At 50.0% G+C, this 115,343-nt stretch carries 123 protein-coding genes and 1 tRNA gene (2 of these 124 cut by a window edge); 49 read left to right on the top strand and 75 right to left on the bottom strand.

Features of this window, described 5'->3' with window-relative positions; all coding sequences use genetic code 11:
* The 3 genes in view from ubiG to IOQ59_RS04485 are tightly spaced (at most 12 nt apart) and all read left to right on the top strand, a layout consistent with a single transcriptional unit that may run on beyond the window.
* A protein-coding gene (gene ubiG, locus IOQ59_RS04495) for a bifunctional 2-polyprenyl-6-hydroxyphenol methylase/3-demethylubiquinol 3-O-methyltransferase UbiG (protein ID WP_193952064.1) crosses the window boundary here: on the top strand, positions 1–408 show its 3' portion. It extends 321 nt beyond the left edge of the window; only the last 408 of its 729 coding nucleotides appear in the window; its start codon lies off the left edge, out of view; its stop codon occupies positions 406–408.
* Between the two features lie 6 nt (positions 409–414).
* A complete protein-coding gene (locus tag IOQ59_RS04490; protein ID WP_193952063.1) occupies positions 415–1,092 on the top strand; it encodes an HAD-IA family hydrolase in 678 nt (225 codons plus the stop codon).
* A gap of 12 nt (positions 1,093–1,104) precedes the next feature.
* On the top strand, positions 1,105–1,845 hold the full coding sequence (locus IOQ59_RS04485) for a YciK family oxidoreductase (RefSeq protein WP_193952062.1): 741 nt from the start codon (positions 1,105–1,107) through the stop codon (positions 1,843–1,845).
* Between the two features lie 72 nt (positions 1,846–1,917).
* On the opposite strand, the gene rluB is transcribed toward IOQ59_RS04485, so the two are convergent.
* From rluB to IOQ59_RS04465, 4 genes are all read right to left on the bottom strand, one after another.
* Positions 1,918–2,763: a 23S rRNA pseudouridine(2605) synthase RluB gene (gene rluB, locus IOQ59_RS04480; RefSeq protein WP_193952061.1), complete on the bottom strand. Its 846-nt coding sequence runs from the start codon at positions 2,761–2,763 to the stop codon at positions 1,918–1,920.
* Between the two features lie 125 nt (positions 2,764–2,888).
* Positions 2,889–3,275, bottom strand: a complete 387-nt coding sequence (locus IOQ59_RS04475) for an H-NS histone family protein (protein ID WP_193952060.1) — start codon at positions 3,273–3,275, stop codon at positions 2,889–2,891.
* A 148-nt stretch (positions 3,276–3,423) separates the two neighbouring features.
* Entirely contained in the window at positions 3,424–4,041 is a 618-nt protein-coding gene (locus IOQ59_RS04470) for an L-threonylcarbamoyladenylate synthase (RefSeq protein ID WP_193952059.1), read from the bottom strand.
* Between the two features lie 48 nt (positions 4,042–4,089).
* Positions 4,090–4,941 carry a PHP domain-containing protein gene (locus IOQ59_RS04465; RefSeq protein ID WP_228050682.1) on the bottom strand — a complete coding sequence of 284 codons (852 nt, stop codon included), beginning with the start codon at positions 4,939–4,941 and terminating at the stop codon, positions 4,090–4,092.
* A gap of 65 nt (positions 4,942–5,006) precedes the next feature.
* On the opposite strand from IOQ59_RS04465, the gene IOQ59_RS04460 reads away from it, so the two are divergent.
* The 5 genes from IOQ59_RS04460 to IOQ59_RS04440 all read left to right on the top strand — a co-directional run bounded on the left by IOQ59_RS04460 (position 5,007) and on the right by IOQ59_RS04440 (position 7,488).
* A complete protein-coding gene (locus IOQ59_RS04460; RefSeq protein WP_193952058.1) occupies positions 5,007–5,552 on the top strand; it encodes a septation protein A in 546 nt (181 codons plus the stop codon).
* Positions 5,553–5,567: 15 nt separating this feature from the next.
* Positions 5,568–5,867, top strand: a complete 300-nt coding sequence (locus tag IOQ59_RS04455) for a YciI family protein (RefSeq protein ID WP_193952057.1) — start codon at positions 5,568–5,570, stop codon at positions 5,865–5,867.
* A gap of 161 nt (positions 5,868–6,028) precedes the next feature.
* Complete coding sequence (locus tag IOQ59_RS04450; RefSeq protein ID WP_193952056.1) at positions 6,029–6,643, top strand: OmpA family protein; 615 nt, start codon at positions 6,029–6,031, stop codon at positions 6,641–6,643.
* A 51-nt stretch (positions 6,644–6,694) separates the two neighbouring features.
* On the top strand, positions 6,695–7,132 hold the full coding sequence (locus tag IOQ59_RS04445; RefSeq protein ID WP_193952055.1) for a DsrE family protein: 438 nt from the start codon (positions 6,695–6,697) through the stop codon (positions 7,130–7,132).
* Positions 7,129–7,488, top strand: a complete 360-nt coding sequence (locus IOQ59_RS04440) for a rhodanese-like domain-containing protein (RefSeq protein ID WP_193952054.1) — start codon at positions 7,129–7,131, stop codon at positions 7,486–7,488. Before IOQ59_RS04445 ends, IOQ59_RS04440 begins: the two co-directional genes overlap by 4 nt.
* Positions 7,489–7,781: 293 nt before the next feature.
* On the opposite strand, the gene purL is transcribed toward IOQ59_RS04440, so the two are convergent.
* The gene (gene purL, locus IOQ59_RS04435; protein WP_193952053.1) at positions 7,782–11,684 is read right to left on the bottom strand and encodes a phosphoribosylformylglycinamidine synthase; all 3,903 of its coding nucleotides are present in this window, start codon (positions 11,682–11,684) and stop codon (positions 7,782–7,784) included.
* A 109-nt stretch (positions 11,685–11,793) separates the two neighbouring features.
* Between purL and mltF the strand changes: the two genes are divergently transcribed.
* A complete protein-coding gene (gene mltF / locus IOQ59_RS04430; protein ID WP_193952052.1) occupies positions 11,794–13,266 on the top strand; it encodes a membrane-bound lytic murein transglycosylase MltF in 1,473 nt (490 codons plus the stop codon).
* An 8-nt stretch (positions 13,267–13,274) separates the two neighbouring features.
* Here mltF and tadA read toward each other — a convergent pair whose 3' ends face one another.
* The 3 genes from tadA to guaB all read right to left on the bottom strand — a co-directional run bounded on the left by tadA (position 13,275) and on the right by guaB (position 17,052).
* Positions 13,275–13,799: a tRNA adenosine(34) deaminase TadA gene (gene tadA, locus IOQ59_RS04425; RefSeq protein WP_193952051.1), complete on the bottom strand. Its 525-nt coding sequence runs from the start codon at positions 13,797–13,799 to the stop codon at positions 13,275–13,277.
* 125 nt (positions 13,800–13,924) lie between these two features.
* Positions 13,925–15,505: a glutamine-hydrolyzing GMP synthase gene (gene guaA / locus IOQ59_RS04420; RefSeq protein WP_193952050.1), complete on the bottom strand. Its 1,581-nt coding sequence runs from the start codon at positions 15,503–15,505 to the stop codon at positions 13,925–13,927.
* Positions 15,506–15,582: 77 nt separating this feature from the next.
* Complete coding sequence (guaB, locus tag IOQ59_RS04415) at positions 15,583–17,052, bottom strand: IMP dehydrogenase (RefSeq protein ID WP_193952049.1); 1,470 nt, start codon at positions 17,050–17,052, stop codon at positions 15,583–15,585.
* Between the two features lie 201 nt (positions 17,053–17,253).
* Here guaB and xseA point away from each other — a divergent pair, with 201 nt between their 5' ends.
* From xseA to IOQ59_RS04395, 4 genes are all read left to right on the top strand, one after another.
* On the top strand, positions 17,254–18,606 hold the full coding sequence (gene xseA, locus IOQ59_RS04410) for an exodeoxyribonuclease VII large subunit (protein ID WP_228050681.1): 1,353 nt from the start codon (positions 17,254–17,256) through the stop codon (positions 18,604–18,606).
* Entirely contained in the window at positions 18,606–19,448 is an 843-nt protein-coding gene (locus tag IOQ59_RS04405; protein WP_193952047.1) for a peptidoglycan DD-metalloendopeptidase family protein, read from the top strand. The genes xseA and IOQ59_RS04405 overlap by 1 nt, the downstream gene beginning before the upstream one ends.
* Before the next feature lie 45 nt (positions 19,449–19,493).
* The gene (gene bamJ / locus IOQ59_RS04400; protein WP_193952046.1) at positions 19,494–20,120 is read left to right on the top strand and encodes a BamJ family beta-barrel-assembly machinery protein; all 627 of its coding nucleotides are present in this window, start codon (positions 19,494–19,496) and stop codon (positions 20,118–20,120) included.
* 82 nt (positions 20,121–20,202) lie between these two features.
* A complete protein-coding gene (locus IOQ59_RS04395) occupies positions 20,203–20,964 on the top strand; it encodes an alpha/beta fold hydrolase (protein ID WP_193952045.1) in 762 nt (253 codons plus the stop codon).
* 48 nt (positions 20,965–21,012) lie between these two features.
* Here IOQ59_RS04395 and IOQ59_RS04390 read toward each other — a convergent pair whose 3' ends face one another.
* The 7 genes from IOQ59_RS04390 to bioB all read right to left on the bottom strand — a co-directional run bounded on the left by IOQ59_RS04390 (position 21,013) and on the right by bioB (position 26,767).
* Positions 21,013–21,840 (bottom strand): putative metalloprotease CJM1_0395 family protein, encoded by an 828-nt coding sequence (locus tag IOQ59_RS04390; protein WP_193952044.1) that lies wholly within the window; start codon positions 21,838–21,840, stop codon positions 21,013–21,015.
* Positions 21,841–21,849: 9 nt separating this feature from the next.
* The gene (locus IOQ59_RS04385; protein ID WP_193952043.1) at positions 21,850–22,098 is read right to left on the bottom strand and encodes a hypothetical protein; all 249 of its coding nucleotides are present in this window, start codon (positions 22,096–22,098) and stop codon (positions 21,850–21,852) included.
* A gap of 118 nt (positions 22,099–22,216) precedes the next feature.
* On the bottom strand, positions 22,217–22,906 hold the full coding sequence (gene bioD, locus IOQ59_RS04380; RefSeq protein WP_193952042.1) for a dethiobiotin synthase: 690 nt from the start codon (positions 22,904–22,906) through the stop codon (positions 22,217–22,219).
* 11 nt (positions 22,907–22,917) lie between these two features.
* Positions 22,918–23,715, bottom strand: a complete 798-nt coding sequence (gene bioC, locus IOQ59_RS04375) for a malonyl-ACP O-methyltransferase BioC (RefSeq protein WP_193952041.1) — start codon at positions 23,713–23,715, stop codon at positions 22,918–22,920.
* Entirely contained in the window at positions 23,712–24,485 is a 774-nt protein-coding gene (gene bioH, locus IOQ59_RS04370; RefSeq protein WP_193952040.1) for a pimeloyl-ACP methyl ester esterase BioH, read from the bottom strand. The genes bioC and bioH overlap by 4 nt, the downstream gene beginning before the upstream one ends.
* On the bottom strand, positions 24,478–25,644 hold the full coding sequence (bioF, locus tag IOQ59_RS04365; protein ID WP_193952039.1) for an 8-amino-7-oxononanoate synthase: 1,167 nt from the start codon (positions 25,642–25,644) through the stop codon (positions 24,478–24,480). Before bioF ends, bioH begins: the two co-directional genes overlap by 8 nt.
* A 79-nt stretch (positions 25,645–25,723) precedes the next feature.
* The gene (gene bioB / locus IOQ59_RS04360) at positions 25,724–26,767 is read right to left on the bottom strand and encodes a biotin synthase BioB (protein ID WP_193952038.1); all 1,044 of its coding nucleotides are present in this window, start codon (positions 26,765–26,767) and stop codon (positions 25,724–25,726) included.
* Between the two features lie 101 nt (positions 26,768–26,868).
* Between bioB and IOQ59_RS04355 the strand changes: the two genes are divergently transcribed.
* Entirely contained in the window at positions 26,869–27,555 is a 687-nt protein-coding gene (locus IOQ59_RS04355) for a ComFC family protein (RefSeq protein ID WP_193952037.1), read from the top strand.
* A 6-nt stretch (positions 27,556–27,561) separates the two neighbouring features.
* Here IOQ59_RS04355 and IOQ59_RS04350 read toward each other — a convergent pair whose 3' ends face one another.
* Positions 27,562–27,813 carry a hypothetical protein gene (locus IOQ59_RS04350; protein ID WP_193952036.1) on the bottom strand — a complete coding sequence of 84 codons (252 nt, stop codon included), beginning with the start codon at positions 27,811–27,813 and terminating at the stop codon, positions 27,562–27,564.
* 21 nt (positions 27,814–27,834) lie between these two features.
* Positions 27,835–28,308 (bottom strand): NYN domain-containing protein, encoded by a 474-nt coding sequence (locus IOQ59_RS04345; RefSeq protein ID WP_193952035.1) that lies wholly within the window; start codon positions 28,306–28,308, stop codon positions 27,835–27,837.
* Positions 28,309–28,562: 254 nt separating this feature from the next.
* Between IOQ59_RS04345 and IOQ59_RS04340 the strand changes: the two genes are divergently transcribed.
* From IOQ59_RS04340 to IOQ59_RS04310, 7 genes are all read left to right on the top strand, one after another.
* A complete protein-coding gene (locus tag IOQ59_RS04340) occupies positions 28,563–29,162 on the top strand; it encodes an LOG family protein (protein WP_193952034.1) in 600 nt (199 codons plus the stop codon).
* A 31-nt stretch (positions 29,163–29,193) separates the two neighbouring features.
* The gene (locus tag IOQ59_RS04335) at positions 29,194–29,937 is read left to right on the top strand and encodes a sporulation protein (protein WP_193952033.1); all 744 of its coding nucleotides are present in this window, start codon (positions 29,194–29,196) and stop codon (positions 29,935–29,937) included.
* A gap of 107 nt (positions 29,938–30,044) precedes the next feature.
* On the top strand, positions 30,045–30,797 hold the full coding sequence (locus IOQ59_RS04330; protein ID WP_193952032.1) for a sulfite exporter TauE/SafE family protein: 753 nt from the start codon (positions 30,045–30,047) through the stop codon (positions 30,795–30,797).
* A gap of 45 nt (positions 30,798–30,842) precedes the next feature.
* Entirely contained in the window at positions 30,843–31,139 is a 297-nt protein-coding gene (locus IOQ59_RS04325; protein WP_193952031.1) for a hypothetical protein, read from the top strand.
* Complete coding sequence (gene tsaA, locus IOQ59_RS04320) at positions 31,136–31,864, top strand: tRNA (N6-threonylcarbamoyladenosine(37)-N6)-methyltransferase TrmO (RefSeq protein WP_228050679.1); 729 nt, start codon at positions 31,136–31,138, stop codon at positions 31,862–31,864. The genes IOQ59_RS04325 and tsaA overlap by 4 nt, the downstream gene beginning before the upstream one ends.
* A 164-nt stretch (positions 31,865–32,028) precedes the next feature.
* Positions 32,029–33,288, top strand: a complete 1,260-nt coding sequence (locus tag IOQ59_RS04315; RefSeq protein WP_193952030.1) for a diguanylate cyclase domain-containing protein — start codon at positions 32,029–32,031, stop codon at positions 33,286–33,288.
* 98 nt (positions 33,289–33,386) lie between these two features.
* Positions 33,387–33,755 carry a hypothetical protein gene (locus tag IOQ59_RS04310; RefSeq protein ID WP_193952029.1) on the top strand — a complete coding sequence of 123 codons (369 nt, stop codon included), beginning with the start codon at positions 33,387–33,389 and terminating at the stop codon, positions 33,753–33,755.
* A gap of 95 nt (positions 33,756–33,850) precedes the next feature.
* On the opposite strand, the gene IOQ59_RS04305 is transcribed toward IOQ59_RS04310, so the two are convergent.
* The 4 genes from IOQ59_RS04305 to IOQ59_RS04290 all read right to left on the bottom strand — a co-directional run bounded on the left by IOQ59_RS04305 (position 33,851) and on the right by IOQ59_RS04290 (position 36,712).
* A complete protein-coding gene (locus IOQ59_RS04305; protein WP_193952028.1) occupies positions 33,851–34,471 on the bottom strand; it encodes an HvfX family Cu-binding RiPP maturation protein in 621 nt (206 codons plus the stop codon).
* 88 nt (positions 34,472–34,559) lie between these two features.
* A complete protein-coding gene (locus IOQ59_RS04300) occupies positions 34,560–35,339 on the bottom strand; it encodes an HvfC family RiPP maturation protein (protein ID WP_193952027.1) in 780 nt (259 codons plus the stop codon).
* The gene (locus tag IOQ59_RS04295) at positions 35,320–36,171 is read right to left on the bottom strand and encodes an HvfB family MNIO-type RiPP peptide maturase (protein WP_193952026.1); all 852 of its coding nucleotides are present in this window, start codon (positions 36,169–36,171) and stop codon (positions 35,320–35,322) included. Before IOQ59_RS04295 ends, IOQ59_RS04300 begins: the two co-directional genes overlap by 20 nt.
* 76 nt (positions 36,172–36,247) lie before the next feature.
* Positions 36,248–36,712 carry an HvfA family oxazolone/thioamide-modified RiPP metallophore gene (locus tag IOQ59_RS04290; protein ID WP_193952025.1) on the bottom strand — a complete coding sequence of 155 codons (465 nt, stop codon included), beginning with the start codon at positions 36,710–36,712 and terminating at the stop codon, positions 36,248–36,250.
* A gap of 249 nt (positions 36,713–36,961) precedes the next feature.
* On the opposite strand from IOQ59_RS04290, the gene IOQ59_RS04285 reads away from it, so the two are divergent.
* Together IOQ59_RS04285 and bioA are read left to right on the top strand one after the other, a co-directional pair.
* Positions 36,962–37,945, top strand: coding sequence for an SLAC1 anion channel family protein (locus IOQ59_RS04285; protein ID WP_193952024.1), 984 nt, complete (start codon positions 36,962–36,964; stop codon positions 37,943–37,945).
* Between the two features lie 78 nt (positions 37,946–38,023).
* Positions 38,024–39,316 carry an adenosylmethionine--8-amino-7-oxononanoate transaminase gene (gene bioA, locus IOQ59_RS04280; RefSeq protein WP_228050678.1) on the top strand — a complete coding sequence of 431 codons (1,293 nt, stop codon included), beginning with the start codon at positions 38,024–38,026 and terminating at the stop codon, positions 39,314–39,316.
* A 30-nt stretch (positions 39,317–39,346) separates the two neighbouring features.
* Here the strand turns inward: bioA and IOQ59_RS04275 are convergent, their stop codons facing one another.
* Entirely contained in the window at positions 39,347–39,976 is a 630-nt protein-coding gene (locus IOQ59_RS04275) for a class I SAM-dependent methyltransferase (RefSeq protein ID WP_193952023.1), read from the bottom strand.
* Positions 39,977–40,037: 61 nt separating this feature from the next.
* Between IOQ59_RS04275 and IOQ59_RS04270 the strand changes: the two genes are divergently transcribed.
* The gene (locus tag IOQ59_RS04270; RefSeq protein WP_193952022.1) at positions 40,038–40,469 is read left to right on the top strand and encodes an acyl-CoA thioesterase; all 432 of its coding nucleotides are present in this window, start codon (positions 40,038–40,040) and stop codon (positions 40,467–40,469) included.
* A gap of 76 nt (positions 40,470–40,545) precedes the next feature.
* Here IOQ59_RS04270 and IOQ59_RS04265 read toward each other — a convergent pair whose 3' ends face one another.
* The 13 genes from IOQ59_RS04265 to nhaA form a co-directional block, all read right to left on the bottom strand.
* Positions 40,546–40,650 carry a lipoprotein gene (locus IOQ59_RS04265; RefSeq protein ID WP_193952021.1) on the bottom strand — a complete coding sequence of 35 codons (105 nt, stop codon included), beginning with the start codon at positions 40,648–40,650 and terminating at the stop codon, positions 40,546–40,548.
* Between the two features lie 73 nt (positions 40,651–40,723).
* Entirely contained in the window at positions 40,724–40,912 is a 189-nt protein-coding gene (locus tag IOQ59_RS04260) for an energy transducer TonB (RefSeq protein ID WP_193952020.1), read from the bottom strand.
* Between the two features lie 125 nt (positions 40,913–41,037).
* A complete protein-coding gene (gene dnaB, locus IOQ59_RS04255; protein WP_193952019.1) occupies positions 41,038–42,432 on the bottom strand; it encodes a replicative DNA helicase in 1,395 nt (464 codons plus the stop codon).
* Between the two features lie 169 nt (positions 42,433–42,601).
* Positions 42,602–43,048: a 50S ribosomal protein L9 gene (gene rplI / locus IOQ59_RS04250; protein ID WP_193952018.1), complete on the bottom strand. Its 447-nt coding sequence runs from the start codon at positions 43,046–43,048 to the stop codon at positions 42,602–42,604.
* Positions 43,049–43,103: 55 nt separating this feature from the next.
* The gene (gene rpsR / locus IOQ59_RS04245) at positions 43,104–43,331 is read right to left on the bottom strand and encodes a 30S ribosomal protein S18 (RefSeq protein WP_193952017.1); all 228 of its coding nucleotides are present in this window, start codon (positions 43,329–43,331) and stop codon (positions 43,104–43,106) included.
* Between the two features lie 32 nt (positions 43,332–43,363).
* Complete coding sequence (gene rpsF / locus IOQ59_RS04240; protein WP_193952016.1) at positions 43,364–43,777, bottom strand: 30S ribosomal protein S6; 414 nt, start codon at positions 43,775–43,777, stop codon at positions 43,364–43,366.
* A 283-nt stretch (positions 43,778–44,060) separates the two neighbouring features.
* Positions 44,061–44,381 (bottom strand): DUF2799 domain-containing protein, encoded by a 321-nt coding sequence (locus IOQ59_RS04235; protein WP_193952015.1) that lies wholly within the window; start codon positions 44,379–44,381, stop codon positions 44,061–44,063.
* A 227-nt stretch (positions 44,382–44,608) separates the two neighbouring features.
* Entirely contained in the window at positions 44,609–45,016 is a 408-nt protein-coding gene (locus IOQ59_RS04230) for an OsmC family protein (RefSeq protein WP_193952165.1), read from the bottom strand.
* Positions 45,017–45,081: 65 nt separating this feature from the next.
* Positions 45,082–45,891 carry an indole-3-glycerol phosphate synthase TrpC gene (gene trpC, locus IOQ59_RS04225; protein ID WP_193952014.1) on the bottom strand — a complete coding sequence of 270 codons (810 nt, stop codon included), beginning with the start codon at positions 45,889–45,891 and terminating at the stop codon, positions 45,082–45,084.
* A 4-nt stretch (positions 45,892–45,895) separates the two neighbouring features.
* Positions 45,896–46,918 carry an anthranilate phosphoribosyltransferase gene (gene trpD, locus IOQ59_RS04220; protein ID WP_193952013.1) on the bottom strand — a complete coding sequence of 341 codons (1,023 nt, stop codon included), beginning with the start codon at positions 46,916–46,918 and terminating at the stop codon, positions 45,896–45,898.
* Positions 46,919–46,938: 20 nt separating this feature from the next.
* Positions 46,939–47,523, bottom strand: a complete 585-nt coding sequence (locus IOQ59_RS04215) for an anthranilate synthase component II (RefSeq protein WP_193952012.1) — start codon at positions 47,521–47,523, stop codon at positions 46,939–46,941.
* Between the two features lie 23 nt (positions 47,524–47,546).
* Entirely contained in the window at positions 47,547–49,025 is a 1,479-nt protein-coding gene (trpE, locus tag IOQ59_RS04210) for an anthranilate synthase component I (protein WP_193952011.1), read from the bottom strand.
* A 318-nt stretch (positions 49,026–49,343) separates the two neighbouring features.
* Complete coding sequence (nhaA, locus tag IOQ59_RS04205; RefSeq protein ID WP_193952010.1) at positions 49,344–50,507, bottom strand: Na+/H+ antiporter NhaA; 1,164 nt, start codon at positions 50,505–50,507, stop codon at positions 49,344–49,346.
* A 190-nt stretch (positions 50,508–50,697) separates the two neighbouring features.
* On the opposite strand from nhaA, the gene nhaR reads away from it, so the two are divergent.
* Entirely contained in the window at positions 50,698–51,630 is a 933-nt protein-coding gene (gene nhaR / locus IOQ59_RS04200) for a transcriptional activator NhaR (RefSeq protein WP_193952009.1), read from the top strand.
* On the opposite strand, the gene IOQ59_RS04195 is transcribed toward nhaR, so the two are convergent.
* The gene (locus IOQ59_RS04195; RefSeq protein ID WP_193952008.1) at positions 51,631–52,311 is read right to left on the bottom strand and encodes a phosphoglycolate phosphatase; all 681 of its coding nucleotides are present in this window, start codon (positions 52,309–52,311) and stop codon (positions 51,631–51,633) included.
* Positions 52,311–52,985: a ribulose-phosphate 3-epimerase gene (rpe, locus tag IOQ59_RS04190; protein WP_193952007.1), complete on the bottom strand. Its 675-nt coding sequence runs from the start codon at positions 52,983–52,985 to the stop codon at positions 52,311–52,313. The genes IOQ59_RS04195 and rpe overlap by 1 nt, the downstream gene beginning before the upstream one ends.
* A 108-nt stretch (positions 52,986–53,093) precedes the next feature.
* Between rpe and IOQ59_RS04185 the strand changes: the two genes are divergently transcribed.
* Positions 53,094–54,209, top strand: coding sequence for a DUF3530 family protein (locus tag IOQ59_RS04185; protein ID WP_193952006.1), 1,116 nt, complete (start codon positions 53,094–53,096; stop codon positions 54,207–54,209).
* 23 nt (positions 54,210–54,232) lie between these two features.
* Here IOQ59_RS04185 and djlA read toward each other — a convergent pair whose 3' ends face one another.
* Genes djlA through IOQ59_RS04170 form a run of 3 tightly spaced genes read right to left on the bottom strand, consistent with a single transcriptional unit; the run spans position 54,233 to position 56,815 of the window.
* Positions 54,233–55,072 (bottom strand): co-chaperone DjlA, encoded by an 840-nt coding sequence (gene djlA, locus IOQ59_RS04180; protein ID WP_193952005.1) that lies wholly within the window; start codon positions 55,070–55,072, stop codon positions 54,233–54,235.
* Complete coding sequence (gene murU / locus IOQ59_RS04175; protein ID WP_193952004.1) at positions 55,062–55,757, bottom strand: N-acetylmuramate alpha-1-phosphate uridylyltransferase MurU; 696 nt, start codon at positions 55,755–55,757, stop codon at positions 55,062–55,064. Before murU ends, djlA begins: the two co-directional genes overlap by 11 nt.
* Positions 55,757–56,815: an aminoglycoside phosphotransferase family protein gene (locus IOQ59_RS04170; RefSeq protein ID WP_193952003.1), complete on the bottom strand. Its 1,059-nt coding sequence runs from the start codon at positions 56,813–56,815 to the stop codon at positions 55,757–55,759. Before IOQ59_RS04170 ends, murU begins: the two co-directional genes overlap by 1 nt.
* A 32-nt stretch (positions 56,816–56,847) precedes the next feature.
* On the opposite strand from IOQ59_RS04170, the gene IOQ59_RS04165 reads away from it, so the two are divergent.
* The 9 genes from IOQ59_RS04165 (at position 56,848) to IOQ59_RS04125 (ending at position 65,986) form a co-directional block, all read left to right on the top strand.
* Positions 56,848–59,322: an LPS-assembly protein LptD gene (locus IOQ59_RS04165; RefSeq protein ID WP_193952002.1), complete on the top strand. Its 2,475-nt coding sequence runs from the start codon at positions 56,848–56,850 to the stop codon at positions 59,320–59,322.
* Positions 59,303–60,601 carry a peptidylprolyl isomerase gene (locus IOQ59_RS04160; RefSeq protein WP_228050677.1) on the top strand — a complete coding sequence of 433 codons (1,299 nt, stop codon included), beginning with the start codon at positions 59,303–59,305 and terminating at the stop codon, positions 60,599–60,601. The genes IOQ59_RS04165 and IOQ59_RS04160 overlap by 20 nt, the downstream gene beginning before the upstream one ends.
* A 14-nt stretch (positions 60,602–60,615) precedes the next feature.
* Positions 60,616–61,611 carry a 4-hydroxythreonine-4-phosphate dehydrogenase PdxA gene (gene pdxA / locus IOQ59_RS04155; protein ID WP_193952001.1) on the top strand — a complete coding sequence of 332 codons (996 nt, stop codon included), beginning with the start codon at positions 60,616–60,618 and terminating at the stop codon, positions 61,609–61,611.
* Positions 61,612–61,616: 5 nt separating this feature from the next.
* Positions 61,617–62,432 carry a 16S rRNA (adenine(1518)-N(6)/adenine(1519)-N(6))-dimethyltransferase RsmA gene (gene rsmA / locus IOQ59_RS04150; RefSeq protein ID WP_193952000.1) on the top strand — a complete coding sequence of 272 codons (816 nt, stop codon included), beginning with the start codon at positions 61,617–61,619 and terminating at the stop codon, positions 62,430–62,432.
* Positions 62,433–62,441: 9 nt separating this feature from the next.
* The gene (apaG, locus tag IOQ59_RS04145) at positions 62,442–62,828 is read left to right on the top strand and encodes a Co2+/Mg2+ efflux facilitator ApaG/CorD (RefSeq protein WP_193951999.1); all 387 of its coding nucleotides are present in this window, start codon (positions 62,442–62,444) and stop codon (positions 62,826–62,828) included.
* A 91-nt stretch (positions 62,829–62,919) separates the two neighbouring features.
* Positions 62,920–63,744 (top strand): symmetrical bis(5'-nucleosyl)-tetraphosphatase, encoded by an 825-nt coding sequence (locus IOQ59_RS04140; protein ID WP_193951998.1) that lies wholly within the window; start codon positions 62,920–62,922, stop codon positions 63,742–63,744.
* Positions 63,745–63,780: 36 nt separating this feature from the next.
* On the top strand, positions 63,781–64,098 hold the full coding sequence (gene glpE, locus IOQ59_RS04135) for a thiosulfate sulfurtransferase GlpE (RefSeq protein ID WP_193951997.1): 318 nt from the start codon (positions 63,781–63,783) through the stop codon (positions 64,096–64,098).
* A 1-nt stretch (position 64,099) separates the two neighbouring features.
* Positions 64,100–65,230, top strand: a complete 1,131-nt coding sequence (locus tag IOQ59_RS04130) for a tRNA nucleotidyltransferase/poly(A) polymerase-related protein (RefSeq protein WP_193951996.1) — start codon at positions 64,100–64,102, stop codon at positions 65,228–65,230.
* A gap of 12 nt (positions 65,231–65,242) precedes the next feature.
* Positions 65,243–65,986, top strand: a complete 744-nt coding sequence (locus tag IOQ59_RS04125; protein ID WP_193951995.1) for a pteridine reductase — start codon at positions 65,243–65,245, stop codon at positions 65,984–65,986.
* Between the two features lie 36 nt (positions 65,987–66,022).
* Here the strand turns inward: IOQ59_RS04125 and folK are convergent, their stop codons facing one another.
* Together folK and folB are read right to left on the bottom strand one after the other, a co-directional pair.
* Positions 66,023–66,535 carry a 2-amino-4-hydroxy-6-hydroxymethyldihydropteridine diphosphokinase gene (gene folK / locus IOQ59_RS04120; RefSeq protein ID WP_193951994.1) on the bottom strand — a complete coding sequence of 171 codons (513 nt, stop codon included), beginning with the start codon at positions 66,533–66,535 and terminating at the stop codon, positions 66,023–66,025.
* Positions 66,535–66,891, bottom strand: a complete 357-nt coding sequence (gene folB, locus IOQ59_RS04115; RefSeq protein WP_193951993.1) for a dihydroneopterin aldolase — start codon at positions 66,889–66,891, stop codon at positions 66,535–66,537. The genes folK and folB overlap by 1 nt, the downstream gene beginning before the upstream one ends.
* A 24-nt stretch (positions 66,892–66,915) precedes the next feature.
* Here folB and plsY point away from each other — a divergent pair, with 24 nt between their 5' ends.
* Entirely contained in the window at positions 66,916–67,503 is a 588-nt protein-coding gene (plsY, locus tag IOQ59_RS04110; RefSeq protein WP_228050676.1) for a glycerol-3-phosphate 1-O-acyltransferase PlsY, read from the top strand.
* Between the two features lie 2 nt (positions 67,504–67,505).
* On the opposite strand, the gene tsaD is transcribed toward plsY, so the two are convergent.
* Entirely contained in the window at positions 67,506–68,534 is a 1,029-nt protein-coding gene (tsaD, locus tag IOQ59_RS04105) for a tRNA (adenosine(37)-N6)-threonylcarbamoyltransferase complex transferase subunit TsaD (protein ID WP_193951992.1), read from the bottom strand.
* A 184-nt stretch (positions 68,535–68,718) separates the two neighbouring features.
* Between tsaD and rpsU the strand changes: the two genes are divergently transcribed.
* The 6 genes from rpsU (at position 68,719) to IOQ59_RS04075 (ending at position 75,325) form a co-directional block, all read left to right on the top strand.
* On the top strand, positions 68,719–68,934 hold the full coding sequence (gene rpsU, locus IOQ59_RS04100; protein WP_193951991.1) for a 30S ribosomal protein S21: 216 nt from the start codon (positions 68,719–68,721) through the stop codon (positions 68,932–68,934).
* Between the two features lie 45 nt (positions 68,935–68,979).
* Positions 68,980–69,429, top strand: coding sequence for a GatB/YqeY domain-containing protein (locus IOQ59_RS04095; protein ID WP_193951990.1), 450 nt, complete (start codon positions 68,980–68,982; stop codon positions 69,427–69,429).
* 32 nt (positions 69,430–69,461) lie between these two features.
* Complete coding sequence (dnaG, locus tag IOQ59_RS04090; protein ID WP_193951989.1) at positions 69,462–71,366, top strand: DNA primase; 1,905 nt, start codon at positions 69,462–69,464, stop codon at positions 71,364–71,366.
* A gap of 141 nt (positions 71,367–71,507) precedes the next feature.
* Positions 71,508–73,322, top strand: a complete 1,815-nt coding sequence (gene rpoD / locus IOQ59_RS04085) for an RNA polymerase sigma factor RpoD (protein ID WP_193951988.1) — start codon at positions 71,508–71,510, stop codon at positions 73,320–73,322.
* Between the two features lie 65 nt (positions 73,323–73,387).
* A tRNA-Ile gene (locus IOQ59_RS04080) sits at positions 73,388–73,464 on the top strand.
* A gap of 514 nt (positions 73,465–73,978) precedes the next feature.
* Positions 73,979–75,325, top strand: a complete 1,347-nt coding sequence (locus IOQ59_RS04075) for a UDP-glucose dehydrogenase family protein (RefSeq protein ID WP_193951987.1) — start codon at positions 73,979–73,981, stop codon at positions 75,323–75,325.
* A gap of 72 nt (positions 75,326–75,397) precedes the next feature.
* Here IOQ59_RS04075 and galE read toward each other — a convergent pair whose 3' ends face one another.
* Positions 75,398–76,429: a UDP-glucose 4-epimerase GalE gene (gene galE, locus IOQ59_RS04070; RefSeq protein WP_193951986.1), complete on the bottom strand. Its 1,032-nt coding sequence runs from the start codon at positions 76,427–76,429 to the stop codon at positions 75,398–75,400.
* A 401-nt stretch (positions 76,430–76,830) separates the two neighbouring features.
* On the opposite strand from galE, the gene galU reads away from it, so the two are divergent.
* The 3 genes from galU to IOQ59_RS04055 are packed head-to-tail and all read left to right on the top strand — an operon-like array spanning position 76,831 to position 80,637.
* Positions 76,831–77,709, top strand: a complete 879-nt coding sequence (gene galU, locus IOQ59_RS04065; RefSeq protein WP_193951985.1) for a UTP--glucose-1-phosphate uridylyltransferase GalU — start codon at positions 76,831–76,833, stop codon at positions 77,707–77,709.
* A gap of 3 nt (positions 77,710–77,712) precedes the next feature.
* The gene (gene pgi / locus IOQ59_RS04060; RefSeq protein ID WP_193951984.1) at positions 77,713–79,365 is read left to right on the top strand and encodes a glucose-6-phosphate isomerase; all 1,653 of its coding nucleotides are present in this window, start codon (positions 77,713–77,715) and stop codon (positions 79,363–79,365) included.
* Positions 79,366–79,368: 3 nt separating this feature from the next.
* Positions 79,369–80,637 (top strand): nucleotide sugar dehydrogenase, encoded by a 1,269-nt coding sequence (locus tag IOQ59_RS04055; RefSeq protein ID WP_193951983.1) that lies wholly within the window; start codon positions 79,369–79,371, stop codon positions 80,635–80,637.
* A 58-nt stretch (positions 80,638–80,695) separates the two neighbouring features.
* Here IOQ59_RS04055 and tviB read toward each other — a convergent pair whose 3' ends face one another.
* Positions 80,696–81,970, bottom strand: a complete 1,275-nt coding sequence (gene tviB, locus IOQ59_RS04050) for a Vi polysaccharide biosynthesis UDP-N-acetylglucosamine C-6 dehydrogenase TviB (protein WP_193951982.1) — start codon at positions 81,968–81,970, stop codon at positions 80,696–80,698.
* A gap of 106 nt (positions 81,971–82,076) precedes the next feature.
* Between tviB and mnmC the strand changes: the two genes are divergently transcribed.
* Together mnmC and IOQ59_RS04040 are read left to right on the top strand one after the other, a co-directional pair.
* A complete protein-coding gene (gene mnmC, locus IOQ59_RS04045) occupies positions 82,077–84,044 on the top strand; it encodes a bifunctional tRNA (5-methylaminomethyl-2-thiouridine)(34)-methyltransferase MnmC2/FAD-dependent 5-carboxymethylaminomethyl-2-thiouridine(34) oxidoreductase MnmC1 (protein ID WP_193951981.1) in 1,968 nt (655 codons plus the stop codon).
* Between the two features lie 27 nt (positions 84,045–84,071).
* On the top strand, positions 84,072–84,725 hold the full coding sequence (locus IOQ59_RS04040) for a CBS domain-containing protein (RefSeq protein WP_193951980.1): 654 nt from the start codon (positions 84,072–84,074) through the stop codon (positions 84,723–84,725).
* On the opposite strand, the gene IOQ59_RS04035 is transcribed toward IOQ59_RS04040, so the two are convergent.
* Genes IOQ59_RS04035 through ccmA form a run of 13 tightly spaced genes read right to left on the bottom strand, consistent with a single transcriptional unit; the run spans position 84,694 to position 96,861 of the window.
* On the bottom strand, positions 84,694–85,374 hold the full coding sequence (locus IOQ59_RS04035) for a DUF4126 domain-containing protein (protein ID WP_193951979.1): 681 nt from the start codon (positions 85,372–85,374) through the stop codon (positions 84,694–84,696). The two genes, IOQ59_RS04040 and IOQ59_RS04035, sit on opposite strands and share 32 nt — an antisense overlap.
* A 57-nt stretch (positions 85,375–85,431) precedes the next feature.
* Entirely contained in the window at positions 85,432–85,647 is a 216-nt protein-coding gene (locus tag IOQ59_RS04030; protein WP_193951978.1) for a YheU family protein, read from the bottom strand.
* Positions 85,644–88,004: an NAD-dependent DNA ligase LigA gene (gene ligA, locus IOQ59_RS04025; RefSeq protein WP_193951977.1), complete on the bottom strand. Its 2,361-nt coding sequence runs from the start codon at positions 88,002–88,004 to the stop codon at positions 85,644–85,646. Before ligA ends, IOQ59_RS04030 begins: the two co-directional genes overlap by 4 nt.
* A 58-nt stretch (positions 88,005–88,062) precedes the next feature.
* On the bottom strand, positions 88,063–89,763 hold the full coding sequence (zipA, locus tag IOQ59_RS04020) for a cell division protein ZipA (RefSeq protein ID WP_193951976.1): 1,701 nt from the start codon (positions 89,761–89,763) through the stop codon (positions 88,063–88,065).
* Between the two features lie 53 nt (positions 89,764–89,816).
* Positions 89,817–91,100, bottom strand: a complete 1,284-nt coding sequence (ccmI, locus tag IOQ59_RS04015; RefSeq protein WP_193951975.1) for a c-type cytochrome biogenesis protein CcmI — start codon at positions 91,098–91,100, stop codon at positions 89,817–89,819.
* The gene (locus tag IOQ59_RS04010; protein WP_193951974.1) at positions 91,097–91,567 is read right to left on the bottom strand and encodes a cytochrome c-type biogenesis protein; all 471 of its coding nucleotides are present in this window, start codon (positions 91,565–91,567) and stop codon (positions 91,097–91,099) included. The genes ccmI and IOQ59_RS04010 overlap by 4 nt, the downstream gene beginning before the upstream one ends.
* Positions 91,567–92,106 (bottom strand): DsbE family thiol:disulfide interchange protein, encoded by a 540-nt coding sequence (locus IOQ59_RS04005; protein ID WP_193951973.1) that lies wholly within the window; start codon positions 92,104–92,106, stop codon positions 91,567–91,569. The genes IOQ59_RS04010 and IOQ59_RS04005 overlap by 1 nt, the downstream gene beginning before the upstream one ends.
* A 12-nt stretch (positions 92,107–92,118) precedes the next feature.
* On the bottom strand, positions 92,119–94,098 hold the full coding sequence (locus IOQ59_RS04000) for a heme lyase CcmF/NrfE family subunit (RefSeq protein ID WP_193951972.1): 1,980 nt from the start codon (positions 94,096–94,098) through the stop codon (positions 92,119–92,121).
* On the bottom strand, positions 94,095–94,556 hold the full coding sequence (gene ccmE, locus IOQ59_RS03995) for a cytochrome c maturation protein CcmE (protein ID WP_193951971.1): 462 nt from the start codon (positions 94,554–94,556) through the stop codon (positions 94,095–94,097). Before ccmE ends, IOQ59_RS04000 begins: the two co-directional genes overlap by 4 nt.
* Positions 94,553–94,732: a heme exporter protein CcmD gene (gene ccmD, locus IOQ59_RS03990; RefSeq protein WP_193951970.1), complete on the bottom strand. Its 180-nt coding sequence runs from the start codon at positions 94,730–94,732 to the stop codon at positions 94,553–94,555. Before ccmD ends, ccmE begins: the two co-directional genes overlap by 4 nt.
* Before the next feature lie 7 nt (positions 94,733–94,739).
* Entirely contained in the window at positions 94,740–95,498 is a 759-nt protein-coding gene (locus IOQ59_RS03985) for a heme ABC transporter permease (RefSeq protein WP_304621432.1), read from the bottom strand.
* Between the two features lie 8 nt (positions 95,499–95,506).
* A complete protein-coding gene (gene ccmB, locus IOQ59_RS03980; RefSeq protein WP_193951969.1) occupies positions 95,507–96,226 on the bottom strand; it encodes a heme exporter protein CcmB in 720 nt (239 codons plus the stop codon).
* Complete coding sequence (gene ccmA, locus IOQ59_RS03975) at positions 96,223–96,861, bottom strand: cytochrome c biogenesis heme-transporting ATPase CcmA (RefSeq protein WP_193951968.1); 639 nt, start codon at positions 96,859–96,861, stop codon at positions 96,223–96,225. The genes ccmB and ccmA overlap by 4 nt, the downstream gene beginning before the upstream one ends.
* 286 nt (positions 96,862–97,147) lie before the next feature.
* Between ccmA and fliK the strand changes: the two genes are divergently transcribed.
* Together fliK and IOQ59_RS03965 are read left to right on the top strand one after the other, a co-directional pair.
* On the top strand, positions 97,148–98,995 hold the full coding sequence (fliK, locus tag IOQ59_RS03970; RefSeq protein ID WP_193951967.1) for a flagellar hook-length control protein FliK: 1,848 nt from the start codon (positions 97,148–97,150) through the stop codon (positions 98,993–98,995).
* Complete coding sequence (locus IOQ59_RS03965; protein ID WP_193951966.1) at positions 98,992–99,261, top strand: EscU/YscU/HrcU family type III secretion system export apparatus switch protein; 270 nt, start codon at positions 98,992–98,994, stop codon at positions 99,259–99,261. The genes fliK and IOQ59_RS03965 overlap by 4 nt, the downstream gene beginning before the upstream one ends.
* A gap of 55 nt (positions 99,262–99,316) precedes the next feature.
* Here IOQ59_RS03965 and IOQ59_RS03960 read toward each other — a convergent pair whose 3' ends face one another.
* From IOQ59_RS03960 to fliP, 17 genes are all read right to left on the bottom strand, one after another.
* Entirely contained in the window at positions 99,317–99,721 is a 405-nt protein-coding gene (locus IOQ59_RS03960; protein ID WP_371871824.1) for a DUF2802 domain-containing protein, read from the bottom strand.
* 71 nt (positions 99,722–99,792) lie between these two features.
* Positions 99,793–100,701, bottom strand: coding sequence for a chemotaxis protein CheW (locus tag IOQ59_RS03955; protein WP_193951965.1), 909 nt, complete (start codon positions 100,699–100,701; stop codon positions 99,793–99,795).
* Positions 100,698–101,486 carry a ParA family protein gene (locus tag IOQ59_RS03950; RefSeq protein ID WP_193951964.1) on the bottom strand — a complete coding sequence of 263 codons (789 nt, stop codon included), beginning with the start codon at positions 101,484–101,486 and terminating at the stop codon, positions 100,698–100,700. The genes IOQ59_RS03955 and IOQ59_RS03950 overlap by 4 nt, the downstream gene beginning before the upstream one ends.
* A gap of 6 nt (positions 101,487–101,492) precedes the next feature.
* Positions 101,493–102,434: a flagellar motor protein MotD gene (gene motD / locus IOQ59_RS03945; RefSeq protein WP_193951963.1), complete on the bottom strand. Its 942-nt coding sequence runs from the start codon at positions 102,432–102,434 to the stop codon at positions 101,493–101,495.
* 3 nt (positions 102,435–102,437) lie between these two features.
* Positions 102,438–103,178, bottom strand: a complete 741-nt coding sequence (locus tag IOQ59_RS03940; RefSeq protein ID WP_193951962.1) for a flagellar motor protein — start codon at positions 103,176–103,178, stop codon at positions 102,438–102,440.
* Positions 103,178–104,368 (bottom strand): protein-glutamate methylesterase/protein-glutamine glutaminase, encoded by a 1,191-nt coding sequence (locus IOQ59_RS03935; protein ID WP_307726990.1) that lies wholly within the window; start codon positions 104,366–104,368, stop codon positions 103,178–103,180. The genes IOQ59_RS03940 and IOQ59_RS03935 overlap by 1 nt, the downstream gene beginning before the upstream one ends.
* Before the next feature lie 19 nt (positions 104,369–104,387).
* Positions 104,388–106,526 (bottom strand): chemotaxis protein CheA, encoded by a 2,139-nt coding sequence (locus IOQ59_RS03930; protein WP_193951961.1) that lies wholly within the window; start codon positions 106,524–106,526, stop codon positions 104,388–104,390.
* 13 nt (positions 106,527–106,539) lie between these two features.
* Complete coding sequence (locus IOQ59_RS03925) at positions 106,540–107,253, bottom strand: protein phosphatase CheZ (RefSeq protein ID WP_193951960.1); 714 nt, start codon at positions 107,251–107,253, stop codon at positions 106,540–106,542.
* Between the two features lie 19 nt (positions 107,254–107,272).
* Positions 107,273–107,656: a chemotaxis response regulator CheY gene (cheY, locus tag IOQ59_RS03920; protein WP_193951959.1), complete on the bottom strand. Its 384-nt coding sequence runs from the start codon at positions 107,654–107,656 to the stop codon at positions 107,273–107,275.
* Positions 107,657–107,755: 99 nt separating this feature from the next.
* Complete coding sequence (locus tag IOQ59_RS03915) at positions 107,756–108,466, bottom strand: RNA polymerase sigma factor FliA (protein ID WP_193951958.1); 711 nt, start codon at positions 108,464–108,466, stop codon at positions 107,756–107,758.
* Positions 108,467–108,490: 24 nt separating this feature from the next.
* Positions 108,491–109,303: a MinD/ParA family protein gene (locus tag IOQ59_RS03910; protein ID WP_193951957.1), complete on the bottom strand. Its 813-nt coding sequence runs from the start codon at positions 109,301–109,303 to the stop codon at positions 108,491–108,493.
* Positions 109,304–109,327: 24 nt separating this feature from the next.
* On the bottom strand, positions 109,328–110,743 hold the full coding sequence (gene flhF, locus IOQ59_RS03905; protein WP_193951956.1) for a flagellar biosynthesis GTPase FlhF: 1,416 nt from the start codon (positions 110,741–110,743) through the stop codon (positions 109,328–109,330).
* A 39-nt stretch (positions 110,744–110,782) separates the two neighbouring features.
* A complete protein-coding gene (gene flhA / locus IOQ59_RS03900) occupies positions 110,783–112,903 on the bottom strand; it encodes a flagellar biosynthesis protein FlhA (RefSeq protein ID WP_193951955.1) in 2,121 nt (706 codons plus the stop codon).
* A 144-nt stretch (positions 112,904–113,047) separates the two neighbouring features.
* A complete protein-coding gene (gene flhB, locus IOQ59_RS03895; protein WP_193951954.1) occupies positions 113,048–114,187 on the bottom strand; it encodes a flagellar biosynthesis protein FlhB in 1,140 nt (379 codons plus the stop codon).
* A complete protein-coding gene (gene fliR, locus IOQ59_RS03890) occupies positions 114,188–114,973 on the bottom strand; it encodes a flagellar biosynthetic protein FliR (protein ID WP_193951953.1) in 786 nt (261 codons plus the stop codon).
* A 4-nt stretch (positions 114,974–114,977) separates the two neighbouring features.
* Positions 114,978–115,247 carry a flagellar biosynthesis protein FliQ gene (fliQ, locus tag IOQ59_RS03885; RefSeq protein ID WP_193951952.1) on the bottom strand — a complete coding sequence of 90 codons (270 nt, stop codon included), beginning with the start codon at positions 115,245–115,247 and terminating at the stop codon, positions 114,978–114,980.
* A gap of 9 nt (positions 115,248–115,256) precedes the next feature.
* Positions 115,257–115,343 carry the final stretch of a flagellar type III secretion system pore protein FliP gene (gene fliP / locus IOQ59_RS03880; RefSeq protein ID WP_193951951.1) on the bottom strand. Its footprint extends 654 nt past the window's final position, so the window shows 87 of its 741 coding nt (coding positions 655–741); its start codon lies off the right edge, out of view; its stop codon occupies positions 115,257–115,259.

The following is a 115,343-nucleotide window of genomic DNA, read 5'->3' as shown; positions in this document are numbered from 1 at the left end:
CAGATTCCTGTCGAAGAGCTGGCCGCACAACAGCCCGAATCGTTTGATGTGGTGACCTGCATGGAGATGCTGGAACACGTGCCTGATCCGTCCTCTATTGTTCGTGCCTGCGCCCAGCTGGTTAAACCTGGCGGCTATGTCTTTTTCTCTACGCTGAACCGCAATCCAAAAGCTTATCTGTTCGCTATCATGGGTGCAGAACAGATTCTGAAGCTGGTTCCTAAAGGCACACACGATTTCCAGAAATTCATCCGCCCATCAGAACTCGGCAACTGGATACGCAAAAGCGGCCTGCAAAGCCTTGAGATGACAGGGCTGGTTTACAACCCACTGACCAAAGCGTATCGCTTGAATCCGAAGGATGTTGACGTCAATTACATGATCGCAACCCGTAAACCTGCAGAGTAAGCCATTATGAGTCAGCCACTTGAGGCCGTACTCTTCGACCTTGACGGAACGGTTTTAGATACCGCGCCGGATTTCCACTGGGTGGTCAATCAGCTACTTGCAGAAGAAGGTCTTGAGCCGGTATCACTGGAATTTCTGCGCGAGCACGTCTCAAATGGCGCTCGCGCTATGGTCTGCGCAGCCTTTGAAATCGATATTACAGACAGCCGTTTTACTACCCTTCATCAGCGCATGCTATCTCTGTACCTGCAGCATCTGGATGTTGATACGATCCCTTTCCAAGGCATTAGCGATCTGCTCGACTGGCTGGAGCAGCACCAGGTACCCTGGGGAATCGTGACGAATAAACCGGAGTTATACACAACCCCGGTCATGGAAGGACTGAACTTACAACACCGCGCTAGCAGCATTATCTGCCCGGATCACGTCACTGAGCGCAAGCCACACCCTGAGCCTCTCTTTCTGGCTTGCACACAAATTGGCTGCCTGCCAGAAAATACGCTGTATGTAGGCGACCATATTCGGGATATCGAAAGTGGACGACGCGCAGGCATGAAGACAATTGCCGCAGGATACGGTTATATCGATGCTGACACCGATATCAGAAGCTGGGCAGCAGACCATTATGTTGACTGTGCCTCCGAGATAAAGCCACTGCTACAATCACTATACGCATTACAATAAGGAACGGGACCCATGTTTGATTATCAAGCCCCTGAACAACTGCTTGCAGGCCGTATCATTCTGGTAACCGGCGCAGGCGATGGCATTGGCCGCGCAGCCGCAAAAAGCTATGCGGCCCATGGTGCAACTGTTGTCCTGCTTGGACGCACACTGGATAAACTGGAAAGCCTCTACGATGAGATCGAAGCTGCGGGTTATCCACAACCCGCCATTGTTCCTCTCAATCTCGAAAGCGCGACGGAACATGAATATATGGAGCTGGCGAATACGCTGGAGCAGGAGTTCGGGCGCCTCGACGGCTTACTGAACAATGCCAGCTCACTCGGCGTACGGACAGCTATCGAGAATTATGATCCGTCAATCTGGAATCAGGTTATGCAGGTCAACGTGAATGCTTCTTTTATGCTGACGCAGGCACTGCTTCCACTACTGCACGAGTCTTCTGACGCATCCATCGTCTTCACCTCATCCGGTGTTGGTCGTAAAGGGCGTGCCTACTGGGGTGCTTACGCTGTTTCCAAGTTTGCAACAGAAGGCTTCATGGAAGTACTCGCAGACGAGCTCGAAAATACCAGCCCGATCCGTGTGAATTGCATCAACCCTGGTGCAACTCGTACACAGATGCGGGTAACGGCCTACCCAGGCGAGCCGCCACAGACAAATCCAGCACCAGCAGATATTATGCCGGTATATCTTTACCTGATGGGTGCCGACAGCAAAGAGATCAATGGACAGTCTCTTAACGCTCAGTAACGATTGCCCTGATCGACACAAATAAAAAAGCAGCCTGATGGCTGCTTTTTTATTCGAATGACTAATGAGGCATTAGTCTTCGGTACGCTTACGGTCTTCAGAGCGACGAGTGCGCTGACGCTTGTAGCGTCGCTTCATCTGATCCTTTTCAGCAATCGACATCGGACGTGACTTTTTAGGCGTCACCTCCATCATTTTACTCAGCTCCTTGACCTCTTTTGGCGTCATTTCACGCCAGGTCCCCGCACGCACATCACTCGGCAAGAAAACCGGTCCATAACGTACTCGCTTCAGACGACTGACCTGTAGCTCCTGTGATTCCCACAGTCGACGCACCTCTCGGTTGCGCCCTTCCATAACAACACAGTGGTACCACTTATTGGCACCTTCGCCATCGAAGTACTGCACATCTGAAAAGCGCGCCATACCATCGTCAAGCAACACACCTTCAGTTAACGTTTTCAGCGTTGCCTCTGAAACATCACCTAAAACACGCACGGCGTATTCACGATCGATATTTGCTGACGGGTGCATCAATGCATTCGCCAACTCACCATCCGTGGTAAACAACAGCAGTCCGGAGGTATTAATATCCAGACGTCCTATGGCGATCCAGCGACCTTCTTTCAGCGGCGGCAAATGACGAAACACCGTTGCCCTGCCTTCCGGATCATGCCGGGTGCAGATCTCACCGACGGGTTTGTTATAAATAAGTACACGTCGTGCCGCGTCTTTTCCAAACACCAGTTTTGCATCGTGACCATCAACTTTCACCACATCCTGTGGGCCAATACGGTCACCTAAGGTCGCTTTTTCGTTGTTAACGATAATACGACCATCTTGTATCCAACGCTCCATCTCACGACGTGAGCCAATTCCAGAGCGCGCCAATACTTTATGTAGCTTTTCATCAGCCATGTTCGACGCTCCAAGCATAAATGGGTAGTAGCACGGGATCTGCGCAGGATGCAAACCCCAAAATAATAAAAAAAGCCCGCAAGGAACCTTGCAGGCTTTTCTATTCTATCAGAATCGGAAGCGATTTATTTGATCAGGCAGTCTTCTTTTGTGTTGCCCTGATCAAAGAACTTCTGGAAAGCGATAGGCGTGCGACCGCGACCAGACCATTCATGGGTACCATCTTCATCCGTAATTCGGTATTTAGGCTGTACTTTTTTCTTAGGCGCTACATCAATAGAGCCCAACAGGTCTTCCAGATCGATACCCGCATCTTTCATAGTCTGACGGATAACATCAATTTTTTCTTCTCGCGCCTGCTTCGCTGCTACAGCTGCTTCCTCTTCCGCGCGCTTGTCCTCAGCAATCTCTTTCAGATCCGCCAGAACTTTTTCAATTTCAGCAACAGACAGATCAGCGCAATGCTTGCGCAAGGAGTTTTTACGAGTCAGCGTTTTAAGGAAATCGGACATTTTTCTAATCACCAGTAATTCAATATAAATACGTGCTTATCTTTATAGTTAAAAGAATAGAAAAAATCCAAAAAAAAATCCAAAAAAATTAAAATATTTTTGTTGTTTTCTCTATAGCGAATTTTTTCAATCCAAATGCTATAGAAAGTCAGAAACCAGCCAACGATCCAGCACCTTCACGTATTATTTCAGGAAACTCTTCAACCAAATTTACAACAGTCGTTGCTTCCATCCCGCAATAACCACCATCGATAACCAGATCAACTTCGTGCTGTAACGTTTGACGAATTTCATATGGATCCATCATCGGCTCAGATTCATCGGGTAATATAAGCGAGGTACTCATAATTGGTTCACCCAACTCACGCATCAATTCAAGCGCAATTGGATTTTCCGGAATCCGCAAACCAATCGTGCGACGTTTTGGATGAAGTAACCGCCGCGGAACTTCTGTAGTCGCCTTTAATATAAAAGTGTAAGCACCTGGCGTGTGTGACTTTAAAATGCGGTAGGCCTGATTCCCCACTTTTGCATAAGTGCCAATTTCACTCAGGTCACGACAAACCAGCGTAAAGTTATGCTTGTCATCCAGACGCCGGATACGCTTAATTTTCTCAAGCGCATTTTTATCCCCCAAATGACAACCCAATGCATAGGCGCTATCAGTAGGATAGACAATGACACCACCACGATGAATGATTTCAACGGCCTGTTTAATCAGGCGTTGCTGAGGGTTATCTGGATGTATTTGAAAGAACTGGCTCACGGCAGTTATCCACGTCGATTATTTACTGCCAGTTTAACGTGATATTGCTCAAGCCTGAAGTAACTTCGATAAAACGTGCCGTGACAAATCTTTTACTGGCGGAAATTTACCAACATCTGTCCAGCCGTGAGAAGGAGAATGAAAGTCACTGCCCGCAGACACCATTATGTCCATCTTCCTTGCTAATCGCTCAAGATCCGCCTGATGATTAGGAGAAATACCCGTATACGAAACTTCAATTGCAGAACCACCTGCTGCTACAAAATCGTTAACGACCGCTCTAATTTTTGTAAACGTCATTTTATATTTAGTCGGATGAGCCAACACAGCCTCCCCGCCAGCGCCATTTATTACAGAGATCGCTTCTGTAAATGAAGGCCAGTCCATTTTCACATCACCGGCTTTTCCCGTCCCTAAATACAGTTTAAACGCCGCCTGCTCACTATTCACTACTCCCATATCAACCAGCGATTTAGCTATATGCGGGCGCCCAACAATTGCACCAGCAGAATTTTCTTTCACCGCAGAAAACAATGGCTCACGTGATACACCCTGCTTTACAAGACGCTCACATATTTTATCAGCTCGTGCCTGTCTTAAGACATCCAGATGCTCGAGATATATGTTCAAATCCCGATCATTCTCATCGACACCCAAACCAATTATATGTAGCACCCGATTGTTCCAGCTGGCCGTCAACTCCAAACCTGGAATTATCTGAATCGTCGGATCTGCCTTCGCTATGAGCTCCTTAACACCTTTCAGAGTGTCATGATCAGTCAAGGACAGCACCTCAACGCGACGATCTATCGCTCTGGCAAGCAATGCCTCGGGGGACAATCGACCATCTGAGGCCGTACTGTGACAATGGAGGTCATATTTTGGGAATAGTATGGACATGAGTATTTATAACTTACCTGAGCAACTTTATACTTGAGACTTAACTCTGACAGACAGCAGATGCGATGAAACTACTACTCGACTTCCTCCCCGTCATCATATTCTTTGGCGTCTACAAATCAACTGATGACATAATCTTAGCAACTGCTGTACTTATTCCAGCGACCTTGCTTCAGATGTTGTACACCTGGATTCGTTCCCATAAGATCGAAAAAATGCAGTTGGTTACCCTGGCGCTGGTTGTCCTACTCGGCGGTGCAACCGTCATTTTTCAGGACAAAACATTTATCCAATGGAAACCTACCGTCGTAAACTGGCTGTTTGGCGCTGCTTTTTTGGGTAGCCAATTCATCGGTAGCAAACCCATTGTACAGCGTTTGATGGAGAGCAACCTTGAGCTGCCTGCAATTGCCTGGCGTCACCTGAACATCGCATGGGTGATATTCTTCATCGTCATGGGTGTACTTAACCTTGTAGTTGCATACAATTTCAGCGAAGAGATTTGGGTTAACTTCAAACTATTTGGCATGCTGGGGCTGACGTTAGTCTTTATTCTGGCACAAGGAATGTATCTTTCCCGCCATATTCAAAATACAGACAACCAAGATTAGAACCGGAGTACTGCCGTGTATTACGCAATTATTGCCGAAGATGTAGCAAACAGCCTGGAAGACCGTCTCAAATCCAGACCGGATCACTTGGCACGACTAGAAGAGTTAAAGCAACAAGGACGACTCTTTGCAGCAGGCCCACTACCCGCAATCGACTCGGAAGATCCTGGTGAAGCAGGCTTTACTGGCAGTCTGGTGATTGCTGAGTTTGAGTCTTTAGAAGCGGCTAAAAGCTGGGCCGATGCGGACCCTTACTTCGCAGCAGGCGTCTACGAAAAGGTTACCGTAAAACCCTATAAAAAAGTGTTACCCTGACTAAAGAAGGGTTCCTTTTAAGATTTAATTCGCAGTAGTATTACATCAGAACTTCCTTAATTAGCTTAACTTAAACAAACTGTTCAGTATAAGTTAAGCGCGGACAAGGTGTACTGCGCATACTGCAATAAATATCATCCGCCATGTACAAGGAAAGAAAAATGAAAAAGATCGCAATCGCTTCCGGCATTCTGCTTGCTGCTACTGCAGCTGCAACCGTTCAGGCACACCCGGAGAACGAAGGCTACGCTACAACCACGGCAGAGACCGTATGGCGTACCGGTTTCGGTGACTGCTGGCGTCACGGCTTCTGGAAAGAAGACAACGCGATTAAGGGCTGCGATGGCTACAAAGAGCCTGTGGCTGCAGCACCTGCTCCTGCTCCTAAACCAACACCAGCACCGGCACCTGCTGTTAAAAACATGCTGGTAAGTGAAACTCATATCGTTTATTTCGATTACGATAGCAGCGAAGTTAAAAGCGTTGCAGAAATCACCGCATATGTTTCCAGCCTGACTAAGCTGAAAAGCATCTCTCTGAGCGGTCACACTGATAAATTCGGTGCAAACGATTACAACATGGCGCTTTCTCGCAAACGCGTAAATGCAGTGGCTGAAGCGCTGACAGCAGGTGGTGTTAACCCTAACCTGATCCTGACTGACTACTCCGGTGAAGCGAACCCTGTTAAAACCTGCGAAACCGATACTAAAGCGTGTCTTGCAGAAAACCGTCGCGTTGAAGTAACCATCAACGGCGTGAAGCAGGTTAAGCAATAATCTGTTTGGAGGGACCAACACGGTCCCTCCTCTAACCAGAAAACGACGACTATGAAACCACTACAGCGATTACTGACCACCTTTATTCTGTTTATTGGCCTGACTTCGAATGCGACCGCTGAGAATTATCAGGAACAAAAGGTTGTTTACCATATGAACTATGGTGACACCCATCGTATTGCAGAAACGATGGTGAATATCAGCAATCATCTCGGTGAAGTGGGGGAAGGTCGCATCGATATTAAGGTTGTGGTGCACGGTAAAGCTATCGAATATTTCGTTGCAGCAGCAGAAGACGAAGCCAAGCAGATAACGCTGGATTCACTTCGCTTAAGAGACGTGCAGTTCATTATCTGCGGCAACTCACTCGACGGCTACAAAGTAACACACAAAGACCTATATGAAGTAGAAGAGGAGGATGTCGTCCAGGCCGGTCTGCCTACGATTATCGATCTTCAGCAAAAAGGCTACATTTACGTTCGCCCATGAAACTTCCTCGCTGGTTAGACTGGTTGCCTTTTGGGCATGTCCCTGAAATCAATCCGAACCAACTTCCCTGCGACCCTCTCGAAGTTTCAGATCATTTTCAATTGATTGATGTCCGTAGCCATACTGAATGGCAACACAGCCATATTCAAGGCAGTATTAATCTCCCGCTGCAGCGCTTTTCACTTTCAGCCCCGGAGCTCGACTCAGTACATAAACCTATCATCTGTATTTGCCTGAGCGCACACCGAAGCACCCCTGCCGTTAGAAAGTTACGTCGGGCAGGCATCGAGGCATATGAGCTAAAAGGCGGTATGTTGAACTGGTGGCGCTTAAAACTCCCCACTGAAAAAAACTAATCTACGCACCCGCTTCCTTTGATAGAACCACATCCTACTTGCAGTCATAGTTATCTTTATGAGCCAGTGAACATGTCCGAGAATTTTTCGGTGGGCAATAAAAGCGCTATATGTGAGAAAGGAAACGCAGTGGAATATTGAGCCCTTCACAAGCTACCTGACAAAACAGAACGCCGCTTTAGAACCCTCTCTTTGGATCTTTCAGAGTCGTTTCAGACGTATTTATACGTTCCTGAACACATACAAAAAAGGCGACCCTAAGGCCGCCTTTTCAGACATTAGACGTCAAGCGATCAATCGACCCAAACGCGGGCATTGCGGAACATACGCATCCACGCGCCATCCTCATCCCAGTGATCCGGAGCCCAGGAATTCTGCAGAGCACGGAATACACGCTCAGGATGCGGCATCATTATAGTGACACGACCATCTTCAGTCGTAACACCGCTGATACCTTCTGGAGAACCATTCGGGTTGGCCGGATAAGTTGCAGCCACCTTGCCATAGTTATCCACATAGCGCAGCGCAACAGAACCACTGCCCTGCAGGTTAGCCAGATGGGTTTCATCAGCAAACTCCGCACGACCTTCGCCATGGGCAACTGCGATCGGCATACGAGAACCCTGCATTCCCTGAAGGAAGATAGAGTTACTTTCCTGCACTTCAACCATCGCCACACGCGCTTCAAATTGCTCAGACACGTTACGCACGAAATGTGGCCACAGGTCAGTTCCCGGGATCAATTCGTGCAAGTTGGATAGCATCTGACAACCATTACAGATACCCAACGCAAAGGTATCTTCACGTGTAAAGAATGATTGGAACTGATCACGGGCACGCGTATTGAACAAGATGGATTTAGCCCACCCTTCACCTGCACCTAATACGTCACCGTAAGAGAAGCCGCCACAAGCAACCAATCCTTTGAACTCATCCAATGTGCGACGACCTTCCAGGACATCACTCATATGAACGTCAACAGCATCGAAACCTGCACGATCAAACGCTGCAGCCATCTCAATCTGACCGTTCACACCCTGCTCTCGCAGAATGGCCATCTGTGGACGAGAACCTGTCTGAATATAAGGCGCAGCCACATCTTCATTAATATCGAAGGTAAGCTCTGCATGCAGACCTGGATTGGCAACATCCAGCAGGGTATCAAATTCCTGCTCAGCACATTCAGAGTTATCACGCATCGCCTGAATACGATAAGAGGTCTCTGCCCACCAGCGCTGCAACTGCACGCGGCTCTCAGCGTAGATCTCTTCATCATCAAAGTGAATACAGATCTGATCATCGTCGTTGAGCGAGCCAATCACTTTCGCAATATCACCCAGACCGGCAGCATTCAGTTCGGTCAACACCTCTTCGGTGTTATCACGCTTAACCTGAATCACCGCACCCAACTCCTCGGAGTAAAGTGCTGCCGCAAACTCGCTGCTGTCGGCGGCCAGCATATCGAGGTTCAGATCAACACCCGCACGACCGGCAAAAGCCATCTCAGCAACAGTTGCAAACAAACCACCATCCGCACGGTCATGGTATGCCAGCAACAGATCCTGTGCATTCAGCTCCTGAACTGCAGCAAAGAACGCAGCCAGCTGTTCTGGATTTTCAACGTCAGCGACATCCTGACCGACCTGATTGTAAACCTGTGCCAGCGCCGACAAACCCAGACGATTCTGACCGTTACCCAGATCCAGCAGGATCAGGTCAGTTTCACCCAGATCAGTACGTAGCTGTGGTGTCAGTGTTTTACGTGCATCGGTCACCGGCGCAAAACCGGTAATAACCAGAGACATCGGCGCCGTCACAGATTTGTCTTCGCCGTTATCATTCCAGACAGTGCGCATAGACATGGAATCTTTACCGACCGGAATCGTAATGCCCAGCTGAGGACACAGTTCCATACCCACCGCCTTAACGGTGTCGTAAAGTTTTTCATCTTCACCCGGATGACCTGCTGCACACATCCAGTTTGCAGACAACTTAATGTCAGCAATCTCAGCAATCTTCGCAGACGCCAGGTTAGTGATCGTCTCACCAATCGCCATACGACCAGATGCAGGAGAGTCAACCAAAGCCAACGGGGTACGCTCACCCATCGCCATCGCTTCACCGGCATAGGTATCGTAGGAAGAGGTCGTCACCGCGCAGTTTGCCACAGGCACCTGCCAAGGTCCGACCATCTGGTCACGCGCAACCGTACCCGTAATAGAACGGTCACCGATGGTAATCAGGAAGGATTTAGACGCAACCGCTGGCAACTTCATCACACGCTCAGCAGCGTCTTTCAGATCAATTGCGGTCGCATCAAATGCCGGTACATCATATTCAATACGATCAACAGCACGGTGCATCTTCGGCGGCTTACCAAACAGTACGCTCATCGGCAGATCAACCGGCTTGTTCTCGAAGTGAGTATCACCCAGGGTCAGATGATGCTCTTCAGTGGCATCACCCACAATCGCATATGGGCAACGCTCGCGCTGACAGATCGCCTCAAAACGCGCCAGATCTTTTGGCTCAACCGCCATAACGTAACGCTCCTGCGCTTCGTTACACCAAATCGCCAATGGAGACATGCCCGGCTCATCGTTATTTACATTGCGCAGATTAAAGTTACCGCCGCGCTCACCGTCTTTTACCAGCTCAGGAAATGCATTGGACAAACCACCCGCACCTACGTCATGGATAAATGCGATCGGGTTTTCATCACCCTGCTGCCAGCACTGGTCGATTACTTCCTGACAACGGCGTTCCATTTCCGGGTTATCACGCTGCACCGATGCGAAATCCAGATCAGCTGAAGAGGTGCCTGAAGACATGGAGGATGCCGCACCGCCGCCCAGACCGATCTGCATCGCAGGACCACCCAGACAGATCAGCTTCGCGCCAACCGGGATTTCACCCTTTTCAACATGATCAGCTCGAATGTTACCCAAACCACCGGCAATCATAATCGGCTTGTGATAACCGCGAACTTCTTCACCAGCAGCACCGTTTACTTTCTGCTCAAACGTACGGAAGTAACCGGTCAACGCTGGACGACCAAATTCGTTGTTAAACGCAGCACCACCGATTGGACCTTCAATCATGATGTCCAGTGCGCTAACGATACGATCTGGTTTACCGTAGTTAGATTCCCAAGGCTGTTCGAAGCCAGGAATGTTCAAATCAGATACCGTGAAGCCTGTCAGACCGGCTTTGGGCTTGGAGCCTTTACCTGTTGCACCTTCGTCACGAATCTCACCACCCGAACCTGTAGCAGCACCGGAATGAGGCGCAATCGCTGTTGGATGGTTATGCGTTTCCACCTTCATCAGAATGTGGATATCTTCTTGGTTGTAACCGTACTGCTTCGATTCCGGGTTAGGGAAGAAACGGCCCGCTTTAGCACCGACGATAACAGATGCATTATCTTTATAAGCGGACAGTACGTTTTCACCACCAAGCTCATTGGTGTTCTTGATCATAGCGAACAGGGATTTCTCCTGTGCTTCCCCATCGATATCCCAAGACGCATTAAAAATCTTGTGGCGGCAATGCTCCGAGTTTGCCTGCGCAAACATCATCAGCTCGACATCAGTTGGGTTTCGACCCAGATCCTTAAAGCTATCAACCAGATAGTCGATCTCATCTTCAGCCAGCGCCAGACCTAAGGCAGTATTCGCCGTCACCAACGCATCACGACCACCGGCAAGAATATCCACAGTGGTCAAAGGAGCAGGGGATTCTTCAATAAAAAGCGTTGCAGCTGCATCAACATCCTGCAGAACGGCTTCCACCATACGGTCGTGAAGTTCGGCGATAGTTGCATCCAATGCGGCTTGATCCAGATCGCCGGATGCCTGAATATAATATGCCACGCCGCGCTCGAGACGTTTCACCTTGCTCAGGCCACAGTTATTCGCTATATCTGTTGCCTTAGAAGACCATGGTGAAATAGTGCCCGGACGGGGAACAACCAGAAACAACTGACCGACAGGTTCTTCAACGTCGGCTTTTGGTCCGTAACGTAGGATACGGTCCAATACCTGTTGTTCGTCTGCTGAGAGATCTTGCTCCAGATCTGCAAAGTGCATGAATTCACTGTACAGTGCAGTGATCGCAGGGACTTTGGACTGAAGAGCAGACAGCAGCTTTTCGTGACGGAAAGCAGAAAGAGCAGGTGCTCCACGCAATGCTAGCATGTTTTTTACAAGCCTCTTAAAAGGTTGTCGGGCAGGCCGTGGTTACAGGAGAAAATCAGGCAGTAATTTTACCTGAAACACCCTATGGGATACCAGAAATAGCGCGCTTATGTTGTTTGATCTTAAACGCAAGAAGGATGTAGTGCATGTAATCGGGATTATGATCCTGCTGATCACCCCTGCCATCCTTAGCTACAACAGTAAAACCGAGCTTCAGGCCATCCGAGAATCCGGCAGCCTGAAATTCGTGACGCGCAATACACCGAGCACCTACTTTCTCGAAAAAGGCGACCCTGCCGGTTTCGAATATGAGTTAGCCCAAGCCTTCGCCAGCTTCATCAAAGTTGAGCTTGAGGTTGTACTCGCTCCCACGTTCAGCGAAATATTCACCATTATTAAGAATCGTGATGCGCATCTGGCCGGTGCCAATCTCACAGTGACACCACAACGTTTGGAACAGTTTGCCTTTGCCCCACCTTATCTACAGACCAGTTCTGCATTGATCTACCGGATTACGCAAGGCCGACCAGCACCTAAAACCCTTGATGACCTTAAAGAACGGACGTTAGTGGTTCCTGCTAACAGCAGCCACATTGAGGCCCTGCTAGCATTAAAAGCGGATAATCCTGATCTAACCTGGACGGAAAGCCCTGATAGCTCCACAATCGATCTACTGGAGCAGGTGCACACACGCAGTATTGATTTCACTGTCATGGATACCGTGACTTACGAATCGCACAGTTCATATTTCCCGGGCGTCAACAAAAGCATCCCTCTGACTGAACCTCAACCCCTCGCCTGGATGTACTCACCACACCCGGACAACTCATTAAAGCTGGCACTTGAGCGTTTCTTCCAGAAACCAGAAACCGAACAGTTGATTGAAAGACTGAAGGTAAAATACCTCCAGCGAGAAAACCGGCTCAATTTCTTCGATACCGTGACCTTTCGAAAACAAATGGAAGAACGCTTCCCCCTGCTGGAACCCTATTTCCACGATGCGGAAGCTGAAACCGGAATCGACTGGCAACTGCTATCAGCTATTGCTTATCAGGAATCACACTGGAACAGCAAGGCGGTATCCCCAACCGGGGTACGCGGAGTCATGATGTTGACCAAGGCTACGGCTAAGGAAGTCGGCGTGACCGATCGTATCGATGCAGAACAAAGCATACGTGGCGGTGCCCGCTACTTTCAGAAAGTCATTAAGAAGATCCCGGAACGGGTAAGGCAGGAAGACAAAATTTGGTTTGCCCTAGCCAGTTACAACGTAGGATTCGGTCATCTCGAAGACGCACGAATTCTGACACAGCGTGCTGGTAAAGACCCCAACCGATGGGACCACGTGCGCGAGTTCTTACCACTGCTCACCAAACCCCGCTACTATAAAACCGTGAAACGTGGTTACGCCCGCGGTTACGAACCGGTCATTTATGTTAAGAACATCCAGCGCTACCTGGAACTGATTCGGTGGGAGGTTCAGCTACGCCAGATGCGAGAAGCACAACACCTGACACCTCAGGAAATGACCGAAAGCGAAAAGAAACTAAACAATCTCAAGACACCGCCCCTGGCGCTCTGATTGAGCTCTTAGCCCTCGTCCGGTGATAGTGACTTTCTGGCGGCTTGCTTAGCAGCTTTCTTCTCTGCACGACGCTGCTTAAAGAACAAACTAATCCGCTCACTGCACTGATCTGCTAACACCCCAGCGGTTACCTCAACCCGATGATTCATCCACGGCTGCTCCAGCAACCGCCCGTTACTTTCAACGACACCAGATTTAGGCTCTGACGCGCCATAAACAACTCGCCTCACACGTGCATGCACCATCGCACCCGCACACATAGTGCAAGGCTCGATCGTGACATAGAGATCCGCCTCCACTAACCGGTAATTACCCACTTTATGCGCAGCATCTCTCAAAGCTAACACTTCAGCATGGGCCGTTGGATCATGACTGCTAATAGGCTGATTCCAGCCCTCACCAATCACCTGATTATCCAGCACAACCACGGCCCCCACGGGCACCTCACCCGCATCGGCAGCGCGCTCTGCCAACGCCAACGCACACTGCATCCAGTGATTATCTTGCTGTGCCTGCATCTCATCAGTCATGGAATAACAACCCGCTCCTATCTGCTTTGCTCTTCACTCGCATACAACCGCTCCGAACCCCATATTCTACGCAATAAAAAACCCGCAATAGCGGGCTTTTTATTATGGCAAATAATCAGTCGTGATTATTCCCACTCAATCGTCGCAGGTGGCTTAGAGCTAACATCGTAAGTCACACGAGAGACATGAGGGATCTCATTGATGATGCGCCCTGATACCGTTTCCAGCAATTCGTATGGCAGATGCGCCCAGCGAGCGGTCATGAAATCGATCGTCTCAACTGCACGCAATGCAACCACGTACTCGTAACGACGACCGTCACCCACCACACCAACAGACTTAACCGGCAGGAATACCGCAAATGCCTGACTGGTCTTGTGGTACCAATCCGCCTTGTGTAGCTCTTCGATAAAAATCGCATCAGCTTCACGCAGGATATCCGCATATTCTTTCTTCACTTCACCCAGAATACGCACACCCAGACCCGGACCCGGGAACGGATGACGGTACACCATATCGTATGGCAGACCCAGTTCCAGACCCAGTTTACGAACTTCATCCTTAAACAACTCGCGGAGAGGCTCAACCAGCTCCATCGCCATGTCATCAGGCAAACCACCCACATTGTGGTGTGATTTGATTACGTGCGCTTTGCCGGTTTTGGATGCAGCAGACTCAATCACGTCTGGGTAGATAGTACCTTGCGCCAGGAAGGGCACATCCTGCAGCTTAGTCGCTTCTTCATCGAATACTTCAATGAAGGTATTACCGATAATTTTACGTTTTTTCTCTGGATCGCTTTCACCACCCAGACGCCCCAGAAACAGCTCTTCAGAGTCGGAACGGATAACACGTACGCCCATGTTCTTCTCGAACATGTCCATTACCTGATCACCTTCGTGCTTACGCAACAAACCGTTATCGACAAACACACAGGTCAGCTGATCACCAATTGCTTTGTGCAACAGCGCAGCAACAACCGAAGAATCCACACCACCGGACAGTCCCAGCAGAACTTTCTGATCTCCAACCTGATTACGTACTTTTTCAATCTGGTCAGTAATGATGTTTGCTGGATTCCACAACGCTTCAGTGCCACAGATCTCTAGAACAAAACGTTCCAGAATACGACCACCCTGTTTGGTATGCGTCACTTCCGGGTGGAACTGCACACCGTAGAAGTTCTTCTCTGGGTGGCACATCGCAGCAATTGGCGCAGAATCAGTAGACGCGATAATACCAAAGCCTTCAGGCAGCTCGGTAACCTTGTCACCGTGGCTCATCCACACATCCAACAGCAGGGAGCCGTTGTTCGCTAAGTGATCTTCGATCCCTTCCAGCAAACGACTTGGGCTATCTTCCAAGCGTACCTTCGCATAACCAAACTCACGCTTTTCAGAGGTTTCAACTTTACCGCCCATCTGTGCGGCCATCGTCTGCATGCCGTAGCAAATACCCAGAACAGGAACACCCAGCTCAAATACCACATCCGGTGCACGTGGTGATTCACCTTCTGTTACAGACTCAGGTCCACCCGCCAGAATAATCCCTTTTGGATTAAAATCACGAATAGCCTGATCATCCAGGTCCCAGGCGTAAATCTCACAATAAACACCAATCTCTCGTACACGACGTGCAATCAGCTGCGTGTACTGGGAACCGAAATCCAGAATCAGAATGCGTTGAGCATGAATATCTTGTGTCATCTACTGTCACTCCAGTGGAGGATCTGAAACGAAAATGGGGCGGTTCACACCACCCCATTCGTCATAATGAATAAAAATTAACCGACGCGGTAGTTTGGCGCTTCTTTAGTGATGCTCACGTCATGGACGTGGCTCTCAGCCATACCAGCGTTAGTGATTCGTACAAACTGTGGCACAGAGCGCATTACGTCAATGCTTGCACTGCCGGTGTAACCCATGGAAGCACGCACACCGCCCATCAGCTGGTGCACAACACCGGCCATCGGACCTTTACAAGGTACACGACCTTCAATGCCTTCCGGTACCAGCTTCTCTACGCCTGCATTTGCGTCCTGGAAATAACGATCGGAAGAACCCGTTGTCTGACCCATTGCACCCAGCGAACCCATACCACGGTAGGATTTGAAGGCACGCCCCTGGAACAGTTCAACTTCGCCCGGCGCTTCATCAGTACCCGCCAGCATGGAGCCCACCATCACGGCAGAAGCACCTGCAACGATCGCTTTTGCCAGATCGCCAGAGAAACGAATACCGCCGTCTGCAATAGCTGGGATACCGTATTTTTCCAGTGCAGCAGAAACATTAGCAACAGCACTGATCTGCGGCACACCTACACCTGCAACGATACGTGTTGTACAGATAGAACCAGGACCGATGCCCACTTTCACACCATCAGCACCCGCTTCAGCCAGCGCAATGGCCGCTTCAGCTGTCGCAATGTTGCCACCAATGACCTGTACCTGAGGGAAAGTTTGCTTAACCCAAGCGACACGATCAATTACACCTTTGGAGTGGCCATGTGCAGTATCAACAATAATGACATCAACACCGGCATTCACCAGCGCTTCAACGCGCTCAGGTGTTTCAGGGCCCGTACCCACAGCCGCGCCAACAATCAGGCGAGCCTGACCATCTTTGGCCGCATTTGGATACGCCTTAGCTTTGTTCATATCCTTCACGGTCATCATGCCGCAAAGTTTAAAGTCTTCGTCAACGACCAGGATCTTTTCAATGCGGTGCTTACGCAGCAGGTTGCGGACTTTATCTTTATCCACACCTTCTTCAACCGTCACCAGACGCTCTTTTGGAGTCATAATTGACGCCACTGTTGCATCCAGATGATTTTCGAAGCGCATATCACGGCTGGTCACCAGACCCACCAGCTCGCCATTATCGATCACAGGGAAACCAGAGAATCCCATCTGAGCGGCCAGCTTATGAAGCTCACCTACCGTCATATCGGAAGAACAGGTCACAGGATCGTTCACGACACCTGCTTCATACTTCTTCACACGACGAACTTCTTCTGCCTGCTGTTCAATGGTCAGGTTCTTATGGATGATACCAATACCACCCTCCTGAGCCATCGCAATCGCCAGACGAGATTCGGTCACTGTATCCATCGCCGCAGATACCAGCGGGATATTCAGTTCGATACCCTTAGTCAAACGGGTTTTAAGGGAAACGTCTTTGGGCAATACTTCTGAGTAGCCCGGAACCAGCAACACATCGTCAAAAGTAAGTGCGTCTTCAGCGATTCGCAACATTCGCAGCCAACCTGTATTTCGTTGAAAAAATTAAGAGCGGAATTATACAGCCATTAGACTTTTTGCTCAATCCATCCAACGCAATATGCAACGATAAATTCATATCCCAATATGACTCAAACTCAAGTACCGAAAGATAAAGCACTTATTCCCCCCTCAAGGCGATTCAGCCAACCCTGAACTTGGTTTAAGATGAGCGCCATGTATAGCGATAATCAAAACACCACGCGGGCGATTTCAGTCACCGAGCTGAACAAACAGGCACGCTCCCTACTTGAACGCTCCTTCCTGATGATCAGCGTGGAAGGCGAACTCTCCAACTTTGTTCGCCCCAGCTCTGGCCACTGGTATTTCACATTAAAAGACAGCAAGGCCCAGGTTCGCTGCGCCATGTTCAAAAACCGTAGCCACTTCTTGAAGTATCAACCCAAGAACGGCGACCGGGTGATTGTCCGCGCTAAAGTCAGCCTTTATGAAGGTCGCGGTGACTATCAGCTGATCTGTGACTATATGGAGGAAAGCGGGTCAGGCAAATTACAGCAGGCTTATGAAGAGTTAAAAGCACGCCTGCATCACGAAGGCCTGTTTGATAGTCAGCGCAAACAACCACTACCCGACCACCCCTCTCATATTGGCATTATCACCTCGCCTACGGGCGCCGCTGTGCACGATGCCCTGACCGTTCTGGAGCGGCGCTTTCCCGGATTACCGGTCACGCTGTACCCGACCGCTGTACAAGGTGAAGACGCCACCGCGCAAATTGTACGGGCGATTGCACTTGCCAACAGGCACAACGCATGTGATGTGTTAATCGTCGGACGGGGCGGTGGATCGCTGGAAGATCTCTGGGCCTTTAACGAAGAACCGGTGGCCCGTGCCGTGTTTAATAGCCAGATTCCAGTGATCAGCGCAGTGGGACACGAAGTGGATGTCGTCATTACCGATTTTGTTGCTGATGTCCGTGCGCCCACTCCCTCAGCCGCCGCCGAGATGGTGAGTCCGGACCAGCGCAACCTGCAACTGCGTCTGAACCAGTCACGCCAGCGCTTATCGCTGCAACTGCAACGCCAGCTGCGAACAAAACAAGAACGCCTTCATGCACTGCGTGCCCGCCTGCGCCATCCGGGTGATCAGCTAAGGCAGCAATCACAGCGACTGGATGATCTGGAACAGCGAATGCAACGCGCGATACAACAACGCCTGCATCAACGCAGAAACAGGCTGGATCAGCTGCAGCAGCGCCTGAACAATCAACAGCCTAACCAACAGATAAGCCGTTATCGCCAGCAGGTGCAGCAGTCCTATCAACACCTGCAACAGCTTCTACAGACTCGACTGCTACAAGCTCGCATGGAATTAAAGGGACAAGCCGGTCGCTTGCATGCGGTCAGCCCTCTGGCCACCCTGGATCGAGGCTATGCCATTGTTCACGACACGCAAGGAAAAGTCATACACGATAGTCAACAGGTCCAGGTCGGGGACCGCATAGAGACCCGTTTACAACAAGGCCGCCTGCAATGCACCGTCGACGATATTATTACGGAGAATAACTGATGCGTTTGATGAAACCACTCGTGACTACATCCCTGGCACTGATCCTCAGCACCGCCCTTTATGCGGGTGATCTACCCAAAGAATCGCGGGTGCCGGGCGGAATCGCCGTGGTGCCATTGTCCGGTATTGTTTCCGCCTCAGCACCAAAAGCCGATTTTCGCGGAAATCGCGTGATGGTCGTCAGTGCCACAGGGACTGCCTACGAAAATCAGACGCGTTGGCTGGCCGTTGTTGGCATCCCACTCAAAGCAAAGTCAGCACAGAAGCTGGTCATTTCAGCCGGTGGGGAGAAGTATCCGTTTACGATCGAGGATAAAGAGTACAAAGCGCAGTATTTAACCATCAAAAACAAGAAACACGTGAATCCTGATCCGGAGCAGGTCAAACGCTGGCGACGGGAAAAAGCAGAGATGGTCGGCGCGTTCAAACACTGGGATCCTATTGCTCAACCTCCGGTCACATTTGCCCTGCCCGCAAAAGGTCCATTCAGCAGCCCTTTTGGCCTGAAGCGCTTTTTTAACAAACAACCCCGCAATCCTCACAGTGGATTGGATATCGCAGCCCCACTCGGCGCACCGATTACGGCACCCGCCTCAGGCACGGTGCTCACCACCGGCAATTACTTTTTTAATGGCAATACGGTCATCATGGACCACGGACAGGGTTTGACCACCATGTACTGCCATATGAGCCGTATCGACGTAAAACCGGGCGATAAACTCAAGACTGGTGACACCCTTGGCCTGATCGGAAAGACCGGCCGCGTTACCGGACCACATCTTCATTGGAGCGTAAGCTTGAATAATGTGCGCGTCGACCCAATATTATTTCTCAACAACTAATCAGGCCGACGCACCGCCGGTCTTAACATCTCTGGAACAGACAACATGTCCGAACTGAAACTGGAAACAACCGAACAGAAAGCGAGCTACGGCATCGGTCGTCAGATGGGCGATCAGCTGGCAAGCAACAGCTTTGAAGGCGTAGACCTGAATGCACTCTCCGCAGGTATCCGCGATTCTTTTAACGGCGAAGCGATGGCGATCGAAGTCAGCGAAATTCAGGCTGCTTTTGACGTTATCAACCAGCGTCTGCAGGAAGAACAGCAGAAGCAGGCAGAACAGTTCGTAAAAGCGGGTGAAGAGTTCCTGGCAGACAATGCTAAACGTGAAGGTGTTGTCACTCTGGAATCCGGCCTGCAGTACGAAATCGTTGAAGCGGGTGAAGCAGATGGCGAAAAACCTGTTGCCAGCTCCAAAGTTCGCACACATTACCACGGCACATTCATCGACGGTAAAGTCTTTGATAGCTCCTACGACCGCGGTCAGCCAGCTGAATTCCCTGTAGGCGGCGTTATCGCTGGCTGGACTGAAGCATTGCAGCTGATGACCAAAGGCTCTAAATGGCGTTTGTATGTCCCTTACAACCTGGCATACGGTGCTCAGGGTTCCCCAGGCGGCATCCCTCCATACTCTGCACTGGTATTTGACGTAGAGCTGCTGGAAATCCTGTAAGCCGCTTCACGTTTGCCAGCCGGTCATCTTACCGGCTGGCACCTCCCCTCTCTTAACACTCTTCATCCGGAGATACCTCCCTGTGAAACTATTCCACCAGATCTATGGCAACGGTGAACCGCTGATCATCATGCATGGCCTGTTTGGTACCTATGAAAACTGGGGTACGCAGATCAAAGCACTGTCAGAACATTTTCAGGTGGTCGCAGTGGATATGCGCAACCATGGTCGCTCTTGCCATGACCCAATCATGGATTACCCATCCATGGCCGCGGATATTGTTGAGTTGATGGATGATCTGGGTATAGAGAGCGCCCATATTCTGGGGCACTCGATGGGGGGGAAAGCCGCTATGCAGCTGGCGCTGAATTATCCTGACCGTATCCGCAAGTTAATCGTCGTGGATATCGCTCCGGTTGAATACAGCCCACATCATCAGGATGTCTTTGCAGGGTTGTATGCGATCCAACTGGATCAGCTAAAGTCACGCAGCGAAGCGGACAAACAACTGGCTCAACACGTGGCCGAACCCGGGGTCCGTGCATTTCTGCTGAAAAACCTCTACCGCAACACTGAAAAGCAGTTTGACTGGCGCATGAATCTGGATGTACTGCATGATCAGTACGACACGATTGGTGCCGCACCGCAAGGCTCTCCATTTCAGGGAAAAACCCTGTTTATCAAAGGCGGGGAATCCAACTACATCCTGCCAGAACACAAAGATCAGGTGCTTAGCCTGTTTCCGAATACAGGCTACAAACTCATGCAGGGGGCAGGCCACTGGCCACATGCCGAGAAGCCGTCTATTTTCGGAAAAATTGTTCTAGGATTTTTAGAGAACTAAGAAGCTCTAATTCTCTTGGGGGAAAACGGGAAAGTGAAAACCGCCCGCTTAGACCTGCTGTTCGATCAGACTGCCTTCTGGAAAGACCTTACTAAACACACCTGTCTCGACTAAACGCCGCTCCATCTCCAACTGGATGCTATCCAACGTCTTCACACCGTTGTGCGCTGTTTGCTCTGATACATTATTTTCATCGGTTACAGCGCTGACTGCAGCATCACGGGATGCGCGGTTGGGTGACATACCTGGTTCAGGTTGACCACCCTCTTTCTCTGCATCCGCTTTATCGGCGTCATCCTGCTTTTGAGCGTCTTCTTCTAACGATAAACTGGCAAGCGCCTCTGTCAGCAAGGCTTGCGCTTTCGCTGCGACCTGACGGTCTTGTGTTGAAGGCTCTACCGGTGCCAAAGCCGCCGCAATCACCGTACGCATTTTCTCTATTGTCGCTTGGGGATCGTTCGCCACCGCCGAGGTATCAACACTCACCTCACCTCCCGTAGCGTACATACGGCCATCCGGCCCCCGAGTATATTCCAGCGACGGTGCACCCGTATGCTGACCACCCACAGACGCATGCGCCTGCTCGTGCTGCCGGACTTCCCGATCACGGGCTTCCAGCTCCTGAACAACTTTGAGCTGTTCGTCAGTTAGCTGTGTAACAGAACCGTTTGCGGATTGCCCCTGATCCTTTTCTGAGCCATCAGCTTTACGCCCAGCAGTCGATTCAGACACAGACTTAGCGGCGCTTTCAAGGTTAGTCGATGAGTTACCGGGTGAGGCAGTTTTATCGGGCTGAATAGCACGGTCACCCGCAGGCGTAACTGCGGGTGAAGATAAAAGTGGTGGGGTTAACGCGCCAGCCGAAGACAATTCCATCTGATAGACTCAGACGTGAATATTGATGTTACCGCCCACAGTTTCAGAGGTCGGTGTAACAACTTTAGTGGTTGCCGCTTCCGCTTCCTGCACAGTGGTATCTTTTACCGCACTGACACTGGCTGGTTCACGTCCGGTTGCTTCCTCGGCATGGTCTGATTTTCCGCTGCCATGCAGATCTCCGGATGCCTTAGCGACATTATCCATGGTTCTGTTTTGTCCGATTACGCCGGATTGCAGTGCATTGGTGACGTTCATAGGACCTCCTCTCAACCTTCCTTCATACTCTGCAGCACGTTCATCAACGGATGAAATCACTACAAATAGTCATACTTCCAGAAAGGAGTGTAGACCAGAATCAGAATCTGGTCACTAATTAGCCAGAAAACAGCCGATCAATATCAATAAATTCGGCAATGTTGTCCGGTGTTGGTTCTGTGACATGAGGGATCTCTGCCAACATGGGAGCACGCAGCATATTAGCGATAGTGTCACGATTTTCCTCGTAACACTCCATATCAGCATCGACGCGATTGGCGATCCACCCCGCCAACGGGATACCGTCACGCGAGATGCTTTCTGCGCTCATCAATGCATGATTGATACAGCCCAGTTTCATTCCCACCACCAGAATGACCGGAACCTGCAATGACTTAGGGATCTGCGCCATAGTTTCACGGTAGCTCAGCGGAACACGCCAGCCCCCCGCACCCTCCACCAGCACCAGATCAGCGGGTTGCATCATCGCGCCACGACAGTACGCCGCAATACGGTCCCCAGACATCATACGACCTTCTCGCATGGCCGCGATATGCGGTGCAATCGCAGGCGCAAACGCAATGGGGTTCACCTGGTCGTAACTCAGCTTTACACTGGCGGTTTCCTGCAGCAGCACCGCATCAGAGTTGCGTAAACCCTCCGGGGTATCTTCACAGCCAGCTGCCACAGGTTTCAGACCAATCGTCCGTTTGCCTGCTTTATTGGCCGCCGCCAGTAAACCGGCGGTTACGATGGTTTTACCTGCATCGGTATCCGTGCCGGTAATAAAAAAGCTTCTCTTCGCCATATTCGTTTCGCTTAATTTGTCTGACGTTTACTGAAAACGCCGTAATACACTTGGTAAGTGGCAGGCAGGTATCCTTCCGCATGCCGCTGCGCTTCATAGGCTTCGCTAAACGCTCTGACCCGTGCCCGCCCCGTCAAACCAGAAGGCTGACCGGCATTCATATTGTGAGCACCGATGCCTTTTAACTCATTGGTCAGATCACGTAAGCGGGCATACCGGCAGACGCGAAATTCAGTTTCGATGGTATCGATATGCAGCATTTCAGGCACGTCCGCTTTCATCTCAGACCAGTCGATAAACTGATTAACATGGATCAGATCATCTACCTGAGCCCACGCCCTACGCAGCTCATGCAGTGTGTCCGGACCCAGTGTACTGAACACAAAACGGCCACCGGGTTTTAACACTCGGCAGATTTCTGAGAAGAGACGATCGGTCTGCTCACACCACTGAATCGCCAGGCTGGTAAAGATCAGGTCAACAGAATTATCCGCCAGCGGCAGCGCTTCTGCATCGCCACATAACCACACGGTATCATCAACCGGACGCTGCTCGCGGGAGAAATTAAGCATCCCCTCCGCCAGATCCAGACTGATCATAAACGCCTGTGGATAACGTTGTTTGAGGCGTGGAGTGAAATACCCTGTGCCACTGCCCAGATCCATCACCACTTCCGGCTGGGTGTCAGGCAAGCGCGTCAGCAGTTCATGCCCTACATCCCGTTGCAGTTCCGCAACGGAATCATAAGAGCTGGCAGCACGACTGAAAGAATCAGCGACGCGCTTTTTATCAAAAGCCGAGGGACTCATGCAGACACGCTCGCCAAGAAACAGATGACCTCATCGCTCCACATCTTGGAATGGGAGATAAATGGCAGGTGACCGGCACCGTCATAAACGGTCGTTTTCACGCCGTCGTTGATGTGCGCGCACGCTTCAGCAGCAGCAACCGGAACCAACAGATCCTTATCGCCAAACTGCATCAGCACAGGTTGTTTCACATCGATCAGAGAAGCACGTGCATCAGTCTCTAACAAAGTCAGCGCAGACGCCAATGCAGCAGGCGCATCGTCTTTGACCCGTTGTTTGAGCAGTTTCAGGGTCTCTCGACCGGCGTCTGCCCCTTGAGTTTGCAACATAATAAAGCGGGTCAGCGTCTTCGTCGGATTATCGTTCAGCGCATCTTTAAAGCCGGTATAAGTATCGGTCGCCATCGCTGGCAGCCAATCGTTTCGAGCAACAAAACATGGGTTAGACGCCACCGTGATCAACGCCGAAATACGTGCCGGTGCTTTAGCCGCAGCCGCAACAGCAAGCTGGCCACCCAAGGACCAACCCAGCCAATGGGCCCGTTCTGGCGCCGCATCCAACAACGCATCAACCGCAGCATCAAACGTAAACTCAGGTTCCAATGCAGGCGATTTTCCCAGCCCAGGCAGATCAATCAATGTCAGCCTGAAATGCGGCTCCAGCAACGGTACAACCGTTTGCCAGACAGAGGAGCTCATTCCCCAGCCATGCAGTAAGACCAGATCAGGCTTTGACGGATTTCCACAGGTTTCCGTGTACAGTTTAATCACGTTTCTGACTCACTTTTTCAAGTACATCCAGCAAGCGTGTCACCTGCGCTTCGGTATGGGTTGCACTGAACGTCACACGCAGCCGGGCACTGCCCTGCGGTACAGTCGGTGGACGAATTGCACCGATAAAAATGCCTTCAGCTTCAATCGCGGCACTCATGCGCATCGCTTCAGCGGAATCCCCAACCATAATCGGCTGTATCGGTGTCGGTGAATCCATCAATTCCAACCCCAGTTGCTCACAACCGTCACGGAACTGATTGATCAGTGCAGCCAGTTTATCCCGACGCCACTCTTCGTCGCGCAGGATCTTCAGGCTCGCCAGTGTCGCCATCGCTACGGCTGGCGGCATACTGGTGGTGTAAATATAGGTCCGTGCGTGCTGTACCAAGGTTTCGATCAGCTCTTCGCTACCGGCAACAAAGGCCCCAGCCGTGCCGAAGGCTTTACCCAAGGTACCGACTAACACCTGAACGTCATCTTGCCCGAGATCAAAATGCTCAACACAGCCCCGACCACCTTTGCCGACACAGCCGAAGCCATGCGCATCATCCACCATCACCCAGGCATTCTGGGCTTTAGCGCTTTTACACAACTCAGGCAGATCGGCAATATCTCCGTCCATACTGAATACGCCGTCGGTGACAACCAACTTACGACGGGCATCACTGCGCTCAAGACGCTGGGTCAGGCTTTGTGCATCGTTATGCAGGTAACGCTGAAAACGAGCCCCGCTCAGCAGTCCCGCATCCAGCAACGAGGCGTGGTTGATACGATCTTCAAATACCGCATCACGCTTATCCAGCAAGGCATTCACTGCGCCGAGGTTAGCCATGTAACCCGTGGAAAACAGCAGCGCACGCGGACGCCCCGTAAATTCGGCCAGCGCTTCTTCCAACTCATGGTGTGCCAGACTATGACCGTTCACCAGATGAGACGCGCCGCCCCCCACACCGTACTGATCAGCGCCCTGTTTCAGCGCCTGAATAACATCCGGGTGGTTGGCCAGACCAAGATAGTCGTTAGAGCAGAACGCCAGATAACGCTTGCCGTCCACCTGTACTTCAGGGGCCTGAGGGCTTTCCAGCATACGTCGCTGACGATAAAGGGATTGGGATTTACGGGCGGTCAGTTCATCCCGTAACTGATCAAATGACATAAGCAGATCCGATCAACAGAGGAAGGTGCGCAGGCTCTCTCATTAAAGGAGAACCTGCGTAAATATGATCAGGAGGTGATCAGGCTTCGTAGAAGTGTGAGCTGTCCTGCTGCTTCTGCAGATCTTTCATAATCACCTGCTGCTGTGTTTCGTCGTTCTCAGAGATACGCTGTTCCGGGTTAATGCCCAGACGCTTAAACAGCTGAAGGTCACGATGTGTTTCAGGGTTTGGCGTGGTCAGCAGACACTCACCGTAAAAGATGGAGTTCGCACCAGCCATAAACGCCATCGCCTGCATTTCATCGCTCATCGCTTCACGGCCTGCAGACAAACGTACGTGAGACGCTGGCATCATGATACGTGCAACAGCGATAGTACGCAGGAAGTCCAGATTGTCCAGATCATCGGCATTTTCCAGCGGCGTACCTGCAACCTTCACCAACATATTGATAGGCACACTTTCCGGCGGTACCGGCATATTAGCCAACTGACGCAACAAACCGATGCGGTCGGTCGCTGTTTCACCCATACCCAGAATACCGCCACTGCAGATTTTCATACCGGATTCACGCACGTTGTGCAGGGTATCCAGACGATCCTGATAGGTACGGGTGGTGATAATCTTGTCGTAAAACTCAGGTGAGGTATCCAGATTGTGGTTGTAATAATCCAGACCCGCATCAGCTAGCTGCTCAGCTTTATCTTCATCCAGCATGCCCAGTGTCATGCAGGTTTCCAGCCCCAGAGCCTTCACCTGCTTCACCATATCAACAACATACGGCATATCTTTATCGGCAGGATGTTTCCAGGCAGCGCCCATACAGAAACGGGTAGAACCGGTCTCTTTCGCTTTACGCGCCTTCTCCAACACCTTTTCCACCTGCATCAGGCGTTCTTTTTCCAGACCGGTGTTGTAGTGGCCACTCTGTGGGCAGTATTTACAATCTTCCGGGCAGGCACCGGTTTTGATCGACAACAGTGTACTCACCTGCACTTCATTGGGATCGAAGTTCTGACGGTGCACAGTTTGCGCCTGAAACATCAGGTCATTAAACGGCAGTGCAAACAGGGCACGAACCTCTTCTTCTGACCACTCATGACGGATAGGTGCTTGCTCTTGCATCGTTTCTGTTTCCCCTCGAAAATCCTTCAATATGCGGATAGAAATAGACCCGCACACTCACTATGGACTAATGATATAGGGACAGAAGGAACTGTCAACCAATGAACAAACACCAAGATAACTACAGGCTATTTTTTAGCCAGTGCGTTTTATGTAAAGGACGCACAAAACGTACTCAGGGAATATGCAGCGACTGCGTAAAGGATCTGCCATGGATCAAGCATCACTGTCCATGCTGTTTCCTGCCACAGGAACACGATCATCTCTGCCAACAGTGCTCTGCAAAGACACCCGCGTTTCAATCTGTTTCCGCGTTATTTGACTATCAGTTTCCGGTCAATCAACTGATCGCCCAGATCAAATACCACGACAAACCGGTCTACATGGCCGCATTGGCGGAGCTGATGGCAAGGCACTTATCCAATGCGCCACAGCCTGATGTGTTAATACCCGTTCCATTACACCGCAGTCGACTGCGAGAGCGGGGTTATAACCAAGCTGAAATTCTGGCAAGAGGTGTAGGCAGGCAATTAGGCATTCCAGTTAGATGCGACCTGTTGTCTAAAACCCGTGCGACCGCTCAGCAGATGTCATTGGATCGCAGTAGCCGACAGAAAAATCTGAAAGCGGCGTTTGAGTGCCGTCCTTATTCAGCTCAGCATATCGTCCTGATCGATGATGTTATGACTACAGGTACAACTGTCCGGGAGATTTGCAAGCACCTGCGTCAGTCCCCCCAACAGGTCATTGATGTCTGGGTATTGGTACGCACGGCAGAAGATCGATAGGCAACATCACTTCATCGTCACTTTGCCGCCGATCATCTTATACGCGGGCACGCCCCGGATAAGCATCTCGCGGGCAAATACCGCATCACAACCGGGACAGGTACAAGGCTCCTGCGTAAAGTCTTCGCTGATCCGCTCTTTGAAGCATTTTACCAGAGCGCCTTTGCCCCCTTTGCGGTAGCGGTACAGTTTGGTTTTGCAGCGGGCACAAAAGATATCAACGGTTTTGGTTGGGCCTTTCGGATTGGGTTTGGCCATAAGCAAGGGAGCCTTAGAAGTTTAGAGCAGCAGATCCTGATCGATCGGGTAAAAGCTCGTTGCCTCGTTGATCAGTGAGTTAGCAGTAAGTCCCGGGACGCCATAAACAATCGCATCAACGTCAAAATCCTGACGTATCTTTCTTAACAGCAGATCAAAATCACCGTCGCCAGAGAGCAGCACCACCGTATCGATCTCACGGGCCGCGTCCATTACATCAATGGTGATACCCACGTCCCAGTCACCTTTCGCTGAGCCATCGCTGCGCTGGATAAACGGTTTGAGCTTTACGTCAAAACCGATATGTTTTAGCGCAGTCTGGAACTTCTCCTGCCTACTGTCCCCCCGGTCGATCGCATAGGCCGTTGCAGAAACGATCTCCCCAGTACAACCAATGCGTTGCCACAGCTTATGGTAGTTAAACTGTCGCCCGTAAGTTTCACGGGTGGTGTAGTAGATATTTTGTACGTCAACGAAGATCGCAATCTTGTTCATGATAAGACGGTGTTGAATCCTATAATTTAGGCAGCTGTTTCCCGCCACCCCTATACAAGCAGATGACACTTCATCACCTGCGAGGTGATCTATGAGTGACGCTCATCCATCCTAATCAAAATATATGGGCTGATCCAACTAAACGCCCCCATTCACACATAAAGGAACAATGTTATTCCGGCCTGACATATCCTCCTATAGCTGAAGTCGATACTATGAACGGACGAATAGAATCGATGGATAGAGCAGTATCTATGAAAGTAGCAGTATATTGTGGATCATCGGAAGGCCCCTCAGAATCGATATATATGCAGGCGGCTTATGATCTTGGTCAGACTCTGGCAAGACAAGGGATCGAGTTGGTTTACGGAGGAGCCTCGGTTGGCCTGATGGGGGCAACTGCTGACGGCGCACTGGACGCCGGAGGCAAAGTCATCGGCGTGATGCCGGATGTTCTTGTCGACAAAGAACTGGCACACCCTCATCTGACAGAGCTGAAACAAGTGCGTGATATGCACCACCGTAAGGCGATCATGTCAGAACTTGCCGACGGATTTATTGCCATGCCCGGTGGCACCGGCACACTGGAAGAGCTATTCGAAGTTTGGTGCTGGGCGCAGCTGGGAGTTCATCACAAGCCCTGTGCACTCTATAACGTATCAGGCTTCTACAATAAGCTGCTCGAATTTATCCAACATGCAGAAAATCAGCAGTTCATCCGCGAGGAATACAGCCGTATGCTGGTTGTAGAAAACTCGGTCGATCAAATATTACAGGCATTCAAAACCTACCAGCCACCTGCAGATAAATGGCGTGATCGCAGTGTATTGAAGCCTGTGTTAGAAAACGTTTAGTGATTTAAAGATGGAATAAAGGAATTCGTAGATGTTTAAGAAATTACTGGCCAGCGTAGGGATTGGCGCCGCAAAAGTAGACACCGTGCTGGAAACCGATACGTTAATGCCCGGCCAGCCATTCAGAGCCACCATCGAGATTACGGCGGGTGATGTAGAACAGGATATCTCAGGTATCGAACTGGCCTTGGTCACCCGCGCAGAAGTCGAAACCGATGATGGTGAACACAACGAAAACATAAAACTGCAGAAATGGCTGGTACAGGAAAAAGTGACCCTGCAACCGGGCGAGACGATCTCTGTGCCATTCGAAGCAATGCTGCATCAGGAAACACCCATTACTGCACTGCACTGCAATAGCAACCGCTGCCAGGTTTGGCTGGCAACCGGTCTTGAGATCGACATGGCGCTGGATGCCAGCGACAAAGATCCACTGAACATTGTTCCGACCGACGCTATGCGGGCCTTTGTTGGCGCACTGGAAAATTGCGGCTATTACCTTAACAGTGCTGACGTTGAAAAAGGCTTCCTGCGGGGTGACGGTTTTGCATCCAGTGCCGGTGCTTATCAAGAGCTGGAATTCCGTCCACAAAGTGGCGGCTTGTTTGGTATTAAAGAGGTCGAGGTCTCCTTTGTGCCTGAATCGAACCGCACCCATGTACTGATGGAACTGGATCGCAGCTTCCGTGGCGATGGTTTTATCTCAGTCACGCTGGAACACAGCGAGCTTAGCCAGGACGCAATCGAACAGTATCTGCAACAGGTCCTGAACTAAATACCTAACTCGCTCGTTATACTAGCTATGTCACAACTCTGAACATCATAAGTGAACCAATCACTTACCGGTGTTCAGAGTTTTTTGTTTTGACTGGAACCCTTGATGTGATTGATCTCCCTCTGTTTTACCTGTTTGCCATCCCTGCTGTGTTGATTACCGGAATATCTAAAGGAGGCTTCGGGGGCGGCCTTGGGTTAATTGCGGTACCTATGATGTCATTCGCGATCTCACCCGTTCAAGCTGCCGCGATCATGTTACCCATCCTCTGTCTGATGGATATCTTCGGGGTGGTAAGATTTCGCCAGTATGCGGATTGGACCCACCTTTCCATTCTACTGCCCGCCGCACTGCTGGGTATTATCATCGGAACGTTCAGCTTTCATTACCTGAATGAAGCTCAGATCAAGCTGATGATCGGTCTGGTCGCCATGGCATTTGTGCTCAACCATCTACGCGGCAAAGGGAGTGATGAAGCTAAACCAGCCAGTGTCTGGCGTGGCGGATTCTGGGGCATTATCGGGGGCTTCACCAGCTTTGGCGTTCATGCAGGCGGCGCGCCATTAAACATCTACCTTTTACCCCTGAAACTGAACAAATCTGCCTTTGTGGGCACCACGGTGATCTTTTTTACCGCCGTAAACTACATCAAACTGGTCCCCTATTTCTGGCTCGGACAGTTCACCAGCGACACCCTGCTCACTGCACTTGTGCTGGCACCTTTGGCACCACTGGGCGTCTATCTTGGCAGTTTTCTCCACCATCGCATCGATGATCGTTGGTTCTACCGTATCTGTTACGGATTATTGACGCTGGCAGGCACTAAGCTGCTGTTTGACGGTCTGAGTGGTTTGTTATAATCGTAACCCTATTCGATTCAGAGTTCGTTTTGAGAGGCTCAAACGATGACCATTTCTTCCGATAATCTAGCCGACCGCGCCTGCCAGTTAACCCGAGAGTTCATCGGCCATGCCTGCAAGGTCCGCGATGAAAATCCTGAGTACGCACAGACGCCCGAACAAACCGCGATGATCCTGTCCCTGGAACTGTCACGTATTGGAATGAATGTCGAAGACAATCAAAAGTTGGACATTCTGGCGGGCCTGAAGAAAGGCCTGAACAGCCTGAAACTCACTGATGAAGAACGTCTGGCCATCACTGCTCAAATTAAAGGCCAGCTGTATCCGGGGAATAACGCTTGATCGAGTCCCTTAACGTGCAGCCTGTCGCGGTGGTTCGCAGTGCATTTAAAGAAAAGTTTGGCATCCCTCGTCAGCCAGGTCTGGCAAATAGCATCGTCTCAACCATTGAGCTTCTGCCCGAGTTCAGCTCGGCTGACGCAGTACGAGGTTTAGAGCAATGCAGCCATATCTGGTTGGTGTTTGTCTTCAGTGAGTGTGTGGATAAAGGCTGGAGTCCACTGGTACGCCCCCCACGTTTGGGAGGCAATAAAAAGCTGGGCGTCTTTGCAACGCGCTCACCCTTTCGTCCAAACCCTGTCGGACTTTCACCGGTGAAGTTAGAAGCCGTACGTATAGAGGGAAACAAAGTCAGTTTAGATGTCCGCGGTGCCGATCTGCTTGACGGTACACCGATACTCGATATCAAACCCTATCTACCGTATTCCGATGTGATCAGTGATGCTGAATTTTCCGTCGCGGATCAGATTAAAAAGCTGGACCTGCCCGTTGTCTATTCTGACGCTGCACTAGAAATCTGTCGTCAGTACACAGAGCGCACCGGAGAAAAGCTCGACGAACAGATCAGTGAAATTCTGAGCTGCGACCCACGTCCGGCATACAAAAAGAAAGACCCGGATCGGGTGTATGGTGTAAAACTTCACAATCTGGATATACGCTGGAAAATCACAGACAATCAGATCTATATCGAATCGATCGCTTATTTAGAGTCTTCAGCTAAGCCCTAAAGGCAGGCATGGCTTTGAGGATACCCGGAGGTAAGCACACAAGCAGTCTGTAGTGAGGATATCTGCCACCTTTACAAACGGGGTGAATCACAGTGTTATTTGCAGCTATCCGCAGAAAAGTACGAAGGAACGGCCTTCCATAATAAGAACAGGAATCAGAGTTAATGCGTATCCTTGCTGTAGATCCCAACCGCGCGTTCCACCAACTGCTGAAAAGCCAACTTCAACCGATTGGTTGTGAGTTAACAAGCTGCTCCAACGGATACGAAACACTCAAAGCACTGAATTCGAGTCAATACGACCTGATTACCCTGGCACGTTATATTCAACCGGATGACTATCTGCCCCTGCTGAAACACATCCGCTCTCTTCCCAAATATCAATTTACACCCGTCATGCTCGTCTCTTATGACTACGATTTTAATTTCGTAAAAGAGGCGGTGGGGCATGGCATTACGGATGTCCTTGATCGCCACCAGCCCGATCAACTCATTGATGGCATCATTCGTCTTTTACGCCGAACCAGCTATCAATTTGACGATAACGTACTGCTGGTAGAGGACAGTCCAACCAACGGCCAGCTTGTCACAACCATGCTGCAACAACGAGGCATGTCCGTGGAATGGCACATGACCTATTCCGGCGCGATCGATGCGCTCGAATATAAAGAGTTTGATCTGATCATTACTGATCTTCTGTTGGACGAGAAACACACGGGGCTGGAACTGCTGCACTACATTCGTCACCACACTCGAACCACAATAAGTGATCTGCCTGTCATCGCCTTAACCGGCTTTAATGATCCATCCCGTCGTCTACTGGCATTTCATTTAGGCGCTGATGACTTTGTCAGCAAACCTTTCTCGGAAGAAGAACTGCTGGTACGCATAGACCGCGTACTCTCCCGACATAAACTGGTCACTCAACTACAGAAACGGGAAGCCCAGCTGACAGAAATGGCGTTGTTCGACTCACTCACCAGTGTCTATAACCGGCATGGCCTGAGTGAACTGATGAAAAAAAGAATTAGATACTGCCACCGCCATGAAATTCCTGCGGTCATGCTACTGATCGATCTGGATCACTTTAAGGAACTCAACGATACATTCGGTCACCCGTTTGGTGATACGGTGCTGCGTAAAGTGGGTCAGACACTCAATGACATTGTGCGCGACGATGACATTGCCGGCCGCTGGGGAGGGGATGAATTTCTGGTATTTTTACCGCATTGCCAACTTGCGGGTGCAACCCAAACAGCGCGAAGAATCCGCAACCGTCTGCAACAACATAACGAGCGTATCGGATGCTCAATCGGCATCAGCCAGCTTACCCCGGAAGACACTTTAGAGTCCCTGATAGAACACGCAGATAAGGCCCTCTACAAAGCTAAAGCTCACAACAAAGGTGGTTACGCACACGCGTAAGAGATTCTCTCTTTGGGCTGGACTATCAGATAATTCATGGCAGGTTCAGCCCGTTCGGTATAGCCTTCACCTTATAGCCACCACACAGGTCACTCACTGTGAGACATCCGATCACATCTTTGCTCAGTACTTCGTTGTTAACAGCCCTACTCTCGCCAATCGCGTGGGCAGACACCCATCCTGATTTTTCAGAAACCGAGCGATGGATTGGTGATTTGTCACAACAGCTGTTAGAAAAAGGGGCCGTCAGCGGTACCTACCTGAACAACTACCTGCAATGCTTGCAGGATGAAAAGAATCTGCGTGATGACCCGGGCTCTGATCTCGAAAAGCTCTGGCAAGAGTTAATGGGCGCAAGCCACAGTTGTGCCCCGGTGATTGAAGATATGGTGGATGCGCTCAAAAAGGATGATGCACAATCCGAAATTCTGCGCCAACAACTGCAAGATCTGGAAAAAAGCCTGTAAAACGTGCTCACAGCGCTACCCCCAGATACTAAAAAAGGGCGCCGAATGGCCCCCTTTTTGTCTTTAGTTTTTGCGTGTCACATCAGTCGCGGAGGTTAAGACTCTACAGCCTGTGGACGGAATTTCTTCGCCAGCCAGTAATCAACGCTGAAGTAACGACCACCACCCACAAAGAACAAACTCAGCAGCATGATGAAATAGGTGATAGCAAACTCAATACCGTTATTCAATATCACCACCGACCCACGACCTGTCAGCCAGTTGTAGTTGCCATTTTCGCGCAGGATCTCTTTTGCCGCGTTCAGCCGATCTACGGATTCCATAACACGATCATTTGCCAACCAGCTGCTTGCATCAGCAATTGCCAACCAACCGTTTTCCCAGTGAACAGAGAATGCTGCCACCAGCATGGTGATCATCAACGGGATGGAAATCCAGCGGGTCGCAAAACCAATAATCAATGCCAGACCACCAAAGAGCTCTGTACCTGCGGCCAGCGCAGCCATCACTTCAGGCATCGGCAAACCGAGACCCCATTCCGCATTACCAAACCAGGCAACGGTATCATCGAAATGCGATAGCTTGTTGTAACCCGCCTGCATCAGAACAGGAGCCAGATATAAACGCAGTAACAGGGGTGCCAGTCCGTCCATCTGACGGGTGTAGTCCAGCACATCATGCACTTTGTTATAAGTATTTATCAGTGCGTTAGCCATGTAGTAGCTCCTTCAATCCTTCACTCTTATTCACGAGTTTGATCACATTTCCTGTCATGTGATCGGTCACCCTTTAAAAACACACGTTCTATTGCGCTAAAGTACCGAGGATGACTCCACTCGCCCTGAGTTGTTCCAGGGTCTGCAAGCCTCCAGCCACCACTTGTTCCGGTGATGGATGTTGCAGTTCAACCGCAATTTGCTGCAACGCTTCATGCCCGCTCATCTCTTCAGACTCAGACAACAGATACAGCAAACGGGCGGTGACCGGATTGGTCTCTATAAACTGCACCGCGTCCTCTCGATTGCGATACGCAATCAGGTAGGTTGGCTGGGCACCGGGTTCCTGCGGCACGTATTCTTCACATATGCAGTGCACGGGGTACTGATATGCAAGAGACCATGCCAGAGGAGATTGCACAGGATGGCCTGCCAATAGATCCCCATTCGGATCTACCCCTTCAACAGGCAGATCCACCTCCGAACTATCAAGCGCCAGCTCAACCCATTCGTAATGGAGCAGCTCTTTCATAAAGGGCTGATCCTCATCATCCGGCACGCGTTCGCCATTGACGTATTCAATAAATTCTTGGCCGATCTCCAGAAAGTACGGGGTATGGCAACGATACAGGTCGAAGAAATTACGTACTGTCCGATGCCAGTATTCATCACTGGAAATTGCCTTCATTACCGGGAAGTTTCCTGCCAGAAAACCTTCTACATTGTTGTAAAACAACTCTCGGTAAATCTGCATCCGACGCTCTTCAATGCCATCAGGTGCATCGTGAGTATCCGGGTTACGGATATGGGCTGCAAAACCGTATTGCAGCGCCTGAAAATCGTCCTGATTATGCAACGGTGCGGTCATTGCGCTGCCTCCAGATCTGTTGATAACTACGAATCTGTTCCACTTCCACCAGCAGCTCTGCCATCGGTGGGATATTAAAGTCGCGCTCAAGCAACGTGGGAACGTCACCAAACTGATCATATGCCTGTTGCAACAACGTCCAGACTGGATCGACCACATCCGCGCCGTGGGTATCAACAATCAGATCATCAGCTTCGTTGTAATGCCCCGCTACATGTAGATACATAATGCGTTCAGCAGGCATCGCAGCGAGAAACTCTTGTGCATCATATTTGTGGTTTACGCTGTTCACGTAGATGTTGTTCACATCCAGTAACAGGTCGCAATCAGCTTCATCGAGCACCGCCAGCAAAAACTCCTTTTCACTCATCTCTGCACCAACCGTCGCATAGAAAGAGACATTTTCAACAGCGATTTTCTGTTCCAGCACATCCTGTGTCTGGCGGATACGTTGCGCCACATAACGCACGGCTTCCTCAGTAAAAGGAATCGGCATCAGGTCATACAAATGTCCGTCATCGGTGCAATAACTCAAATGCTCCGAGTAACCACGAATATTGTGTTCTTTCATGAAGCCTTTCAGGCGATTCAGAAAATCCAGATCCAGTGGGGAAGGCCCACCCAGAGATAATGACAAACCGTGTGTCATCACCGGAAAACGCTCTGCGGCTTCGCGGAAGCTCTTTCCGTAACGACCGCCCAGCCCAATCCAGTTTTCCGGCGCGACTTCAAGAAAATCGATCTGTTCAGGATCAACATTCTTCAAACTATCTGTCATGCAGCGGCGATAACCGACACCTGCACCTTTGACCGGATAACCTTGTTCTCTCATCTGTCCTTTCCTCAAGCCTGTTGTAAACAGGGCCTCGTAAAACGAAGCCCTGATTGTTTAACTGTAAACGGGCTGCTTAGCTGTTACCGCCACATTTACCTTCACCACATTTACCTTCAGATGGCTTTTTCTCGCCGCCACATTTGCCTTCACCGCATTTGCCTTCGGAATCAGCTTTTTTGTCGCCGCCGCACTTACCTTCACCGCATTTGCCTTCGGAATCAGCTTTTTTGTCGCCGCCGCACTTACCTTCACCACATTTGCCTTCGGAAGATGCTTTTTTGTCGCCGCCGCACTTACCTTCGCCGCACTTGCCTTCAGAAGATGCTTTTTTGTCGCCGCCACATTTACCTTCGCCACATTTGCCTTCAGCATTTTTGTGGTTGTCTGCCAGCTGAACCTGGCCGTAACCGGAGGACAGATCAGACGCAGCAAATGGGTTAGCTGCAGCATTTGCAGTAGAAACAGTCGCCATACCAGCAACAAACGCCAGACTTACAGCAGCAACAACAGGTTTCAGAGTAGATTTAGTAGTAGCCATCGTTTTCACCCTCATTCTTCTCGTAGTAGAAGTATTAACAATTTTTTGGTTTCGTTTTTTATTCAATTTACCGATCACACTCTGTGTCCGGCAATTTGGAAAAGCCGCTGAATCATCCGCCTGCTTGCCCGATTTCCTGTCATCTGATCAGTTTTACTGAGCAAGTGACTTAAAATTCTGTTTTCCCTTGGCCTGTGACGTTGACTGATTTACTATATTAGATCTATCTAATTTATCTCGGAGGCGCTAATGGCTAATTCTGCCACCTCATCCTCTTCTACATCATCAAAGCTTCAACATTTCCCTATCGCTTTCTTTGCGATGATTATGGGAACAACCGGCCTGACTCTGGCTTGGCAGAAAGCTGCTGAAGTGCTGCAGCTTCCGGTAATCGTAAGTCAGGTCCTTCTGGTTCTGGTTGCCTGTCTCTTTTTAGCCGTGTCGCTTGGGTACGTGATCAAGATACTGCGCTTTCCTGAAATGAGCCTGAAAGAATTTCATCATCCGATAAAAATTAGCTTTTTTCCTGCATTTTCTATCTCAGTACTGCTGCTCAGCGTGGCAACGCTACAAGTATCGACAGATCTCTCCCTGTATCTATGGGGGGTGGGGTGCATCATGCATCTGGGGTTCACGTTACATGTCATTACCCAGTGGATACATCATCCTAAGTTCCAGATACAACATAGTACACCCGCGTGGTTCATTCCTGTGGTCGGCAACATTATTGTCCCTATCACAGGTACCGAGCACGGCTTTTACGAGATCAGCTGGTTCTTCTTCAGCATCGGGATCGTTTACTGGATTATTTTAAAGACCCTGATTTTTAACAGGGTTCTGTTTCATGATCCACTACCAGAAAAGCTACTACCTACGCTTTTTATCCTGATTGCACCGCCTGCCGTTGGATTTATCTCCTACACAAAACTCAACGGTGGTGAAATTGATGCGTTTGCCCGCATTTTGTTCTATTCAGCAATGTTCCTCCTGTTGCTGCTCTTTACTCAATTAGAGCGCTTCCGTCGAATTCCGTTCTTTCTGTCCTGGTGGGCCTATTCATTTCCACTGGCAGCATCCTCAATCGCGATCCAGATCATGTACCACAAAACCGGTTACGCTTTCCTTGAGATCTTGTCTTGGATATCACTGACTGTCGCTAGTCTGGTCATCGCATTCCTGCTGTTCAAAACGTTTAAAGCCGTGCGCAGCGGCGGCGTATTCAAACCCGATTGATCTGATGGCTTGAAGCCGATTTGAAAGCGGGCTCTAATGGGAGCCCGTTTTTTATTTGAGCCACTGTGAATTCACGTTATGTCTGAGATCAGCCCACAGCAGATTGCTTTTGACCAGCAACATATCTGGCATCCTTACTCTTCAATGATCAATCCACCACCGATGTATCCGGTCGTTTCTGCGGAAGGAGTCCGCCTGACACTGAGCGATGGTCAGGAGCTGATTGATGGCATGGCATCCTGGTGGTCGGTGATTCATGGTTATAACAATCCAACGCTGAACAACGCCGCACATCAGCAAATTGATCGGGTTTCTCATGTGATGTTCGGGGGTCTGACCCACGAACCGGCCATAGAGCTGAGCCGAAAGCTGGTCGAAATGACTCCGGCTCCGCTGGACAAAGTCTTTCTGGCTGATTCAGGCTCGGTCGCGGTTGAAGTGGCGCTGAAAATGGCGATCCAATACTGGCACGCCCGCGGCCAGGCGAATAAGCACAAGCTCATTACGATCCGAAATGGCTATCATGGTGACACCTTTGGGGCGATGTCCGTATGTGACCCTGTCACCGGTATGCATGAAATTTTTTCCGGTATGTTGCCGCAGCAGTTCTTTGCACCTGCCCCGCAGATTGGCTTTGACGAGCCATGGGATGAAAGCGATATTGCTGAGCTTTCTCAGATGCTGGAGCAGCATAACGATGAGATCGCTGCGCTGATTCTGGAACCGATTGTACAAGGCGCCGGCGGCATGCGCTTTTACGCGCCTGAGTATCTGAAACGTGCCCGAGCACTCTGTGATCAGTACGATGTCCTACTTATCGCCGATGAGATTGCCACCGGTTTTGGACGTAGTGGAAAGCTGTTTGCCTGTGAACACGCAGGGATCACCCCGGATATTATGTGTTTGGGTAAAGCGATCACGGGCGGATATATGACACTCGCCGCGACACTCACCACAACCGAGATTGGCGAAACCATCTCTAAAGGTGGCGCGGGTTGCTTTATGCACGGCCCAACGTTTATGGGTAATCCGTTGGCGTGTGCTGTGGCAAATGCCAGCCTGACGTTGCTACAAGAGATGGATTGGCAAAGTGCAGTGAATCGCATTGAAGGCGAGCTAAAACGCGGACTGGCACCCGCTGCAGATCTGGACAGTGTTGCCAATGTACGCTGCCTCGGCGCTATTGGCGTCATCGAAATGAAAGAGCCGGTGAATACCACCGAAATCCAGACGCTGTTTATAAAACGGGGGCTCTGGATTCGCCCATTTGGCAAACTGGTTTACGTGATGCCACCATACGTTATGTCCAACGAAGATCTGGCCCTGCTAACATCCGGTATGGTGGAGAGTATTCGCGAATACCGGGGCTAATATCGCGCCTGATAACACGACAGTATCCCTCTAGACAGGATGGGCAACACCCAGAATAATCGGCGATACAATACGTGGAAACTCTGGATGGCGCTCATCTCTGATCGTCTCAAACTGAAAACCGGCCTGCTCAATCGTACGACGGGTATGCCGGTTGAGCTCACAACCACAGGCTAACGTCCGCCAGATCGGGTTCAACCGATTCTGCCAGCCCTGTAAGCGCACTGACTGCTCATTCGCGGCCACATGTTCAAAGACCAGTAATTGCCCATCCGGTTTGAGTACCCGACGCACCTCCCGCATCATTTTTCCCGGATCAGGCACCGTGCACAACACCAGACAACAGATCACACTGTCGAGCGAGTCGTCTGCAAACGGCAGATGATGGCCATCCGCACACAGCAGGTTGATCTTTTCTGACTGCACCGCAGGTAACCCCAGACGCACCTGCTCAGCCAATGCCATCACCGGCGTTTCAGGTTCCAATGCCCAAAGCCGAACTAACTGATCCGAGTAGAACGGAAAGTTAGCTCCGGTACCTGATCCCAACTCCAGCACTTCGCCCTGCGCCAATGCGATCAGCTCAGCGCGCTCCTTGTCCATCTTGCCAGACGCCCAGTCCAGCAAGCGGGGAAATATCCATTGTCGATAGGGATTCATAGACCCGGCACGCCTCTTCGCATAACATCGTGTTAACTGATGTTTTATATAAGGATTTATCATGGCACGCATTAAGATCGATATGCCAGAGCATTACACCTTTACGACAGATCTGCCTATCCGTATCAGCGATATTAACTACGGCGGCCACCTCAGCAACGATGCCGTACTCTCCATGGTGCATGAAGCCCGTGTACGCTTTCTGGAAAACTACCACTATACCGAGCTGGATGTGGAAGGCGCTGGCATCATCATGACCGACTCAGCGATTGTGTATAAGTCAGAAGGCTTCTACGGTGATGAGATCCAGATCAGCGTCACCGTTGGCGATTTCAATAAATACGGCTGCGACCTGTTCTATCTGATGTCGAATAAAAAGACAGCAGTGGAAGTCGCTCACGCTAAAACGGGTATCGTGTTCTTTGATTATGATCAGCGCAAAGTGATCAGTGTCCCTGAAGGCTTCCGCGCGAAGATGGAAAAAGACGCCTGATCAATTAATCGGTTGCGTCTCCCAATAAAAAGGGCTGCACATTCGCAGCCCTTTTTACATTCAACCAGAAGCTTAATCACAATCCTGGAATACCGATGGGACCCGGTAGATCGGGGATGGGGGAACATCCCGCCAATGCAACAACAGCAACCAACAGACACAGATAGTTCAGGCGGGACATAACAGCGATACCTTTTGCTCAGCAGGTGGAAACTTCATTTCAGAGGGCGTTGATGGTAGCACAGCCATACGTCTCAGTTCGCAGACAGTTTAAACGCCACAGGTACCACCAGCGTTAACTGCTTGCGTTCCAGCTCAACAGGTATCGCGTTGAACGGTGCCGCCCGCTTCACCATCTTAAGCGCTTCGCGATCTTTGTCCTGTATGCCGAGTTGTTTCTGTTCTGGCCTTTTCAACAGAACATCAACAAAGAGGTCATTCATGAGAGTGCTGAATCTTAATCAGCTGATCTTCTGAAAGACCTTATCTCCTTATGGGCCACAATAGGCACAAAAAAGCCCGACATATGCCGGGCTTTTTCTCTGAATCGATGTATCACGGAGACGTGTTAATCATCCATTCCCACATACTGGGCGTAGACATCAGGCGCCAAGTTCTCAAACTTGGTGAATTTACCAATAAACGCCAGACGGCTGGTACCGATTGGACCGTTACGCTGTTTACCGATAATAATTTCTGCCACACCTTTATCCGGTGAGTCTTCGTTGTAGACCTCATCACGGTAGATAAACATGATGACATCGGCATCCTGCTCGATGGCGCCCGATTCACGCAAGTCGGAGTTAACCGGACGTTTGTTTGGCCGCTGCTCCAGGGAACGGTTCAGCTGAGACAGCGCAACCACCGGACATTCCAGCTCTTTCGCCAGTGCCTTCAGGGAACGGGAGATCTCGGAAATCTCTGCGGTTCGACCTTCGGTGTTGCCCGTCTTAATCTGCATCAACTGCAGGTAATCGACCATTATCAGCGCCAGATCACCATGCTCACGCACAATACGACGGGCACGGGCGCGCATTTCGTTGGGGCTGATACCCGCTGTATCATCGATAAACAGCGGTTTATCACGCATGATATTCACGGCCGTGGTCAGCTTCGGCCAATCATCATCTTCCAGCTTACCGGTACGGATACGGGTCTGATCGATGCGCCCCAGGGAAGACAACATACGTGTGACCAGCTGGTCTGCAGGCATCTCAAGACTGAATACCAGCACCGGTCGGTTGGAGGCCATCAACGCATTTTCGACCAGGTTCATGGCGAACGTGGTTTTACCCATCGAAGGACGGGCAGCAACAATGATCAGATCTGACGGCTGCATACCCGCTGTTTTCTTATCAAGATCATCAAAACCGGTTGTGACACCGGTCATATCACTGTCGTTGTTAAACAGGAAATCGATTCGATCCACCGCTTTCTTCAGCAGTGGATTAATGTCTTCCGGACCACCCTGATTGGGGCGATCTTCTGCAATCTGGAAGATCTTCTGCTCAGCTTCATTGAGAATCTCTTCTGAGGCACGCCCTTCCGGCGTAAACGCAGCCTCTGCGATCTCATTGGCCGCATTGATCATCTGACGGAGCAACGCACGGTCACGTACGATTTCAGAGTACGCGCGGATGTTGGAAGCACTTGGTGTGTTACGTGCCAGATCTACGAGATATTCCAGACCACCTGCATTATCCAGCTCACCAACACGATCCAGCTCTTCCGACAACGTCACGACATCCAATGGCTGGGCATTATTCACCAGCTTGGTCATCGTGCGGAAAATAAGACGGTGATCGTGACGGTAGAAGTTTTCCTCAGACACAGTTTCAGACACTGTATCCCAGGCGTTGTTATCCAACATCAAACCGCCGAGTACTGACTGTTCGGCTTCGATCGAGTGTGGGGGTACTTTAATATTTGCCAGTTCATCCTGGCTCAGTTCAGAGTATTCCATAGGGACTCGGTGTGGATAACTTAGTTAGAATAGAACCCATCAGCTAACAAAGACTGACAGTTGTGGGCTCACATAGCCCGTTCGATATATTTTACGGACTCTTCAGAAACAAAAAAAGCACCGCTGGGTTTCCCCAAGCGGTGCTTTTTCAGTAGAAGCTTAACGGCAATTATTCAGCGACAACAGTCAGCTTAACAGTTGCAGTTACTTCTGGGTGCAGCTGAACAGCTACTTCGAACTCACCAGTGTGACGCAGTGCGCCTTCTGGCAGACGAACTTCGCTCTTCTCAACTTCTGCACCAGCAGCAGTGATAGCATCAGCGATGTCTTTAGTACCGATAGAGCCGAACAGTTTACCTTCGTCGCCTGCTTTGGAAACGATAGTAATTTCTTTTTCGTTCAGTTCTTCTGCACGTGCAGTCGCAGCGTTCAGTGCAGCAGCAGCAGCAGCTTCCAGCTCAGCGCGACGTTCTTCGAACTTCGCAACGTTAGCTTCGGTAGCAGCAACAGCTTTGCCCTGAGGCATCAGGTAGTTACGACCGTAACCACCTTTTACAGTAACCTTGTCACCCAGGTTACCCAGCTTACCAATTTTTTCGAGCAGGATTACTTCCATCTCGGAAACCTCTTAAATCAGTTCTCTGCCAATATGTGGCAGTTTATTTCACAGCTTACTTGTGGCCGTCAGTGTATGGCAGCAGGGCGATGAAACGCGCGCGCTTGATCGCAGTAGCCAGCTGACGCTGGTAGCGAGCTTTAGTGCCAGTGATGCGGCTAGGTACGATTTTACCAGTTTCGGTAACGTAGCCTTTCAGAGTGTCCAGATCTTTGTAATCGATCTCCTGAACACCTTCAGCTGTGAAACGGCAGAACTTACGACGACGGAAAAAACGAGCCATTTTGGTCTCTCCTAAAGAATTATATCAGCTGATTACTCAGCAGAAGCTTCTTCTGATTTAGCTTCAGCTGGTGCTTCCGGTTTAGCTTCCGGGCGATCATCGCGACGAGGCTTACGCTCTTCACGAGATTCTGCAGCTTTGATTGGAGACACATCAGTGACCGCTTCTTTACGACGAATAACCATGCTACGCAGCACTGCATCGTTGTAACGGAACAAGTTTTCCAACTCGTCCAGCGCTTCTTGGCCACACTCAATGTTCATCAGAACATAGTGAGCTTTGTGAGCGTTGTTGATTGGGTAAGCCAGGTGACGGCGACCCCAGTCTTCCAGGCGGTGAATCTGACCGTCAGCGCCGGTGATAACACCAGTGTAACGCTCAACCATTGCCGGAACCTGTTCGCTCTGGTTCGGGTGAACCAGGAATACGATTTCGTAATGACGCATTGCAGCTCCTTACGGGTTAATAGCCTTCGGGTGATTGCCAATATGGCTCCGAAAGCAAGGAGGTTAATTTTTAAGGACGCAGCATTATACGCTCGAGCGTTCAGGACTACAACCGATAGATGAAAGCCTGATTTTAGCCCCTCAGTAGCAATCACTGCTGATCAGCGGGCTCAAGTGATAACGGTGCATTCGGTAATGGTGCATACGGTAATGTATGAGTTCCAGATGATAATCAGCCAGACAGCGGATACGTGCTTCACGCCGCCCTTCACGCCAAGCTTTGTTAAACGGCCTTCATCTCTTGCGGACAAACGTTGTGGTGATATTCAACCCTCAAACCCACGTCATAAGCGTTCTCGGGCGTGCAGTATTCCTCTAATCCCTCTTCTCTCCCACGCAAGTATTCTTCAACCTGTAGCTGTGCCGAAACCCCGTGCTTAGTACACGCCGCTTGATGGTCAAATCGACGCTCGGCTTTATGTCCGTTACTACCGTCTTTCAGGCCAATCGCAAACCAATCTCCCTCAAGGCAGCTCTCTTTGCTCAAAGACGCGCAGCCGACTAACCCCAGACCCAGCAAGAACACTAAAAATAACCGCAACATACCAGTACCTCCTCCGAAAGAGGTCGGGGCCACCTGCCTTGAAACGCCCCAATTCGAGCAGAGTGAGCGCCAGTCCTTGCTCAAAACCTGCACTTAAAATATAGATTCCTGATCTCTATATCTGACTACGACAGCACAACACAGGTTCAAAAACGCAAAACGGGTCGCCAGTTTCCTGACGACCCGTTTTAGTCGCTTAAAAAGTGATTCACTCACTTATCCAGCATTTATTCGACTTCGACAATCTCGTAGCTGTGGGTGATGTTCACACCACCTTTTTCCAGCATCAGAGAGGCTGAGCAGTATTCCTCGGCGGACAACTTCACCGCACGCTCAACATGCTTTTCTTTGAGGTTACGACCCGTCACCACAAACTTCACATGAATATCAGTGAATACCGCAGGTACGCCATCGGAGCGTTTCGCATCAATCTCTGCGACACAGTCCACAACGTCCTGACGGGTTTTCTTCAAGATACCCACCACGTCGTAGCTGGTGCATCCGCCCAACCCCAACAACATCAATTCCATCGGACGCGGGCCTTGTTTCAGCTCGCCATCAATGGTCACATCAAAACCGGAACCGGTTGTGCCCTGAAAACGCACATCCCCATCCCACTTAACTTTTGCACTCATATCCACGTTGATCGTCTCCAGCAAGAACCGACCTGTCTTCGCAGGCCTGACTTCGTCTTTTTATATTATTCGAACAGCTCTTTTAACTTCGCACCCGGGTCCTCGGCACGCATAAACGCTTCGCCAACCAGGAAGCTGTGTACGTCATGTTCACGCATAACAGCTACATCATCGCGGGTATGAATGCCACTTTCAGTCACCACAATCGTTCCTTCCGGAATACGATCCAGCAGCTCGAAAGTGTGGTCCAGTGACAAATTGAACGTATGTAAGTCACGGTTATTGATACCAATCAGACGGTTACCCAACGGTAACGCGCGGGTCAGCTCATCACCGTTGTGTACTTCCACCAGCACATCCATACCCAGCTCATGAGCTAACGTATTCAGATCAGTCATCTGCTGATCTTCGAGCGCCGCCACGATTAACAGGATACAGTCGGCACCCATCGCTCGCGCTTCATAAACCTGATAGGCATCAACAATAAAATCTTTACGAATAACCGGCAGAGAACATGCTGCACGTGCCTGTATCAGGTACTCTTCGCAGCCTTTAAAATAGTCCGCATCGGTCAACACAGACAGACAGCTTGCACCACCCGCTTCGTAAGATTGAGCAATATCAGCCGGTACGAAATTCTCACGGATCACACCTTTTGACGGGCTTGCCTTTTTCGCTTCAGCAATGACTGCGGAGCGACCTTCAGCAATCGCACGCGCCATATTATCGACAAAACCGCGCGGATCTGTTGCGGTACCTTTTTGTGCTTCAATCTGTGCTTTCAGATCATCGATGGACACGTTGGCCGAGCGTTCAGCAACTTCTTCGGCTTTGCGTGCCAGAATTTTTTTCAGAATCGTTGGTGTATCAGACATCAAATTAACCCTTAAATCCTTGGCTGAACCGTGCCAGCTCTTCCACTTTAGCAGCCGCAGCGCCAGAGAGGATTGTACTTTTCGCTTTTTCTACGCCCGCTCGCAAGGTATCCGCCAGATCGGCAGCATAGATCGCAGCACCGGCATTCAGGGAGATCATATCGATCGCCTTGGCATTTTCACCGGCAAAGGCCGCCCGAATCACGGCCAGGCTCTCATCAGAGCTATGTACCTGCAATCCATCCAGACTCTGACATTCAAGACCTGCATCTTCCGGTGTCAGTGTATATTCCATCACTTCGCCATTTTTCAGCTCTGCGACCTGTGTCTTGCCTGCCAGACTGATCTCATCCAAGCCATCTTCAGCGTGCACCACCAGCGCATGTTTAGCACCCAGTGCTTTCAATGACTCAGCCAACGGACGGCACAACGCGCCATCAAACACACCCAACAGATAATGTTTCGCACCCGCAGGGTTGGTCAGCGGTCCCAGCACATTGAACAATGTGCGCAGCGCCATCTCTTTACGTGGACCAATGGCATACTTCATTGCACTGTGATGCTGAGGCGCGAACATAAAGCCCACCCCGATTTCATCAATACAACGACTAACCTGTTCAGGATTCAGCGCCAGATTCACACCGGCCGTTTCCAGCAGGTCAGCAGCACCAGAGCTGGAAGAAACTGAGCGGTTACCGTGTTTGGCAACATTACCGCCGGCCGCAGCAACAACAAAAGAAGAAGCACTGGAGACGTTAAACAGATTGGACCCGTCACCGCCGGTGCCCACGATATCCACAGCATTCTCAGACTGAATGGAAACTGGAATAGCCAGCTCACGCATCACGGCGGCTGCCGCGCTGATCTCATCAACCGTTTCGCCCTTCATGCGCATGGCAATCAGGAAACCGCCAATCTGCGCTTCGGTCGCTTCACCGGTCATTATCTGACGCATGACCGCTTTCATCTCGTCAGAGGTCAGGTCGCGACGCTCAACCGCCGCAGCCAGTGCTTGTTTAATATCCATGGGATTAACCATCCAGCCTGTTATTTTTTTCGTTTCAGGAAGTTTGCCAGCAGATCGTGGCCCTGCTCGGTGAGGATCGACTCCGGGTGGAACTGAACACCTTCAATGTCCAGTTCCTTGTGACGCACGCCCATAATTTCATCGATGCTGCCGTCTTCGTTCTGAGTCCACGCAGTGATCTCCAGACACTCAGGCAGGGTCGCCTGATCGATGACCAACGAGTGGTAACGGGTCACCTCTACCGGATTCGCAAGACCTTCAAATACACCGGTATTGTTGTGGTATACCGGAGAGGTTTTACCGTGCATGACCTCTTTGGCGCGCACGATTTTGCCACCAAACGCCTGACCAATACTCTGGTGTCCTAAACAGATACCAAACAACGGCAGCTTGCCGCCAAAGTGCGTGATCGCCTCAACAGAGATACCCGCTTCATTTGGAGTACAAGGTCCGGGGGAGATTACCAGATGATCTGGCTGTTTTGCCTCAACCTCGGCAACAGAAATCTCATCATTACGATGCACCTCAACCTCAGCACCCAGCTCTCCCAGATACTGCACTACGTTGTAGGTAAAGGAATCGTAGTTATCGATCATTAACAACATTTATCTATGTCCTGTGCAGAGATTCAGAGGTTATCCAAACCTTTTTCGACCATCGCCACCGCGCGGAAAATTGCACGGCCTTTGTTCATGGTCTCTTTCCATTCAAGGCGTGGTACAGAGTCTGCTACCACCCCCGCCCCTGCCTGAATATGCAGAGTATTATCTTTGATGACCGCCGTACGGATCGCGATTGCAGTATCCATATTACCATTCCAGGAGAGGTAACCAACCGCACCACCGTAGACACCCCGTTTGACGGGTTCCATCTCGTCGATGATCTCCATCGCTCGTACTTTAGGTGCACCGCTTAATGTGCCGGCAGGCAGGGTTGCACGCAGTACATCCATTGCGGTCACGTCCGGTTTCAACTTACCGTCAACATTGGAAACGATATGCATCACGTGGGAGTACCGTTCGATCACCATTTTACCGGTTAACTCAACACCACCGATCTGAGCCACCCGGCCCACATCATTACGCCCCAGGTCGATCAGCATCAGATGTTCAGCGATCTCTTTTGGATCCGCCAGCAGCTCTTTTTCCAGCGCCAGATCTTCTTCTTCAGTTTTACCTCGACGACGGGTACCCGCAATCGGACGCACACTGACCACACCGTCTTCCACCCGCGCCAGAATTTCCGGCGAGGAACCGACCACGTGAAAGTCATCCAGATGCAGCGTATACATGTATGGAGAGGGATTCAGGCTCCGCAGTGCGCGATACAGATCCAACGGACGGTTGTCGAACGGGATCGACATACGCTGGGAGATGACGGTTTGCATCACATCGCCCGAGAGGATGTACTCCTTGATCTGATCAACCGAGTCCATAAACTCTTGTTCGCCAAAGCTGGACTTGAATTCGTTTTCATCAACTTCACGCCCCTTACACTGACGCTCATGAGGCACACTAAAGCGCAAGCGGTTAACCAGTGCATCCAGGCGCTGCTGAGCAATCTCCAGAGCATCGGGCTCTTGCGGGTCAGCATGAGAGATCAAAACCAATTTGCCGCTGAGGTTATCAAATACAACAACCTCATCAGAAACCATCAGCAGAATATCCGGCGTGCCGATTACATCTTCAGGCACATTCTTCTGCAGGCGTTTTTCCACATAACGCACACAATCGTAGCCAAAATAACCTACCAGACCGCCGTTAAAACGCGGCAACCCCGGCAGATCCGGCACGCGGTAGCGTTTTTGGAACTCTTCCACAAAGACGAGAGGATCTTCGGAATGATGACGTTCAACCACAGCGCCGTCAGTCTCTACAGTGATATCAAAGCCAGAAACTTTGAGGACCGTGCGTGATGGCAAACCAATGATCGAGTAACGCCCCCACTTTTCGCCCCCTTCAACCGACTCCAGCAGGTAGCTGTAGGGCGCGTTAGCCAGCTTCATATAGGTGGAAAGAGGTGTATCCAGGTCGGCAAGTACTTCGCGAACAACAGGAATACGATTGAAATTCTGGGCAGCCAGTTCGGCAAACTGTTCAGGTGTCATGCTTTATATCTCAGGCGTAAATTCGGTGTACAGATTTGAGATCGTCGCAGGAAGCGAAGAAAGCACGTGTCAGATGGGCAAACAAAAAATCGTAAGTCTGAGGATGCTGAATTCAGAAATCACTGCAACGAGTAGAACAAAACTCGTTTCAGGCACACCATCGCCATCGTTCACCGACGTACGGCAAGCGGGGCAAAGCACCAAAGTTCTGCAGAGACTCGTATGAATTCACGGTTGATCGCTTATGTTCAGCAAATGGAATCGATAACGAGACCATATAGCAGCACCGTAAGCGAATCAACCGTCACAGCCGAATACTCAGTCTTTCAGTGCAAATTTCAGCACCAGATACCCCGCTAGAGCCGATACTACCGATCCTATTAGGATAGCCAGGCGGTCTGCCCCCCCATAAAGATCGGCCATGCCTTCGTAGGCCAGTGAATCGACAAACAAACTCATGGTAAAACCGATGCCGGTCAGCAGCGATACACCATAGAGAGCCCCCCAACCAGCCCCTCCGGGTTTTTCAGCAATACCTAGTTTGATCGCAATCCAGCTGAAGCCAAACACTCCAACCTGCTTACCGATAAACAAACCTGCCATGATCCCCACCGGAACCGACGCAAAGAGCATATCCAGCGATATTCCCGCCAGTGGCACACCCGCATTGGCGAAGGCAAAGAACGGCAAAATTGCAAAGGCCACCCACGGATGAAGTAGATGTTCCAGGCTCTTCAGTGGCGAAAAATCTGGATTTTTCTTATTGGTAAGCGGAATCGCAAACGCCAGCACCACGCCCGCCAGTGTCGCATGCACACCGGATTTCAACACACTGATCCAGAGTACGACGCCCACCAGCACATACGCAGCAATACGCATCACGCCCAGACGATTCATCAGGAACAACATCGCAATGGTTGTCGCTGCAACCGTCAATGATAAGGTCGATAGCTCAGTGGTATAGAACAGGGCGATAACAATAATGGCCCCTAAGTCATCGATAATCGCCAGCGTCATCAGGAACAGTTTCAGCGCCACAGGCACCCTGTTACCTAGCAACGACAAGATACCAAGAGCAAAAGCGATATCCGTTGCGGTCGGAATCGCCCAGCCACGCAGGGCGGTATCATCACTCCAGTTAAAAACAGCAAAACAGAGTGCGGGAATCGCCATACCACCCACTGCAGCGATAGCTGGCAACACGATACGACTCGGCTCAGAAAGCTCGCCGACCATCAGTTCTCGCTTAACTTCAAGTCCAACCAGCAGGAAAAAGATTGCCATCAAGCCGTCATTTATCCACAACAACAACGGTTTATCCAAGTGAAGCGCCCCCACACGCACTTCGACCGGAAGATCTAGAATCGCTTCGTAATAAGGGTCAAGTGGGGTATTCGCCATCAACATGGCTAATAACATAGCCCCAATCAATAAAATGCCACTCGCGGACTCAAGCTGAATGAATCGCTGCACGATTTGCATAAACACCTCAAAAAAAAACCCCGGACAGGCCGGGGTGTGTAATTAGCATTGTGATAAGAGCCCTGCTGTAATTTTTAGTCCCAGCAGCCAGACTATCGGGGGGAGAACTCATCTAATGAATTCAGTATACTCACCCCATAAGACAAGAAAATTCGAATTTAATCTAAAAACATTTCGGTTTTTTCGAACTATGATTCATCATCTGAATTTCAAACACTTGCGTTATTTTATGGTAGTTGCACAGGAAGGCTCCATCGTCCGTGCCTGCGAGAAGCTCAATCTGACACCACAAACTATTTCAGGTCAGCTCAAACAGTTGGAGCACACTCTTGGGGTTGCCTTGCTACAAAAGGAAGGCCGCAAACTGATTCTGACCGATGCGGGCAAGCAAGCGCTGGATTATGCAGAGCAGATTTTCTCGATGGGCGAGTCACTGCAGGACCAGCTACGCAATCCGGGACAGTCCGTACGTCTTTTCAGTGTTGGTATTGCAGATGTTTTGCCCAAACTGGTTGCATATCGACTGCTAGAACCAGCCCTGGAATTGGATGAACCGGTCCGGCTTGAGTGCCGTGAAGGTAACATGGAGACTTTGCTGGCAGATCTCGCCACTCACCGTGTGGATATGGTACTGACGGATCGCCCCGTAGATGCAGGCTTCAATATCAGAGCCTACAACCACTTATTGGGAGATTGCAGCATGTCGATGTTTGCAGCTCCGGCACTGGCTGCAAACTATCGGGAGAATTTCCCCCAATCACTGCAGAATGCGCCGCTGCTGATGCCAACTGGCGACACGATGATTGGTTCCAGCCTGCAAAAGTGGTGTGATCGCCATGATATTCACCCCAACATCGTTGTCGAGTGTGTGGATCACGCATTGCTGGGGACGTTTGGTCAGGCAGGGAAAGGAGTGTTCTGTGGCCCCAGCGTACTGGAGCCACATATCGAACGTCAGTTCTCGGTAGAAAGCATTGGTCGTATCGATTCGATCCGCGAACGCTTCTATGCGATCTCGCTGGAGCGACGTATTCGTCACCCCGGGGTATTGGCCGTCACCAACAGCGCTCGTCGAATCTTGTTTGAAGACCGAGAACAGCCAGCCTCCGATGCAAGTCGCTAGTCAGAGCAACTGATCCAAACGCTCTACTAACAGATCTGGCTTGTAGTTCTGAATCGGTTCACCGTGGTTGTAGCCGTAGGGTACGGCAACCACAGCACACCCTGCGGCACGGGCGGCTCCGATATCACTCTTGGAATCTCCCACCATCAGCGTGTGCTCTGCAGCGACATCCGCCAACTCCATCGCATGCCACAGCGGCTCTGGCGACGGTTTCTTTTGCGGTAAACTATCGCCGCCCAGCACCACAGAAAAGAATGGAGATAGCCCAAACTCATCAAGTATAGGGTGGGTAAACTGAATGGGTTTATTGGTGACAACCCCCAGTTTTATACCTTGCGCATGCAACCCTTGCAGACACTCCATCACACCCGGATAAAGCGTACTGCTATGGGAAGCACTGCTCCCATAGGCGGACATAAACAAGCCAAAAGCTTTATCAAACAACACAGGATCAATCGCATCTGCATTGGGATTTTGCTCACCGGTCAATGCCCGCTGAACAAGCATCGGGGCACCATTGCCAACCCACTGACGAACCTTATCCAAACCGGCCAGAGGACGCTCAAGTGCGCGAAGCATTTCATCCACAGCGGCCGCAAGGTCAGGCACACTGTCAACCAGCGTGCCGTCCAGATCAAACAGGATCAGCTCAGGATTTTGTCCCTCAAACAGCTGTCGCATCAGTTAGACACGTTCGCCAGTTCGGCGCGCATCGCATCGATGGTGGCTTTGTAGTCGTCGGTGTTAAAAATCGCAGAACCTGCCACAAAGGTATCAGCACCCGCTTCAGCGATTTCACGGATATTCCCGATACCAACACCACCGTCAATCTCCAGACGAATGTCAAAACCGCTGTTCTGGATCATCTCACGGGCCTGACGCAACTTATCCAATGTGCCTGGAATAAACTTCTGACCACCAAAGCCAGGGTTTACCGACATCAGCAAGACCATGTCGACTTTATCCATCACATAGTCCAGATGGCTTAATGGTGTTGCCGGGTTAAATACCAGACCTGATTTACAGCCACCGTCACGGATCATCTGCAATGAACGATCAATATGTTCGGAACCTTCCGGATGGAACGTGATGATGGATGCACCCGCTTCGATAAAATCGCCGATAATACGATCCACCGGCTTCACCATCAGGTGAACATCAATGGGGGCTTCAATACCATGGTTACGCAAAGCTTTACAAACCATCGGACCAATCGTCAGATTTGGCACGTAGTGATTGTCCATCACATCAAAGTGCACGTAATCAGCACCGGCTGCGAGCACGTTTTCAACCTCTTCACCCAAACGGGCAAAATCAGCAGACAAGATAGAAGGAGCAATTTTAAAATCAGACATACGGGTCTCTTAATGAAGCTGAGTAATAATTAGCCGCTATTGTACCTGAGCGCTCCAAGGGATAAACCCTTCTTGCCTATAGTCAGCAGCTTGTTAATAATCAGAACCATGAACCGACCTATTATCCGCCTATGCTTTTTCCTGAGCCTTATATTTTCAGCCCCCCTCGTCGCGGCTGAGGAATCCACGCCTTCAACAACAGAAACGCCCGCTGAAGAAGCTCCGGATACATCGGCAGCCACACCACCACCAATACCAACCGTTGTAGGCCCGCGTACGGAACCTTCACCTGATCTGAGCCGCTTACAAGAACTGGTAAAGAACAACAGTCCGGAAACAGAAGTAATCTGGCTTGAAAGCAGTGATGACCGAACTATCGGCTTGTTTTACCCACAGAGCCAACCCGAAGCATTGGGCGGAATTATTTTATTTCCCAGCGAAGGCACGCACGCAGATTGGCCCGACTATGCACGTCCACTGCGTTTACAGCTGAGTGATCAGGGTTGGAATACCTTATCACTGCAGCTACCAACACCACCTACCCTGCTCCCCCCCAAACGGACGTTACCCGTATTGCAGCTGGTAAAACAGAGCGGGAGCAACGGAGAAGAAGGCAGCACCGAAGAGGTCACGAAAGCTGCTGTACCAGACGCAGCCATACCCGCCTCATCCCTTCCTGATACCACAACCGATACGGCTCTGATACGGCCCTATCCGGAACGGATCCAGGGGTTGGCAAACACCGCGCTCAATACACTCATACAACGCGGGGCTGAGCGTATTGTAGCAATCGGTGTAGGCAGCGGCGCAGTATGGGCGAGTCAGTTTGTAAAAGACAATCAAGAAGCCGTTAACTCACTTGGACTGGTGATCATTAACCCTGCGACACCGTCGGTTGATGGTGCTCCAGTGTTGGCAGAACTGATTCCCGCTTTAATGGTCCCGGTGGTTGATATCTACCAGGGTGAGCCATCGTCCACGACCCTGTTTGAAGCGCCGCCCAAACAACGTTTGCGCTGGGCACGCCGCAACCAGTTGACGCACTACATGCAACGTCGTCTAAGTAATCGTTATCAGGATTGGGAAAAACAGGAGCGCTGGCTAGGTCAGCAAGTCGATGGATTGATCAGGCGCCATATTCTGGCGCCTATGCAATCAGTAGAGATTGCAAAAGAGATAGAAGAAGCAGACAACGCTAAATCAGAAACTGCTCCGGGTCGGTAGCCCACGCCAAACTATACCCACGTTTATCCTGCCGCTTTACGGGCACGACGAACCTGTTCATACGCTGCCTGAATCTCTTGTGATTTTTCTTTCGCCATCGTAACCATCTCTTCCGGCAGGCCTTTAGACACCAGTTTATCCGGATGATGCTGACTCATCAGTTTACGGTAGGCTTTCTTCACCTCGGCATCCGTCGCCTCGGCCTCAACACCGAGTACACGATACGCAGCATCCAGCATCTGAGCCGCTTGTGGACCTGCAAAACCTTGCTGCCCCTGTTGATGGAAGGATTGCTGTGCCTGCATCCGCGCCACCAGCATCTCCACTTCCTGCTTGGTCATTTGTAAGTGCGCACATACTTGCTGGATAACTTCCAACTCCGCAGCACTGACTTCACCGTCTGCAAAAGCAGCCTGCAACTGGACCTCAACAAAGAACATTCGCACATCAGGACGATGGCGCAGATAAACCGCTAAGGGTTTCAGCGCTTCAGCGATATCAAAATCAGCTTCTTTACCCGCGTTAAACTGGTCAATCGCTTCCTGACGCTTTTCGCCCGTCAACCGCATCTGATTCATCAAGGCACTGGCAAAGGCAATCTCGTTTTCACTCACCCGACCGTCAGCTTTAGCCACCTTACCCATGACCGAAAACGTCGCTTTAAATAACGCCCGCTGCGGATGAAACGCTTTTACCGCCCCAAGCAACAAACGACTGGCAAAGTATCCAAATAGCCCACCCATAACCAGACCCGCTGGCCCTCCGGTGAACAGACCAATCACACTACCCAGCAAGATACTGGTGCGATGTCTTTTAAGCGACTCAGCCAGACTACGTCCAGCGGTCTCTGGATCAAACGCCATTTTGTTCCCTCACAAATTGATCAACTTCTGTCAGTCGTTCTGGTGTACCCACATCTACCCAGTAACCCGGATGGTGCTCGCCACTGACTTTACCTTCACTGATAGCAGCCCTTAGCAATGGCGCCAATGCGGCCTTTTCTCCTGAACGGATACCCTCAAAGAGTGCCGGTGAAAGCACACTGATCCCACTAAAAGTCAGTTTACGAGTGTCCGCCGATTCATCCACTACAGATCCTGCTTGCAGAGCGAAATCACCTGCCGGATTATGCTCGGGGTTATCCACCAGCACCAGATGCGCTATTTTAGGGGCGTCCAGCATCAACGGTAATTGGGCAAAAGGATAGTCACAGTAAATATCACCATTAATCACTGCAAACGGACTATGACCGTCTGGCGATAACAGCGGCAAGGCTTTAGCGATCCCACCCGCCGTTTCCAGCGGCTCAGATTCCGCTGAATAAACGATCTCAACACCTAATCGCTGCCCATCCCCCAGATACGCCTCAATCTGTTCGCCTAACCAGGCATGATTGATCACCAGATGAGTAAACCCGGCTGCTTTTAAGCGCAGAATATGGTGCTCAATCATCGGTTGATTGGCGATCTTCAACAGCGGTTTAGGCGTATCAAGCGTCAGCGGGCGCATGCGTGTTCCAAGGCCCGCCGCAAGAATCATCGCACGCATCAGTCGAGCCACCGCTGCATGGCATCTTGATCAAACAGCCCCGAACTAGACATCAAAGGTACGACGTCTGCACGCAACCACTCAACGATGCCCTGATGCTCTGGATAGCGCCCACCAACATCCAGCAGATAACTCATCGTACGTGGGATATCCTGCAAATAACCGGCTTTGCCATCACGTATTTTCAACCGGGCAAAGATCCCCACCGCTTTCAGATGACGCTGCATACCCATTCGATCAAACCAAATCCGGAACTGCTCCAGATCGATTTCACCCAACTGGTCAGGGCGATCTTGCTGTACCAGCTCCCAGTATTGAGACAACCAGCGCTCAACATCCTGATCCGGCCAGGCGATATAACAGTCTCTCAGCAGAGAGACCAGATCGTAGGTGACCGGTCCCATCACTGCATCCTGAAAATCGATGACACCCACACGATTCTCACTACACAACATCAGGTTGCGGGAGTGATAATCCCGATGGACACATACCTGGGGCTGCTCCAGCGCCGAATTGATCAGTGTCGAGAAAAACTGATCCAAAGCCTGCCCATCAGTATCAGAAAGACTGACCTGTAAGAGTTCCGTCAGGAACCAGTCACGAAACAGATCAACTTCCCGCTGCAACATCGCTGCATCATAGGGCGGTAATTCACGCGCGGCCAAACCCATACAGCGCTGTAGCTTTAGCAACTCAGCGAATGCCCTACCGTACAGCGCATCTGCCGTCTCGGGAGATAGCTCGGGTAAAAACTGGATATCGCCAAAATCCTCCAGCAACATAAAACCTTGCTGTAGATCGTCCGCTTTGATATCCGGGACATTCACATCCAGCTCCCGCCAACAGCGGGCCACTTCAACAAATGGCTGACTGTCCTCTTTCTCGGGGGGCGCATCTACAACAATCCAGGTTCGATCACCGTCGGTAATACGAAAATATCGGCGAAAGCTCGCATCCCCGGCAACAACACTGCATTGCCAGTTGTCACTCAGCGTTTCACCCAACTGATCCAGCATCTGCGCCGACCAGCTCTTCAATTCACTTAAACGTGGATCCATTCCGCCTGATCCTCTAGCACATATTCTCTTGAATGTTTATTATTCACGACCTGCCGTATCTTACGCGACAGGGGGTCGGCGAGAAACCGGGCGACCCGGTATTCAGCCAGAAGGAACATGTTGATATGCCCTCAATCAAACCCTTATCTTACTGTGTGGCCATGGCCGTCGCGGCTATAGCGTATCCACAACTAGGGTTAGCAAACACATCTGATCAGATCTGGGACTGTTCTGCCAATAAAAGTAGCAACTGGGACTGTGCCAATAAACCGGCTCCCGAATTACGTCCAACCGGATCGATCAAAGCACCTCTGGCCGCCAATGCCAAATCCCTTCCAAATTACAAGTCGCTGGACTGGGTTCAGGTTCGTCAACGGGATATGGTTTGCAGCGGTCGTTACGTCGAACCTGAGTTTAAGGTTCACGGCGACGAAGATGAAACAGACCCACCGGTCTATCTTGATGCGGGCAAATCACAAGCCGAGTTGGGTGGCTTAACCAAATTGCGCGAGGGGGTCAACCTCAGACAGGGCGCTCGCCGATTATCAGCGGAATCCGCAAACGTTGATCAGAGCAGGAGCGAAGCGCACTTCACAGATGATGTTGTTTTCCGTGAACCCGGTGTTTTGATGATCGCCTCTGACGCCACAATCAATATGGAAACTAACCAAGGTAATTTCCGCAATGCCCAGTTTGTTTTTCATGAAAGCCATCTACGCGGCTCAGCGGAAGAAATTCAGCGCAACTCCAATACCCACGTCACATTAGCAGAAGGCAATTACACGTTTTGTCCGCCTGGCAATGAAGACTGGAAGCTAAGCGCAAGCAATATTGAGCTGGATCGAGAATCCGGCTTTGGTACAGCAAAACATGCCACGCTCAAGGTTGGGCCGGTACCTATTTTCTACTCCCCGATCCTGACATTCCCGATTGATGATCAAAGAAAGAGTGGTTTCCTGTATCCAAGCATCGGGTATACGCAATCTGATGGCTTAGATCTGACAGCACCGTACTACTTTAATCTTGCTCCCAACTACGACGATACATTGACACCTCGCTGGATTAGTAATCGCGGTGTCATGCTGGAAAATGAATTCCGCTATCTGAACCATCAGAATAAATCTGAGTTAGGCGTCGCGTATCTTCCTGACGATGAGTTGGCAAACGACGATCGCTGGTTGCTTAGCGTCCATCACCAAGGGCAGCCTGCACAGGGTTGGAGCGCCTATGTGGATTATACCGCCGTCAGCGATGACAACTATTTCGATGATCTGACAACAGATCTTGATGTGCAGAGGGAATCAAATCTGGACCGCCGTGGCGAACTTGCCTACCACGCTCAGAATTGGAACGCGCTAGCACGCTTGCATAGCTATCAGACACTCGTTGACGGAACCGCGCCCTATCGACGCCTCCCTCAATTCCAGTTACAGGGTAACTACGAATGGGATCGCACCCAACTGACATATCTGAGCGAATATGTTTACTTTGACCGCGATATCACCAATCTAACAGGCAACGACCGCATTACGGGCAGTCGTATTCATCTGGCTCCTGCAATCAGCCAACGCTTTGGCCGTAGCTATGGTTACGTCACCCCCAGTTTGAGACTCTGGAATACTCAGTATGAACTGAAAGACCAGGTCAGCGGCGCTGATAACTCACCGACCTACAGTGTTCCTATCGCCAGTTTGGATAGCAGCCTGATATTCGAACGCAACCTGCCTACGGGTGGGATTCAAACATTAGAACCACGCTTCTTTGGGCTATACGTCCCAGATAAAGATCAGAGCGAGGCGCCCGATTTCGATACATCCTTACTCGATTTTGACTACCAGTCCCTGTTCCGCTACAACCGTTTCAGTGGTCGTGACCGTATCGGTGATGCACAGCAGGTGTCTTTAGGTCTGACGACGCGTTTTCTGCAAGAAGACGGCTACGAGTCTTTTAATTTCAGTATCGGCCAGGCGTTTTATTTTGATGACCGGGATGTCATTCTTAATGGCGGCACAGTCGAAACATCCAATCAGTCGGATTTCGCCACTCAGGCCGTATGGAACTATAACTCGCGTTTGCGTATCACACTGGACAATGTGTTAGCCTACTCTGACTTCGAAGCAAAAGAGACCAACGTCCGCCTTGCATATAAAGCGAGTAACGATCAGCGTTTTAACTTTAGCTATCGCTTTGAAGAAAATGTCCGCGATCAGACTGATTTGCAGTTTATCTGGCCACTCACCGAACGTGTAACAGCGTTGGGACGCTGGCAGCGTGATCTTGAAGCAGAACAGGATCTGGAAACAGTCCTTGGTGTTGAATATGAAAGCTGCTGCTGGAAGCTGCAGTTTTATGGTCGTCGCTGGCTAACCACCACGAACGACGAATTTGATGATGGTGTTTACCTTCGCTTTATCCTGAAAGGACTGGGTTCAGTCAATAGCGGCAGTGTAGGCTTCCTTGAAGATATAACTGGTTTTGAAGAACGAGATGAGCAAGATGACTTTTAAGCTCGGCAAGCTGGTTGCAGCAACCATTGCAAGTACTCTGATTTCCCTGTCGGCCCACGCACAGGAAATCCCGCTTGATCGCGTTGTCGCGATTGTAAATGATGGCATCGTGTTACAAAGCGAGCTGAACGCCCGTATCGATACCATTCGCGATCAACTGCGCGAGCGAGATACCGCTCAACCACAGTACAGCGTACTGCGTAAACAAGTGTTGGATCGCTTAGTTCTCGACAGCCTTCAGTTGCAGCTAGCGCAGCAACGTGGCATCCGCATCTCTGATCGTCAGCTTGCTCTGTCTCTGGAGAATATTGCGCGACAAAACAACATGTCGCTGGATCAATTCCGTGAAGCGATCGTCGCTGAAGGAAAAAGCTTCGACACCGTACGTGAACAAATCCGTCGCGAGTTGTTGATCACTCAGGTACAGCGCAGTGTGGTCAACAGCCGCATCCGTGTTACGGAACAAGATTTGCTGAATTACCTCGAGTCCGATGAAGGCAAAGCCACCTCAAACCCTGAATTTAACCTGAGCAACATTCTCTTTGCCGTTCCAACGCAAGCCAGTCCTGCAATGATTCAGGAAGCAGAGAAGAAAGCCAAAGCGCTCTACCTGGAGCTCAAGTCAGGTAAAGACTTTGCTCAGTCTGCTATCAGCTACTCCAATGCGCCTAACGCCCTTAAAGGTGGCGAATTAGGCTGGCGTAAACTCAATGAACTGCCGCTGCAGCTCAGTGCTGCGCTGAAAAACACAGAGGCTGGCACCATCACCCCACCGATTCGTACACCGGGTGGTTTTCATATCATCAAGGTTAACGATACACGGGGTGGCGAAAAGGTTCTGATTAATCAAACTCAGGTTAGCCACATCCTCTTAAAACCCTCTGAAATTCGCAGCAATGCTCAGACCCGTCTGAAGATCCGGGAGTTAGCGCAACGTCTGCAACAGGGAGAGCCCTTTGCGCAGTTAGCGAAAGAATATAGCGATGACCCGGGTAGCGGTTCGGAAGGCGGCAGCATGGGCTGGACTCAAAATGGGCAGATGGTTCCAGAATTCGAACAGATGATGAATTCAACGCCTATTGGCCAACTATCTGAGCCTTTTCAGACTAAGTTTGGCTGGCACATTCTATGGGTACAGGATCGACGTACTCAGGATGTAGGCACCGAGATGATTGAGAATCGGGCACGTAACAGCATTCGTAAGCGTCGTTTCAACGAAGAGTTGGAAAACTGGCTGCGCGAGATTCATTCTCAGGCGTATATTGAAATCAAAGAGTAAAGGGCCTCAGCCACTTGAATAGCCTCCGACTGGCCGTAACCGCAGGTGAACCTGCGGGTATCGGCCCTGATCTATGTATCCAAATCGCCCAACACGGACATCCGCACGAACTGGTCATCATCGCTGACCCTGAACTGCTCACTGACCGTGCTCAGGCACTCAACCTGCCGCTGAATATCAGAACTTTTGATCCTCTGAAACCCGCGCAATCAACGCCAAAAGGCACTCTGACCGTACTTCCGGTCAAGTTGCCAGTAGCCGCACAGGCCGGTCAGCTTGATGCTCAGAACAGCACCTATGTACTTGAGACACTGAGACTGGCGACCGAAGGCTGCCTGAACGAGACGTTCCACGGTTTGGTTACAGCGCCGGTTCACAAAGGCATTATTAACGACGCAGGCATCCCTTTTAGCGGCCACACCGAGTTTCTCGAAGAGCTGACGCACACGTCAAAAGTTGTGATGATGCTGGCCACCGAAGGGCTACGTGTCGCATTGGCAACCACACACCTCCCTTTGCGAGAGATCGCTGACAGCATCACGCCGGAGCTGTTGACCGAAGTGATAGAGGTATTACACCAGGATCTCCAAACCTCATTCGGATTACCAAATCCCCACATCCTGGTTGCCGGGCTCAATCCACATGCTGGCGAAGGCGGCCATCTGGGTATGGAGGAGATCAACGTGATCGAACCTGTGCTGGAGAAGCTGCGCGCAAGAGGCATGAACCTGTCCGGACCACTGCCTGCAGATACCCTATTTACAGAAAAGTATCTGGCGACAGCCGATGCTGCTCTGGCCATGTATCACGATCAGGGCCTGCCGGTTTTGAAATACAAAGGCTTTGGCCGCGCGGTTAATGTTACACTTGGCATGCCGATTATCCGCACATCGGTTGATCACGGCACGGCGCTGGATCTGGCTGGCTCCGGCCAAGCAGATAGTGGCAGCCTGCTAACAGCAATCGACTATGCTGCCGAGATGGCAGCACACCGTCAATCTAAGTACTGATTCTAATGAGCAAAAAACCTGCAATGCATAAAGCCCGTAAACGCTTCGGGCAAAACTTCCTGCATGATCACGGCGTTATCCGCCGGATCATTCGTTCTATTGCTCCGCACGAGTCAGACCACCTTGTCGAAATTGGTCCCGGTCTAGGCGCGCTCACCGAAGAGCTGCTTGCGGAAGCGGGTGCGCTGGATGCGATTGAGCTGGATCGTGACCTGCCGCCAATTCTGCGTACAAAGTTCTTTAACTACGGTGACAAGTTTCGCATTTTTGAAACAGACGCGATGAAATTCGACTTCGCTACACTGTGCGAAGATGAGCGTCCGCTGCGCATCGTTGGTAACCTGCCCTACAACATCTCGACACAACTGATCTTCCACCTGCTGACTCACGCAGGTCGTGTTCAGGATATGCATTTTATGCTGCAGAAAGAGGTTGTGGATCGTATGGCAGCGGGTGCCGGTGAGAACAACTACGGTCGTCTGGGTATAATGACCCAATACTACTGTCAGGTTGAACCGCTTTTCGTAGTTCCGCCAGGCGCGTTTAATCCTGCACCAAAGGTGGATTCGGCTATCATTCGCCTGACACCTTATGAGACACTGCCATTTGAAGCGCAGGACGTACCCACGCTGCAGAATGTGGTTCGCACAGCCTTTACCATGCGCCGCAAGACGCTGCGTAACAACATGAAAGGCTTAGTCAGCGCTGACACGCTGGAAACACTAGAGATCGATCCTGGTCTGCGTCCAGAACGTATTACACTGGAACAGTTTGTTCGTATCAGTGATTATATCTACCAACAAAAGAATCAAAACGGTTAAGCACAGTCTATGCAGATCGAGAACCCGGAAGAGAACATAAACATCAAGGTAGAAACCAACTACCTGTCTGATCAATCTGATCCAGACAGCAAGCGGTATGTTTTCTCTTACCACATTACAATTACCAATCACCTCGACCAGCCCGTGCAGCTGTTAAGCCGGCGCTGGCTGATCATTGATGGTAACGAGCATTCTCAGGAAGTCGAAGGTGAAGGTGTCGTCGGTGAACAACCGCTGATCGCTCCGGAGGATAGCTACAGCTATACCAGCGGTACCGTGCTGGCCACCAGTGTTGGCAGTATGCAGGGACATTATGAGATGCGCGGTGATGATGGCATCACGTTTAACGCCCCAATCACCCCGTTTACTCTTGCGACCCCGAACGCCCTGCACTAACTCCGCTACATGATGAGACCGATTATCCCGGTCTCATCAACCATCCGCTAAGCCCCCGCCCCAGACCTAGATACAGGAGATTTCACCAGTAATGTCGACCTACGCATTGGGTGATATTCAAGGCTGTTTCGATCAACTACTGCAGCTCTTGGAACGTATTGAATTCAACAAAAACGATTGTCTCTGGATTGCGGGCGATCTGGTCAATCGCGGACCCAAGTCGTTAGAAACACTGCGCTTTCTAAAATCGCTGGGCAGTCAGGTTCGGATCGTACTGGGCAATCATGACCTGCACCTGCTCGCCGTCCATTATGGAAAAACCCATCAACGTCGCAGTGATACGCTGCAACCGATTCTTGACGCGCCTGATCGCAAAGAACTGATGGACTGGTTGCGACAACAGCCGCTTCTGATTGTTGACGAGACACTTGGTTATGCGATGGCCCACGCTGGCATTCCGCCCGACTGGTCTCTGAAAAACGCACGTAAACGTTCCGCAGAAGTTGAAGCTGTTTTGAAAAGCGATGCGGCTGCGGATTATTTTGAACACATGTACGGCAACAAACCTGACCGCTGGGATTCCAGCCTGGACGGTTGGGACCGACTTCGTGTGATTACAAACTATCTGACTCGGATGCGTTTTTGCGACAAACAAGGCACACTGGAACTAAAAACCAAGGGTAGCCTGGACACTCAACCCAAAGGTTACAAGCCTTGGTTTATGCATCCACGCAAAGCGGATAACCTACCCATTCTGTTTGGTCACTGGGCCGCACTGGAGGGAAGTGCAGATGATGAAAACGTCTTTGCGCTGGATACAGGTTGCGTCTGGGGAAACCAGCTTACCGCATTGCGCTTAGAAGATCGTGCCCGCTTCAGTTGCGACTGCTCAGCATTGCGTAAGATTGAGCTTTAAGACACTGAAGTAATACGTTTATGAAGGTATATCACTATGGATCAATACAGCTGCATCTCAACCGCCCAGGCACTTGAACTGCTTAAGAAAGACGCCACAGTAGCTGACATTCGCGATCAACAAAGCTTCGTCGCAGGGCACATGCCACATGCGGTTAACGTGAACAACGATAACCTGCATCAGTTTATGCAGGACGCAGATATGGATAAACCACTCCTCGTTTGCTGTTATCACGGTATTAGCAGTCAGTCCGCAGCACAGTTTCTGGTTCAACAAGGTTTTGACGAGGTATACAGCGTCAACGGTGGCTTTGAAGCCTGGCGCGTCGACTTCCCTGACCAGTGTGAAAAGTAAAATGCAGATCTACCTTGTTGGTGGCGCAGTGCGCGATCAGTTACTCAACTACCCTGTCTACGACAAAGACTGGCTCGTGGTGGGGGCCTCTGTGGACGAGATGCTGTCCAAGGGTTACCAGCCTGTGGGTAAAGACTTCCCGGTTTTTATCCATCCCAAAACGGGCGAAGAGTATGCCTTGGCCCGGACTGAGCGAAAATCCGGTAAAGGTTATACCGGGTTTGAATACTTTGCGGCTCCCGATGTCACACTGGAAGAAGATCTAATCCGCCGCGATCTGACGATCAATGCGATCGCCCAGAGTAAAGACGGTGAACTGATCGACCCGTATAACGGCCAAAAAGACATTCAAAACCGAATCCTGCGCCATGTCTCCCCCGCATTTGCAGAAGACCCTTTGAGGGTACTTCGGGTCGCACGTTTTTATGCGCGATACGCCCATCTTGGATTCGAAATCGCAGAAGAAACGCTGGAATTAATGATTCAGTTATCCACAAGTGATGAACTGATCCACCTCACGCCAGAACGCGTATGGAAAGAGACGGAACGTGCTTTGGCCGAGCGTACTCCCTACGCGTATATCAAACTGCTTCAACAATGCCATGCGCTGCACGTTTTATTTCCAGAGTGGAGCGTATTATTCGGCAACAACGATACACAGACCACCGAAGCAGTGATAAGTCGCTGTAGTGAGCTTGGTGCGTGTACCGGACAAAACATTTTTAGTTGCTTGATGACACTGTCCACCCAACACCTGGAATTGCCTCAAGCAAAGGATGTTATAGATCGGTTTTGCGCCCGACTTAAAACCCCAAAGGTCTGGCTGGAACAGGCACAACAGGTCAGAGCGTGGCATCAGGACATTGCTTCATTTGATGATCTTGATGGCGCGACGCGATTACGATTAATTCAGGCTTTGGACCTCCTGCGTCGACCACAACGATTGGAAGCGATACTGGTCAGCTGCAAAGCGTTGCATGAGATAGATACACAGCTGTCAGCGCGAATAAACGCACTACTGGCACAGCTCAACACCCTGCAACCGAAAGAACTGATGGCCGAAGGCTTTAAAGGAAAAGCGCTGGGCGAAGAGCTGAACCAGCGTCGACAGCATATTTGTGACACCTTTTAACAGGACATATCCATGCCAACCTCATCACCTATAGCCTTAGTGACCGGTGGCGCCCGACGCATCGGCGCGGAGATTACCCGTACGCTTCACCGCCGTGGTTTTCAGGTGATTATCCATTATCGCCATTCACAAGATGATGCAAGCCGATTACTCGACGAGTTGAATCAACAACGTAGCGATTCGGCCTACGCACTACAAGCCGACTTAACGGACATGGACGCAGTCACCCGCCTCGCAAGCCAAGTCAGCGAAGAATTTGGCGACATTGACCTGCTAATCAATAACGCCTCCAGCTTCTATCCAACATCACTGCCTGAAAGCACTCAACATCAGTGGGATGACTTGATCAACAGCAACGTACGCGCGGCCTACTTTCTGACCTCCCTGCTTAGCCCAGGACTTAAGAACAATCACGGAGCCGTGATCAATCTTGTCGATATTCATGCTCAACGTGGCTTACCCGCATACCCTATCTACTCAATTGCTAAAGCAGGTGTTGAGATGATGGTGCGGACACTGGCAAAAGACCTAGCGCCCGAAGTGCGAATCAACGGAGTATCTCCTGGTCCCATTCTCTGGCCAGAAGCGGAAGCCGCATTAACAGATACGGCAAAGCAAGAGATCCTGAACAAGACGCCACTGGCACGCAGCGGTACGCCAAAAGATATCGCCGACGCGGTTTACTTTCTTGCGTCGGCACCGTTTATTACAGGACAGGTATTAGCGGTAGATGGTGGGCGCTCACTCTACAGTTAAGCACGCGCAGTGCAGACCAGGGGCTTGTTCGTAGTGTCAGATCGCTTTCGAAACTTGTTTCCCTGCCCACTCAAAGTCGACACTCCACAACTGCTGATCACGATCATAATCCCGCCACATCTCAGCATATGACGTCTTTAAGACCGGATGAAGCACATTGGGTGCTATTTCAGCCAGTGGTAACAATACAAAAGCATTTTTAACAATCTCATTGCGCGGTAACTGCACACCTTCGCGATCACCGGTTAACGCATCGTACGTCAAAATATCGATATCCAGCGTCCGACCACTGAACTTAGGCCCTTTACGGCAACGTCCATTGTCATCCTCAATGGCTTTAAGACAACGCGATAACTCGCCCACTGACAATTCAGTCTCAAACCCCGCCACTAAATTGTAAAAGTTGTCACCATCAAAGCCTACCGCCTCGCTTTCATAAACGGATGACAACAAAAGTTCACCAAACGCTGTACGCAACGCATCCAAAGATGCCCGAATATATCGGGACCGATCCTGATTACTGCCGATACTGACGTACACTTGAGCCATCAGAAACGCTCTCCGCGCTCAATGATTACACCTACATCCTTGGCCGCAGGTACCGCTCCAGGCTTACCAACCCGGACACGAATCCAGCGCACACCAAATGTATTCATCACCAGTGCAGCGATCTCTTCCGCCATCGTTTCCACCAGCTGGAAGTCGCTATTACTAACAAACTCAATCAGTTTTTCAGAGACTGATTTATAGTTAAGCGTGTTATCCACAACCTCAGTGGCGGCGGCCTGCCGGATATCCGTTCCCATTTCCAGATCAAGGCTGACCGTCTGACGTATTTCACGTTCCCAGTCATAAATACCGATGATCGTTTCCACTTCTAGTTCACGAATGTAGACTATATCCATGCTTACAACCTGTAGGACTATGCGATGCCCGAGCTGGAGTTACTGAATGCACTCATGGTAGCAACCGCTTACCTTCTAGGTTCAGTGCCGAGCGCCATATTGGTGTGTCACTGTATGGGCATCTCCGATCCTCGTCAACAGGGTTCCCGTAATCCCGGCGCTAGCAATGTACTGCGCATCGGAAACAGAAAAGCGGCGTTCTTCACACTGCTCGGAGATATGGGAAAAGGCTGGTGTGCCGTGTCGCTACCCCAGTGGCTGAATCTGGAACCCAGTACCGCCAGCTGGGCTGCCTTGGCGGTCTTAATTGGTCACCTTTATCCACTGTTTGCGCGTTTTCATGGCGGGAAGGGAGTCGCTACCGCAGTCGGTATCTGCCTGGCGCTTTCACCGCCCTTGGGCATTATTCAGATAATACTGTGGGGAACACTGATCAGCATTGGACGCATAGCGTCACTGGCATCAATAGGCTGCGCACTGATCTCGCCAATTATTGCCTGGCTTGTGCAGCCTAATTTATTGATGCCCGTGCTATTGATCAGCCTGCTGCTCTTAACGACGCACCGTGAAAACATCAGCAAACTCATTCACGGTGCAGAGAGTCGTTTCTAATCTCAGATTGATTCCAGCGTATCCATCGGCCAACGCGGTTGTGCCAGAATAGTCAGATCACTTGTTTGCCCTGCCTGCAATCGCTGACACCCAGCAAACGCAATCATTGCACCGTTATCCGTACAGAAACGAGGTCGCGCATAATAAAGGCCTGCACGCTCTTTCTTCACCATCTCTTCGAGGCGATCACGCAGCCGCTGGTTCGCACTGACCCCGCCTGCAATCACCAGCTGCTTCATGCCTGTCTGCTGCAGAGCACGGCGACATTTAATGGCTAAGGTATCCACAACGGCCTGCTCAAATGCACACGCAATGTCTGCGATTGTTTTGTCATCGATCTGGCCTTGTTCGTCACGATGATCATTGGCGGTGTTCAGCGTAAACGTCTTCAAACCGGAAAAGCTCATATCCAGACCGGGACGGTCCGTCATTGGCCGTGGGAACTTAAAGCGTGTGACATCCCCCAGTTCAGCCAAGCGTGCTATCTCAGGACCTCCGGGATAATCCAATCCAAGCATTTTGGCCGCTTTATCAAACGCTTCCCCTGCTGCATCATCGAGCGATTCACCCAACAACTCATAGCGCCCGATTCCATCCACACGCACTAATTGGGTGTGACCACCCGACACCAGTAACGCAACAAAAGGAAATGCCGGTGGAGTATCTTCCAGCATAGGCGCCAAAAGATGGCCTTCCATATGATGCACAGCAATCGCAGGTTTGTCCCATGCCAGTGCTAATGCGCGTCCTGTTGAAGCACCGACCATCAGCGCGCCGATCAACCCCGGACCCGCGGTATAGGCGATGGCATCAACGTCTCCGTGCTCCAATCCGGCTTGCTGGAACGTTTCCCGAATCAGGGGAATTAATTTACGCACATGATCACGGGAGGCCAGCTCTGGCACAACACCGCCATACTCAGCGTGCATCTTCACCTGACTGTATAACGTATCGCCCAGCAAACCCTGTTCACTGTCATAGATAGCGACACCAGTTTCGTCGCAGGAGGTCTCGATTCCTAATACACGCATCTTGTCTAAACTGTAATTGATGATTGGAAGCGATATTATCCAGCAATCTGCTGTAAATTTCACGGTATTGCTCTTTACATCGATGGTAAGCAGCATTAGAATTTTGCCCCTCGCCACAGGTGCGACTTTTTGCTATCTGTGATGAGACTGTGGATTAACTCAATAAATTAAGGTTTGTATACACATGCCAGCGGTAAAAGTTAAAGATAACGAGCCATTTGACGTAGCTCTGCGTCGCTTCAAACGTTCTTGCGAAAAAGCAGGTGTTCTGGCTGAGGTTCGCCGTCGCGAATTCTACGAGAAGCCAACTTCTGTTCGTAAGCGTAAAGCAGCTGCAGCGGTTAAACGTCACGCGAAGAAAGTTTCTCGCGAAAACGCTCGTCGCGTACGTCTGTACTAATCCACGAGAAAGATCCTCACCAGCTTAAAACAGGTAGAGCCTACGATGTCCGAACTCAAGCAGCAGATCACCACTGAGATGAAAGCTGCCATGCGTGCCAAAGATAAGGAACGCCTGGGTACGATTCGTATGATGCTCGCCGAACTAAAGCGCATCGAAGTTGATGAACGCATTGAGCTGGATGATGCTCGAGTTTTGGCGACGCTAGACAAAATGTCTAAACAGCGTCGCGACTCGATCTCGCAATATGAAGCAGCGGACCGCCCGGATCTGGCGGACGTGGAGCGACGGGAGATGGAGGTGATTAAAACTTTCCTGCCGCAACCGCTAACAGTAGAAGAGATCAGCAATCTGATCGACCAGGCTATTACAGCCAGCGGTGCCCAGTCCATGCAGGATATGGGCAAGGTTATGGGGATTGTTAAGCCCCAGATTCAAGGCCGCGCTGACGTTGGTGAAACGTCTAAACTCGTAAAACAACGTTTGACCAGCTAAGCTGCCGCAGTACTCATAGCTGCAGCTCTCACATGGCCGGACGCATCCCACAGCACTTTATTGACGACCTTCTTGCACGCGTAAATATTATCGATGTGTTGGATGGACGTGTCCAAAAGCTAAAGCGCACCGGTAAAAACTTCTCGGGACTCTGCCCATTCCATAAAGAGAAGACACCATCATTTACAGCCAACCAAGAGAAACAGTTCTATTACTGCTTCGGTTGTGGCGCGGGCGGCAATGCCCTTGGCTTTATGATGGAATACGACCATCTGGATTTCCCCCAAGCGGTCGAAGAGTTAGCCAAGATGGCAGGTATGGAGGTTCCGCGCGAGGAATCCCAACAGAACCGTCAGCAACAGCAGCAGCTCAAGTCTTTATACGACCTTCTGGAACAAGCCTCACAGTTTTATACTCAGCAATTGCGCTCCCACCCTGCTCGCGAGCAAGCAGTAAAGTACCTAAAGTCTCGCGGCTTATCAGGCCAGGCTGCCAAAGCATTTGATATAGGCTTCGCCCCTCCGGGCTGGGATAACTTCCTAGAAAAAGTAGGTAACGACGAAAAAAACCGGCAATTGCTTGAGCAGGCCGGACTACTTATCCACAACGAAGAGCGCAACAGCGATTACGATCGTTTCCGCAACCGCATTATGTTCCCCATTCGCGATCAGCGCGGGCGGGTTATCGCCTTTGGCGGACGCGTTCTGGGCGACGATAAACCTAAATACCTGAATTCACCCGAAACGGAGACGTTTCACAAAGGCCGCGAGCTTTACGGACTTTACGAAGCACGCAAACACAACCAGAAGCTGGAACGCCTTCTAATAGTAGAAGGGTATATGGATGTCGTTGGACTCGCTCAATACGGCATCCACTACGCGATTGCCACACTAGGCACTGCTACTTCAGCACAACATCTGGAACGTGTGTTTAAGATGGTACCCGAAGTTATTTTTTGCTTCGACGGAGATCAAGCCGGCCGCACAGCCGCTAAACGCGCCCTCAGTACTACCCTACCCGTTATTAAAGATGGCCAGGAAGCTCGATTCCTATTTTTGCCGGACGGTGAAGACCCTGACAGTTTAGTGAGAAAAGAAGGCACAGAGCAGTTCAGCAAACGCCTAGATGAAGGCCTGCCTCTGGCTGAATTCTTCTTTAAAAGCCATTCAGAAGAGATGGATCTGAACAGCATGGATGGCCGTGCTCGATTTAGTAGCGCTGCCTTACCCATGATTCATACCATGAAACCCGGCATCCTGAAACAGATGATGCTGGATCGCGTGAGCGAACTGACGGGCTTGTCTCAGGATCAACTCGAAAGCGTTGTAAACCTGCATAGCGCAACCCAAGCAGCACCGCCGCCCCAGCAAGCACCAGACTCCTTTGTACCTGACTATTACGATGAAGGCGACTACGGCGATCCCGAACTACTGCCAACATATCCACAACCCAGCCAACAAAGCAGTAAACCTCGTCGCTCTGACACGCCGCGTTCTGGAAGAGGCACCGTTCAACTCAGTGAACGCATTATCTCTTTACTCCTCCACTTTCCAACGCTGGCACGCTTATGTGAGCTTCCCGTCAAACTGGATCAACTTCCAGAAAACAATATCCCGCTCCTGTGTGCGCTGATCGACTATTTAAAAAGCCATCCTCGCGCTACATTGGGCACGCTGTATGTCGACTGGCAGGAAGACCCTGTACTCAGCGGCTACCTAATGACACTGAACGGCATTACTTACGCTGATCCCGTGAACGACATCCAAAAAGCTGAACAAATTTTACGCGATGCCCTGCCAAAGCTGGAAAGCCGCATCGATGATTTACGCCTGAACGAACTGTCAAAAAAAATCAGTCGTAGTGAAGAAGAAAAGAACGAACTGAACCAGCTCCTGCTTAAACAACACCTTAATCAAGCACCAAATCCAGCAAAATAATCGCAAGCGTTTCAAATCTGGTCTATTTTTTAATCATCAGCATCAATTATTAGCACCTTCTTTTTGTAGAAAAAACGCCCATTCATGGCTATAATTGCCTGCTAATTTTTTCATCATTCACTGTCATCTAGTCAGGGTCACATGTCCGATACTTCTCAGCAGCAGCAGTCGCGCCTCAAGGAATTGATCGCCCGTGGTAAAGAACAAGGTTACCTTACCTACGCTGAAGTCAACGACCATCTTCCGGAAGATATAGCCGATCCGGATCAGGTTGAAGATATCATCCGCATGATCAATGACATGGGCATATCCGTGTCAGAAGAAGCTCCGGACGCAGAAACGCTCCTGATGACGGAAGGTGATTCTGCGGAAGAAGCCGACGAAGAAGCCGTAGCGGCTCTCGCGGCAGTAGAGTCTGATGCGGGCCGTACTACGGATCCTGTGCGCATGTACATGCGTGAAATGGGTACCGTGGAACTGCTTACCCGTGAAGGCGAAATCGATATCGCCAAACGCATTGAAGAAGGCATCCGCGAGGTCATGACCTCCCTTGCCTCCTTCCCAGGTTCAATCAATATCGTACTGGATGCCTACGATTCCACATTGCAGGAAGATGGCGGCCGTCTGAGTGATATCTTCAGCGGATACATCGATGCAGATGATGGCGTTGCTATTCCAGTACCAGGTGCCGCTCAAGCCGCAGCAGCTGATAGCGATGATGATGACGAAGAAGAGAAGGATCGAGGTCCAGATCCTGAAGAAGCTGCTAAGCGCTTTGGGCTTATTCGTGACAATCTGAATAAATATTTTGATGCCGTTGAAGCCTCAGGACACGATTCCAAAGAAGCCTCTGATGCGATGGTCGAAGTAGGCATTGCCTTCGCCCCAATCAAATTATCACCTCGCTTCTACGATACCCTGGTTGAACGTGTTCGCTCCTCAATCACCAGTATCCGTGTACAGGAACGCACCATAATGCGTATCTGCACACAGCGTTGCCGTATGGCACGTCGTGATTTCATCACGTCTTTCCCGGGCAATGAAATCAATACCGAATGGTTTGATTCTTTGATCGCTGAAGGTGCCGACTATTCCAAAGCGATTAAGCGCAACCTGATCGAGTTGAAACGCGCTCAGAAGAAACTGATTCAGATGGAACATGCTACCGGCCTGACTTTATCCGAAATCAAAGAAGTAAACCGTCGCATGTCGATCGGTGAAGCGCGTGCTCGCCGGGCCAAGAAAGAGATGGTTGAGGCGAACTTACGTCTGGTTATCTCTATTGCCAAAAAATACACCAACCGCGGACTGCAGTTCCTGGATCTGATACAGGAAGGCAACATTGGCCTGATGAAGGCTGTTGATAAGTTCGAATATCGCCGTGGTTACAAGTTCTCCACCTATGCAACATGGTGGATTCGTCAGGCTATTACCCGCTCGATCGCCGATCAGGCTCGTACAATTCGTATTCCGGTTCACATGATCGAAACGATCAACAAACTGAACCGTATCTCTCGTCAAATGCTGCAGGAGATGGGACGCGAAGCGACACCCGAAGAGCTGGCAGAGCGTATGGATATGCCTGAGGATAAAATCCGCAAGGTACTTAAGATCGCTAAAGAGCCGATCTCCATGGAAACCCCTATTGGTGACGATGAAGATTCCAGCCTGGGTGACTTCATTGAAGATGTCACCATTGATTCCCCAGTTGATTCTGCGACTGGAGAAGGCTTACGTGAAGCAACCAAGGAAGTACTCTCTGGCTTGACCGCTCGTGAATCTAAAGTACTGCGTATGCGCTTTGGCATAGACATGAACACTGACCATACCCTGGAAGAAGTTGGTAAGCAGTTTGATGTTACCCGTGAGCGTATTCGTCAGATCGAAGCCAAAGCGCTTCGTAAGCTACGCCATCCAAGCCGTTCCGAGCATCTTCGCAGCTTCCTCGACGAATAATTTTCCTTTTAATTCAGCGTATTGCGCCAATGATATCTATCAGGGTATCATTGGCCTCGCTTTTCGGGCCTATAGCTCAGTTGGTTAGAGCAGCGGACTCATAATCCGTTGGTCGCAGGTTCAAGTCCTGCTGGGCCCACCACTCCTGTTACGTCATTTATTTCCCCATCAGTGCTTATCTAAGCTCATGCCCCTGAACGCAAGCTTCTTGTTCTCATGCATTTAAAGCATGCATTCATCAATATAATGTATTTTTTATACTCTTATCCTATCCACTCCATATTATTTATATTTTTCGTTCTTCGAACCATACCATCTGCCATTCATCATTCATTCAAGCCACACCAGTGCGAATATAAAGATAAAACTCCACTACAAGTTAATGCAGAAAGTTAATTTAATGAGTTTTCATTCGATTATTAAATTCTCCTCTGTATAACATGACATAGAATTTACACATGCAGCTGGTAATTTGAAGTGATACGCTAGATCAATATCTTGGCTTTTCTCACTTGCAGGCTGGACTACAACCGTAGAATATATGCATTGCGTTGGGGCGAGCACCGATATAGTTTTGATCCTCTGTCGAATTTAAATATGGTTTCGCGTCTGTAGAGGCATGGCCTTCACACCTTTGTCGTTGTTAAGGAAATAGAATGAAAGTTACAGTTTTTGGTATTGGATACGTTGGCTTAGTGCAGGCCACCATCTTTGCGGAGTTGGGTCATGAAGTAGTCTGCGTTGACGTTGATGAAGCCAAGATTAGCAATCTGAAACAGGGAATAATTCCAATTTACGAACCTGGCCTAACGCCTCTAGTTGAGAAAAACTATGCGGCAGGTCGACTACTCTTCACCACGGATGCGCAAGAAGGAGTAGAACACGGGAAAGTGCAATTCATCGCTGTAGGCACACCACCCGATGAAGACGGTTCAGCCGACCTTAAATATGTTCTGGCCGTAGCGAAGACCATCGCTACATATATGAAAGAACCTCGTATTGTTGTTGATAAATCAACAGTCCCTGTCGGCACAGCGGATCGAGTGAGCCACCAGCTACAAACAACACTTGATGAACGCGGTTCCGATTTAACATTTGATGTCGTTTCCAACCCAGAATTCCTGAAAGAAGGCTCTGCAATTGAAGACTGCATGAAGCCTGATCGAATCGTGATTGGTACAGACAACCCAGATGTTGAAGAAGTCATGCATGAGCTTTACGACCCTTTCAGCCGTAGTCGCAATCGCATGATCGTTATGGATGTTCGCTCAGCAGAGCTGACCAAGTATGCAGCAAACTGCATGCTAGCAACCAAAATCTCTTTTATGAATGAGCTGGCGAACTTATCCGAGAAATTAGGCGCTGATATTGAAAAAGTACGCGTAGGTATTGGCTCGGACTCTCGCATCGGCTACAGCTTTATTTATCCAGGTGCGGGTTACGGTGGCTCATGCTTCCCGAAAGATGTGCAGGCGCTGGTACGCACCGCACACGGCGTTGACTATCAGCCTCGCCTTCTGGAAGCAGTTGAAGCAATCAACTACAGCCAGAAAACCAAAATCTTCAGCAATTTGCAGAAACACTTTGGTGCCGATCTAACAGGCAAAACCATTGCTGTATGGGGCCTCTCATTCAAACCCAATACAGATGATATGCGTGAAGCAACAAGCCGGGTATTGATGGAAGCCCTCTGGGAAGCTGGAGCAAAAGTGCAAGCATTTGATCCTGAAGCTATGAACGAAGCACAGCGTCTTTACGGTAATCGAAACGACTTGCTACTGGCAGGCACCAAGGAAGCTGCGCTACAAGGTGCTGACGCACTGGCGATTTGCACCGAATGGAAAGAGTTCTACGCACCTGATTTTGAGGTTATCAAGGAATCGCTCACCTCTGCTGCGATCTTTGATGGTCGTAACTTATATGATCCGATCCGAATGAAAGAGCAGGGTATCGCATACTACGGCATTGGTCGTGGCGAGAGCGTTAACTCAGACGATCAATAATTCGTTACATACATTTCAACATAAAAAAGCCCCTTAACCGGGGCTTTTTACATTCCAGATTACTTTTACTATTTATTTGAACGAACAGGCCACATCCTTAAACCCACGCGGGTTTTCTTTCTGCCAGTTCCAGTGATCACGAATCATCTCTTCAATACCAAATTCTGCGCGCCATTGAAGTTTTTCTTCACTGAATGCAGGATCCGCAAAACAGGTAGCAATATCCCCAGTTCTGCGTGGTGCAATCTCATAAGGAATATCTCTTCCAGATATCTTTGCGAAGGTCTTCACCACATCCAGAACAGAATATCCCTTACCCGTTCCCAAGTTGTAGGCCGCACACCCATGCCCGGGGTTCAGTGCATCCAGCGCCTTTAGGTGACCGGCCGCCAGATCCTGCACATGAATATAGTCACGCACACCCGTACCATCAGCGGTATCGTAATCAGAACCAAAAACTTTTAACTGACGCAGTTGCCCTGCCGCAACCTGGGCAACATAAGGCATCAGGTTATTAGGGATACCGGAGGGATCTTCACCTATAAGACCGCTTGGATGAGCACCTACAGGGTTAAAGTAACGCAGCAGCGCTATCTCCCACTCATCATCTGATACAGCTATATCTCGCAGTATTTCTTCAATCATTAACTTGGACTGACCGTAAGGGTTGGTCGCCGAAAGCGGCATACTCTCAGTAATCGGCACCTGTTCAGGATTGCCGTAGACCGTTGCAGACGAACTAAATACCAAACGTTTACAACCCGCCTTTCGCATCTCATCAAATAACGTTAACGACCCTTGTACGTTATTCTGATAATACTCAATCGGCATCTCTACCGATTCGCCGACGGCCTTTAATCCAGCAAAATGAATCACTGAATCAACTTGAGCATCTTTAAGCGTTTTAGCCACCAACTCAGAATCACGGATATCACCCTCAATAAATGCCGGGCGTTGACCACAAATTCGTTCAACCCTGTTAAATACTTCTAGGTTACTGTTACATAGATTATCCAGCACCGTAACCCGATGACCTGCATCCAGCAGCTGCACCACAGTGTGACTTCCAATGTAACCGGCACCACCAGTAACGAGTATGTTCATGTAACGTTTACCTGCCTTAATACAGATTAATCTTGTATGTGATTATAGCGGTTAATGATCTCGCTTAGAAAACCCTTAAGCTTTCAGCATTCAGTCAATATCAAAATTCTTCAATGAATCTTATTATTTCTCATAGTATTCGCTCATCATCACAGCGTTGAAAAACACGACCAATAGTAGCCTTATGCCCGAATCAACCATGCTGTAATATCCTTTGATTATTCTCACACTAGAATCCGCTATTAGAAACATGGTACGTTTATGCGGCTTAAACAACCGTTTAAACATGGCGTTTTCTGTAACCTAGATCAAGATTGTTTTTTTTTTACGTAAACCCTCTTTAACGCGGTTGAAACAATGCATACTATGGCTAGAACCGCTTACAAATGGAGTATTTTTTAATGGTCAGGAAAGCTGTGATTCCAGTCGCAGGACTAGGCACTCGTGTACTACCAGCCAGCAAAGCAATTCCAAAAGAGATGCTGCCTGTTGTTGATAAACCGGCAATTCAATTGGTGGTAGAAGAAGCGGTCCGCGCAGGTATCAAAGAAATTATTCTGATTACCCGTAGCGGCAAAGAAGCCATTGAAAATCATTTCGACAAGCATTACGAAATTGAAGCAGAGCTGGCGCGCAAGGGAAAAACCGCCATTCTGGAATCGGTCAAAGATATTCTGCCTTCTGATGTAACTCTCATGGCTATTCGTCAACCTGATGCCAAAGGTTTAGGACATGCGGTTTTATGTGCAGCAGCAGCAGTAGGTACTGAGCCTTTTGCCGTTCTTCTACCTGATGTTTTGGTGGATTGTGAAGAAGGTGAAACACACGATCTTAGTCAGATGATCGAAAATTTCTCTACCGAAAGTGCCACCCAGGTGATGGTTGAACGTGTTGCTGATGAAGATATCAGTAAGTACGGTATTGCAGACTGCAGCACCGCTCCGGCAGCGGGTACCAGTGCAGCAGTGGTTGGTTTCGTAGAAAAACCTAACACCGAAGACGCTCCCTCTAACCTTGCGGTTGTTGGCCGTTACGTTTTCCCAGCCCGTATTATGGACCTGTTGAAAGACACCAAACCCGGCGCAGGAGACGAAATTCAGCTAACCGATGCCATGGATACATTGCTGAAAGAGCAAGCCATGAGTGTGTATCGCATGTCAGGCAAAACCTTCGACTGTGGCAATAAAGCCGGTTACGTAGAAGCCGTTCTGAATTACGCCCTGAAACATCCTGAAACCAAAGAGCAGACCCATGCTCTGATTAAGCAGTTAAGCGTATAACCTATGGATCTCACACAGAGTGCTGAGTGGCAGCAGTTGAAAACCCACTCAACGTCGATAGAAGAAAGTCATCTGTACGATTTGTTCGAAAATGACGAGACTCGCGATAAGCGCTTCTCATTTCGCAATCAAGACCTCTTTATCGACTTTTCCAAACAAAGGATTGTTCCGGAAACTTTGCGGCTACTGACCGAGCTGGCCCACGCAAATAACCTCGAAGAAAAGATTAAAGATCTTTTTAGCGGACAGCGTGTCAATACATTTGAGAACAGACCAGCTCTGCACTCTGCATTACGTTTACCAGACTATCGTACACTGGAGCTGGATGATCATGACATCGTGGTCGATGTGCATGCTCAGCTTAAGAAAATGGAAATCCTGGTCGAGCGTCTTCACAGCGCACAGGCAAGAGGTTACAGCGGAAGACCGATTCGTAACGTTGTACATATCGGCGTAGGGGGTTCAGATTTAGGCCCCTTGATGACGAATCGTGCACTGTGCGACTACCCTTGCCCCGCCAGTCATCCTTTAGAGGTGTTTTTCGTCTCATCTATGGACGGTAGCCAGCTTTCACTTCTACTGAAGAAGCTGGATGCTTCCGAAACACTGTTTGTCATTGCATCGAAATCATTTACCACCCTAGATACATTGGCCAACGCTGAGACCGCCAAAGATTGGATTATGGATCGCAGCAACGTGGATGAAAATCTCGTGCTGCAAAACCATTTCATTGGCATCTCAGCAAATCCTGAAAAAATGACCTCGTTTGGTATCAGCGAGGATAACCAACTTCTGTTTTGGGACTGGGTCGGTGGACGCTACTCCATGTGGTCCTGTATCGGTTTTCCGATCGCATTACAGATTGGCTCTACCCGATTCAGGGAATTGCTTTCCGGCGCACACTGCATGGATGAACATTTTCGTTCAACCCCGCTGGAGCAAAACATTCCGGTTCTGATGGCTTTGATTGGCATATGGAATATCAACTTTCTCGATATCCATGCCCATGCAGTTTTGCCTTATGATGGTCGCCTTGCCAGATTTCCAGCCTATCTGGAACAGCTGGAGATGGAAAGTAACGGCAAAAACACCACCCTTGATCTTAAAAGTGTGGACTATGCTACCTGCCCTATTATCTGGGGTGAAATTGGGCCTAATGCACAACACGCTTTTTATCAGTTGCTTCATCAAGGCACCGAAAAGGTGATGTGTGATTTTATTGCTCCTGCACGTCGTTACAATGACATAGAAGAGCAAAAAGGCAGTGAAATCCTGCGCAGACAACATATCTTGGCGCTATCCAATTGCTTCGCTCAGTCTCGCGTCTTAGCCTTTGGCGATCATGCCCTCAGTGCAACCGATGATGTACCGTTCTACAAGCGATATCACGGTAATCAGCCGAGTACTACAATCTTACTGGATGAGCTGACGCCATTCGCGCTGGGGCAGCTGATTGCATTGTATGAACACAAAGTTTTTGCACAATCCGTTATCTGGAATATCAATCCGTTTGATCAATGGGGTGTAGAGCTGGGTAAAGTCATGGCAAGTGAAACATTATCGGTCTTGCACGGAAACAACTCTCTCACAGAGCAAAAAATGGACCCGTCAACACTGACATTGATAAATGAAATTCTTAATCTGCAGGACAAGTAAGCTATGAAAGTTATTATTTATGGCAACAACATGTCTGCAATGGGTGCGGCGGGTGTGCTTGCTCGCACCGGCAACGCAGTATACTTGCCAATCTCTTCCCATGATCTGGATAGTCGCCGAATTTCCGTTACAGAACCGGGATTGCGTGGTCTGTTACAAAGCCAATTCGATTCTGGCCGATTACGTAGTTATGATCCTCTCCATCCTCCCGCAGATGCGGATATTCACTGGCTGACCTTAGAGTCCCAGGAATACGAGGAAGCCGCAAAGATCGTAGCCGATGTAGCCTCCCGTCATGAAGGCCCCCTGCTGTTTATCAACCAAAGTATCTTTGGCATAGGCTCAACATCACGCTTGAATGCCGTATTGGGTAATGATGAGCACAGGACTGTGGTTTATGTCCCTGACTCTCTGCGCGGGGGGCGCGCACTGGAATCCTTTATTCATCCTGACCAGTTGGTGATAGGTAGTGACTCCCAGTGGGCTATCAGCAAAATCACTGCCATGTCGCGCGTACTTATGGGGCCAAACCAACGCATTCGTATCATGACGCCCCAAGAAGCAGAGTTTGCGACATTGGCTCTGAACGGGATGTTGGCGATGCGCCTCAGCTATATCAATGAGCTGGCAAACCTAGCCGACAGTATGGGCATCGATATTGAAACCGTGCGCGACACTATCGCGGGGGACACTCGTATTGGTAAACACTTCCTGAATCCAGGCTGTGGCTTTGGTGGCGAGAAATTCTCGGATCACCTGCTCTTGTTTTCCGACTTCCTGAAAGAAAAACGCCGTTCTTCTCTGTTACGCACCGTTATCGATATCAACGAGCGACAGAAAGAAACCTTGTTCAGAAAACTGTGGCGACACTTCCAAGGTAATTTGAAGGGCTGCAAGGTTGCTATTTGGGGCGCATCATACAAGTCAGGCACTGCTGATATTCATAATGCACCCAGCCTTGCCACTATTGATGCCTGCATGGCACAGGGTGTAGAAGTCCGGGTACATGACCCACTTGCGCTGCAAAACTTGGCGGAACACTATAAAAACGCGGACAACCTGGTGTTGTGTAGTACACCTGAACAAGCCGCAGATGGCGCTGATGCCTTGCTATTAATTACCGAGTGGCCTGAATACGGTATGCGCGACTTCGATAGAATCGTTAGCAGTATGCGCCGCCCTTTGCTGCTGGATGGACGTAACGTTTATGATCCTGGCGAAATGAAAGATTACGGATTCCATTACCACGGTATAGGACGCAAAGCATTTTAGGCAATGCCACAGACATAAAAAAGGCCGTGATCAACACGGCCTTTTTTATGGGTAAAAACTACAAACGTCCGTCTACCTGATCTCTTGGCAGAACCGCCTTCACATCATACAAAACATGCTGCGCTTTTCCGTAAGCACGCAGCCCAACCGCTTTCTCTTGAAATTGATTGTGAGCAACCGCCAGTATAATCACGTCATAATGGCCCTCTTGTGGCTCAGCAACCAGCTGCAAACCAAACTCCTGCTCTGCTTCCTCTGATGATACCCAAGGGTCATGTACATCCACATCAATGTGGTATCCGCGAAGTTCCTCAACAATATCCACAACGCGGGTATTGCGAATGTCCGGGCAGTTCTCTTTGAAACTTAGGCCCAAGACCAGCGCTCTGGCGCCCGCAATAGGTAAAGATCGATCAATCATCTTCTTAACAATGGAAGATACAACATATTGCCCCATGCCATCGTTAATACGACGACCGGCCAGAATAACATCGGGGAAATAACCCAATGACTGAGCCTTATGCGTCAGATAGTACGGATCTACACCAATACAATGCCCTCCGACTAACCCCGGACGGAAGGGTAAGAAGTTCCACTTGGTCCCCGCGGCCTCTAATACTTCCAATGTATCAATCCCGACCTTATCGAAGATAATCGCCAACTCATTCACCAGCGCGATATTCAGGTCCCGCTGTGTATTCTCGATAACCTTAGACGCTTCAGCGACCATAATACTGCTGGCCTTATGCGTACCTGCGGTAATAATCGTTTGATACAGATCATCTACAAAGTCCGCAACATCCGGGGTCGAGCCTGATGTCACTTTGACGATACTCGGCAATCGATGTGTCTTATCGCCAGGGTTAATCCGTTCAGGGCTGTATCCAACGAAGAAATCGATGTTAAAACGCAGACCGGAGGCCTCTTCCAGTTGAGGAATGCACACTTCCTCAGTTGCCCCTGGGTAGACCGTTGATTCGTAAATAACAATGTCCCCTTTGCTCAATACACTGCCAATCGCAAAACTGGATTTCTGCAATGGAGAGAGATCCGGTTGTTTATGTGCATCGACAGGCGTGGGGACAGTGACAATATAAACATTACAATCGGCGACAGCCGCCAGCTGATCTGAAAACGTCAGCTTATGCGCGCGCTTTAGCTCTTCTGCTTCAACTTCCAAAGTTGAATCACAACCCGCCTGCAACTCAGCCACACGGTCAGCATTAATATCATAACCAACCGTATTCATGTGCCCGCCAAACTCTACAGCGAGAGGCAAGCCAACGTAGCCCAAACCCAGCACACATAACTTAACTTCATTTTGGCTGATCATGCATAACCCTTTTCGTTTTTGACCTCTAAGCGCCGTATAATAGCACGTACAACAGTGATGACCTTATGCTTGTCATCACGGATTCCTGATTACACAGAGCGACAAGATGCCCCAAAGTTCCTCAATTCAACATGCAAACGTTATCTGGAAAGAAGACACCCCAGTCTCCACTGAGTTTGACGACTTTTACTTCAACGATCAGGACGGTCTTGATGAAAGCCGATATGTTTTTCTTGAGGGGAACGCTCTGGCTGAACGATTCTCACAACTGGATTCGGATCTATTCACGATCGCAGAAACAGGCTTTGGCGCTGGCCTGAATTTCCTGGCAACACGCGATCTCTGGCTTAAAACAGCACCCGACACGGCAACACTTCATTATATTAGCGTCGAAAAATACCCGATCAGCCAGACAGATTTGGCTCAGGCATTAACGCACTGGCCGGAGCTTCAACAAGGAACTGATCTATTGGTTGAGGCCTACCCGGAACCCATAGAAGGATTCCATCGCATCAGTTTTGACGACGGACGAATACAACTCACTCTGATGCTAATGGACGCAACCGAAGCATATCGTCAACTAACAGCCCCTGTAGACGCTTGGTTTCTCGACGGCTTTTCCCCCTCTAAAAATCCTGACATGTGGAGTGAAGAGCTGCTTCAGCAAGTTGGCCGACTGAGTAAGGCGGATACGACACTCTCCACATTCACTTCAGCCGGGGCGGTCAGACGCGGACTTGAAAGTGAAGGATTTAGTATAAAAAAGGTTGTAGGTTTTGGGCTTAAGCGCGAAATGGTACGCGCGCGCTGTACAACACCAAGACACGTATCATCAAGCACCGCGCCCTGGTTTGACCAGCCCTACCCTGCATCAAGGCCGTCACATGTTGTTGTAATCGGCGCCGGTGTCGCTGGATGCGCGACTGCCTACGCACTGGCGCAACGCGGTGTGACGGTTGAACTGGTTGAACGCAACGCAGAAATAGCGCAGGAAGGCTCTGGAAACCAACAAGGCGCGCTCTACGCAAAATTACCGGTGAGTCACAATACTCAGGGGCAACTTCATCTCAGCGGATTGCTATACAGCCGGACAAAACTTCAGCAACTTGATCCGGAACAACAGATCTGGTCTGACTGCGGGCTACTGCAGCTGGCGACCAATGACAAAGAGTTAAAGCGCCAACAAAGTATGATGCAGCACACCTCCTTCGGTGAAAACATTGTGCGGGCGGTTGATTCACAAGAAGCCACAGCGCTGGCCGGAAGTCAGGTCACCGCTCCGGGCATATTCATGCCTTACGGAGGCTGGGTAAATCCCCGTTTGTTCTGCAACACACTGATCCAGCATCCTCGGATAAACCTGCATCTCAATAAGGAAGTGTCTTCACTCGAACAGTCAGCAGAGGGAAACTGGCGTGTCCAATTATCGGGAGACGAACAACTATCATGTTCTCAACTTGTTATTTGTACGGCGGCTGAGGCCAAAAAACTACCGCAGCTCAACCATCTCCCGATTAAGCCTATCCGGGGACAAACGTCACTGACAAACCAAACAGGACCGGCATTACGGACAGTCGTTTGTGGAGACGGTTATATTTCACCCGCACTAAACGGACAATACTGTTTTGGTGCCACTTTTGACCTCCACAACCTTAGTCTTGATATACGCCAGGATGACCATCGTGATAATCTGTACAAGTTGCGCGCAGTTTTACCTGAATTGGCCGCATCGATTACAGAGGATTCGTTAGAAGGTCGTGCAGCTTACCGTTGTAGCACGGGAGATTATCTACCTATCGCCGGACCCGCACCCGACTATGAGGCATATAAAAACGATTACGCTAAGCTTCGAACAGATAGAAAATGGAAATTCACAGATACTCCCCCACAACATCTGAAGGGCTTGTATCTCAATATAGGTCACGGATCAAAAGGGCTTATAACGGGTCCAATCTGTGGAGAAGTCGTTGCAGCAAGCATCCTCGGAGAGCCTTTTCCGATTGAAAAGTCGCTACTGGATGCAGTTAACCCTGCGCGTTTTATTGTTAAGAATTTGATCAGAAAGTCGATATAAAGCTTAGTAGCGGCTGGAGCACTGCGTATGGCACTGGTTATTTACGATCACGGTTATCGAATACAGACGCCCAAAAAGTCGGAATTCCCACCGACAGGCGTTAATAGATTGACAGAACCAAGAGCTTCTCATCGAGGCGCAGATAACGAAGACAAATTTCACACTGACGGTGATAAATTCATTCGCTATCTGCAACCTGAGACCAAGAAAAAAGGACTGCCTCCGGCAACCCCAGCAACTCAGGCGTACGTTGAAACTGAAGAAAAAGCGATTGGTCTTCCCGACCGGCGCGCCCTGTCGATCTCACACATTATGAGCTCGCCTATTCATGTCATTACTCCGGGGGCCACCATATTTGCGGCATCTCGAAAAATGGATGACCTTAACATCCGACACCTCGTGGTAGTAAACGAAGAAAATCAGCTATTAGGCATGTTGTCTGAACGCGACCTGCTACGCGTAGGTAAACAATCACCCAGCTCTATAGATACTATCTACAGTAAGAAAGTTGTTGCCGCCTCTCCCGATACACAGGTACGCCAAGCGGCCCAGATCATGGTGGAATATAACATCAACTCCATCCCTGTGGTGGCAGCTGACGGCTCCGCGATTGGGGTTGTAACCCGCACTGATATGCTACATCTCTTAGTCAGTGGTCCGAATCTGGAACGCTGGGCCTGACATCACCTTTGTGTGTTATTTTTCCGGCCGACGGATTGGCCGGCCCAGCACCGAACAAGCGCGCTATCCAGCCGAATACGCTCTTAACGCCACGCCATAATTTAGGTAACAGCCAAATCATCAAGACAATAAAGACGGCCAGCGCGATCAGGAAGTACATCGGAGAATTCAACGCAGTCCAGAGACCACCAAGAACAATCAGGTCCTCAGTAAAAGACGCTGTCCAATTTGAAACAGGTTCGGGGGAAGTATTGATCAATACCCGGCTGCCTGCTTTGGTCGCATGAGTTGCAGCAGCCAAACTGCCACCAACCAACGCCGCTGCCACTTCAACAGCGGGCGTCACATCACCCACCGCTGCAGCAGCCAATGCCGCCCCGGCGGGGATACGAATAAAGGTGTGCAACCCATCCCATCCGGTATCAACTCCAGGAATTTTGTCCGCGAAAAACTCAACGCAATACATAAACCCGGCGGCCATCAGGACCAATGGATCTGTCACCACCATGAGCTCTTCGGGCAAGGAGACATGCCCCATATTGGACAACACACCCAGCATCAATACGGTTGCGTAAAGGTTAATACCACTGGCCCAGCCAACACCCATCGTTAAGGCGATCAGGCTTACAATCTGTTCTAACTGGTCCATAGGCAACTCCACTGACTGATAAGTTTCAGTATATGTCAGCCGTTGCTGGTTAAAGCACTATTCCAGCAGGCTACTGGATACTATATTGCATGCGCCTTTACCCTCGCTGAACAGGATAACTGCCTCTCCGCTCGCCAGAAGACGTTTTACCTGAACGATACGTTCTGCGAGCGAAATCTCTTCTACACCGTAATCGGTACCGTCACGCGTCACATATTCTTCAATCAGTCCGTCCAACGCATCAGGACTTAATTGGTCATGGGGAATGATCATAAGGTCTCCGGATCAACACTGTATTGCTGCAACATATCGATGAACTGGTCTTCATCCAACACAGGAACACCCAGATCATTTGCTTTGGCCAGCTTGGAGCCTGCCCCCGGCCCGGCTACGACACAATCGGTCTTTTTCGATACGCTTCCGCTTACCTTCGCACCAAGATACTGCAACGCTGACTTTGCTTTGCTGCGTGCCATCTTTTCCAACGTACCGGTCAACACATAGGTTTTCCCTTCTAGCGGAAGGGACGCACTATCAACTGCCTGTGACTCACACGACCAATGCATCCCGAAATCCAGAAGTTGAGCTTCAATGGCACGAATACGCTCAACCCACTCTCGATCATCGAGACAGTCCAATACACCGTTAATCGCTTTCGCTGACAATTTGGGCACCTGATCCAACGTTTCCAAATCCGCCGACAACAGCGACTCGAGACTTTTAAAGTAAGTAGACAAACGCTGAGCACCTACCTTCGCTACGCCGCTTATCCCCATGCGATCGATGAGTTCGGCAAAACTAATACTGGCGGTCAGGTCAGCCGATAAATCTGATTCATCTGTAAATTGAATGTCTTGTGCCAATAAGTCGTCCAGTACTGCCGCATTGTGCTCATCAGCGAAGAAATGGCTGATTTCACTCGCCACTTCACGACCAATATCCGGAAGCCACGTTAGGATCTCCGGCAGGACAACACGAATGCGCGCAAGGCTACCCAGCTTATTCGCAAGTACACGGGCCGTTTCCTCACCCACGTCAGGAATACCCAGACCGTAAATAAAACGAGCTAACGCAACTTGTCGACGCTCAGAGACTGAGTCACACAGTTTTTGCGCCGAAATCTCCGCAAATCCCTCCAAGCCTCTCAACTGCTCTGGTTTCAGCCGATAGAGATCAGCCGGGGAGGCAATTAGCTTCAACTCAACCAGTTGCTCAATAATTTTCTCACCCAGGCCGTCAATTTCTAACGCTTTACGCGATGCGTAGTGGATGATTGCTTGTTGTACCTGAGCCTGACACGCCAGACGCCCAACGCAACGATAAGCGGCCCCTTCGCTGGTCTGCTCACCGGATTTAGTCCGTTTCACAATCTGTACACGTTCAACTTCAGAACCACAGACAGGGCAACTGGTGGGTATTTCAACCGCGACAGCGCTCTCAGGGCGGCGCTCGGTCACAACTTTAACGACTTGCGGAATTACATCACCTGCACGACGAATCACCACGCTGTCACCCGCACGCAAGTCCAGACGTGCGATTTCATCCATATTATGCAAAGTGGCATTCGACACAGTCACTCCACCCACAAATACGGGCTCCAAGCGCGCAACTGGTGTAATTGCACCTGTACGGCCTACCTGAAACTCAACATCCCGGACCAGTGTAATCTCTTCTTGCGCAGGAAATTTATGCGCAATCGCCCAGCGTGGTGCTCTGGAAATAAACCCCAACTGCCGCTGCTGCTCCAAACTATTGACCTTGAATACAACACCATCAATTTCATAGGGCAGATTTGCACGCAACTGCATGATGCGCTGGTAATACTCCAGGCAGCCCTCGACACCTTCTACAACATCCAATAGGGCATTGAGCTTGAACCCCCACTCTTTCAGCTGGCGTAACACATCGGCGTGTTTACTCGGCATCTCACCGCCTTCAACAATACCGATACTATAACTGCACATCTCCAAAGGACGTTGCGCCGTAAGTCGGGGGTCAAGTTGACGCAAACTGCCAGCCGCCGCATTACGGGGGTTCACAAACGGTTTACTTCCATCTGCTCGCGCTCTTTCATTGAGCGCATCAAATCCTTTTCGTGGCATATAGATTTCACCACGTACTTCCAGGCGTTCGGGATATCCAATTCCTGTCAGCTTTAGGGGTATCGTTGGAATGGTACGGACGTTCAACGTAATATCTTCACCACTCACGCCATCACCACGCGTTGCCCCCCTTACCAACACGCCCTTTTCGTAGAGCAAACTGATCGCAATACCGTCAAGCTTCGGTTCACACGCGTATTGAATCGATTGCATATCCGCAGCATCAAGCCGATCGATTACCCGACGGTTAAACGCCTGCATATCGTCGTCGTTGAACGCATTGTCCAAGGACAACATCGGCATCTCATGCCTTACCTGAGTAAATGCATCTAACGGAGCACCACCCACTCTTTGGGTTGGCGAGTCAGAGGTGACGAGGGAGGGATGCTCTGATTCCAATGACTTGAGCTGTTGATAAAGGCGATCATACTCGGCATCAGGTACTTCAGGATCATCCAGCACATAATAACGGTAATTGTGGTGATTGAGCTGCTCACGCAGCGCCAGAATTTCCTGCTCAACAGACACAGCGGAACCCTATATTTATCAGAAAATAACGAATTGGAAGCGAAGAGGTGACGTGTGCTTAATGCACACGTCTGGACAGATTGCGCATACCGAAGTCACGGATACGCTGACGATAATGCTCTTTTGTCTGAGGCCGCAATACGGAGCGGTTCTCATCCAACAGCTCAGCACCCATATGTTTTGCAACGGTCTCTGCCGTCGCCAACATACATTCAAAGGCATTCATAACATCACGTGGTTCTTCCATCGACATAAAGAATGTCAGGCCACGAGTGGTCATTTGATCCATTTCATCCAAATCAAATGTTCCCGGATTGATTGCGCTGGCCATACTAAATTGAACAGCGCCGGTATCAATACCGTCCTCAAAACGGTGGAAAATTTTCATCTCACCGAAGCGCATACCGCATGCATTAACCAGAGGCAACAGCGTCGCGCCGGAAATAGGTAACGACTCACCTGCCAGTACGGTGATCGCAAGAACACTTTCAGGATCAGGTGTTTTATCTAATGCAGGGCGCTCAGCAAAGAGGTCTTCGGTTTCAGGGACCGGATCTGGTTCAATTTCAACCTGTGGTTCCGCCTTTTTAGGCTTGTCCGCTGCCGGAGCAACAACGCTGTTTGATGGTTTACGTTGAAGATCAGGCTCGGGCGCTATCGCTTCATCCGCAAATAATGACGGCAGCACCTCCTGCTCATCGTACTTATCATCATCCAGTAAAAGCGTAATCGGCTTATCTAAATCCAGATCATCATCTTTGGATACTTCAGAAAAACAAGGCTCTTCCTTGTGGGATTCTGAAACAGGGCTCTTCTCAATATCAGATGCCCCTTTAATGCCTGCGATAGGTGTTGAGAACGCCTCAAACTCAGATTCGCGAACCTCATTTTCCGGATCATACGCTGATCGTGTCGGTTCCGATTCCTGTGGAACATTCATTTGCGGCTCGGGCTCCGCCTGTATTTCAGCCACAAATTCAGGTACTGCATCAGGAACACGTTTCCGCGGCTCAGAGACAGACTCATCGTCAAAACCATCTAGCGTAGGAAATAGCGGTTCTGCAGGCTGAACAGAAGGGGCAGAGTGAGTGGACGCAACAACCGGAATCTCCATCTCAACAACAGGAGAAACCTCATCTGGCAGAGCTACTGGCTTACTATGTACCGCAGTGCGTTCTTCATCTTCAGACACAGCCGACTGCGCATCGTCCGCAATATCTGAATTAAGCGTTACGACCCGTGCGGGCCCCAGCAATTCATCGCAATCATCATTGTCGTAGAAACGATTTTTCTGAGGATCTACATGTGACGGACGATTATCTGACATCGGCGCATTGACCAGATTCTCTTCAGTCAAACCCGCATCGACTGGCTGAGAATGGCGCGCAGAATCCAGATTAGGCTCATCCCCAAATCCAGGTTCAATACGTTCCTGAACACCAGGCTTATGATGGTCAAATAAAATATCGGCAGCGTCAGAAGACACAGACTGACTCGATATCGGATCTATAGCATCCAGCCCCTGGTTGGGCTCCATGTCAGAGAACAGTGGATCTTCACCTACAAGTCGAGCCCCTCCATTAGGTAACTCAGGATTGCTCGACCGCACAGGTTCCTCTGGCAAATCAGCGGCTGCTGGATCGATATCCATACGCAGACGGTTTCGGTTTCCATTCATCCGACGCCAACCATCCAGGATGATAAGGCCAATCAGGATAATTCCCCCGATTACCAGCCATTCACGTAAACCGATTTCCATAAGTTAGCCGCGCCCTCGCCTTCTTTTAACAGTGTGATGTTCAGACTATAAAATTAGTCGACAACTCGATCAATAACCAGCGATAACGCTGCTTCATTACCGCGCACGGCAACAGGGCTAAGCGTACCATAGAGATCGCCCGCAGATGCCTGAGGCTGGCCAGTCATAGATACTCGCGCCGTCACTTCCACTTCGCTCTGCTGAGACAGCTTAGCTTGTGGCGACATTGCCATACTATCATCCAAAACAACCTCCAGCGGAAGCTGTGATACCTGCAAACGCATTGCAGCCAACGGCATACGTCCGCCAACAGGTCGGGCAAAGATAAATACTGTCTGCTCCGGTTTCAAGCCAGACTTTAACTGATCATTAATACTCAACTGCACACGAATCGCTGGGGTATCACCCATTTCCGGTTCAGCTGCGTTTGCTTCAGCCGTATTTGCGCCAACAACATCGATACCCTGAGCTTTCAGGCGTTTGCGAGCGGTGGCAATACCGGATTTCAGAGACGTTGCGGCTTCACCGTCGGCATTCACCAGGCCTTTAGTCCAGTAATCAATAGCTGCCTGATACTTCTGTTGCTCAAATGCATCAATACCCAATAGACCCAAAACGGTAATTTCAAACGGCTCAATCGCCAACGTACGATCAATCTGATTCCGCACGTCATCTGTTATTTTACTGCCGTTAGCAAAAAACAGTGCCTGAGCATATTGCCCCATGACACCCGCATATTGAGGTGCCTCTTCGGGTAGCAGTGTTAACGTTTTACGTAACGCAGCCAGACCTTCTTCATAACGCTGCATTCCGATATACGTTGTACCCAACATATACCAGCCTTCGGCATTGTCGGGACGCTGCTCTAATTCTTCTTCCAACATTGCCACAGCTTCGTTAATGCTTGGCTGTTTTTCAGACTGAACATTAACGGGTTTGCTGCCATTTTGCGCTAATTCAAGGTCGACCGAGCGCCCCAGTTTTCCGTACAAACCGAAGGATACTGACGCTAAAATTAAAGCAAGCAGTGTCACAGTAACAACAGAACCACGGCCAATTTTGAGCTGCGATTCCTGATATTCTGCCTCTACCGCGTCATTCAGCAGGTTTTTTTCCAACTCTAGTTTTAGCAGTTCAAACTCTGCCTGCTCTAAACTTCCGCTTTCCCGCTCTGCTTCAAGTTCAGCCACTCGCTCACGGAAGATATCGATATTCTGAAGTTTTCGGTCCGCGGACAGCTCAGCCTGATGTAGTTTTTTCGCTCTAAATAACGGCCAGAAGACAAAACCAATTGCCGCCAGCGTCAACAAAGAAATACCGATCCATAACGCGGTCATTTGTCGGTATCCTGATCAAGAAGAGAATTTAGTTTCTTACGCTGCTCATTGTCCAGGTTGGACTCAGGTGTTTCTTGTGCAGCAGTATTTTTTCGACGAGTAATAGCAAAAACCACAATAAGTCCCAACAATAGCAACCCAAACGGGCCATACCAGAGTACGTAAGTCGAAGCGTCTTTGCGTGGTTTATACAATACAAACTCGCCATAACGCGCGACCATAAAGTCTGCAATTTCAGAGTCACTCTCACCCTTATCCAACATGCGATAAACCTCATGTCTCAGATCTTTTGCTATCGGTGAGTTAGAGTCCGCCAGATTTTGATTCTGACATTTTGGACACCGAAGCTCCTCGGTGAGCTGCTGGAAGCGCTTACGTGTATCTTCGTCCTGAAATTCGTAAGTATCTATAGCAGCAACGGCCTGTACAGAGATCAGCATCAGTAATGAGATTATCCAACGTTTCATTACTTCGCCTCCTGACCATTTTCCAGCTTCTGAAGAATTGGTTTCAGTTGAGCCCAAACCTTTTCATCCACAACGCCTACGTGTTTGTAGCGGATCACACCTTCTGCATCGATAACGTATGTCTCCGGTGCGCCATAGACGCCCAGATTAATGCCAAATGAGCCGGTCTTATCAAAGATATTTTCGCTATAAGGATCAAGGTAACGACGTAACCATTCCTTGGCTTTGCCACGATCATCCTTGTAATTCACGCCATAGATGACGTAACCCTCTTCCTTAATCCGGTTCAGCTGCGCGTGTTCCTGCTTACAGGATGGACACCAGGTCGCCCATACATTCAATAACGCAGGCTTGCCTTTCAAATCCTCTTCGGTGATCACTCGATCCTCATCGTACAAAGAGCTCACACGAAACTCAGGTAACGGCTTATCGATCAGAGCCGACGGCAAATTTGTCGGATCCAGTTGCAATCCCTGATAGAGAAATATCCCCATGACAAAGAAAATCACTAAGGGTATGAATAGAAAAAAACGGCGCATCAAATCAATTCCTCACGCAAACTCAGCTTCACCGGATACAGCTTTAGGCTGCTGGCGCTTTACCTTTTGACGATAACGGCGATCACTTGCCGCAAGCAGACCGCCAAAGGTCATCAACAATCCACCTAACCAGATCCAGCGAACAAACGGTTTATATTGCATGCGGACAGCCCAAGCACCGTTTTCCAGTGGTTCACCCAAAGCAACATACAGATCCCGGAAAAGCCCAGGGTCAATGGCCGCTTCGGTCATCACATTACCCCTCGCGTTATATAAACGCTTTTCGGGATACAGGGTTGTATACACCTCACCATCCTGCAATACGACAATCCGTCCCATATCTGAACGATAGTTTGGTCCTTCAACCTGTCGTGCACCATCAAACACAAACTCATAATGCTTAAAGGCCTGACGATCACCCGGTGTCATACGCATGTCGCGTTCTTCGCTGTAAATGGACACCATTAAGATACCCACGATTGAGACCGCAACACCCACGTGAGCCAGAATCATGCCGTAATAACTCAGAGAGAACTTAGTCAATGCTTTGAGTGGCTGTTTCTTGGAAGCAACGCGGTTGTACACATCCCTAAAACCAGAGAACACAACCCAAAAGCTCAGGATCAGCCCCAGCAATGCGGACCAATCAAAATCGATACCGCCGAACAGGCTCACTAAAGTACCCACAACAATCGCCAGAATTGCGGGTATCCAAAGCTGTTTCGCCAGAAATTCAACCTTAGTAGCTTTCCAGCGCGAAATTGCGCCAACACCCATCAATACCACCAACACGGACATTAATGGTATAAACATCGCGTTGAAATACGGCGCACCTACTGACATTTTACCTTGCTGCAATGCATCCATAAGTAACGGATACAACGTTCCGAGCAATACCATTAGAGCAACAACCACCAGGAGGATGTTGTTCATCAGTAAGAAACTTTCACGGGACACCAACTCAAAACTGGATTCCGCTTTCACATGCGCGGCTTTAATGGCGTACAGTAGCAATGAGCCACCGATCGTAATCGCCAATAACGCCAAGATGAAATAACCACGATCAGGATCAGACGCAAACGCATGTACGGATGTCAGGACACCGGAACGTACCAAAAAAGTGCCTAACAAACTAAGAGAGAAAGCAAAGATCGCCAGCAACACCGTCCAGCTTTTAAATACACCGCGTTTTTCAGTGACCGCTAAACTATGAATCAGGGCCGTGCCCACCAACCAAGGCATGAAGGACGCGTTCTCTACCGGATCCCAGAACCACCAGCCACCCCAGCCAAGCTCGTAATACGCCCACCAGCTTCCCAGCGCGATACCCAATGTCAAAAATGCCCAAGCAACATTTGTCCATGGACGAGACCAGCGCGCCCAGGCAGCGTCAAGCTGGCCACTCAACAATGCGGCTATCGCAAACGCAAATGCAACAGAGAAGCCCACATACCCCATATACAACATAGGGGGATGGATAATCAGGCCAATATCCTGCAACAGAGGGTTCAGGTCCCCCCCTTCCTGAGGAAATAGCGGCAGGTGACGCTCAAATGGACTTGAAGTCAGAAGGGTAAAAAGGATAAAGCCGACAGCGATGATTCCCATCACCGACAGCACGCGAGCTACAATATCCTGTGGCAAGTTATCACTTTTCACTGCAACGGCGTAAATCCAGCCACCCAGAATCACGACCCAAAGCAGTAATGAGCCTTCATGACCACCCCAAATCGCACTCACCTTGTAATAGGAAGGCAGTGCCGTATTGGAGTTTGATGCCACATATACAACAGAGAAATCATCAGTAATAAATGCATAACCCAGGCAAAAAATACTGATGACCAGAAATAAAAACAGGCCTTTCGACAGCGGACGAGCATAGCCCATCCACAACTGATTTCCGGTGGATGCACCGACTAAAGGTACCACTGCCAGCAATGCAGCCATACCCAGCGCCAGAATCAGCGCATATTGACCAAGCTCAGGAATCATTTGTTAAAGACCTCGGCCTCTGGTTTCGGCATTTTTCCAGCTTTTTCCAACGCATCCGCTACTTCTGGAGGCATGTAATTTTCATCATGTTTAGCAAGCACTTCACTGGCCTGAAACACACCGGATTCATCCATCATTCCCTGAGCAACGATACCCTGTCCCTCACGAAACAGATCAGGCAATATCCCAGTAAATTCTACGGTGACGTTTTCTGCATAATCGGTCATTCCGAACGTCACTTTGAGGCTGTTTGGATCACGTTGAACACTGTTTTCAACCACCATTCCGCCGGCACGAATACGCGTATTCTCAGGCGCTTCACCTTTTACAATTTGGGTTGGTGAGTAGAAAAGATTAATGTTCTGACTCAAAGCAAACATAGTTAAACCAACGGCGATGCCCACACCGAAGACGATGAACAGCACGATGATAAGACGCTGCTTACGTTTTGGATTCATGAGGCATTTTTCTCCCTACGCAGACGACGGACAAGCTCGGAGACTAACTGCTTTTTGCGCAGTACCGGGCTGACCAAATTGATAACAATGACAAACAATGCGATGGCATAACTCAGCCACACATACAGGCCATGACCACCCATAGCCAAAAAATCGGAAAAACTGTCGAAACTCACATTCACCTCACTGCTTTTCGATCAGTTCACGGACCCATCTTGCACGGCGCTCACGATGCAAAATTTCATTACGGGTACGCAACATCAGGGAAACGGCAAAGAAACAATAGAATCCTATTACCATTACCAATAGCGGCACCCACATCTCTGCAGGCATGGCCGGACGTTCTGTCAGGGTAAACGTGGCGGGCTGGTGTAACGTATTCCACCACTCTACCGAATACTTAATGATTGGAATGTTGACTAACCCCACCAGTGCCAACACCGCTGTCGCCTGCGCTGCCGTGGCTTCGCTTTCGATAGCAGAATTGAGGGCGATCACACCAAGATACAGAAACAGAAGGATCAACATAGAGGTCAGGCGTGCATCCCACACCCACCAGGAACCCCAGGTCGGCTTACCCCAGATCGCACCAGTGACCAGAGCCAACAGAGCCATCGTTGCACCAATCGGCGCACTCGATTTGGCGACCATATCGGCCACCTTCATCTTCCAGATAAGACCGATTGCTCCTGCAATAGCCATCAGCATGTAGCACGACTGGGCGAGTATGGCGGAAGGGACATGGATATAGATGATGCGGAAGCTATTACCCTGCTGGTAATCTGATGGAGCAAAAGCCAATGCCCAGACAATACCGGATACCAGCAGTGCCGCAGTCACTATTGCAAACCAGGGCAACAACTTGCCCATGATTTCATAGCTCCAGCGTGGTGATGCCAACTGATAGAACCATCGCGGCATCCATTTTTTCTTCTCAGCCATACTTAACCTTATCCGCTCACGGAAATTCTTAACGCTGCACCAATTGCCAGCGGTGCCATTACGATCCCCAGTGCAAGCATTGCTCCCAGCAATGCAAGATAACCACCCAACGGCAGCCCCGTTACTGCTGCCTGCACTGCACTAGTGCCGAAAATCAGCACCGGGATATACAACGGCAATACTAATAATGAAATCAGTACACCGCCTTTGCGTAATCCAACAGTCAGCGCCGCGCCAATTGCGCCTACCAAACTGAGCGTGGGCGTTCCCAGCAATAAGCTGATCATCAGCCCACCCATCCCTCCGTCTGGAAGAAACAACATAATTCCAAGTACTGGTGCGAGCAGTGCTAACGGCAACCCCGTCAACATCCAGTGAGCAATCACTTTCCCCAAAACAACCACAAACAATGGTTGTGGACTTAACAATGTTTGCTCCAGCGTGCCGTCCTCAAAATCCGAACGAAACACACTGTCCATTGATAGCAACGTCGACAGCAATGCAGCAACCCAGACCACTCCTGGTGCCAGTTGTGCCAGAAAATCCGGCTCAGGGCTCACACCAAGTGGGAACAATGTTGCCACCATCAGAAAAAAGATCAGGGGATTGACCAGATCACTTCGGCGTCGATAAGACAGCAACAGATCGCGCTTGAGCACAGCCAGGAAGAGACCCCGCATGGTCTGCTCACTAGACTGCACCGGCTCATTAGTCAGCATTTCGCTCATGAAGTTCCGGCCAGTTCATCTAGATTTATACGTCGTACCCGATCACCCATCTTTAGTTCATGATGAGTGGTCAAAATCACACTGCCACCACGTTCGGCATGGCGTGCAATCAGGGCTTCTTTCGCAGCAACGCCACGCTTGTCTATGGCCGTAAAAGGTTCGTCCAGAATCCATAATGGCGCGTGACTTAGATAAAGACGCGCGAGACTGACACGTCGATTCTGGCCGGCTGATAACATATGACAAGGCACATCTTCGTAACCTTTAAGCCCAACCTGTTCGAGCGCATCAAAAATCTGTTCATGTACGATCGCCGGATGCATCGCCGCATACCAGTTCAAATTTTCTTCCGGTGTGAGAATGGCTTTCACGCCGGGTTGATGACCGAAGTAGAGTAGCGAACGACGAAAGTCGTCAGCAACATCATCTATTGGCTCTCCCTTCCAATAGATATCACCTTCGAAATTTCGGGATAAGCCTCCAAGTATGCGTAACAAAGTGGTTTTACCACTGCCGTTCTGTCCTTCGATCTGAACAACTTCACCTTGCGTTACAACAAAGTTAAGATCTTCAAAGAGGATACGGTCATCACGCTCACAAAAAAGCTGTTTTACATTTAACAGCGGCTCGGACAAAACACCCACCCCAAGCCGAAAACCCGACTTAACTCTATACTTTTAAGCGGTACGGCCGACAATTTAATTTAGCGGCTTATTATATACGAATTCACGACCAGTGCAGCAGCCGTCACTACGGAGAAAAGTATTGTTTCCGCAAAATTCTGCCCTTTCCTTGTCTCTTCGTGATACACCACCAGAGACACAAAAGGCTTTGAATCAGGTTCTAACCAGCGACTCCCCCCAAAATGCCCGGGTGGCAAGAGTTTCAGCTGACGCCAATAACACAGGGGCGTCACGGATTGTGCTGGAAATTAGCGGAAAAACGATACAACTCATTACAAAACAGCCACTCCAGGCCGGGACACAGTTACAAGTTAGCCTAACCCCTGATGGAAAACTTCTATTACAGCAAACTGCCGCCTCCAGCACACCCGCCACAAGTACTGCGCCTTCTAATACCAAAGCAGCACCTGCCAACAGTGCGGTACCCTCATCACCGACACCACCGCCAGCGATCAGTCTCAAAGCGGGAATTTCTGACGTTCCGATCAGCAAAGGCACGACGATTGAAGGCACTGTCATTCGCAGCACTCCCACAGGTGCACCCGTATCATCTGCGCCATCATCGGACACATCTTCTGGAAGCAGCACCTATAGCAGACCGGTCCCCGCGACTAATCTTCAATCAGCACCTGCACCTGCACCTGCACCAACGCAGCAACAGCAACAGCTCACGGCAGCAACACAGAACACACCACCGGCCACGGCACCTGGTTCGAGTACTCAGGCAACTACGCACGCTCCGGTTCAACGAACGTCTATACCTGCTTCGGGTAGTGAGCCCGCTGCTCAACAACGCGGTGAAACATTGTCGATGAACAGAGCCGTACCAACCGCACACGGTCAATCGGGCAATGCCGTTGCATCAGCATCTCCCGCGACTACACAGTCGCCATCGAGCAGCAGCCCAGTACCACCACAGGCGGGACATACTTCGTCCGCCTCTGGAGGCCCGATTTCAACAACAAACGCTCAACCCTCTCCGCAAGCACCTATACAGAGGCAGACCGGAGCATCGCTCAATCCGAGCATCACCGGCACCTCATCCAACGTACAAACAAACCTGTCTTCAGCCAACACGGCCGCCTCTGTATCTTCATCGGGCACCGCAACAACTACTTCAAACACTACATTTAACCTTGATATTCGACTGAATTCCGGGCAGACCACCACACTTCAGTCGAACACTGCACTTAGTCCAAATACTGTGTTGAGCATCCAACGTACCTTCGGCGGTGATATTCTTGCGACCCCCTTACCAACCACCAGCCAGGCTACGGAACTCCAGCGTGAACAAGCTACCATACAAGATGCACTACGCACCGCACTGCCAAACCAACAGCCTTTGGCTAATTCATTGAATCAGTTGCAAGGAGCCGCGACCCAACTCCCACAGACGGAGATATCAGGACTGGTACGATCAATGTTGCAATTGTTTGGACTTCGTCCCGGCACCCCCGAGGCCCCGCAAACACTGCAACAAAATGTACAAGCGGGAGGTACACAAACCGAAGCTCAGCTCGCCGCAGGAAAACAGCTGGGCAAGACCGATATGAAGGGCTTATTGCGTCAGCTACAACAACAGAGTGCAGACCTCCCCGTTGAACAGCGCCAGCGGATGGATCAATTAATTCAGACGATGCAGTCCCGTATCACTCATAACCAGCTTTCCTCTTTACAACAATGGAAGGAAGCGCCTGATGGCAGTTTTGAGCGTGTAATACAGCTAGATATCCCTGTCCTGAACAATAATCAAATGGACAATCTGGAAATGCGTATCAGCCAGGAACGCAGCGCACAAGGCACACATGAACTGACTACACTTTGGCGCGCGCGCCTGCATTTTGACCTTGAGGAGCTTGGCGCTATAGATGCAGAAATTAAGCTCACCGGCGACGAGCAGGTTCAGATTCAATTTTGGTGCAATGAACGTCATGCACAGCGCCACATCCAGAAACAGTTGCAGGAGTTTGGTCAGTTATTGCAAAACAAAGGATTCGAACCCCCAGAACTCCAGTGCTACCACGGGCATTCACCGGATCGCCAAGGTGAACTTATCCAGAAAAACCTCGTAGATATCCACACATGAAGCGCCCACAGAAACCTCAACAAGCGGTCGCCCTAAACTATAAACTCGGTGAACAGAGCGCTCCTACCGTTGCCGCCAAAGGGCAGGGCATAATCGCAGAACAGATCATTGCATTGGCGGAGGAAAGTGGCGTTCACATCCATGAAAGCCCTGAGTTGGTAGAACTTCTGGTACGACTGCATGTGGGAGATGAAATCCCGGAGGCTCTCTATCGCGCAATCGCAGAAGTCATCGCTTTTGCTTACAGTCTAAAACACGATACCTAACGAGTATCGGGGTTTGAAAAATGAGAAAGGGAGAGAGACCAGGAAGTGGAATAGATTATTTTTGATGGCCAAGACTATCAGTTGCTTTTAATTCCTGATGCAACAGCGCCATCAATTCGGCTTCTGGACGACCAATACCACAGCTTTCGACTAAATCATCAACATTGGCACCCATCTCCATCAATCGCGCGGCCTGATTAAAGGCCATCGCACCTGGATCACGGTTTTCCAATTCCAATTGCTTTTCGGCGGTACTGTTTAGTTTCTGCTCTATTTCTACAACCCGCCGCCCCATTCCAATAGATGAGTTGGTGATTGCCTGAATTTCATTTCGAAGTAATCCGACAAGAGCCTGCTGGCGGCGCTCATATTGGCGCATCCGCTTGAACAGCACGATACAGCTCACCAAAGCCAGCAAGCTTAGTAATGCAAAGATCGATGTCCAAATGGAAAATTCCACAGAGCGCTCCGACACTAAAAGATAGGTTTAAGAATACTAAAGCATGCCCACTTTATACAGTTTGGCAACGATTACAGGTTTTCGTCCAGCAACGCCTGCAACTTATCCACATCCATAATCGCGCATCGTTCACTCATATTCGTACCCAACATCCACGGCCGGGTATTACTATCACCAGCCCACACAATATCGTTGTGTGACATGCGAATTGACTTAACCAACGTATCGCAAGCCAATGCCCAACGGCGTCCCTTAAGAATCAATACCTCTTCGTATTTGGCACGTGCGGGATCAAAACGACCGGAAAGCAACCAGCTTCCTGTATCAACCACCCGTGTTTCTTTATCCAGAGCAGTAAACGCCCCTAACACCCACTCATGATCCAGGTCCAAATGCAGAGTCAACCGTTCCATCGCAACAGCGCCATCCACGTCATCGACCGGAATAGCCAGGTTCAGCCCCTGAAGCTGGAACAAAATACAGTTGAGCACATCTTCCGGGATATCTAACGCCGGTTTTGGCGCAGCATCATCAACATGGGTTTCCACAGTCTGAACTGGCGGGCTGTCTAGTTCAGGTTGAGAATAATCCTCAAGTGAATCGTCACCCATCAATTCAGCCGGGGTATCTAGCGATACCGCTTCATCCGATGCCAATACCCGTTCGGCATCATCCTCCACCGGTAATAGATCGAGTTCAATCTCAGCGGATGCAGCTAATATGTCTGCCGAAGTCTCAACTTCCGATTCATTTGGCTCAGCCGGGGCAGCGTTAAGCAACTCGCTTTCCACCGTGAGTAGCGAAGGTTCACTCTCGTGCTGCTCATCACGCTCCAGCGCTTCAATTGCCTGCAATTCAGCTTCAGTATCACGCGCAAGCGTATCAGGATCTTCCAACAGCGATTCCAGGTAGTCGAATACAACCTGCTGATTTCCTGTTTGCGGTGCATAGTAATCTGCGTCTTCTGGTAACTTCGTCATACCGACGCCTCTTGTTTTTGCGCTTCAACCAACGTCCGCAATATTCGCGCATACGCGTGAACACCGCGACTACTGGAATCAACGGCGGAAGGAACTAAGCCTTTAATACTGGCATTTCTCAACTCAGTATCAACCGGCACAATTGCGCTGGAAATACGATCAGAGTATCGATTGTGCAACTCGCGCAAGCTCGTCACCGATGCATGTGCACGACGGTCATAAAAGGTTGGAATGATGGTATATTTTAGTTTGTTCTTACGTGCCTGATTAATCATGCTGATAGTACGTACCATGCGTTCCAGACCTTTTAATGCCAGAAACTCGGTTTGAACCGGTACCAACAGATGCTGACAAGCAGCCAACGCATTGACCATCAACACACCAAGGATCGGGGGCGTGTCGATAATGACGTAATCGTACTCTTCTTTTACCTGAACAAGCGCACGCGCAATCTGCAATCCCATCCCTTCCTGACCGACTGCACGACGTTCCAGTGTCGCCAATGCTGTCGACGCGGGCATCAGCTCAAGGCGTTCATGTGATGTTTCAAGCAGCATACGATGAACAGTTGCCGCATTGATCGGATTACTGCCTTCAAATAGGTCAAATACACTAAATTCAAGTTCGTCCGGATCGTAACCAAAGTAACTCGTCAACGACCCGTGGGGATCAAGATCAATTAAAAGCACCCGATAACCGACTTCGGCCAACAGTCCAGCCAGACTGACTACCGTGGTTGTTTTCCCCACGCCACCTTTTTGGTTTGCGACGGTCCATACTTGCATATCTTATTACTCGTTTTCCTGCTGATCGGATGAACTTAACGGGGTAACCTGTCGAAACAATTTACCACCGGAAGCCGTTTCTACCTGTTCAATAACAGGGGTGTCAGTCACCTCTGTTTCATCCGTTGCTATCACAGTGGATACTGCATCTTTGCTGACTTGCTGACTACCGAACGCAGACAATGTACGTCTGACTTTCTCATCCCGCGACACGACGATAACAACACGCCGGTTCAGTTGGCGTCCCTCATCAGTGCGGTTGCTATAAGCCGGTTGAAACTCGCCGTATCCAACCGCAGCCATCCGCGCAGGATCAACACCATGATTGTTTAACAAACGCACCACCGCAGCTGCGCGCGCTGCTGATAGCTCCCAATTAGATGGAAAGTGGTCCGTTTCAATCACTTGATCATCGGTAAAGCCTTCAACATGAATCGGATTATCGTAAGGCCGTAATATCACAGCTAAGCGCTGCAATAGCTCATCCGCTTCACGCGTTGGTTTTGCCTGCCCAGAACTGAACAGCATGCCTGAACGTAACTCGATTGACAGCCAAAGCTCATCACCAACTAGCTTGAGATCGCGCTCAGACACACTGGGAAGAATACGGGTTTCCAGTCGCTCCATAATGGTCTTCAGCTGATCTGTCTCGTCGGTATCGGGCAACTCCAGCTCAGGTTTGGGGGTTGATTGCTCTTCTGGCATCGCGGGCTCTTCCCTCAAGCCAATAATCGCTCCCTGTCCGGTACCAAGGAGTGATGCATCAAGCCCTGTTCCTTCAAACGCACCACTTAGCGCGTTCGACAACTCTTTGTATTTTTCTTCGTTCACACTGGATAGCGAATACATCACCACAAAAAAGGCAAACAGAAGGGTGATAAAGTCCGCGTAAGAGAGTATCCAACGATCTGTATTTACATAATCTTCAGGTGGATTACGTCTGGGCATAGCTCAGCTCATGTAACCTTGTAAACGCTGCTGAATCACCCGCGGGTTTTGACCCTGAGCAATGGCAGCCATACCTTCCAGCATCATTTCCTGATAGTTATACCGAGTCATGATCAGACCCTTTATTTTGTTGGCGATAGGGATCAGTAATAAGTTGGCGATTCCTACACCATACACTGTCGCAACAAAGGCCAATGCAATGCCTGAACCGAGATCTTCTGGGCTTTTCAGGTTCCCCATCACATGAATCAAACCTAACACTGCACCAATAATGCCAAGCGTGGGAGCATAGCCTCCCATACTCTCAATCACCTTCGCACCTCGTAGATCATTCTGCTCGACCGTCACTAACTCAGTACCTAAACTGTTACGAATCGCCTCTGAGCTTTTCCCATCAACCAGCATCTGTAACCCGTTCAGCACAAAGCTATCGGAATGCTTTTCGATCTCTTTCTCCAGCGCCAAAATTCCGTCGCGACGGACTAAGGTACACCAGGACATCAACAGATCAATCCCGTTTTCAAAGTTATAACGCCGGCCACCAAAGGCCCAGCCCAATAACCTCAACGCCCGGGAAAACTCCTCCTTCGGTGATTGTACGGCCGCAGCCGCCAATGTGCCCCCAAATACGATCACTGCAGCGGGTAGATTAACTAACTCAGTCAATAATCCGCCGTCGAGATAATGGCCACCAACCACGGCACCCAACGCAACCAGAATTCCCAATATGGTCATTGGATCCATTAACGCTCTCCCTGTTTACTGAGCAACGTACCTATTTCATCCAGATCCAGAACAGCATCGGCCAGATCAGCCTCAATGACAGATTTAGGCATGCCATAGATTGTTGAGCTGTTTTCATCCTGAGCCCAAACTTTCGCACCTGACCGTTTAAGCAAGCGCGCACCATCAGTGCCATCGCTACCCATTCCAGTCAAAATCACCGCCAGCACTTTATCGCCAAAGCACTTTGCAGCAGAGCCGTAGGATATATCAACACTGGGCTTATACGTCAGCCGCTCATCTCCCGGCATGACCTTAACCCTGTCATTTTGGCGCGGATCAATGATCAGCTGATGGCCTCCCGGAGCCAGCAATGCCGTTCCCGCCACCAAACGATCACCGTCGGTAGCTTCCTTGACTGTAATATGACACTGCTGATTCAGGCGCTCAGCAAATACTGGAGTAAAGGTTTTCGGCATATGTTGCACGAGTAAAATGGGATAAGGGAAAGCAGCGGGCAGGCGCGTCAGTATTTTTTGTAATGCCGCCGGCCCCCCTGTCGACGAGCCAATCACGACGACTCGACAATCGGGAAAACGCTGTACTGTTCCACTACGACGAGGAGATGACTCCACACGCATCGCTGCGTTTGCTTCCCCGCGCTGACGCAAGGAGGACACTGTAAATGTCGACCGATCACTCACCGTCGATGGGACGGCCACGGCAGTTTCATGGCGCGTAGGACTAGGACGAATTGATGAACGCGGCTTGTCAGATGAGGGCGGTGAAGTATGTACGCGTGGACGCCGACTCTTTCCTAGCGCAACGACTTGATCGCATAACTGATTATTAATAGCGGAAGAGCTGCCCATCCATTCGCGTAGATCTTTGGGTATACAATCCGCAGCACCCGCTTCCAGCGCCTTCATCGATATACGCGCGCCTTCATGAGTCACAGAAGACAGCATGATCACATGGACCGGTGAGAACTTCATAATCTGACGTAACGCATCGATACCATTCATTTCTGGCATCTCCACATCCATCGTGATGACATCAGGCCTGAGCAACTTCACCTGCTCAATCGCCTCACGTCCATTGCTGGCGGTGCCCACAACGGAAATGCGGGCATCGCTACCTAAAAGGTCTGCAATACGGTTACGAAAGAAGCCCGAGTCATCGACGATCAGCACCTTAACCGGCATAGACATCTACTGCGTCCGCTAACGATCAGTGCGCATAGCGCTTGAGCAGATTCGGAATATCAATAATTAATGCAATACGCCCGTCACCGGTAATAGTCGCACCAGACAAACCTGGCGTACCATGCAAAATGGTGCCTAACGGCTTGATAACCACCTCTTCCTGACCCACAAGCTGGTCTACAACAAAACCTACGCGCTGAGTTCCAACAGTGACGATAACCACATGCCCCTGCTCAGGCAGACTGGAATCATGCTTGCCTCCAATCAACCAGCGTTTCAGATGGAACAGTGGCAGCGCCTGATCGCGCACGATGATAACCTGCTGGCCATCAACGATATTGGTTTTAGTCAGATCCAGATTAAAGATTTCGTTTACATTCACTAATGGCAGTGCAAACGCTTGATCTTCCAGAATGACCATCAGGGTAGGCATGATCGCCAGCGTCAGTGGAACCTGTATCGCAATTCGACTTCCCTGACCTATGACCGAATCAATACTTAGCGTGCCGTTCAATTGGGTAATTTTGGTTTTCACCACATCCATACCCACGCCACGCCCTGACACATCGGAGATTTCTGTTTTCGTTGAGAAACCCGCCTGGAAAATCAGATTAAAGCATTCTTGTTCTGTCAGTCGACTGGCAGCTTCGGAGTCCAGCATACCGCGATCAACCGCCAGTTGACGCAGTTTATCCGCATCCATACCTGCACCGTCATCCTGAATGATCAGCAAGATATGATCACCTTCCTGCTCAGCAGACAACAACACATTCCCATCACGCGACTTACCTAACCGCTCACGCTCATCTGGCGACTCGATGCCATGATCCACCGCGTTGCGCACGAGGTGAATCAACGGATCAGCCAGCGCCTCAACAAGGTTTTTATCCAGATCGGTGTCTTCGCCACGCAATTCCAGATTGATCTCTTTTTTAAGGCTACGCGACAAATCGCGAATCAAGCGCGGGAATCGGCCAAATACCTTTTTCACCGGCTGCATTCGGGTTTTCATCACCGACATCTGTAAATCGGCGGTCACCATGTCCAGAGTGGCCAGCGCTTTGCCCATCTCTTCATCTTCGTGAGAAACCCCCAGACGAACCAAACGGTTACGCACAAGTACCAGCTCGCCAACCATATTCATGATCTTATCGAGCAAGCGTGTATCAACACGTACATTACTTTCAGCGGCGGGCTTGTGCTGGGCTGCAGGCGCTGCAGCCTTCGCGGGTGCTTTTGCAGTCTTAGCTGGTGTTTTAGGTGTCGGAGAGGCGGCTTTTGGTACAGCAGCTACGTTCGGCTGAGGAGCCGGTTTTAAAACAGGAGCTACAGGTGGAGCGGGCTCTACAACGGCTGGCGCATCAGCGCTATTTGGTGAAAATGCGCCTTCACCTTTTGACTGAAGATCATCCAATAGCGCTTCAAATTCGTCATCTGTAATCAGGCCGGTATCCGCCTGAGGCGCAGCCGCCGCTGGGGCAGCGGGTTTTGCAACGTCATTTTGAGAAAATGCACCTTCACCGTTTGACTGTAACTCGTCAAGCAATGCTTCGAATTCATCTTCGGTTATCGTATCACCGCTCGCCGCGGTAGGTGCAGGAGGCGCTACATCTTTGCTAACCACATCCGACTCTTCAAGTGCATTTAGCAACAAGTCAAACTCTGCCTCCGAGGCATCCTGAGCAGCAGGTGCCGGTGCCGTAACCGGGGTTGGAGCGGGAGGCTGCTCAACAACCGCGACGGGTTCTGGTGTTGGGGCCTCAGGAACAGGCGCGCCACCTTCAGTATATGCTGCGAGCTGCGCGAGCAATGCGGGATCTGCATGTTCCGGTGGTAGTCCGTCACGCACCGCTTCAAACATCACATTCACGGCATCCAACGCTTGCAGAACAACATCCATGAGTTCAGAGGTAATCGCCAGATCACCGTTACGCAATAGATCGAAAAGGTTCTCTGCTTTATGGCAGCATTCAACCATGGCATCAAGCTGCAAAAAACCTGCGCCGCCTTTTACCGTATGGAAACCACGAAAGATCGCATTCAAAAGATCACGATCACCGGGACGCTGCTCCAGATCGACTAACTGTTCAGACAGCAGTTCAAGAATCTCTCCGGCTTCTACAAGAAAGTCTTCCAGAATTTCCTGATCAACATCTAAACTCATGAAGCGCTCCTAATTAAAACCCGAGACTAGATAGAAGTTCGTCGACTTCATCTTGTTCAGTCACTACATCGGGGGAATCTTTAGCTCTGATCTGAGGTCCTTCGGCTGCAATCGCTTTTTCTTTAGTATCTTTAACCGCAGGCGTATCTGTTTCTGATGGGCGAACACCGCTTAAACGCTCAACTGCTGCAGCCATATCCATCAACTGGACCAGGTGTTGCTCCACATTGCTCAACAACATCATGACCTTACGAATCAGCTGCCCGGCAATATCCTGATAGCCTTGAGCAACCAAAACATCAGTTAATTCCGTGTGCAACGCCTTCAGTTTTTCAGCTGCAGAATCGCCTAAACCTTCAGACTCCAGCTCTGATACTAATGCCAACGCACGATCCAGCTTATCCATAGTCTGATGAGCATTTTTCTCTGTCAGCTCTACGACGTGGTCGAGACTTTGCGACGCATCGCTCAGGTCTACACGAGACACGTCGGACTGAATCGAATCCTGGACGTCGTTACCAAATGCTTTCAGGGCTTCATGCAAGCCGCGGGTCAACATACCCACTTCCTGATAAAACACTTGATGACGGAACTCATAGAGCTCACTAATCTGATCCATCGCCGCAGGAATATCGCCCTGCGCCAAAACATTGACGAGCTTGTCCGCTTTTTCTTTCAGCAGACTCTCAAAATGCCCAACTCCACGGAGATCTTCTACATCGGCCATAAATCAACCTTACGCTCAACTAGCCCAAACGCTCAAAAATCTTATCGATCTTTTCCTTCAGCGTTACAGCCGTGAATGGTTTTACCACATACCCGTTAACTCCCGCCTGAGCGGCAGCAATGATCTGCTCTCGCTTCGCTTCGGCTGTTACCATCAGCACCGGGATGTTAGATAAGTTGGGGTCGGAACGGACATGTCTGATCAACTCAATGCCAGTCATATTTGGCATGTTCCAGTCCGTGATAAGGAATTCAATTCCCCCTTGCTTAAGAATGGGCAGTGCTGTCGCACCGTCATCTGCTTCAACAACGTTGGTCAGACCCAGCTCTTTTAAGAGGTTCTTAATAATTCGCCTCATTGTAGAAAAATCATCCACAACAAGTATTTTGATGTCTTTTTTCAACACCATTCTCCCATGACATACTTGTATTGCATTCGAGCTGAATGCCAAATACTGCAAATTTCGACGTGCTTGGTCAACAAGATATTATAGGAGAGGCGTTTAACGCCACTCCCCCAAACGGGATCTTAGCCGAAGAGCCGCCTGACTATGAATCTGGCTGACTCGAGACTCACTTACACCCAGAACCTGACCGATCTCTTTCAGATTCAGCTCTTCATCATAGTAGAGAGCGAGCACAAGTTTCTCTCTTTCGGGTAAATTATCGATTTCTTTTACCAAAGCAGATACAAATGCTTGCTCTTCAACCCGAGTATTAGGCCCCTCGCCCGCCGCTGCGACTTGCTCACCGGGATAGTCATCCTGCGGGTTGAGCAATTCATCCAGACTAAATAGCCGACTATCAACCGAATCTTTTAATAGTGCATGATATTGATCGATCGATACGCCCATTTCTTTAGCAACTTCGGAATCGGATGCATCTCGCCCTGTACGGGCCTCTACCTGCTGAATTGCCTCTGACACCCGACGACCGTTACGATGCACAGATCTAGGCGTCCAATCTCCACGACGAACTTCATCAATGATTGAACCACGAATACGAATACCAGCGTATGTTTCGAAGCTGGCACCTTTGGAGGGGTCATACTTTGCGGCGGCCTCCAGCAATCCGATCATGCCCGACTGAATCAAATCATCCAGAACCACGGTAGATGGAAGGCGAGCCAACAGGTGATGCGCTATACGTTTAACCAGCGGCGAGTACTGCTTTATCAACTCATCACTAGATGTGAATTGAAGCTGGTTATACATGCCACCCCTTTAATAACTATCAGGCTAATTGCTGCGTACCAGACGCTCTACAAAAAATTCCAGATGTCCCCGTGGCGTATTAAGCACCGGCCAGGCATCTACTTTTGTGGCTAGCTGACGATACGCTAGAGCCGCCTTACTTTTAGGAAATGCTTCTAAAACAGCGAGTTGCCGCTGTACTGCTTTACGAACGCTTTCATCATAAGGTATTGACCCCACATATTGAAGCGTTACCTCCAGAAACCTATCAGTCACCGTTTGCAGCTTGGCAAACATGTTCCGGCCTTCCTGTTCCGACCTTACCATATTCGCCAGAACACGGAAGCGTGTTGTCTGATAATCTCGATTTAAAAGCTTCATCAATGCGTATGCATCGGTAATGGAAGTCGGCTCATCACAAACAACAACCAATACCTCCTGAGCCGCCCGAACAAAGCTTACAACAGATTCAGAAATGCCTGCCGCAGTATCAATGACCAGAACATCTATTTCATCGGCAAACTCGCTGAACGCATGTATCAGCTCCGCATGCTCATGCACGCTGAGTGTCGTCATCTCCTGCGTACCGGATGATGCCGGTACAATGCCAAAATATTCGTTGACGGGAATCAATACATCACGCAATGCACAGTCTCCAGCCAACACATCAGAGATATTCATCTTGGGACTCAGCCCCATCATCACATCGACATTGGCGAGCCCCAAATCAGCATCCATCAGCACTACACGCTGTTCCAGCTGACTGAGTGCCAGCGAAAGATTGACGGAAACGTTGGTTTTACCAACCCCGCCCTTTCCTCCTGTGACAGCAACTACTTTTACAGGCCTTGCACTCATATCTGCTAATCCTACCTTCGCTACTCAGCCTGCATTAAATAGAGGGGGCACTCTACTTCTGTCCCCTAACGCATTTTCAGACTGTGATTCCTGAGCAGTCAGCACCGCACGACTGACAAGATCACGTTTATTTCCGACACCAATATCATCGGGTATTCGCTGGCCATCGGCCGCATAAGCCACAGGCAAGCTTTTCTCGATTGCGAACGATAACGCCTCGCCCAGGCTGCCCGACTCATCCATTTTGCTTAAAACACAGCCGTTCAAACCTAAGCCTTTATAGGCTTCATAACCCTTTTCTATAACCTGACGCTGACTGGAACAAGAAACCACCAACAGCTTCTTCATACGCAACGTCACGCTTTCAAGCATCTCCAACTGTTGCTGACTGTGGGGATCATTGGCACTTAACCCCGCTGTATCAATCAATACCAGACGCTTGTTCCGTAAAGACTGCAACACCTGCTCCAGACTATTGACGTCATCAACAACCCGCACAGGCACATCCAGAATTCGACCGAAGGTCTTTAGCTGCTCGTGTGCCGCAATACGGTAGGTATCGGTCGTGACAAGTGCGACACTGGAACTTCCGTATTTCAGCACGTAACGTGCAGCCAACTTACCAATCGTGGTCGTTTTACCCACCCCAGTCGGCCCTACGAAGGCAATCATTCCTCCGCGTTCCGTAAATTCTTCGCCCATGACAGGCACAGATTCGGCGAGTCGTGCTAATGCGTTCTGCCAAGCTTTATCGGCCGCCATACCCAATTCAACACCCGTCATCAGATGTTTTTGCAATCGGGTACTCAGACCAAGCGCGTTCAGCTTGCGCTCCAAAGGCGATAACAGGGATTCAGAAGAAGACGGTATTTGAGCTTGTTTCTCCAGCATCGCTCGCAATTGATGGATCTCTTGCTGCATGACCTGCAGCGCGCTATCCCCCCCTACAGGCGGTGCAACAGGAGAGATGGGAGAAACATCAAAGGCAGGCTCAGGCCTCACCATAGCAACGGGCATTTCCGGTTCAGCAGGCCTTGCACGCTGCCTTTCTTTCAACGATGCCAGTATAGATTCAAGGTCGTCATCAGCTTCGATTTGCTGGTTACGGTTACCCGTTACGGCAGGTGGTACTTCATCTTCCCGCTGAGCGGCAGCAATGCGCGCTTTTGCCTTTTCCTTTTCGGCAATGAGCGGCGACGGCGAAGGCTGCCCCCCTTTACCTGTCAGTAGACGGATCTGCTCATCACGACGTTTTTTACGCGCCCGATCACGCTTAAATTCAACCTGGGCAGCTTCATATTCATGTTCATGGGCCGCAACAACTTCCACACCACCAGCGACGCGACGATTAGAAACGATCACCGCATCGGGACCCACTTCCTCACGTACCCGCGCCATTGCCTGACGCATATCGGGTGCAAAAAATCGTTTAACTTTCATAACCCACCTATCTATCAGCGGCCTTTAAGATATCAGCTCTTAAACGCCCTGCTGCCCCCCTACTGTCGCGACAATAGTGACCCGCTTACTCTCCGGGATCTCCTGGTAGGACAACACGTGAATATGGTGATCTCCATAACGTACAAACTTAGCCATCAGCGGACGCACCGGCGCAGCCACAAGCAGTATGGACGGCCTTCCGCTCATCTCTTGCTGTGCTGCCGTTGCCGCCAGCGATGCTTGCAAACGCTCAGCCATACCCGGTTCCAATACCAAACCTCCGTCCTCGCCTTGCTGCTGTACGGACGACAACAGTAATTGCTCAAGTTGAGAATCAAGTGTAATGACAGGTAACTCCAGCTCGGCACCGTTGATGGTTTGCACGATCAGCTTGGCTAATGCCACTCGCACAGCGGCAGTCAACGCCACCGGATCTTGTGTCCGCCCGGTTGCATCAGCTAATGTCTCAGCCACCGTTCTAAAGTCTTTCAACGGCACCTGTTCCATCAACAGGTTCTGCAACACCTTCAACAATACGCTGACAGATAGTTTGCCCGGTACTAATTCCTCAACAAGTTTTGGCGATCCTTTCGACAACATATCCAACAGCTGCTGGACTTCTTCATGCCCCAGCAGCTCATGCGCATTACTTTGCAACAACTGGTTCAGATGTGTCGCCACAACGGTTGATGCATCTACAACCGTATAACCCAACGATTGTGCATGCTCTTTCTGTGCCTGCTCGACCCATACAGCATCAAGACCAAATGCCGGATCTTTCACTTCAATCCCTTGCAACGGGCCAAACACCTGGCCAGGATCAATCGCAAGTTCCCGATCAGGATAAATTTCAGCCTCTCCGACAACAACGCCCATCAGAGTTATGCGATAAGCCCCCGGCAATAGATCTAAGTTATCCCTAATATGTACAGAAGGCACCAGAAAACCCAGATCCTGCGACAGTTTTTTCCGTACACCTTTGATCCTGTTTAGCAGCTGACCGCCCTGCATCTTATCGACCATCGGGATCAGACGGTATCCGACTTCCAGTCCAACCATATCAACGGGCATCACATCATCCCAGTCCAGCTCTTTCTGCTCTTCCTGAGCATCCACTTCGTCAAGATCTGTTTTCTGATCCTGCTCAGCACGTACGGCATCTTCTTGTGCTTGCTGCTGCTGATGTTTGTGGATATACCAAGCACCCACCCCCGCCGCGATTGCCAGCGACAAAAAGGCAAAATGTGGCATACCCGGGACAATACCCATAATACCCAGGATCGTCGCAGTGACCGCCAGCGATTTTGGCGATGCAAACAACTGTGATACAACCTGTCGCCCCATATCATGGGATGTATTCTGCCGGGTTACCATAATCGCCGCTGCGGTAGACAGCAATAAAGATGGTATTTGAGCAACCAGGCCATCACCAATGGTCAGTAAGGTATAAAACTCAACTGCAACCATGGCATCAAGATCATGCTGGAAGATCCCGATCAACAATCCACCCAGAATGTTGATCACCAAGATCAAAATACCTGCAACCGCATCACCCCGGACAAACTTCGACGCACCGTCCATCGAGCCGTAAAAGTCTGCCTCCTGAGTCACCTCTTCACGACGTGATCGAGCCGCATCCTGATCAATAAGTCCCGCATTCAAGTCGGCATCAATTGCCATTTGCTTACCGGGCATCGCATCCAACGTAAAGCGAGCACTTACTTCCGATATACGTCCGGCACCTTTTGTAACCACGACAAAGTTGATGATGACCAGAATCATGAACACCACCAAACCCACGACATAGTTGCCACCGATCACTACGGCACCAAAAGCCTCAATGACCTTACCTGCCGCGTCTCCCCCCTCATGACCATAAAGCAATACAACACGGGTAGACGCTACATTCAGTGCTAATCGCATTAATGTCGCGACCAGCAAAATACTTGGAAATACTGCAAATTCCAGCGGGCGTAATGCGTAAATACTTACTAACAGGACAACAATGGACAGCGCGATGTTGAACGTAAACAACACATCCAACAAGAATGGCGGCATCGGCAATGTCACCATCGCCAGAATAATCAGCAGCAGGAAAGGAACACCTAGGTTTCCTTGCCCTAAACTGCGTACATTTGTTAAAAGTTCCGCTCTATCCACTCAACATACCAACGTCAATATAATGACACCATACAACTAACAACACGTCTACCTTAGCACAACCAAACGCCACAACACTGAGAAAGACAATTTTTTGACGATAAACACAAGTACAGAATGGAAAACTGCAAGAAATAAGCCAGATCATTCGTCCCGGCGATATTCCTCTGGGATATCCAGATCATTATCTGACGGTGGATAGGGTTTTTCCGCCTGATAGGCTTTGTAGTTTTTGAGTTGGAACACATATGCCAACACTTGGGCCACTGCCGTATAAAGGCCCGTGGGGATTTCTTCGTTGATTTCTGAGGAATAATAGAGTGCTCTCGCTAGCGGCGGCGCAGAAAGAATAGGGATATCGTTCTCTTTGGCAATCTCTCGAATTTTGAGGGCGACAAAGTCAGCGCCTAACGCAACAACATATGGAGCACCACCACGTTCACTGTCGTACTTCAACGCAACGGAATAGTGGGTCGGGTTGGTAATAACCACATCGGCTTCAGGAACATCCTTCATCATCTGTCGCTGAGAGATTTCACGCTGCATTTGCCGGATACGCCCTTTGACTTCCGGCTTACCTTCCGTATTTTTGTATTCATCTTTGATCTCCTGCATCGTCATCTTCAATTTCTTGGTGTAGGAGTACAACTGAAACGGAACATCAATTGCCGCAATGATAATCAGACTGGCACTGAGCATTAAAAATACCCAGATGACTATCTCTACTGCGTCTTCAGAGGATGTTTGCGGGCTACCATATCCGAGCGCGAGAATGTCCGATTTAATCGACCACAGGACACCTATCGCGACCGCAGCGACGACCGAAAATTTACCCAGTGCTTTAATCAGCTCCACCAGCGCATTCATCGAAAACATGCGCTTCAAACCCGACAATGGATTCAGCCGACTGCCCTTAGGCGCGAACGCCTGAGCACTAAAATTCCACCCACCTAAAGCAATAGGCCCAATAAGCGCTGCCAACAGCACGATCGCAAAGAAACCCAGCAATCCTTGAAAGGATTCATAAAACGCCGCCGTCAAGAATATGATCATCTGGTTGACGTCAAAAATTGCAGCTCGCTCCAGCTCGTAACTGTTTACCATCACATTCATCATGTGATGCGCAAGCTTCCCGCCAAACATCAATGCTGCAGCAGACGCCGCCAGCAAAACAGCCATGGTCACCAATTCACGTGATCGGGGAACATCGCCCTTCTCACGCGCCTCGGTTAACCGTTTGGCCGTGGGTTCTTCTGACTTTTCCTGACCCGACTCTTCAGCCATTCAGCGGCTCTCCGCCACAATCATATCCAACAGATAATCCAACGCGAACTCGGTCATCTTGAAGTAATGCCCCAACAGGTCGCCCATTGAAATCCAGGCGATGAGCAGTCCCATCAGCATAGTAAACGGGAAACCAATTGCGAAGATATTCAACTGTGGGGCTGCACGCGTCATCACACCAAACGCAAAGTTAACCACCAACAAAGCGGTGACGGCAGGCAACGCAATCATCAAGGCACCTGAGAACATCCAACTGCCCGCTAACGCCATCTTCCAGTATGAATCGATCACCATGTTGGCACCACCAACTGGCACTAACGTGAAACTCTTAACCAATAATTCGATCATGATCAGGTGCCCATTGGTCGCCAGGAAAAACATCATGACGATCATCAAATAGTACTGACCCAGAATAACCACTGAGACACCGTTAGCCGGGTCGGATGTCGACGCGAATCCCAAACCCATCTGCATGGCCGTCAGCTGAGCACCTAATACAAACACCTGAAACAGTACCTGCACAAGAAACCCCATCAATGAACCAATGAGGATCTGCTGCGCGATAATTTTTACGGTTTCGAACGCCAGCCCATCATAAACCGGCATATCCGGTAACAGCGGTACAATCAGAAAAGAGACCACCAACGCCAACCCCAGACGGATGCGCACGGGCACCAGGCGCGAGCCGATCATGGGAATAACCATAAAGAACGAGGCCACACGAAAAAACGGCCATAGAAAGGAGGATACGATGCGGTCTATCTGTCCTAGATCCAGCTCAAACACAGGATCACCCGATCAGATAGGGGATATTATGAAACAGATAGGAGAACAGGTCCTTAAATTTACCCACAATCCAGGGCCCCATAACCATAATAACCGTCAGAGTGATAATTAGACGCGGTAGAAAGCTCAATGTTTGCTCGTTGATCTGCGTCGCGGCCTGAAACATAGATATCAACAAACCAACAATCAGGCTTGGCGTAATGATTACAGCCACCAGAATAACGATGAGCATGAACGCTTCACCGTAAACATCGAGTACCACATCGGTCGACATAAGAGACCTCTATATACCGAAGCTGGCTGCTAATGTACCCACCACCATGGCCCAGCCATCAGCCAGCACAAACAGCATGATCTTAAATGGCAACGA

This window comes from Pontibacterium sinense, assembly GCF_015209595.1.
In the GTDB taxonomy this organism is placed as follows: Bacteria; Pseudomonadota; Gammaproteobacteria; order Pseudomonadales; family Balneatricaceae; genus Pontibacterium; species Pontibacterium sinense.
This window is presented reverse-complemented; position numbering and strand designations above follow the sequence as displayed.

Coding starts and splice junctions, on each gene's coding strand:
- IOQ59_RS03935 (WP_307726990.1), bottom strand. CDS start 104,368: ATGTCTATGCCGGTTAAGGTGCTGATCGTCGATGACTCGGGCTTCTTT.
- rpe (WP_193952007.1), bottom strand. CDS start 52,985: ATGTCTGATTTTAAAATTGCTCCTTCTATCTTGTCTGCTGATTTTGCC.
- IOQ59_RS04315 (WP_193952030.1), top strand. CDS start 32,029: ATGCGTATCCTTGCTGTAGATCCCAACCGCGCGTTCCACCAACTGCTG.
- IOQ59_RS04130 (WP_193951996.1), top strand. CDS start 64,100: ATGCAGATCTACCTTGTTGGTGGCGCAGTGCGCGATCAGTTACTCAAC.
- rpsR (WP_193952017.1), bottom strand. CDS start 43,331: ATGGCTCGTTTTTTCCGTCGTCGTAAGTTCTGCCGTTTCACAGCTGAA.
- bioD (WP_193952042.1), bottom strand. CDS start 22,906: ATGGCGAAGAGAAGCTTTTTTATTACCGGCACGGATACCGATGCAGGT.
- IOQ59_RS04485 (WP_193952062.1), top strand. CDS start 1,105: ATGTTTGATTATCAAGCCCCTGAACAACTGCTTGCAGGCCGTATCATT.
- IOQ59_RS04215 (WP_193952012.1), bottom strand. CDS start 47,523: ATGTTGTTAATGATCGATAACTACGATTCCTTTACCTACAACGTAGTG.
- IOQ59_RS04355 (WP_193952037.1), top strand. CDS start 26,869: ATGAACAAACACCAAGATAACTACAGGCTATTTTTTAGCCAGTGCGTT.
- IOQ59_RS04165 (WP_193952002.1), top strand. CDS start 56,848: ATGTTTATTATTCACGACCTGCCGTATCTTACGCGACAGGGGGTCGGC.
- IOQ59_RS04260 (WP_193952020.1), bottom strand. CDS start 40,912: ATGAATGACCTCTTTGTTGATGTTCTGTTGAAAAGGCCAGAACAGAAA.
- IOQ59_RS04170 (WP_193952003.1), bottom strand. CDS start 56,815: ATGGATCCACGTTTAAGTGAATTGAAGAGCTGGTCGGCGCAGATGCTG.
- IOQ59_RS04075 (WP_193951987.1), top strand. CDS start 73,979: ATGAAAGTTACAGTTTTTGGTATTGGATACGTTGGCTTAGTGCAGGCC.
- IOQ59_RS04030 (WP_193951978.1), bottom strand. CDS start 85,647: ATGATCATTCCCCATGACCAATTAAGTCCTGATGCGTTGGACGGACTG.
- plsY (WP_228050676.1), top strand. CDS start 66,916: ATGCCCGAGCTGGAGTTACTGAATGCACTCATGGTAGCAACCGCTTAC.
- bioA (WP_228050678.1), top strand. CDS start 38,024: ATGTCTGAGATCAGCCCACAGCAGATTGCTTTTGACCAGCAACATATC.
- djlA (WP_193952005.1), bottom strand. CDS start 55,072: ATGGCGTTTGATCCAGAGACCGCTGGACGTAGTCTGGCTGAGTCGCTT.
- IOQ59_RS04185 (WP_193952006.1), top strand. CDS start 53,094: ATGAACCGACCTATTATCCGCCTATGCTTTTTCCTGAGCCTTATATTT.
- IOQ59_RS04335 (WP_193952033.1), top strand. CDS start 29,194: ATGTTTAAGAAATTACTGGCCAGCGTAGGGATTGGCGCCGCAAAAGTA.
- flhF (WP_193951956.1), bottom strand. CDS start 110,743: ATGAAAGTTAAACGATTTTTTGCACCCGATATGCGTCAGGCAATGGCG.
- folB (WP_193951993.1), bottom strand. CDS start 66,891: ATGGATATAGTCTACATTCGTGAACTAGAAGTGGAAACGATCATCGGT.
- IOQ59_RS04440 (WP_193952054.1), top strand. CDS start 7,129: ATGAAACTTCCTCGCTGGTTAGACTGGTTGCCTTTTGGGCATGTCCCT.
- IOQ59_RS04265 (WP_193952021.1), bottom strand. CDS start 40,650: ATGTCCCGCCTGAACTATCTGTGTCTGTTGGTTGCTGTTGTTGCATTG.
- galU (WP_193951985.1), top strand. CDS start 76,831: ATGGTCAGGAAAGCTGTGATTCCAGTCGCAGGACTAGGCACTCGTGTA.
- tviB (WP_193951982.1), bottom strand. CDS start 81,970: ATGATCAGCCAAAATGAAGTTAAGTTATGTGTGCTGGGTTTGGGCTAC.
- IOQ59_RS04055 (WP_193951983.1), top strand. CDS start 79,369: ATGAAAGTTATTATTTATGGCAACAACATGTCTGCAATGGGTGCGGCG.
- rpsU (WP_193951991.1), top strand. CDS start 68,719: ATGCCAGCGGTAAAAGTTAAAGATAACGAGCCATTTGACGTAGCTCTG.
- IOQ59_RS04295 (WP_193952026.1), bottom strand. CDS start 36,171: ATGAGAGAACAAGGTTATCCGGTCAAAGGTGCAGGTGTCGGTTATCGC.
- IOQ59_RS04450 (WP_193952056.1), top strand. CDS start 6,029: ATGAAAAAGATCGCAATCGCTTCCGGCATTCTGCTTGCTGCTACTGCA.
- IOQ59_RS04095 (WP_193951990.1), top strand. CDS start 68,980: ATGTCCGAACTCAAGCAGCAGATCACCACTGAGATGAAAGCTGCCATG.
- IOQ59_RS03910 (WP_193951957.1), bottom strand. CDS start 109,303: ATGAGTGCAAGGCCTGTAAAAGTAGTTGCTGTCACAGGAGGAAAGGGC.
- IOQ59_RS04290 (WP_193952025.1), bottom strand. CDS start 36,712: ATGGCTACTACTAAATCTACTCTGAAACCTGTTGTTGCTGCTGTAAGT.
- rsmA (WP_193952000.1), top strand. CDS start 61,617: ATGAGCAAAAAACCTGCAATGCATAAAGCCCGTAAACGCTTCGGGCAA.
- xseA (WP_228050681.1), top strand. CDS start 17,254: ATGTATAGCGATAATCAAAACACCACGCGGGCGATTTCAGTCACCGAG.
- pgi (WP_193951984.1), top strand. CDS start 77,713: ATGGATCTCACACAGAGTGCTGAGTGGCAGCAGTTGAAAACCCACTCA.
- IOQ59_RS04345 (WP_193952035.1), bottom strand. CDS start 28,308: ATGAACAAGATTGCGATCTTCGTTGACGTACAAAATATCTACTACACC.
- purL (WP_193952053.1), bottom strand. CDS start 11,684: ATGCTAGCATTGCGTGGAGCACCTGCTCTTTCTGCTTTCCGTCACGAA.
- rpsF (WP_193952016.1), bottom strand. CDS start 43,777: ATGCGTCATTACGAAATCGTATTCCTGGTTCACCCGAACCAGAGCGAA.
- IOQ59_RS04230 (WP_193952165.1), bottom strand. CDS start 45,016: ATGAGTGCAAAAGTTAAGTGGGATGGGGATGTGCGTTTTCAGGGCACA.
- IOQ59_RS04160 (WP_228050677.1), top strand. CDS start 59,303: ATGAGCAAGATGACTTTTAAGCTCGGCAAGCTGGTTGCAGCAACCATT.
- tadA (WP_193952051.1), bottom strand. CDS start 13,799: ATGACTGATGAGATGCAGGCACAGCAAGATAATCACTGGATGCAGTGT.
- IOQ59_RS04385 (WP_193952043.1), bottom strand. CDS start 22,098: ATGAACGTCACCAATGCACTGCAATCCGGCGTAATCGGACAAAACAGA.
- IOQ59_RS04040 (WP_193951980.1), top strand. CDS start 84,072: ATGGCACTGGTTATTTACGATCACGGTTATCGAATACAGACGCCCAAA.
- ccmB (WP_193951969.1), bottom strand. CDS start 96,226: ATGAGCGAAATGCTGACTAATGAGCCGGTGCAGTCTAGTGAGCAGACC.
- motD (WP_193951963.1), bottom strand. CDS start 102,434: ATGCCCAGACGTAATCCACCTGAAGATTATGTAAATACAGATCGTTGG.
- IOQ59_RS03925 (WP_193951960.1), bottom strand. CDS start 107,253: ATGGCCGATGTAGAAGATCTCCGTGGAGTTGGGCATTTTGAGAGTCTG.
- folK (WP_193951994.1), bottom strand. CDS start 66,535: ATGGCTCAAGTGTACGTCAGTATCGGCAGTAATCAGGATCGGTCCCGA.
- rluB (WP_193952061.1), bottom strand. CDS start 2,763: ATGGCTGATGAAAAGCTACATAAAGTATTGGCGCGCTCTGGAATTGGC.
- bamJ (WP_193952046.1), top strand. CDS start 19,494: ATGTCCGAACTGAAACTGGAAACAACCGAACAGAAAGCGAGCTACGGC.
- IOQ59_RS03940 (WP_193951962.1), bottom strand. CDS start 103,178: ATGGATCCAATGACCATATTGGGAATTCTGGTTGCGTTGGGTGCCGTG.
- IOQ59_RS04490 (WP_193952063.1), top strand. CDS start 415: ATGAGTCAGCCACTTGAGGCCGTACTCTTCGACCTTGACGGAACGGTT.
- IOQ59_RS04305 (WP_193952028.1), bottom strand. CDS start 34,471: ATGGCTAACGCACTGATAAATACTTATAACAAAGTGCATGATGTGCTG.
- trpC (WP_193952014.1), bottom strand. CDS start 45,891: ATGTCTGATACACCAACGATTCTGAAAAAAATTCTGGCACGCAAAGCC.
- rplI (WP_193952018.1), bottom strand. CDS start 43,048: ATGGAAGTAATCCTGCTCGAAAAAATTGGTAAGCTGGGTAACCTGGGT.
- flhB (WP_193951954.1), bottom strand. CDS start 114,187: ATGGCTGAAGAGTCGGGTCAGGAAAAGTCAGAAGAACCCACGGCCAAA.
- IOQ59_RS04405 (WP_193952047.1), top strand. CDS start 18,606: ATGCGTTTGATGAAACCACTCGTGACTACATCCCTGGCACTGATCCTC.
- IOQ59_RS03930 (WP_193951961.1), bottom strand. CDS start 106,526: ATGAGTTTAGATGTTGATCAGGAAATTCTGGAAGACTTTCTTGTAGAA.
- IOQ59_RS04125 (WP_193951995.1), top strand. CDS start 65,243: ATGCCAACCTCATCACCTATAGCCTTAGTGACCGGTGGCGCCCGACGC.
- bioB (WP_193952038.1), bottom strand. CDS start 26,767: ATGCAAGAGCAAGCACCTATCCGTCATGAGTGGTCAGAAGAAGAGGTT.
- IOQ59_RS03915 (WP_193951958.1), bottom strand. CDS start 108,466: ATGTATAACCAGCTTCAATTCACATCTAGTGATGAGTTGATAAAGCAG.
- murU (WP_193952004.1), bottom strand. CDS start 55,757: ATGCGTGCGATGATTCTTGCGGCGGGCCTTGGAACACGCATGCGCCCG.
- galE (WP_193951986.1), bottom strand. CDS start 76,429: ATGAACATACTCGTTACTGGTGGTGCCGGTTACATTGGAAGTCACACT.
- IOQ59_RS04270 (WP_193952022.1), top strand. CDS start 40,038: ATGGCACGCATTAAGATCGATATGCCAGAGCATTACACCTTTACGACA.
- IOQ59_RS03955 (WP_193951965.1), bottom strand. CDS start 100,701: ATGACGAAGTTACCAGAAGACGCAGATTACTATGCACCGCAAACAGGA.
- IOQ59_RS04005 (WP_193951973.1), bottom strand. CDS start 92,106: ATGCGCCGTTTTTTTCTATTCATACCCTTAGTGATTTTCTTTGTCATG.
- rpoD (WP_193951988.1), top strand. CDS start 71,508: ATGTCCGATACTTCTCAGCAGCAGCAGTCGCGCCTCAAGGAATTGATC.
- bioC (WP_193952041.1), bottom strand. CDS start 23,715: ATGAGTCCCTCGGCTTTTGATAAAAAGCGCGTCGCTGATTCTTTCAGT.
- trpD (WP_193952013.1), bottom strand. CDS start 46,918: ATGGATATTAAACAAGCACTGGCTGCGGCGGTTGAGCGTCGCGACCTG.
- apaG (WP_193951999.1), top strand. CDS start 62,442: ATGCAGATCGAGAACCCGGAAGAGAACATAAACATCAAGGTAGAAACC.
- IOQ59_RS04010 (WP_193951974.1), bottom strand. CDS start 91,567: ATGAAACGTTGGATAATCTCATTACTGATGCTGATCTCTGTACAGGCC.
- dnaG (WP_193951989.1), top strand. CDS start 69,462: ATGGCCGGACGCATCCCACAGCACTTTATTGACGACCTTCTTGCACGC.
- IOQ59_RS04390 (WP_193952044.1), bottom strand. CDS start 21,840: ATGGAATTGTCTTCGGCTGGCGCGTTAACCCCACCACTTTTATCTTCA.
- IOQ59_RS04195 (WP_193952008.1), bottom strand. CDS start 52,311: ATGCGACAGCTGTTTGAGGGACAAAATCCTGAGCTGATCCTGTTTGAT.
- IOQ59_RS04285 (WP_193952024.1), top strand. CDS start 36,962: ATGGCTAATTCTGCCACCTCATCCTCTTCTACATCATCAAAGCTTCAA.
- IOQ59_RS04325 (WP_193952031.1), top strand. CDS start 30,843: ATGACCATTTCTTCCGATAATCTAGCCGACCGCGCCTGCCAGTTAACC.
- dnaB (WP_193952019.1), bottom strand. CDS start 42,432: ATGGAATACTCTGAACTGAGCCAGGATGAACTGGCAAATATTAAAGTA.
- nhaR (WP_193952009.1), top strand. CDS start 50,698: ATGATTCATCATCTGAATTTCAAACACTTGCGTTATTTTATGGTAGTT.
- IOQ59_RS04000 (WP_193951972.1), bottom strand. CDS start 94,098: ATGATTCCTGAGCTTGGTCAATATGCGCTGATTCTGGCGCTGGGTATG.
- IOQ59_RS03950 (WP_193951964.1), bottom strand. CDS start 101,486: ATGCAAGTATGGACCGTCGCAAACCAAAAAGGTGGCGTGGGGAAAACA.
- nhaA (WP_193952010.1), bottom strand. CDS start 50,507: ATGCAAATCGTGCAGCGATTCATTCAGCTTGAGTCCGCGAGTGGCATT.
- mltF (WP_193952052.1), top strand. CDS start 11,794: ATGTTGTTTGATCTTAAACGCAAGAAGGATGTAGTGCATGTAATCGGG.
- IOQ59_RS03985 (WP_304621432.1), bottom strand. CDS start 95,498: ATGGCTGAGAAGAAAAAATGGATGCCGCGATGGTTCTATCAGTTGGCA.
- IOQ59_RS04465 (WP_228050682.1), bottom strand. CDS start 4,941: ATGTCCATACTATTCCCAAAATATGACCTCCATTGTCACAGTACGGCC.
- IOQ59_RS04275 (WP_193952023.1), bottom strand. CDS start 39,976: ATGAATCCCTATCGACAATGGATATTTCCCCGCTTGCTGGACTGGGCG.
- IOQ59_RS04340 (WP_193952034.1), top strand. CDS start 28,563: ATGAAAGTAGCAGTATATTGTGGATCATCGGAAGGCCCCTCAGAATCG.
- IOQ59_RS04475 (WP_193952060.1), bottom strand. CDS start 3,275: ATGTCCGATTTCCTTAAAACGCTGACTCGTAAAAACTCCTTGCGCAAG.
- IOQ59_RS03965 (WP_193951966.1), top strand. CDS start 98,992: ATGAAGCGCCCACAGAAACCTCAACAAGCGGTCGCCCTAAACTATAAA.
- IOQ59_RS04350 (WP_193952036.1), bottom strand. CDS start 27,813: ATGGCCAAACCCAATCCGAAAGGCCCAACCAAAACCGTTGATATCTTT.
- IOQ59_RS04445 (WP_193952055.1), top strand. CDS start 6,695: ATGAAACCACTACAGCGATTACTGACCACCTTTATTCTGTTTATTGGC.
- ccmE (WP_193951971.1), bottom strand. CDS start 94,556: ATGAATCCAAAACGTAAGCAGCGTCTTATCATCGTGCTGTTCATCGTC.
- glpE (WP_193951997.1), top strand. CDS start 63,781: ATGGATCAATACAGCTGCATCTCAACCGCCCAGGCACTTGAACTGCTT.
- IOQ59_RS04235 (WP_193952015.1), bottom strand. CDS start 44,381: ATGTTGCGGTTATTTTTAGTGTTCTTGCTGGGTCTGGGGTTAGTCGGC.
- fliQ (WP_193951952.1), bottom strand. CDS start 115,247: ATGTCGACCGATGTGGTACTCGATGTTTACGGTGAAGCGTTCATGCTC.
- mnmC (WP_193951981.1), top strand. CDS start 82,077: ATGCCCCAAAGTTCCTCAATTCAACATGCAAACGTTATCTGGAAAGAA.
- IOQ59_RS04460 (WP_193952058.1), top strand. CDS start 5,007: ATGAAACTACTACTCGACTTCCTCCCCGTCATCATATTCTTTGGCGTC.
- IOQ59_RS04035 (WP_193951979.1), bottom strand. CDS start 85,374: ATGGACCAGTTAGAACAGATTGTAAGCCTGATCGCCTTAACGATGGGT.
- zipA (WP_193951976.1), bottom strand. CDS start 89,763: ATGGAAATCGGTTTACGTGAATGGCTGGTAATCGGGGGAATTATCCTG.
- IOQ59_RS04300 (WP_193952027.1), bottom strand. CDS start 35,339: ATGACCGCACCGTTGCATAATCAGGACGATTTTCAGGCGCTGCAATAC.
- IOQ59_RS04140 (WP_193951998.1), top strand. CDS start 62,920: ATGTCGACCTACGCATTGGGTGATATTCAAGGCTGTTTCGATCAACTA.
- guaA (WP_193952050.1), bottom strand. CDS start 15,505: ATGACACAAGATATTCATGCTCAACGCATTCTGATTCTGGATTTCGGT.
- tsaD (WP_193951992.1), bottom strand. CDS start 68,534: ATGCGTGTATTAGGAATCGAGACCTCCTGCGACGAAACTGGTGTCGCT.
- bioF (WP_193952039.1), bottom strand. CDS start 25,644: ATGTCATTTGATCAGTTACGGGATGAACTGACCGCCCGTAAATCCCAA.
- ccmI (WP_193951975.1), bottom strand. CDS start 91,100: ATGACCGCGTTATGGATCGGTATTTCTTTGTTGACGCTGGCGGCAATT.
- trpE (WP_193952011.1), bottom strand. CDS start 49,025: ATGACACCTGAACAGTTTGCCGAACTGGCTGCCCAGAATTTCAATCGT.
- guaB (WP_193952049.1), bottom strand. CDS start 17,052: ATGTTGCGAATCGCTGAAGACGCACTTACTTTTGACGATGTGTTGCTG.